Below are 114,015 nucleotides of genomic sequence, written 5' to 3'. Positions count from 1 at the left end.
GTGCCATCGTGCAGCGCCGGGTGACCGGGTCGTAGACGGCGTACAGGCAGGTGGCGCCCTCGACCGCGACGGGCCGGCCCAGGGCGTCCAGGTCCTCCTCGGTGAGGCGGGTGATCGTGTCGTCGAGCTGGGCCAGCAGTTCGTCCGGAGGCAGGTCCATGTTCGCGAGGGTGTGCACCGCCGTGCGGAGCCTGCCCATGGTGGCGGCGGCGTTGATGCCGTGCCCGACCACGTCGCCCACGACCAGTGCCACCCGGGCTCCGGACAGCGGGATGACGTCGAACCAGTCGCCGCCGACGCCGTCCTCGGTGTCCGCGGGGAGATAGCGGGACGCCACTTCGACCGCGGGCCCGCCGTTGAGGCGGCGCGGCAGCAGGTTGCGTTGCAGCGCGAAGGCCGTGGCACGTTCACGGACGTACCGGCGGGCGTTGTCCAGCGAGAGTGCGGCGCGGTTGACGATCTCCTCGGCGAACAGCAGGTCGTCCGCTTCGAACGGCGCCGGATCGTCGGTGCGGACGAAAACCGCCACACCCAGCACCTCCCCGCGCGCGTGGATCGGCACGATCATCAGCGAGTGCATGCCGTGCAGGCGGATCTTCGCCGCCCGCTCCGGGTCCTGGTCGAGCCAGGTACCGGGCGAGGTGTCCAGTACCGGCTCCAGGTGGGACCTGCCGGAGGTCAGGACATCGGTGAAGGGCGAGAAGGCGGGGACGAGGACGGGCTCGCCGCGCGGCCACAGGGACTCCGGGATCCCTTTGTGGACCGACGCCAGGCCCGCCCGGCGGAAGGCCGGTATTCGCCCGCCCATCGCGCCGATCCGGGCGAGCAGTTCCTCGCCCAGCGGCACCGACTCCACCAGGTCGACGGTGACGTAGTCCGCGAAGCGCGGCACGGCGAAGTCGGCGAGTTCCTGGCCGGTCCGCATCACGTCCAAGGTGGTGCCGATCCGTGTACTGGCCTCGCTGAGGGTGGTCAGCCGCTCCCGCGCCCGGTAGCGGTCCGTCACGTCCACGATCATGGCGCACAGGCCCAGGATGTCGCCGTCCCCGTCGTCGAGTCGGAAGAACGAGGTCGAGAACTCGTGCTCGCGGCGCGAGTCGTTCGGCAGGCTGAGCCGGTAGGCGTGGTCGACCCTCGGCACGCCGCTCGCCAGGACTTGCCGCATCACCGTCTCGACCGCTTCGGCCTCGCCTCCCGGCAGCACCTCCGAGAGGCGCCGGCCCAGCCGCTGTTCGCGGGTGATGCCGTCCTGGAGGGCGAGGGCGTCGTTCACCCAGGTGCAGCGCAGTTCGAGATCGCGGACGGCGATGCCGATCGGTGCACGGGACAGGAGCGAATCCAGTCCCAGTCGGTTCACCGGTGACGAGCCGTCGGCGGTGATCCGGGTCGCGGAGAGAAGCCAGCGGGTCCTGCCGTCCCGTCCCGTCAGTGGGGCGGCATTCAGGTTCACGTCCAGTCGGTCGCCGTCGCGGTCGCACAGTCCGACCGGGCCGCACCAGCCTCCCTCGGCCCGGCAGCGCTCCGCGAGCGCCCATGCCTTCGCGTCGTCCTCGGTCGCCGCCAGCAGGTCCGCGGCGGAGCGGCCGATCACGTCGGCGGCGGAGAAACCGGTGAGCCGCTCGGCGGCCCGCGTCCAGCCGACCACGGTTCCCTTCTGGTCGACCACCGCTACGGCAACCCCCGTCAACTGCCCGGCCGGCTGCCCCTCTTCCTGCCCCGCTGCCCGAGTGGCGATCGGGATCATGTCGTCACCGATGGGCACCGCAGTCGTCCCTTCTGCCGGATGCGGGGACGGCCGGGGCCGACTGGCCCGCATCGGCGATGCGGTCGAGCCAGTCCGCCAGCAGGGCGCTCTCGGACCGCGTCATGGCGACGGTGTCGTTGTCCCGCAGCGCCTCGCGCAGGGCCACGGCGCGGCTCGCGACGTCCTTCGGCGCCTCGGGGCCGCGGTCGCCCACGCTCGTGATCGTTCCCAGCAGACATTCACGGGCGGCCGTGGGCAGTTCGAGGTCCCGCTCGGGCGGAGGGATCGAGATGAGGGACAGCACGACTCCGAGACTGTTGGTGTGCATGAGCTGGGTCGCGCGTTCCACGCTCACGCGCAGCCGGCCGACGGCCGCCACCCGGGCGAGGTAACGCCGCAGGATGGCGATGGTCTCCAGGCCAGCCGGAATGTCCCCCCGGTAGCGTCCCTCGCCGTACATCAGCACGTAGAAGCCCGGCCGGGAGAGGCCGAAGTCGATGTGCTGATCCCAGCAGCGGCGCAGGTCGGCGATGGCGTCGTCGGTCTCCTCCAGCGTCTGCTTCTCGGCGAGGTACTGCTGGAACCCGAAGGCGGCGAGCGCGTCGAGCAGCCCTTCCTTGTCGCCGAACAGGCGGTAGAGCGTCGGTGGCTGCACACCGGCGGCAGCACTCACCGCCCGCGTCGAGACTGCCGTACGACCCTCACGGATCAGCAGGTCGGCCGCGGCGCAGAGAATCCGCTCCTTTGTTCGCACAGCCCGATTCCGCATATCGACATATTACTGCTGTTACCAATCCTTAGATGGCGTTGATACGATATTAATGGGGCTGTGCGTTGCCGAATGATCCGCATCGGCGCTGACGGGTCTCCAGGGGCCGGCGACCGCCCGTGGAACCGCTCGACGGCCCACCGTGGCCACTGCGCGCGGACGACTTCGAGGCGGCTACGCCCGGATGACTTCGCAGCGACTTCACACCCCCAGGGGCCGCGAGGTGCTGACGATCAGGGGCGTCGTGCGAGGAAGACGAACTCCCTTCCCGGCCGGTCGGGCGCGTCGCGCACGTCCTCCACCAGGTAGCCGTGTCCGACCAGGTCCTGTTCGATCTCTTCCCGTTCCCGGAAGCGCAGCGTCGACTGCGATGTCAGCACCTCCCCGTCCTCGACGAAGCAGTACGTCGAGCGGAACGTCACCAACGGAAGGCTCACCTCGGTCACCTGGAGCCAGCTGTCGACCGTGCCCACGCCGGGGATCCGCGTCACGTGGCGGGTGTCGTCGCGGGTCCACTCCGCCCAGGCCCGCCGGGCCGGATCGCGGGTCTCGAAGACCAGACAGCCGCCGGGCCGCAATGCTTCGCGGGCTCCCCGCAGCGTCTCCTGCCAGGCTTGCGGATCCACGATGCCCTGGGCGACGTTCGCCGTCATCGTCGCCAGATCGACCCGCAGCGGCGGGAGGCCCGTCGCGTCCCCGTGGATCCAGCGCACCCGCTCGCCGCCCGGCTTGGCCCGGGCCACGTCGAGGGAGGCGAGGGCGGGATCGACGCCGACGACCTCGATGCCGCGGGCGGCCAGGAGAAGGGCGAACGCTCCTGTTCCGCAGCCGATGTCCAGCACGCGGCGGGCCCCGGCTTCCTCCGCCATCCGTACGTATGCCTGCAGATCGCCGCGGTCGGGGTCGAGCGGGTCGTAGAGCGGGGCGAGCCGTGGGTGTCCGAAGCAGTCGTCGACCATGCGCAGGACCGTAGAGGGGCCGGGCGGGCAAGGCCATCCGGTTTCGCCGACGTTCCGGAGACCGTCCGCCTCGGCCACTCCCTTTGTTCCATTTCGTACTGATTGGCGATATCTTGGTCTTGTAGTGGCCAACCGCTTCCCGGCGACGGTCACACGGCGGTGGGGCTCGCCGTACCCGAACCGCGGCACACAACGTCGCCAACAGTCCCTGCTCGTGAACTGATCCTGGCCCGTCGTCGGCCCGCACGAGTAGGAGGCCACGGAATGAAAGGCCCACTGCTTTCCCGTATCACCTCGGTGGTGCCGCAGCTCATCACGCGCCGTGGCGAGGTACGCGATGACCAGGAGGACTCCATGATGCCCATGGGACGCGCCCTGCAGTTGACGATCTTCATCGAGGAATGCGACACCTGGCACGACAAGCCCCTGTCCGCCGAGATCGTGGACCGCGCCCATGAGGCCGGGCTGGCCGGCGCGACGGTCCTCCGCGGGATCGAGGGGTTCGGCGCCTCGTCGGTGATGCACGGCTTCCGGCTGCTGTCGATCAAGCAGGACGTTCCGCTGGTGATCGTGATCGTCGACGACGAGAAGCGCGTGCGTGAGTTCCTGCCGGTCCTGCGCCGGCTGATCGAGGGTGGCCTGGTGATCGTCGAGAACGTCGACGTGCCGCACCGTGCGTCCCGGAATCCGGTACGGGCGCACGCCTGACGCCGGACGGGCCGTGGCGGCCGCAGGTTGCAGCCGCCTGTCCCCGGGGGAACCGGCGGGGATCACGTGGCGGCGGACTCCCGGCCCTTGTAGTGGATCACCTCGACCTCCTGCACGGTGATCAGACCGCTGATGGGCAGGTCCTCCAGCTCGTCCATGAACGCTCGGACGCGGTCCGCCTCGTCGATGATGACGATGGCCGCGGGCAGGTCGTCGGCCATGGACAGCAGGCGGGTCGTGTGCACGACCGACGTCGCCCCAAAACCCTCGGCGCCGCGGAAAACCGTCGCCCCGGCCATCCCGAAGGCGTGGGCGCGGCGCACGATCTCCGTGAACAGGGGCTTGTGGTGCCAGGTGTCGGTGTCGTCGACGACGATGGTCAGGCGCAGTGCGTGTCCGTGGAGTGTCATGATCGCGGTCCTCTCGTCGCCCTGATGCGGCGCGGACTGCCCGGCCGCTCCGCAGCACCCGGTGCGGCGGCCCCGCACACGCGGGAAGCTCGTGCGGCACAGACGGGAAGGTCGTGCGGCCGGCGAGAACATGGGTCCCGGGACCGGGCAACGGTCCGGATCAGGCCATTTCGGACATGTCCCAAGCCTAATCCCTGAGCCGGCCGACGCCGGGCCGTGCGCCTGTACGGTGGCGCGGTGACGACTCAGGTGATCATTCTCAACGGTGGTTCCAGCTCGGGGAAGTCCGGCATCGTGCGGTGCCTGCAGACGGTGCTGCCGGACCCCTGGCTGGCCCTCGGGACGGACACGCTGGTCGACGCGATGCCGGCGGCCATGCGGGCGTCGGACGGCGGAATCGGGTTCGCCCCGGGCGGAGAGGTGAGCGTCGGGCCTCAGTTCCGCGCCCTGGAAGCGGCGTGGATCGAGGGGGTCGCCGCGATGGCTTACGCGGGCGCACGGATCGTCGTCGACGAGGTCTTCCTCGGCGGCGCCGGCTCTCAGCGGCGGTGGCGGAAGGCCCTGGGAGAGCTGCGGGTGCTGTGGGTAGGTGTCCGGTGCGACGGCGTGGTCGCCGCGGGACGCGAGGTCGCACGCGGCGACCGGATCATCGGGATGGCCGCGTCCCAGGCGGAGCTGGTCCACCAGGGCGTGGCCTACGACCTTGAGGTGGACACCACGCGCACCGAGTCGATGGAGTGCGCGCGGACCATCGCCGCGCACGTCGGGTGACCGGCAGGCGGGCGGTGGCGTTCAGACCTGGGCGAGGCCGCCGTCGACGAAGAGTTCGGCCCCGGTCGTGAACGAGCTTTCGTCGGAGGCGAGGAACACGGCTGCCGCCGCGACCTCTTCGGCGCGTCCGATCCGGCCGAGCGGAATCCTCGGCAGGAAGGCATCCGCGATGTTCCCCTCGGCCGGGGCGCCTGCCCGGCGGAGGCCGGGGGTCTCGATCGGGCCGGGGCTGATGGCATTGACCCGGATACCACGGCCCGCCAGCTCGGCGGCCCAGGTGCGGGCGAGATTGCGGTCGGCCGCCTTGGTGGCGCTGTAGACGCCCATGCCCTCAATTCCCATCGAGGCGTTGGTGGAGGACAGCACGATCACCGACGCACCGTCGACCAGCAGGGGCAGTGCCTTCTGGACGGTGAAGATCGCCCCTTTCACGTTCACCCCGAAGGTGTTCTCGTACTGCTCCTCGGTGATCTCGCCCAGCCGGGCGGTCTCGGCGGAGCCGGCGTTGGCCACGACGACGTCCAGCCGTCCGCTGTGTTCCTTGATCATCCCGAAGAGATGATCCAGATCGTCGAGATGCGAAACGTCGCTCTGGACGCCGACGGCCCGCTCACCGACGGCCTCCAACGCCGCGTCCAGTTCGATCTTGCGCCGACCGGTCAGATAGACGGTGGCTCCCTCGGCGGCGAACCGGCGGGCGATGGCCAGCCCGATACCGGTCGACCCGCCGGTCACCAGGGTCACTTTCCCATCGAGTTGTCCCATGATGCCCACTTCCTTGAGGTAATCAAGTTCCATACATCTGGGGTCTTCTGCTCCCTTGTGCAGCACCAGCACCCGAAGGGGTATTCCGGGTGATATCACCCTTGGGGTCGGCGCCTCGCCGCCCGCCGACCGCGCCAGAGGAAATCCCGGAAACCGATCCGGCACCCACGCAGTCGCGCGATGATCACACCATGACCGAGATCATTCTGATGTCCGACCCGAAGGTGGCGGCCGTGCCCGTCAGGGAGTGCGGCGAGCGACTCGTGGACGTACGCCGCGACAGCGCGCTGCTGGTCGGCGAACAGGACTGGCACGACGCCGCCGGCGCCTTCGCCCATCTGCGCGAAGGAGTGCTCGACCGCCTCGCCAAGGCCGAGGCGGCCCTGCCCGAAGGAACCCGGCTGCTGTTCGTGGAGGGGTACCGCCCCCCGTCCCTCCAGCGCCGCTACTTCGATGAATACGCCGCCCGGTTGCGGGCCGATCATCCCGAATGGGCCGACGACCGGATCCGCACGGCGGCGAGCCGCTACGTCTCACCGCCGGAGATCGCGCCGCACAGCGCGGGAGCAGCCGTCGATGTGACGCTCGCCGATGACGACGGCCGGGAACTCGACCTGGGCACCCGCATGGACGCCACTCCCGAGGAAAGCGCCGGCGCCTGCTACACACAGGCCGACAACATCAGCCGACAGGCCCGGATCCACCGGGAGATCCTGGGCACCGCACTGTCCGCCGCCGGTCTCGTCAACTACCCCACCGAGTGGTGGCATTGGTCCTTCGGCGACCGCTACTGGGCCCTGAAGACGGGATCACCGGTCGCCCACTACGGGCCGCGGGAACTCGGCTGACCGCACGGCGCGTCCCCGGTCGCGGTGCCGAGCCGCCCGTCGCGGCAAGCGTCCGGTCACGGCGGCCCGGCGGGCATCAGCACGGCTTGAGCCGGCAGCCGTGGCTGAGGAGGTTGCCCAGCAGGCCGTCGCGGTCACCGTCCTTGTACGCCTGTGCCAGGCCGGTCAGCCGCCCGCTGTCGTACCGGAGCCGCAGGCCGAGCAGGGGACTGTTGATCCGCGCGTCGGCGGTGGGCAACTGGAGTGGGAACACGGCGCGCAGATCCCACTCGGCCGAGGCGTCCGCCGTACTGACCTTGCTCTCTCCGTCCAGCTCCAGTTCGGCCCTGCCGCCGGTCAGCACCCGCAGCCCGACCGGTACGTCCCGCTCCGGCGTGGCGATCGTTCCCGCCCAGGTACCGGCAGGCAGGTCCAGGGGGTGCGACGCCTCCGGGACCGCCGGACTGATCGACTCGGGGGTGAACCCGGGAACCAGTGCGCCCAGTACCCGCCCGACGACGGCATCACGAGCGGCCTTGCCGGTGGAGTTGGTCAGCACGGCGACGGAGAGGTCCCGCTCCGGCACGGCGACCAGCATTGCGGCGACCCCGCCCATGCCGCCGCCGTGGCTCTGCACCACCGGGTCGCTCGTGCGGGAGACGCACCACCCGAGCCCGTAGCCGAGATGGTCATGGACCGGTAGCGCCTCCCGCACGGCGGCGGCGGTCTCCGGCCTCAGCAGGCGCTCGTAGGACAGCGCGAAGACCGCCAGCTCCCCGGCGGGGGCCCAGCCCAGCGACGCCCCGGGATGGCTGGAGTCGTACGCCGGGTACGCACGGCCGTCGGCGGTGTACCGACTCGCCGTCGGCGCGGCACCCGGGAAGGTGGGACCGAGACCGCAGTGCACGAGCCCAAGAGGTGCGAAGACCCGCTCCCGCACGAACTCCGCCAGGGGCCGCCCGGTCGCCGCTTCCAGGGTCAGGCCCAGAATGCGGTATCCGAGGTTGGAGTACTCGAACCCGGAACCGGGCTCGCGGAACAGGGTCGCATAGCGGTCGGCGTCGATCCGGCGCTCGCCGGGGCCGTAGCGGAAGTCGTAGTGGGCTGCGAGCCCGCCCCGGTGCCGCAGGAGTTGGCGCACCGTCGGAGCCGGACCCGGCCACCGGTACTCCCCCGCCACCGGCCCGTCCAGGTCCAGCAGCCCGTCGTCCGCGGCAAGGCACACGGCGACCGCCGTGATCGGCTTCGTCACGGACGCCAGCGTGTACGCCGTGTCCGGCGTCGCCGCACGCCCCGCCGCGACGTCCGCCCACCCGTACGCCTCGGCAAGGACCACCTCCCCCTTCTCGGCCACGGCCACCGAGACCGACGGACATCCGTGTTCCCGCAACACCTCGGAGCAGTAATCACCCAGCCCGACCACCACGATGCATCCCCTTCGGCTGCGACCACACTCCGACCGGCTCTACAGGCCACAACCCTCGCAGCCGTGGTCGGCAGCCCGCACGCCGGGGGGGATCAGACCGGATCCGCCGTCTGTCCCGTTGCACCGCGCGGCCGCCCTCTCGCCGAGTCGAGGTTCGAGCGTGATCTGGCCGTGTCGGGGTGGTCGGTGCCCAGGACCCGGGTACGGTCCGCCAGTACGCCCGCGAAGAGTTCCACCGCACGGTCCGTCTCGCCGGACGACTCGCAGGCCGCGGCCAGGTTGCTGCGGGAGACGAGGGTGTCCGGATGGTCCGGTCCGAGGATGCGTTCCCGGGCGCCGAGCGTCCGCAGGCAGAGCGCGACCGCGCGCTCCGCGTCGCCGGCGGCACGGTAGGCGCCGGCGAGGACGTTCTGTGCCCACAGGGTGCTGGGGTGATCGTCGCCCAGGGACGTACGACACTGTTCCAGGGTCCGTTCGCACAGCTGAACCGCCCGCCTGAACTGCTGGTCCGCGCGGCAGGCGGAGGCGAGGTTGTGCCAGGCGCGGAGGGTTTCCGGGTGGTCCTCGCCCAGCGAGCGGCGGCAGCGTTCGAGCGTGCGCTCGCACAGCGGGAACGCGTGGTCCAGGTCGCCCAGGACCCGGTAGGCGTCCGCGAGGTCGTTGCGCGCGCTCAGCGTCACCTGGTGGTCCTCGCCCAGTGCCCGCTCACGCGCGTCGAGTGCCGCCTGGTACGCCAGGATCGCCTGACGTGCGTTGCCTGCCACCCGGTAGGCGTGGGCGAGCACGCTCCAGGCGCTGTACGTCTCGATGTGTTCGTCACCGAGCGCCCGCAGGCAGCGGTCGAGCGCCTCCAGGGCCTGCGCCAGGGCCTGCTCCGTGTCGCCCGTCTCCCGGTGCGCACCGGCCAGTTCGCACCGGGTCCGCAGGGTGTCCGGATGGTCCTCGCCCAGCAGCCGGCGTTTCGCCGCGAGGACGCGGGCGAGCCGTTCGACGGCGCGGCCCGCGGCGCCCTGACCGAGCAGGAACCGTCCGGCCATGCCGAACAGCCACACCGACTGCACCGTGTCCGTCTCCGGCGGGGCGTGCTCGGCGAGCGCGTCGATGTGCGGGAGCAGTTCCCGCCAGGCGGACCAGCACGCCGGGTCGGCCCACGCCTGCGGCACGGCTCGCACCAGATGCCCCACGGCGATCTGCCTGGCCTCCTCGATCGCCGTGGCGTCGCGATGCGGATCCCGGGGGTCGGGGGTGCGGGCGACGGCCTGCACCAGTCGGTGCACGGACACCGTCCGGGCCGCCGCGTCGAGGCCGACCATGCTGTGCGCGGCGAGCCGGCCGCGGGCCCGCCGCACGGCGGGCGGCGGGCCGAGCGCGTCCAGCAGGGAGAACGGCACACCGTCGGGGGCGTACCAGGCGAGCACGCGCAGCATCGTGCCGGCGTGCGGGTCGTCGGCGATCCGGTCCAGCGTCACGCGCCAGATCCGGGCCACGGTCCTGCTGCTGTCACCGCCCTCGCCCGAGTCGTCGTACATCTCGGCGGGGTAGCCGGCCAGCAGGCCGAGGTATTCGGCCGGGGTCGTGCCGGTCTCCACGCAGTAGGCGGCGGCCTGTTCGACGGCGAGCGGCAGGTGTCCGAGTTCCTCGCAGACGGCGGCGGCACCGTCGGGTGTCCCGCCCGAGCCGTCTCGGCGGGTGGCGATACGAGTGAACAGGGCGACGGCGTCCGCGGGGTCGAGGACGTCGAGGGCCAGGGGCTCGGCGACGCCGTGCCATCCGGTCGCGCGGCGGCTGGTGATGACGAAACGCCCCGAGGAGGTGCGGTCCAGCAGCCAGGTGACGTCGCCCGGGTCGGACACGCTGTCGAGCACCACCAGCCAGCCGTCGTGCGAGGCCAGCCACTGCACGGCACGCTCGCACAGGGCCTCCTGCGACAGGAAACCCGCGAGACCCGGTTGCAGCGCGGTGGCGAGCGAGGCGAGGCCCGCGTCGACGTCGGCCCGGGTCTCGGCCCCTATCCACCAGACCGGGTTGAACCGATCGGCCCGCCGGTTCGCCCAGTGCGCCGCCAGCGCCGATTTGCCGATGCCGCCCAGGCCGTGCAGTGCCCGGATGACCACACCCCGTTCACGTTCCATCGCCCGGTCCAGCAGGGTGAGTTCGTCGTGGCGGCCCACGAAGCCCAGCCGGGCCGGCACGTTGCCGAGGCGGGGCGGGGAGGGGGCGGCGATGGCGGGATCGAGGGGCAGCACCACCTGCTGGTCGACGTGGAAGGCGACGGAGTGGTCGCCGGTGACGGCCATTGCGACGTCTCCCGACGCGGCGACCGAACGGAGGCCGGAGGACTCGGCAGTCGTATGACTCCCCGATGCTTCCGCCGCCCCGCTCATACGACACATGATGACCTCCGGTACGCCCCGGCGTCACCCGTCCCGTGGCCCGGCGCGGCCCGGCGGCCGGGCGCCGGCCGTCGGCACCGAACCGTTGTCGCGCCCCGGCGGTACGGGAACCTTCGCCGCGCACCATCGGGTGGGGAGCCGCGGCGGGCCGCCGGACACGTCCCGCCCCTGCGTCGCGGGTCGCCCCGGCCGCGGCACCCGCCGCAGGTCAGCGGCGGCTCTTTGCCGTCTGCTGGGCGTCGTTGCACAGGTCGAAGATGGCGTCGGCCAGATCCGGCAGGTCGGTCAGGTCGATGTTCCTGGGGTTGGCGGCGTAGCCGATCAGGCCCAGGAGGCGGTGCACGATGTCGGCCTCCTGCTGCTGGCGCTGCCAGTGCGCGTCGTGGAGACCGTCGTCGACCAGCGGAGGCGGGGTGTTACGGAAACGTGTGTCCTCCTCGACGCACTCGCGCAGCGCCTTGGGCCACACCAGTGGCTGCCGGCGCGGCGCCTTCTCCGGTGCCGCCTCGCCATGGCGGATGGCGTGCATGATCCGGGCCTCGTGCGAGCCGTCGACACGTTGCTGCAGGTCCTCGATGGCGGCGAGTTGAGCGGCCACCCGGCGGATCCGGACGGCGTGGTTGAGGGCCCACTGGCGTTCGGCACGGCGGCTGCGCCGGCCACGGGCGTACTCCACCCGTTCGCTCTGCGTGGAAGGCACCGTGCCGTCGGGACGGGTATGGGAGCGTCCGAGTTGCAGGTGGCGTCGTTCCGCTGCCTGACGTCCGCTCAGTTCCTGCCACTCCGCGATGCGCGCCCAGGTGATCCGCTTCGTGCGCGCCAGCGTGGTGAGCTTCAGTTCGTCGTGGTCGAGTTTCTCGCGGAGCATGCGAATGCCGAGCAGGGCCGCCAGGATCTCCGTTTCCGTGGCGTCGGGCTGCAGTTCGCCCTCGGCCCGCTGGCAGACACGGTCGTAGTTGCGGGCGATGTCCATCAGCCGGCCCGGCGAGTCGCCGTCGGGGCGTGGCAGGCGTCGGGCGCCCGGCGTCTTCTCGGTGAGCACGGCCCAGGCCCGCGCCCTGTTGCGCTGTTTGCGTTCCGCCATCGGACCTTCCGTGTCGTCCGTCGTCTTCATGACGACACCTTGCGTCGTCCGGCGGACGACGTTGCGGGCTCATGAGCCGACGTCGGCACGGCGGCGTCGGTACCGGGAACGGGCGGCTCGGCGGACACGGCGGCCGTCTGCGCCCGACGGCGCCCGGGGCTCCTGCGCCGCCAGGCCGCCCGCGCGGCGCCGACGGCGAACATGGTGAGCGCGAACAGCACGGAAGCCACGTACTGAGCGCCGAGTTCATGGATGAAGGATGTGGACATCGTACGGTCGGCGCACGTCGGGCGTGCGCGCGATGCCTCCCTACGAGGGTCGCTGGTGCACCGGCAGGTCCGCCCCGGACGAGTCAGGCAAAGGCACCAAAACGCGCCCCGAGCGGAACAGCATGCGACGGCGCCGCTACGGCGCGTCTGTGACGGAAGTCTGCCGGGCGTACGTCCCCCGCATATGCACTCCCGACCGACCCGTCATATTCGCCACCCCCCGCCACCCCTCCCCCAAGGGATGAAAAGGGTCAAAACGGTGCAGGAATTTCGTGAAGGAGTGTCGTCGCCCTGATGCGCCGCTCCCCTCGCCGGCACCGCGGATGCGCTCGGATGCGCTCAACTGCCCCGTAAACCGCCCCGGTTAGGGAGAGGCCCGGCGGGGACCGGCTGCCCGGTGTGGTGCGCGGCGCCCTGGTGGAGGCCGGGCGCGCGCGTGGCCGGCCGTGTCCCGTCCGGCGCAGGAGGAACAACTGCGCGCCGTGCACCCCGAGACGGCCGGGCACACCGTGCTGGTGGGCCAACCGTTTCGGAACGCGTTGCCGGTCAGCCGGACGCCGCGGTCGGCTGACCGGACGGCCTCGTGGCTCGCCGCACGGCGAAGGCGGCCGGCCGGCCGGCCGGGATTCAAGGTCCGGCGATCCGAACCCGGTCGCTCTCACCGTCGGACAGGAACGACGCCAGTTCCCGGCCCTGTTCGGCGACGGCGGTTCGGTCGGTGCGGGCCAGACCCCCCAGCGGGGAGACGGTGACGGTGCCGGCACTGACCTTCCAGGTCGCGGCGACCCGGCCGTCGACCAGCACCACGCGCTCCCCGGCGACCGAGAGACCGCGATGGGCGTCGTCGATGATCCGGCTGCGGTCGTGGTAGCCGAGGATGGCGTTGTCGAAGGCGGGCAGGAACCGGACGGGGGCCAGTGTGCCGGGGTCGGGACGGGGTGCGTCGGGCAGGTCGAACAGCTCACGGCCGCGTTCGTCGCGGAAGGTGATCAGTTCCCCGCGGAGCGCGGCGATGGCGGCCGGCAGACCGGCCAGTCCGCACCAGGCGCGCAGATCGGCCGAGGCCGCGGGACCGAAGGCCGCCAGATAGCGCCGTACCAGGGTCCGGCCCACCGGGTCGGCGCCGTCGTGGGCGGCCGGATCGGGCTCGCGGCCCAGCCATGCGGAGAGCAGGACGTTGCGCACCCCTGCCTTGGCACGCCACAGTCCGCGCGGCGGCAGTTGCGCCACCGGGACGAGGGCGGCCACCAGCATTTCGCCCAGGGCCCGTGGTGTCGGTCCCGGCCAGCGCTCGGCGAGTGTCCGCACCAGCTCGGCATTCGTGCGGGACCGGCCGTCGGCCATCACCGCCCGGCCCGCGGCGGCGAGTTCACCGAGATCCACCCCGGTGAACTCGCTGCGGTAGGTCCCGAGCACCCGTTGACGCAGCATCGTCTCGTGCCGGGACCGCCAGGCCAGGGCGTCGGCGGCGGTGAGCAGGTGGACGGTGCGCCGCATGAGGTGGATCCGCACCACGCTCGGCCGGGTCAGCAGGTCGCCGAGGCGGGCGGGGTCGAAGGCGCGCAGCCGCGACCAGAGCCCGACGAACGGCTCCTGTGGTTCCTGGGCCTGTAGGCCGCACAGGTGCGCGACGGCGTCGTGGACGGGGAGGTCAGCTCGTTCGAGGAGCAACTGACGGGCGAGGGTGGCGCGGTTGAGCGCACGGGAGTCGAGGACGGTCATCGGGTCACCGCGGCCCGTTCGCCGGACGGCCGCCTTCGCGGTGCGGCGCGGGATGTACGGTGCGCGGCCGGGCGGGCCGGCAGGTCCCCCTGGTTGCGGTCACGGTCCGCATCGCCGGCCGCTCGGGACACCACGGGGCGCGGGTGGCAGGAGCGCGGGCGGCGGGAGTCGGTCCGGACAGCGGCGCGTTCCGGTTCGCGGGTTCGTTCATGCTTTCTCACGGTGACGCTGTTCCTGTTCTCACGGCGGCGCCGTTCCTTTGGCCGCCGTGCGAGTGGGCGGGGCGATGCCACCTGGACCGGACCGTGGGGCGGCCCGGTCCGGTGGGCCGGTGTCAGGCCGCCTTCCGTGCGTCGAGCGTCTCGCGCAGGATGTCCGCGTGTCCGGCGTGCTGCGTGGTCTCGGCGATGATGTGCAGCAGCGCCCGGCGCGCGGTCCACGCCCGCCCCGGCTCGCTCCAGGGCGCCTCCGGCAGCGGGTGCGTCGCCGAGAGGTCGGGGATGGCGGCGATGACCTCATCACTCCGGGCGGCGACCTGCTCGTAGCGTTTGACGACGCCGTCGAGTGTCTCGCCGGGCAGCATCCGGAACTCGTCCTGGCGGTCGATCAGCCACTTCGGGAGCTCCCGGGCGGTGCCGGAGGCGATGTCCGCCCAGGTGACACCGTCGGGCAGGTCGAAGCTCAGCGCCGAAGGGCCCTCCACGACGAAGCGCAGCCAGCCCTCCTCGACGGACGTGGCGTGCTTGATCAGACCGCCCAGGCACAGTTCGCTGACCGTCGGGCGCTCCCCGGCCTGTGCGTCGGTGAGCCCGTGCGTCGTCCTGGTCAGGGCGGCACGCGCCTCGGCGAGTTCGGCGAGCAGATCGGCCCGTTCGCTGTCGAGCGTCGCGGGCGGCGTGGTCGTGGCATTCACGGTGATCGGGTCCCTCTGTTCGTTCTGGTCCGACGGCGACCACCATCGCAGGGGTAGCGGCCAGGGTGTGTCCGCTACTCGGGGCAGTATGGGTGCCATGCCGAAAACCTCAGCGCGTCTGCTGACCCTGCTCTCGCTGCTCCAGGCCCGCCGGGACTGGCCGGGGCACCTGCTGGCCGAGCGGCTGGACGTGAGTGCGCGCACCGTGCGCCGGGACGTCGGCCGGCTGCGGGAACTGGGCTATCCGATCGAGGCCGTCAAAGGCCCCGACGGGGGCTACCGGCTCGGCGCGGGCACCCGGTTGCCGCCGCTGCTGTTCGACGACGACCAGGCCGTCGCCCTCGCCGTCGCGCTGCGGGCCGCCGCCGCCACCGGCGCGGGCATCGAGGAGGCCGCGGCGCGGGCGCTGACCACCGTCCGACAGGTCATGCCGCCCCGGTTGCGCCATCGCGTCGACGCCCTTGAGGTGACCGCCGTCGAGCGTGCGGGGGCCCGGCCGAACCCGCAGGCCGATCCCCAGGTGCTGGTGGCGCTCGGCACGGCGGTACGGACGCGCGAGGTGCTGCGCTTCGACTACTCCCCCGTCACCGGGCCGGCGGGCGCCACCGGGGCACCGCCGCGCCGGGTGGAGCCGCACCATCTCGTCACCTGGGGCGGGCGCTGGTACCTGGTCGCCTGGGACCTCGACCGGGACGACTGGCGTACCTTCCGGGTCGACCGGATCGCCCCGCGTACGCCCACGGGACCCCGCTTCAGCCCGCGCGACCTGCCCGGCGGGGAGGTAACGGCCTTCGTGACCGCCAAGTTCCAGGGTTCCGACGACGCCGGACGCCGGCCGTGCCGGGGAGAGGTGATACTCGACCTGCCCGCCTCGGTGGTGTCCGCGTACGCCCATGACGGCGTCGTGGAGGAACTCGGCCCCGGCCGTTGCCGGCTGCTCCTCGGCGCATGGTCGTGGCCCGGACTGGCCGCCTCCCTCGGCGGGTTCGACGCCGATCTCCAGGTCGTCGGACCGCCCGAACTGCGTGACGCCTTCGCCCTGCTGGCCCGCCGCTACGCCGACGCCGCGGCCGGGGCGCCCGCCGAGCCCACCGCCCGCCCGCCGGGCGGGTGACCGCGGCCGGACCGGAACGGCGACGCGGGCGGGCGGACGGCCCCGGGCGGCCGACCGGGTGAGAACGGCGAGGTCCGGACCCGGCGGATGGCCGAGGTCCGGGCCCGGCGGGTCCCCGCTCCCCTGGAGCTGCGATTTGGCGGCATCCCGGCGGTGTGGGTGCCGGGCCGGTGGGTACGGTCAGCGTTCCACGGTCGGGTCCCAGGCCGGCCTGGTGGCCTTGGCGAGTTCGTCGATGACCGTGTTGCAGAAGGCGGGCAGGTCCCCGGGGCAGCGGCTGGAGATGAGCTGCCCGTCCACGACGACCTCTTCGTCGACGACCTGCGCGCCGGCGTTGCGCAGGTCGGTGCGGATGCTCGGCCAGGACGCGACCCGCCGGCCGCGCAGCACGTCCGCCTCGACCAAAGTCCAGGGACCGTGGCAGATCGTGGCGACCGGTTTGCCGCTCTCCATGAACTCCTTGACGAACGCGACCGCGTCGGGGTCCATCCGCAGTTGGTCCGGGTTCATGGTGCCGCCGGGGAGGACGAGCGCGTCGTAGTCGGCGACGGCGGCATCGGCGACCTTCCGGTCGACCGTGAACGTGCCGGCGGGGTCGATGTCACTCTGCCGCGCGCTGATCTCGCCGTCGTGCAGTGAGAGCAGTTCGGTCTCGGCCCCGACGCCGTGCAGTGCGCCACGGGGCTGTTCGAGTTCCACGCGTTCGACCCCGTCGGTGGCGAGAATGGCGACCTTGTGGCCGCGGAGTTCGTCGGTCATTGTTCGGCTCCTTGCAGAACGGCATGGCGGCCCGCGAAGGGCGCCCCGCCACGGCCTCTGTCGATCGCGGCGAGGGCCGTCGACAGGTCGACGGCCGCCCGGCGGCACCCTGTCGGGCACCCCTGCACCGCGGCCTCGGGCCCGGCACTGTGCGGGGTATCCCGCTTCGCGCGAAACATGCGCGAACGGCGGCAGAAACCTGAGCGAGCAGCGGGCCGCCAGGTCCCAGCGTCGTACGGTGCGGTCCCGGTCGCTGTGACCGGTGACCAGGACGGTACGCCCGTCGGCCACGCCGGTGACTGCCTGCACCGGCCCGGCAGCCGTGAGCGGCGGGCCGTGGGCCGCCCCCCGAGGCCAGGTCCCAGATCCGTACGGTCCCGTCCCGTCCACCCGCCAAAACCCGGACCCCGTACGCCGCCGGGGCCGTCCCGAGCGCCCCCGACCAGGCCGTACGGCACTCCGGCGGGGCGGCGGACTCCCGGCCCGTCACGAGGTCACTGATCCGTACCAGCGCGTCCTCGCCCAGGCTGAGGGCCAGGGTGCGGCCGGTCACGACCGCGGTGGTCACGGCGTGGACCGTGCCGTCGTGCCGGGTCAGCGGGCGGGCGGTCCGCGGACCTGTGGCCACGTCCCGGACGCGGACGGTCCCGTCGAGCATGCCGCCCCACGGCCAGCCGGTGTCCGCCCAGGGCGGCCGTGGCGAGCGCCGTCAGCGTCCCGTCGTGGCCGGTCGGCGCCGCCCCGGCCCGGCGAGCACGTTCAGCAGCCGCTCGTCCGCCTCCCGGCCGGTGGCCCAGGGGCGACCCGCCACGGTTGCGGCCTCGGTGGTGGCCAGGCCGGGCGGGCCGAAGCGGGCCGCCTCCAAGGCGCCCGTGAAGGCGGTGGCCATGGCCGGTGGGCTGAAGCGGGCCGTCTCCAGGGCGAGCAGCCGGGCCCGGGCAGCGGGCTGCGCGTGCCGCGGCAGGTGCAGCGGGGAGCGGTAGGCCGCCGCGACCCGCCGCTCCCTCGCCTGCGCACCGACGGCGGGCAGCACACGCAGCAGGTCGTCCGGTGGCGCGGCGGCCAGGAACGCCGCATCCGCCCAGGAGAGTGCGGGCACGGTCACCCGGATCTCGCCTTCTCAGTGGCTCTGTCGGGTGACCGTCAAAGGGGCAGGCGCCGGTGACCGCGGCGGGGGCCGCGGCCCGTTTCGGCGTCCAGTGCCAGCACGGTGCCCTTGCCGGTGCCGACGTAGACGATGCCGTCGGCGAGCGCCGGGCTCGTCCCGCCGTCGTCCAGCGCATGCCGCCAGCCGACCGCGCCGTCCGCCAGCGCGACCTTGAGCAGCCGCCGCCCCGCCTTGGCCGTGACGAGCCAGGCCGAGCCGCCGCTGATCGCGACCGACGACGCGCCGTAGGCGCTGGGCAGATGCCACGCCGGACGGCCGGAGTCGGCCCGGCAGGCGTAGGCGCCGCCGTGGCTGTCGCCGACGAGGACCAGGCCGTCGGAGACCGCCGGGGTGGCGTCGATCACCCCGGCCGCCTGGCTGGCCCAGCGGTGCTCGCCGGTGGCCGCGTCGTAGGCGTGGAGTTCGGCCCGTCCGGTGCCGGCGTACAGCGTGCCGTCGACGACGCTCGGGGTGCAGCAGGTCAGCTGGGTGTCGTGGCCGGCGTGGTGCCACAGCCGCCGTCCGCTCGTCGCGTCGAAGGCGCTCAACGCCCCCGTCGCGCCGTGCACATGGACCCGTCCGTCGGCCACCGCGGGGCCGGACGCCGATCCGTCGGGCAGCGGCGCCTCCCAGCACGGCTCGCCGGTCGCGGCGTCCAGCGCCTGCAGCCGGCTCTCGTCGCGCAGCGCACGGGCCGGGTTGCGGACGAGGTACACCAGGCCGCCGTCGGGCACCGGCGCGGCCGAACGCCCTACCGTCCGCTGCCAGCGTTCCCGCCCGTCGTCCGCGCCGATGGCGTGCAGGACGCCGTCGGTCCCGACGACGAACACCTGCCCGCCCGCGGCGGCCGGGCTGCCGGTGAGCCGGCTGCGGGCCGCGAACCGCCAGCGCGGCTCACCCGTGAACGCATCCAGTGCGTAGCAGTCGCCGTCGGTGCAGTTGACCAGGACGGTGCCGGCGCTGACGACGGGTTCGGCGATGACGGGGCCGCCCAGGGCGACGCTCCATGCCTCGAAGCCGGCCGGCGGCCGGCCACCGGGGAAGACGCCGGTGTGTGCCGCGTCGCCGCGGTACATGGCGGCCGGGGCCGCGGCGGTGGGCGCCGCGCCGGGTGCATCCGCGGACGGCGGCGCGGCGGGCCGATGAACGGCCGGCGCCGCGGCGGCGCCGCCGCCTTCGTCACCCGGGCGCGGATCGAGAAGGTCCGCCAGCCGGATCAGTGACCGCAGTTCCTCCAGCAGGGCCGCGTCGTCGTGGGTGAGCGGATCCGTTTCGGGCGGCCGCACCTGGCACAGGTGCTCGCCGTCCACCCGCCACGCGAGCCAGGACCGGTCGTCCGCGAACTCCCGCACGGCGGGTGTCAGCAGCCGTGCGGCGGCCGCGGGGTCCGCGGTCTCCACCACGTGGACCCGGTCGTAGGCCGGGTCGCCGATCTCGTGGAGGTGGCGGCCGGGTCGGTCGCGGACCACTTGTTTCAGCAACGGGACCATCGTGTCGACGGCCAGCCCGTGCCGGGAGACGGCGGTCAGCGGCAGCGCCGCGGACAGCTCCACCAGAAGCACGGTCTGCATGCCGTACCGCGGCTGCCGTGACCATCCGCGCGTGGGCGCGCTGTTCACGCAGTCGAAGACGGTGACCCGGCGCCCCTCCAGCGGCCCGCTGACCGCGAACCTGGCCGCCCACTCGCCTGTGGAAGCGCCGGTGACCGCGTCCCGCCAGCGTTCCAGGAGCGCGGGCTGCTCGTCCTCGTACGTCCATCCCTGCCGCTGCGCCCACTGCCGTCTGCTCTCGGCCTGCCGGCGCAAGTCGGTCCGCCCCGCCATACCCACCCCTGTCCGCCCCGTGAACCCTGTCGCTTCGACACTCCGCTGTGTGGTCGGGATGCCACTGTGTATCACGAGGGATGGTCATGTTCCGGTTCCCGGGTACCGCCTCGTGCGCGGGTGCGCTAGGGGCAGGGTTCGGTCTTCGGCACGGTGGTTCAACTCCGGTTGGTCCAGGGCGGTTTTGCGTTCCAGGCGGAAGGCGTGGTCGGGACGGCGGCCCGCCACGGCTGCCCGCCCCGGTCGGCGGGGCCCACCCCCGTCAGAGAAGTCCTTGCACCGGCCGCGAACTGCTCGACGGTCTCGGCGGGTACCCCCGCCGCGCGGCGCGGTCCGGCGCGGGACGGCGGGTGTGGGCCGGGTCGGTCTCGGGGTCTGTCCCGGGCCGGGTCGGCTCGCCGACGACCGCGCCTCACCCGGATGGCGGACGCCCCGCCCGGGACGACCGGGGCGCGGGCGGTCACCCGGTTGCCGCCTCCGGCGGGTGCGCCTTGAGTGGAGCCAGCAGGCTCGGGGCGACAGGCGCGGCAGGCACACCTGCCGGCAGCAGGCATCCGTACCAGCCGGGACCGGCCCGAACCGGAGGCATCATGTCCGACATCCCCCCGCCCATCACTCCGTACCTCGAACCCGCCGCCAGGGCCCTGGCCGAGGCCACCGACCCGCACCCCCGGATCTACGAGGTGCCGCCGGAGAAGGGGCGGGACATCCTCCAGGGGCTGCAGAGCGGCGAGGGCGTCAAGCGTCCGGAGGTCGACGAGGAGTGGGTGACCGTCGACGCGGGCAGGTGGGGGCGGGTGCGGACCCGAATCATCCGGCCCAGGGAGGCCACCGGCCCGCTGCCCGTGGTCTTCTTCATCCATGGCGCCGGCTGGGTGTTCGGCGACGACCTGACGCACGACCGTCTTTTCCGGGAACTGACCGTCGGGGCCGGGGCCGCGGGGGTCTTCCCCGTCTACGACCGCGCCCCGGAGGCGAAGTACCCCACCCAGGTCGAGCAGAACTACGCGGTGGGCCAGTGGCTCGCCAAGCACGGTGCCGAGCACAGCCTCGACGCCGGCCGGGTGGCAGTGGCCGGCGACTCCGTCGGCGGCTGCATGTCGGCGGTCTTCACGCTGATGAACAAGGAACGCGGCGGCCTCGACCTCAAGGCGCAGGTCCTGCTCTACCCGGTCACCGACGCCGATTTCGACACCCCGTCCTACCGGCAGTTCGCGGAGGGCTACTACCTCAACCGCGACGGCATGATCTGGTTCTGGGACCAGTACTCCGCGCCCGCCCAGCGGACCGAGCCGCACGCGGCGCCGCTGCGGGCCGGCCTCGACCAGCTCCGGGGCATGCCCACCACCCTCGTCATCACGGATGAGGCGGACGTCCTGCGGGACGAGGGCGAGAAGTTCGCCAACCGGCTGCGCGAGGCGGGCGTGGAGGTCACCGCGGTCCGCGTGGGCGGCATGGTCCACGACTTCATGATGCTGGACAGCCTGCGCGACACCCATGCCGCGCGGGTGGCCCGCCACCTGGCCGTGCGGACCCTCCGCAAGGCCCTGCACGGCAGCTGACGGGACGGACGGCGGCCGACGAGTGGCCGGGGCCGCCGGACGCGCGGCACGCCTCGGCACCCGGCCACGCCCACGGAACGAACCGGCGCTTCGTTCCTCGGGAACCTCGGGAGGAGGCAGCCCCCGCCGAGAGCGGGAGCAGACAGCGAGCCGGCTGACGGAGGACACGGCGGCCCGGACCGGCGGAGGAGTCGGCCGGTCCGGCCCCCCGGAGAAAACGGCAGGCTCAGGACGTCAGCCGCGCCAGCACCGAGCGCATCGCCCGGCGGACGGCCTCGCGTGATTCCTCGGTGACGTCGGCGGTCTCGAAACCGTGCCGGCCGTGCGGCACGTCGACAATCTCGCCGTCCACGCCGTGCGGCCCGGCCGCGGTCAGGAACTCCTCGACGGTGGCGGCGATCTCGGGCGTCTCCCGGCCCGCCCTGACGAGCACGACGGGCGGCGTGCCCGCGTGCGCCACCGCGTCCGCCGGCCGGAACCGGCGGCCCGGCAGCCCCCAGTTCGGCAGCGGCGCCAGGACCGGGTAGCAGGCCGCGAGGCAGCGCAGCCAGGCCGGGGGCGTCCGCAGCCAGTCCGCCATGAGCAGTCCGCCGCCGGAGAAGAACCACAGCGCGACCCGGTCCGCGGCCACCCGTGGATCGGCCCGCACCCGCTCCACCGCGGCGGCCACGTCCGCGGCGGCGCGCTCGTAGTCGGCGACGTCGTGCAGCCGGTGGTCGAGGGTCACGCCCACCACGCCCTGTGCCGCGGCGTACCGGGCATAGCCGACGAGGACCGGCCAGTCCCTGGGGGTGGGACGGGCACCGGCGGGCAGCGGGCCACCGTGCACGAAGACCACCGCCGGCCGTGGACCGGGAGCGTCCGGCACGTACAGGTCGACGTTCTCCGAGCGCTCACGCGGGAGTTCGGGCACCTCCAGAAGGAACGGCCGCTGCGCGGGATGTCGGGCGGCGTCGGCAGGCGTCAGCCGGTGCCCTTCGCCCGCCGCGGCCCGGAGCAGCACCTCGGCCAGCTCGGCGGGGCGGGACAGCATCGGCCAGTGTCCGGTGGCCAGTTCGAAGAAGGTCACCCGCGGGTCCACGAGCGCGGCCAGGGCGGGGTCGCCGAAGTCCACCAGCTTCTGGACCAGTTCGATGCCGGCGCCGTTCCCGGTGCACAGCACCCCGGTGGTGGGCACCGCGGCCGCCGCACCGGTCAGCCGCAGCGGCTGGAGCAGGGTGCCCGGCGGCTGCGGCACGGCTCGGGCGGTGAGCCGTGCCAGCGCCGCGTCGGTGATCCCTTCGGTGCTGCCCCAGCGCTGCCACTCGGCCGGGGACGCGGGCGCCGGCACCGCGCCGGGCTCCCCTGCCGCGCCGTCGGCCAGCCGCGCCCGCAGTTCCCGGTCGGGTACCGCGGCCAGGGCCGGAACGCCGTCCTGCGGCAGTACCGCGTCCACACACACGATCCGGGCGACGCGCTCCGCTCGCAGGTCGGCGGCGCCCAGCGCCGGATGGACCCCGTAGTCGTGGCCGACCAGCACGATCTCCTGGCCGGCCGCGGGGTCCACCGCGTCGATCGTGGCGACCACGTCCACGACATGTGTCTCCAGGTCGACACGGGAGCCCGCCCCGCCGCCCGCGGCCCCCGGCCCGGTGAGGGCGACCGGGTGTGCCTCGGCACCCGCCCCGGCCAGCCGCGCGGCTGTCTCCGCCCACACGTGTGCGCCGGTGAACACACCTGGTACCAGGATGAATACGGTCATGGTCATCTCCTCGGCACGCGATCGTCGCGGACCGGCCCCGTCGCCCGGTCCGCGCTCGCCGGTACCTTAGGAACTCCCCCGGAGGGAGATTCAACTGTCATGTCGTACGACGGCCTGTGGAGCATCGGCGAACTGGCCGAGCACGCGGGCGTCACCGTCAAGACCGTCCGCTTCTACTCGGACCGCGGTCTGCTGCCGGAGACCGCCCGCAGCGTCGGCGGGCATCGCCGCTACGGCCCCGGCGCGCTGGAGCGGCTGCGGCTGATCCGCGCGCTGCGCACCCTCGATCTGCCAATCCCCCAGATCCGCCGCATCCTCGACGAGGAGTGCGAGCGGAACGGCACGGTGGACGGGATGGGCGGGGAAAGCGGCGGAGGTGGCGCGCTGGAGAACGCCGTCGCCGGGCGGCTGCGCGACCTCGGCTCCCAGCTCTCGGCCCTGCGCTGGCGGGAGGCGGCGCTGCGGCTGGTGCAGGAGTCGCCGCCCGGGCTGCGGGCCGAGCGGCTGCGGCTGGTCGGTGCGCTGGCCGTGCCGCCGAGCACGGCCCCCCTGGTGCGGTTCTGGCGTTCCTGGCTGCCGCCGCGGATGCCGGCCCCGGCGGTCGCGGCGTTCCTGGACGTGGCCGTCCCGCCGCCGCCGGACGACCCCGCACCGGAGCAGGTCCTCGCCTTCGCCCGGCTGAATGCCCTGACGACAGGCCCCTGCACCGGCTCGGAGCCGTGCCGGCCCGACGCGCACAGGGCGGCGGGCGTCCGTGCGGTGGCCGGGCTCTACGCCGGACTCGCCGAGGCGTACGACCTGGCGGGGGCGCACCTGCGCCGGGGCCGGCAGCCGCATCCCGGCGAGGCACTGGACGGTTTCGTGGCCGCGTACACGAGTGCCTACGGCACCCGCGACACTCCCGGCTTCCGCCGTCTGCTGGCGGACCGGCTCGCGGCCGATCCGAGGATCGACCGGTACTGGGAGCTGACGGCCACGGTGCTCACCCCGCCCGGTCACCGGCCGGAACCGACTCCCGGGTCCGCGCACGACTGGCTGCTCGCGGCGCTGACCGCGCAGAACGCGACGCGGCGCTGAGCCGCCGCCCCGGCACCCACGGCGGCCGTCCGGCCGTACTCGCGCGCGGTCATCTCCGCACGAGATGACTGTCATCCAAATCCATCGCCGTGGACAGGGAAGCAAAGCGCACCGCCACGCGCTGGTGAAGCCGAGGGCATCGACGAAGCTGCTCGCCCCAGACCCCGGCTCGCCCCGAGGAAGGCATTGTGTCCACTCCACCTGATCTGAGCGCTCTGCGCCGTCCACCCACGGATACTCCCGGCACCCCCGGCGCTCCCGCCGCCTCCGGCGTGCCCGGCTGGCTGGTCGCCCTGCTCGCCGTCTCCACCGGCATGACCGTCGCCAACCTCTACTACGCCCAGCCCCTGCTCGCGTCGCTGCGCGGCGTGTTCGGCGTCAGTACGGACACCGCGGGCCTGCTGATCACCCTGACCCAGATCGGCTATGTCATCGGCATGCTGTTCCTGGTCCCGCTCGGCGACCGGCTGGAGAAGCGCAACCTGATCACCGTGTTGCTCGTGGTGACCACCGCCGCCCTCGTGGCCGCGGGCCTCGCGACCGGCTTCCCCATGCTGCTGGTCGCCTCGCTGGTCAGTGGCGCCACCTCCGTCGTCGCCCAGATCCTGGTCCCATTCGCCGCGAGCATGGCTCCCGACCACATGCGCGGCCGGGTCGTGGGCCGGGTGATGAGCGGTCTGCTCACCGGTATCCTGCTCTCCCGGACGCTGAGCAGCCTGGTCTCCGGTGTGGCCGGCTGGCGCGTCGTCTACCTCGGTTCCGCGGTCCTGATGGCGGTGCTGGCGGTGGCACTGCGGGTGGCGCTGCCCCAGCAGGCGCCCACCATCTCCGTGCCCTACCGCCAGGTGCTGCGCTCCACCGCCTCCCTGGTGCGCGCCCACCCCGCGCTGCGGCGCCGCGGCCTGTACCAGGCGGCGATGTTCGGTGCCTTCAGCGCCTTCTGGACCACGGTGTCCTTCGTCCTGACCAGTCCGCCGTTCGACTACTCCGACGTCGGGGTGGGCATCTTCGCGCTGGTCGGCGCGGCCGGTGCGGGCATAGCCCCGCTCGCGGGGCGCTGGGCGGACCGCGGGCTGGTCCGGCCGCTGACCGGCGGCGCGTTCCTCCTCGCCGCGGGGGCGTTCGCCATCGCGGGGTTCGGACAGCACAGCATCTGGTTCATCGCCCTGGCGGCCGTGCTCCTCGACATGGCCGTGCAGAGCACCATGATCCTCGGCCAGCACACCATCTACCAGCTCGACCCGCACGCCCGGGCCCGCCTCAACTCGGTCTTCATCGCCACCTTCTTCTTCGGTGGCGCCCTCGGGTCCCAGCTCGGCTCGATCGCCTACCACGCCGACGGATGGGGCGTGGTGAGTGCGTTCGGCGCGGCGCTGCCGCTCCTGGCGCTCCTGTACTGGTTCAGCGAACGCCGCGCCGCCGAGCGGTCACCGCAGCCCGGGTGAGCCGGCCGGGCCACGGCGGCCGGCGCCCGGCGGGGTGAGCCCCGGCCGGGCGCCGGTCCGTTCCTGCTCCCGGTGGCAGCCAGGTGTCCGGCTCACCGGCGGCCCCGGTGAGCCGGGCACGGCGTTCCGGGTGCCGCCGGCGCTCGAACCCCCGGTGGGCGCCCTGCCGGGGGGTCAGCTGCCGGCCGGCCTCGGTGCCACCACGCAGTTGGACTTGCCCGATTCCAGTGCTCCGTTGACGGCGGTCACGCAGAACTCGTAGTGCCACACCCCCGGGAACAGGTACGCGATCCCGTGGCTCGTGTCCTGGCCGATCCATTCGTCGGCCGTGGACTGGCTGCCGTCGTCGATGTTGCGGACCCAGACCCGGTACCCCGCCGCCTGGGCGGAGCCGGTCCAGTTCAGTTGGACGGTCGTCGCGTCGGTGGACGTCACCTTGAGGCCGGCCGGTGGACGGGAAACCGCCGCCGGCCGCGTTCCAGGTGGCGACGGCGCCCACATAGCAGTGGCCGGGCTTCAGGTCGTCCACGTGGACGGACTTGTCGCGGGTTCCGACGCTGTTGAGGAACGTACCGGGGTCGTCGAGGTCATAGGTGAGGGCCTCGTAGCGGTCGATGCGATGCCGTCGGTGTAGGGGCCACTCGGGATGCCCCTCACGATGTCGACGCCGGTCGCGGTGGGTCGGGTGACCACGCCGACAGGACCGGCCGCGGTCTTCGGGTGGGCCGTGGCGCTGACGGTGTCCGACCAGGCCGACTCCACTCCGTCCCCGGTGTCGGTGCGGACCTGGTACTCCCGCTTCTGGCCCTCGATGATCCAGGTGTCGTCGTAGCGGTTGGTGGAGACACGCAGGTTGTCGCCCCAGTCGGCGGCGCGGGCCTCGTCGACCAGTGACTTCACGCTGGCCAGGGTGCCCGGGGCGTCGCTGACGAACCAGCCCATGTCGTTGAAGCCCAGGCCGACGAGCAGCAGATCCGGCTGGTACTTCTCGACCTGTGCCCTGATCAGGCTCTTGTCCTGGGCTGCCCGACGCCCCCAGACCGCGAAGTGGTCGCTGTCGAAGTCCGCCGCGTCCTTGGCGTAGCCGCCCGACGTCCTGGGTGGGACCGGGACGGGCTCCGGCTCGCCCGGGAGCCGGGCGGCGCGGGGGCGGCCGGGGCGTCGGGCGGCATCGTGCCGTCGTAGGGGCCGACGAAGTCGACCGCCAGGTGCTGCTCGCGGAACCACTGCCACAGGCGGTAGCGCCAGGTGTAGTCGCCTTCGTGCCCCTAGGTCATGGATCGTGAACTGCAGCCCGGAGTCGTCCTTGTTGGCCCTGGCCCGGATGTCGAGGGAGCGGATCCCTGTGTTCAGCTGGGTGGTCAGGGTCTCGGCGCTGAAGCCGTGGGACTCCTGCGTCTTGGTGATGCTGGTCGTGACGGCCTCGCAGTTGCCCTCGCCGGCCGGGTCGTCGGCCTGCCCGCACAGGGCGAGGCTGTCGTGGGTCCCGGGGACCGAGAGCCAGGCGAGGCTGGTGGCGTCCGGAACGCCGGACATCCAGGTGCGGTTGGCCGGGGAGGCGCTCTCGATGGAGTTGTAGTAGTCGTTCGCCCGGGCGGTGCCGCCGGCGACGACGAGCAGGGCCACCGCCAGGGCAAGACCGGGGACGGCACCGAGCAGCTCGCGTCTGGCCTGGGGTGCGGGTGAAGCCATGACCGACATCGTGGTCCTTCACTCGCTGGGGGCCGGGAGAACGTTGCTGTCCGGGGTATGTGACCCCGCTGTGCGTCCCACGGCGCGAGAGCGGTCACAGCCGCGTATCGGTGGGGCGGTCGGCCACGGATCCCGGGCTCGGACGACACGTCGCGCAGGTGGCCGGAGCCGGACGTTCCGGCGGTCGCGGGCCGCGCCGCCGGTACGCTCCACCTGGTGACGGGGCGGGCAAGGGGAAAAGGAGCGGGCAGCGGGATGACGGATACCGGGGAACGGACCGGGCGGACGGCAGGGCGTCTGTGGGCACCGCTGGCACACCGGTCCTTCCGCAGCCTGGCGGCCGGGCGGCTGCTGGTGTACTTCGCCAACGCGATGGCCCCGGTCGCCCTGGCCTTCGCCGTGCTGGACACGACCGGCTCGACGACGGACCTGGGGCTGGTGGTCGGTGCGCGTTCGGTGGCCAACGTGGCGCTGCTGCTGGTCGGCGGGGTGGTCGCCGACCGGGTACGGCGCACGCTGGTGCTCCAGGGCTCGGCGCTCGGCGCGGCCGCGGTGCAGGGGGCCATCGCCGCGAGCGTGCTGCTCTCGGCGACGTCGATCCCGTTGCTGATGGTGCTCAGCGTCCTCAACGGCGCGCTGGCCGCCCTGTCGTTGCCGGCGTCCGTGGCACTGACCCCGCAGACGGTGCCACCGGAGTTGATCCGCCCTGCCAACGCCGTGCTGCGGATGGGCACCAATCTGGGTGCCATCGCGGGTGCGTCCCTGGCGGGCGTGGTGGCGGCCGTCATCGGGCCCGGCTGGGGCCTGGCGGGCAACGCGGTGGCGTTCTGCGGTGCGGCGGTGTGCTTCCTGGGCGTGCGGGTGCCCGGCGCGGCCGGGAAGCCCGCACCGGGCGGGCGGGTCCGTCCGCTGCGTGAGCTGCGCGAGGGCTGGCGGGAGTTCACCGCCCGCCGCTGGGTGTGGCTCGTGGTCCTGCAGTTCATGGTGGTCAACGCGGTGGTCGCGGGCGGCGTGCAGGTGCTCGGCCCGGACATCGCCGACGACACGTTCGGCCGCGGGCTGTGGGGCGCGGTTCTGGCCGCTCAGATGGCGGGCGCCCTGGTCGGCGGGATCCTCGCGGCCCGCTCCCGGGTCCGCCACGCGCTGCTGCTGGGTGTGGCGCTGACGGCGGTGGAGGCGGTGCCGCTGGTGGTCCTGGCCCAGGCTCCGTACGCCCTGCTGGTGGGCATCGCCATGTTCGCCAACGGGCTGGCGCTGGAACAGTTCGCGGTCGCCTGGGACGTCTCGCTGCAGGAGAACGTCCCGCACGACCGGCTGGCCCGCGTGTACGCCTATGACGCGCTGGGCTCCTTCGTGGCGCTCCCCCTCGGCGAGATGGCCGCGGGCCCGCTGGCCCAGCGGCTGGGCACCGGCCCCACGCTCATGGGCGGGGCCGCCCTGGTGGCGGTCGTCACGGCGGCGGCCCTGTGCAGCCGTCAGATCCGCACCCTGACGACGGGCCGCGCCCCCGCGGCGGCCGGCAGTCCACGGCCGGCCGAAACCCCCGGCATACCCGGGGCTCCGGAAGCGGGCGAGACGCCGAAGATGGCCGAGGCCGCGCCGCGGTGACGGCCGTACCGGCCCGGACGTCATCGGTGCGGGTCGGTTCACACGCGGGCCTGCGGTGCCGCGGCAGGCGGAGTGCGCCGGTCGCGGGCGGAGTGCGCCGGTCGCGGGCGGAGTGCGCCGGTCGAGGGGGGCGGCGTCACGGGGTCCGGTCCCCGGCCCGGAACGGCACGGGAGAGGGAACCGGACGTCGCGACAGGGCGAATGCCGCCTGTCGGCACATTAGGGTTGGTCCGTGACGGCAGGAATCTCCCTGGCAACCAGGCAACGGTCCCTCGGCGACCCGGACATCTGCTACCCGCTGTGGCCACCGCGCACCCACGGCTGTCCGCGTACCAGCACGAGCCGCGTCTCCTATCCCGTCGAGGTCGACTACGACTACGACCAGGCACCGACCGCCCTCTTCTCCGCCGCTCGCACCCCGCGCCGCGCCGAAGGGCTGGACCGGTGGGCGCCCTTACTCCCGCCGCTCACCGCGCCGGGGCTGGGCGAGGGCGGCACTCCGCTGATCGAGTTCGAGCCCGGGATCTACCTCAAGGACGAGTCGCGCAACCCCACTTGGAGCCACAAGGACCGGCTGAACCGCTGCACCACGAGCGCCGCGCTGGGCGTCGCGGCGCCGGGGATCGTGGTAGCGTCCTCCGGCAACCACGGGGCGTCCGCGGCCGCTTTCGCCGCCCGGGCGGGCCTGCGGTGCGTCGTGTTCACCGGTCTCGATCTGCCGCCGGCCGTGGACACGTTCCTGAACGCCTACGGCGCGGTGGTGCTGCCGGTGCCGAGGGCGGCACGCTGGCCGCTGATGCGGCAGGTCGTCGACCGCATGGGCCTGCACCCGGTCAGCAACCTCACCCCCACGCACACCGGACATCCCTTCGGGCCCGAGGGGTACAAGACGATCGCCTACGAGATCTTCCAGGATCTCGGCGTGCCCGAGGCCGTGTTCGTGCCCACCGGTTACGGCGAACTCCTCTTCGGTGTCTGGAAGGGCTTCGCCGAGTTGCGCCGGCTCGGTCTTGCGGACCGGCTGCCGCGTATCTTCGCCTGCGAGCCGGCCGCCGCCGCGCCGCTCGCGCAGGCGATGCGGCAGGGCGTCGCCGCGGCCCGGGTCGAGGTGTCACCGACGGCGGCGTACTCGATCGTCTCCGCGGTCAGCGGCTATCGCGGTGTGCTCGCCGTCCGGGGCAGCGGGGGCCGGGCGCTGGCACTGGACGACGGCCGGCTCGAAGCGGCCCAGGCGGAGCTGGCCCGGGCCGGCCTGTGGACGGAACTCTCCGGCGCCGCCGGGCTCGCGGGGCTGCGCAGTGTCGGCGACGTCGGCACGCCGGTGGTCTGTGTCTCCACCTCCAGCGGGTTCAAGGACGCGGGCGTCGGGTCCCGGACCACCGAGGCGGTCGAGCCGGAGTGGGACCAGGTGTGCCGCAGGCTGCGTGCCGCGGGCTTGCGCGACTGACTGCTCCGGGCCGGCCGGCGAACCGCACGCGGGGTTCGTCCGGACCGTCCGGGCACCGGTGAGGCGCGGGTACGCGAGGAGTCGTCGGGAGAGCGCGGTGTCGGTCAGGCGTCCGTCGCCACAAGTGCGGCCTCGCGGGCGCGTTCCGCCTCGGCCTCGTGTACGACACGGGCACCCCGGTCCGGTTCGGTGTCCAGCCTGACCAGCGCCGCGGGTGTGGCGATGGCCGGCAGCACGTGGTTGTACAGGAGGGACACCCGCTCGCTGAGGTCGTTCCAGCGGGAACTCACCTCGGAGTACGCCTGTGTGCCCAGCCAGGCCCCGAAGAAGCACTCGGCGGTCTGTCCGGGCTCCACGTGCGGCAGCACCTCGCCCCGTTCCCTGGCCTCGGTGAGCAGCGCGGTCGACATCTCGATCCAGGCCGGCCAGGCGCTGCCGAACCGGGTGCTGCCCTGGAGGCCGCCGGAGAGGCGGATGCCGGCCAGCAGGATCGCGTCCCGGGGCACCCGGTGGGCCAGCGTCATCCCGTAGTCCACCCACTCCTGGAGCTTCAGCTCGCGGGGCACGCGGTAGTCGCTGGTGACCTGCGCCTTGATCACACCGCGCGCCAGGGCCTCCTTGGAGTCGAAGTGGAAGTACAGGGCCCCCTTGGTGACCCCGGCCCGCTCCAGGATCTCCGCGATGGTCGCCGCCGCGTAGCCGCGCTCGGCGAAGACCGAGGCCGCGGCCTCGACAACAGCACGGCGGGTCCGTACCGCACGCTCCTGCCGTGCCACAGGACCCCTCCTTTGGTGAAAACCAAACCGAATGTGACGCACCTTACCCCAATCCGCTGCTACCGCCCGGTCACGTCCCGGACGGTGGCTGCGGAGCCGAAGTCCCTGGTACGGACGGTGCTTCGGACGCCGGTGGGGCCGCGGCCGCCGACGCCCGGAGCGGCGCCTCGCAACCGCCGGGAGGAACCGGCACCGGGCCGGACCACCACCCGGCGGCGCGGTGCCGGCGACGCGGCCGCGCCCGGGCTGCAGCCGACTCCGGGCGATGTACTGGCGCGGGCCCGGCCCGAGGCCCGGCAGCGGGCAGCGGTAACACGTCGGACACCGTGCGGCATTGACGCGTATTCGTCATGATCATAGGCTTCCCGGCCATCGCCTCTGGTCCGGCGCCGCACCCGCGCGTCAGGTCGTCACGCACGGACGCGCCCGTCGCGGCCCCGTGCGCCGCGGGCCTAGGGGCGCGGTTCGACCCGTACCACACCTGCACCACCCGTAGTCAGCACTCCGGAGGAGCATGTGAAAAGACGTCGTGCGGCCACCTGGGCCGCCACCTTCGCCACCACCCTTGCGTTAACCGCCGCGCTCACCCACACCGCCACCGCGGCACCCGCGACCACGGCGCAGAGCCGGACGGGGCAGCCGGCCGCCGTGAGCGGCCCGGTCACCCACGCGCAGAACGACCGCGTCCCGGAGGGCTCGGTCTGGACGCAGGAATACTTCCCGTCCTCGGACCGCTCAGGCACCGAACTGCACGCCGACGTCCTGCGGCCCGAGGGCCTGGCCGAGGGTGCGAAAGTGCCCGTCATCCTGTCGGTCGGTCCGTACTTCTCACACACCGGGCAGGCCGTGCCGGAGGGCTGGACGCACACCGGCCCCTCCGCCCGGTTCCAGGACTTCATCAAGGGCACCGACCTGTTCACGCACGGCTACGCCTTGGTCATGGTCGACCTGCGCGGCTACGGCGGGTCCACCGGCTGCCTCGACTGGGGCGGCCCCGGTGAACAAGCCGACGTCAGGGCGGCCATCGACTGGGCGGCGCGCCAGCCGTGGTCCACCGGCGCGGTGGGCATGTACGGCCAGTCCTACGACGCCAGCACGGGCCTCATAGGCAACGACCTGGACCAGAAGGCGCTCAAGGCCGTCGTCGCCCAGGAGCCCATATGGGACATGTACCAGTACATCTACTCGAACGGTGTGCCTCGCCCCCATGTCACCGGCACCTCACACGCCTACAACCTCATCGCCACGCTCGCCCCGTTGGCGGACGACGACCCGCGGTACCAGGCCAACGCCCGGTGGGAGGACACCCATCCGGAGTGCCTGACGGAGAACTCGGCCGGGTATCAGATCGCCGACCAGCAGGACGAACACTGGACCTCCCGTGACCTGGCGAAGATGGCCAAGGGCACCGACACCCCGCTGTTCGTCACCGAGGGCTTCATCGAGAACAACACCAAGCCCGAGGAGATGCAGGAGTACCTCGACAACCACGAGGGCCCGGAGCGCGGCTGGCTCGGCCAGTGGAACCACGTGAGCGGCGGCGACCGGGTCGGTGACGGGCGCCTGGCCATGGGCCGCGAGGGCTGGTACGAGGAGACGCTGTCCTTCTACGACCAGTACCTCAAGGGCGTCAAGCCGACGGCCCCCTACCCGGCCTACGCCGTCGAGGACTCCACCGGCGCCTGGCGCAGCCAGCGGACCTGGCCGGTGGTGGAGCAGTCCGCCACGCTGCCGCTCGGCGGCGGCTCGTACGTCGACGACGGCGGCGCCGCCGCCCGCGCGGCGCTCGCCGCGGCCGGCGAACCGGCGCCCGAGGCGCCTCGGCAGCCGTCCGGCGACTGGGACATGGAGCACGCGCCCCCGATCGAACCGGCCGCGCCCGAGGGTCTGACCCGCAACGCGGCGCGGCTTCAGGCATCCGGCCAGGTCACGTCGAGCTTCTTCGTGTGGTCCGAGCCGGTCCGGCAGTCCGTGCGCGTCACCGGCACCCCGCAGGTCTCGCTGACCGCCAAGGGCACGGGCAACATCATGCTCAAGCTCTACGACGTCGCCCCGGACGGCACGGCCGTCATGTTCGACGAGCAGGTCTCGCTGCTGGACTCGGGCCGGATGACCGTCGACCTCAAGGCGACCGACTGGACCCTGGCGGCCGGACACGTGCTGGCCGTGGAGATCGGCTCCATCCAGACCGGTTCGTGGCTGGACACTCCTTCCGGCGAGACGATCTCGGTCGAGGGGGCACAGGTGAAGCTCTCCCTGGACGACCCGGCGGACGACATCGCCACCGGCGGTGACCGTTCCCCGTATCTGGACACCTACGTGGACTACTACACGACGGAACTGCCCGCCGGACTCCCGACGTTCACGGTGCCGACCGGCGGCAGCCGCTGACCTGACGGCCGGTGCCCGGCCGCCGCGGCCTTCGGGTGCGTCCCGCAACGGCGGCCGGCACCGGCCCTCCGCACGTCCGTGGGTGGATGGCGGCATCGGCGCGGCGCGGTGGCCACGGCTCCGGAAGGACCGGGCGCGACGTGCGGTCCGGCACCGGGCCCGGCCGTGCCGGCGACCCGCAGGCGAACGGTGTTGCCGGGTGACGCGGATCCCGCTCGGTTCAGTGGACGACGGACACGATCCGGCACACGGCTTCGGCGAGCCGGTGTTCCCCGTCGACCCGTGCCCGGGACAGGGCAGTGGCGGGCTCGATGCCGCGGGTGCACAGCAGCCAGGCGGTCTCGGCGTCCATGCGCACCGACGCGGCCGGCCGGTCGCCGGGCGGTTCGGCGAGCGACCAGTGGTCCGCGGTCGCGGTGGCGGCCCACCGGCCACCGGCCGGGCCCTCGACGACCACGTGGACCTCGGTTCCGACGGGCGCCGCCGTAAGGCGCAGTGTGTGCGGCAGGGCCCGCATGAACGTGTCCAGAACCGTGGACAGGGAGCGTGGTTCGGGGTCGGTACCGCGGCCGAGTGCCCGGCGGATCTGCTGCCGGTGGGTCCAGAACTCGGTGAACTCCCGGGCGATGTCCAGCCAGGCCGGCGCCGGGTCCGCCCCCGCCCAGGACACACCCAGGGCGGGTGCTTGCAGGTCGGCCAGGGCGAATCGACCGGCCACCCGGGTCCCGGCCGCCTCCAGGGCGGCGACGAGCGAGACGGGGCTGTCGTGGGCGCGGCGGTCGACCCATTCCTGGTTGGTCCGGTGGATGAACGCCTCCAGCGTCTCTCCGGGCCGGAAGACCCGTTGGTATCCGTCGGGCGCGGCGCCGAGGCGGCCGTAGCAGTCGCCGAGTATGTGGGCGGCCAGGTCGTGCACGGTCCAGCCCGGTACGGCGCTCCTCTCCCAGTCGGCAGGCCGCAGGCCCCGCAGGGTGTCGAGGAGCGCCGCCGACTCGGGGCCGAACAAGGGCCGGGCGTCGATCGGATCGCCCAGCCGGCGGGTGCCGGGCGGGTTGTGGTACTCGGGACTCATGCCGGAAGCCTTGCAGCCGTCGGCACCGGGCCGCCACTGGATTGCCGCCGCCAAAACACGGCGCTCCGCGGCGCCGGGACCCGGGCGCGGGAGGGCGGCTGTCACGACGGTCCCGGCGCACGACGGCGTCAACGGGGCGCTCGGACCGGGGCGGCCGACCAGGGTGATCGGCTCATGCGCACCACGTCGGCCGTCACGCCTGCGTCGGTGCCATGCGGGTAGCGGTTCGCGAGGCGGCGGGCCGCCCACCGCTCCCCGGCGCTCACTCCTCCCCGAGCGCCCGTTCCTCCCCCAGCGCTCGTTCGTACGCCAGCAAGGTGTCGATGAACATCCGCCGCTGGGCCGCCGTCAGCGGCTCCAGTGCCTTGCGCCAGGCGCCGGCGCCCTGGCCCAGCCACGCGTCGATGGCCTCCCGGTGCGCGTCGGCGAGACTGACGATCTTGCGACGCCGGTCCGTCTCGTCCTCGCGCCGCTCCAGCACCCCTTTCTGACTCAGCTCGCTGACCAGCAGGCTCACCGTCGTCGGCGCGACCTCCAGCCGGGCGGCCAGTTCGTTGATGCTCATCGGACCGTCGAACAGCAGATATGCCAGAAGGGACAGATGCCGCGGGGCCAGCGCCATCGACTGCAGCCCCACCGGCGCCGGGATCCGCTTCGCCCGGCCGACCATGCGCGGCATGAGCAGGAGCAGCGCCCGGATCGCCTCGTCGACACCCGGACCGGAGCCGCTCCGACCGGGACTGTCCGGACCTGATCCGTCCGGATCGTCGCCACCAGGTCCGGAGGCGTCCGGTCCGGGGTGACCCCGCCCCCGATCGCCTGGGCCGGGGTCGTCGTGCGCGCGGGAGTCGATTGACACGCCCCACACCTCCAGATAGCTTTGCCTACAAAGGTGCTTTGTTTTCAACGCAAATGCGTTCGCACCTGCCGATGCTAGTGGAGGGACCTTCCGCATGCCCGAACGGCACACCTCGACGGCCGTGTTCAACCAACAGGTCATCGACGAGTTCCGGGCGAAGGCGGCCGGGTCGGCGGCACGTTCGCCGGGGCGTCCCTGCTGCTGCTCACGACCACCGGCGCCCGAACCGGCCGCCCCCATACGACCCCCTTGGTCCATGCCCGGGACGGTCACCGGCTCCTCGTCTTCGGCTCCGACGGCGGCGGTTCCCACCGCCCCGCCTGGTACCACAACCTTCTCGCCGACCACCGCGTCACCGTGGAGATCGGCACCGGGGAAGCCACCGTCGAGCGGTACCCGGCCGTGGCCGACGTGCTCCAGGGCGCGGAGCGTGACCGGCGGTTCGGGGACCAGTGCCGGCGCGACCCGGCCTTCGCCGCCTACGCGGCGGCCACGTCCCGGGTCATTCCCGTCATCGCCCTGACCCGTGCCGCCGAGGACGCGGTGCCGGGGAGTATGTCCGCCGAACGCGCCCGCGCCCTCGGGGAGTTCCTGCTGCGGGTCCACGGGGAGCTGCGCGGGCACATCGCCGCGCTGCTCGACGCGATCGACACCCGTCGGCCCGCCCCCGCGGACCGGACGGCCCCGGCCCTCGGCCGGCAACTGGCCGCCCGCTGCCTGGCCGTGTGCGGTGCGCTGCACGAGCATCACACCAACGAGGACGGCGCGTTCAGCGGCTTCGAGCAGCAGTGGCCCGAACTGGCCCCGTTGTTCGCGCGGCTGCGGGCCGAGCACCGCAGCGTGGCCACGAGCCTGACCGGCGTCGAAGCCCTCGCCGAACGGCTGGCGGGTGCTCCCTGCGGCGCGGAGACCGAGCGGCTGCGCGCCGACCTCACCCGGCTGACCGAGCAGGTGGAAGCACACTTCCGGCACGAGGAGGAACAGTTGCTGCCCGTGCTGTTCGCTGCGGGCCAGGCGTACGGCACCGAGAGGCCGGGGCCCGTGCCGGACCGTTCAGACGCTCAGCGCGACGGCGGCGCCGACGCCCCCGAGGCCGAGGGCGAGGGCCGCTTCGGGCCAGCCGCCCGCGCGCCACGGGAAGAACCGGTCGAGGGCCAGCCGGCCCGGCCCGACGGCGGCGAGGGCGAGGGCCACGACGCAGATCGCCACGTTGTACTCGACGCCCCCGTTCTGGTCCCACAGGCCGTGGGTCCCGCTGACGGTGACCATGGCGTTGATCATCACGCCGACCACCGCGGCGGAAGCGAGCGGGACGAACAGTCCGAGAGCCAGGCTCAGGCCGCCGAGAAGCTCGGAGAGGGAGCCGATCACGGCGTAGACCTCACCCGGGGGTGCAGGGCCGGATCCCGGTCGGCCCGCCCGCGGCCCGCCGCCGGCCGACGCAACCGTACCGGCAGGTCCCCCTCCACCGCGCGAGGCCGCCCGATAGGACCGGACAAGCAGAGTTCCCCTGCATTTCAGCACGAGTTGAGCAGCGAACTTTACCGTTTCATTTATGTCGCAGAGATCGCTCAGCACCTTCTCGGCGGGGCTGCTCGCCGCCGCCGCACTGGTCGCCGGGGTCGTCGTCACCCCGGCCGACGCCGACCCCACCACATCCGGCGCCATCGCGCCCGGCGCCATCGCGCCGCAGAACCGGACCGTGCTGGCCGAGGACTTCTCCCGTTCCGCGCTGCCCGCCGGGTTCACCGCCGTGGAGGGCACCTGGCAGGTCAAGGACGGCCGGCTGTACGGCACTTCGGCCAACGCCGGCCAGCAGAGCCGCATCACGTTCGGCGAACACCTCGACGACTTCCGCATCGAAGTGACCGCACGGTTCGAGTCCGCGAACGACGCCGCCCGCTGGACCGCGATGGGCCTGGACGTCCCCGCCGACGGCGCCGTGCCCTGGCAGATCGCCACCATGCGCAGCGGCACCACCGCCACGAACGGCCTGGAGTTCGCGCAGCGCACCGCCGCCAACGCCTGGAACGTCACCGACACCGCCGCCGCGCCCTCCGCCGCCGGCACCGGCCGCGACGTACGGATCGCCGTGGAGGTGCACGGCGCCAAGGCGCGCTGGTTCTTCAACGGGACCGAGGCCATGCGTACCAGCAGGCTCGCCCGCTCCGGGGGCGGTGTGGAAGCCCTGGTCGTCAACGGCGCAACCGTGTCCTTCGACGACCTGAAGGTGACCGAGCTGCCCGCCGAGAACCACATACGCCCCGCGGGTTCCCCGCTGACCGTGATCGCGCACCGCGGCGCTTCCTCGGCCGCCCCGGAGAACACCCTGGTCTCGGACGAGATCGCCCGCCGCGGCGGCGCCGAGTACATCGAGAACGACGTCCAGCCGAACAAGGACGGCATCCCGTACGTCCTGCACGACGCCACGGTCGACCGCACCACCGACGGCATCGGCCGCATCCGCGATCTGACCTCCGCGCAGCTGAACGCGCTGGACGCCGGTTCGTGGTGCGCCCCCGCCTACGAGGGCGCACGCGTCCCGACGCTGGCCGCCCAGTTGGCGGACCTCAAGAGCCGGGGCGGCGACCTGCTGCTGGAGATCAAGGGCGCCCACACCCGGGACGAGGTCGCCACGATCGTCAAGGCGGTGAGGGACCACGGCATGACCGGCCGGGTGTTCGTGCAGAGCTTCGAGGTCAGCGCCCTGCAGTACGCCCATGAGCTGGCTCCGGAACTGCCGCTGGGCCTGCTGCGGGACTCCCTGGACGCCGATCCGGTGGCCGTCGCGAAGGAACTGCACCTGGCGGCCTACAACCCGTCGGACGGCGCCCTGTCCAAGAATCCCGGTGTCGTGAAGGACCTCCACGCCGCCGGGGTCGCGGTGAACGTCTGGACGGTGGACAGCGCGGCCCGCTGGCAGGCGCTGGAGGCCGCGGGCGTGGACGGCATCATCACCAACCGCCCGGCCGAGCTGTCGGGTTGGAACGCCGCCTGGCTGCAGCGGCAGCAAGCGGCCCCGGACGCACCGGTCGTGAGCCTCGCCTCCCCGGCCCCGGGCGCCCGGCTCGACCGTGCGCAGTCCCCGCTCGTCGCGGTGCAGTCCACCGGCGCCGACCGGGTCGCCCTCACCCTGGACGGCGCCCCCGTCACCGCCGGGCAGGCCCTCGATCTCGCGGGGCTCGCCGCCGGTGAGCACACCCTGCGCGCCGAGGCCACCGGTCCCGGCGGCACCACCACGGCCACGTCGGTCTTCACGGTCACGGCGTCCCGCACCGGTCTGGCCCATCTGATCCTGACCTCGGGCGCCGAGGACCACGTCGTCTCGACGATGACAGGCATGCTCGGCCGGGGCCACTACGCACAGCTCGCGACGTGGGCGAAGAAGCAGGCGGGCAAGGCGGGGCTGTCCGCCGGGCGCGGCGCCCTGATCGCCGCGGAGGCCACCGCTCTGGCCTGAGCCGGTGGCCCACCGGGGCCCGGCCCGGCGTTCCGCAGGCCGGCGCCGGGCCCGGGTCGCCGGCCGGCACGGCAACGGGGCGGCAACGCGCTGCCGGACCGCCTGCGCGGCGGCCGGCGGCGCGGTGCCGCCCCGGACCGGTCGGGGTCAGTGCCGGTCGTCGCCCGGCAGGATCTGGATGGTGTCGCCGACGGCGCGCTCGCCGGTGGCGTCGGACGGACCGTTGACGAGGGTTCCGTCCACGGCCATCGTCGTGGATCCGCCGCCGTCGAGGTTGAGGGCCTGTACGGCGCCGAGGGAGCGCATGAAGCGCGCGGCCTCGGCCAGGGTGAAGCCCTCGCTGACGCCGGGCCGGCGGCCGTCGACGGTCGCCAGGAGGAGGCGTCCGCGGCGGTCGACGCCGGCCAGGGTGCGGGGCTGGCGCACATTGGACCAGGCGAACCCGAAGGACAGGTCGCGGGGGTCGAGGGTGCCTTCGGTCGCGGCGTCGATGTGCACGCGGCCGTCCTCGACCAGGGTGGGTGCCGCGCTGACGATGCTGTCGTCGGGCCCGAGCCTGACCTGACCTCCCGAGGCGTCCCGGATGTCCTCGCGCAGCGTCAGCCGGCGGCCGACAGCCGCGTGCTCGGTGAGCCACGCGGCCGCCTCGCCGGTGCCCTGGAGCACCGACCCCTGCGCGGGCGCGGCGCCGCCCCGCTCACCGCTGGAGACGACGACACCACGCTCGTCCAGGACCACCTGGACGCCGGGGCCCGTGGGCAGCTGGGCCCGGAACGCCGAGGTGAACTTCACCAGGTCGTCGGCGAGCGAGCAGGTGGTGTCGTGCCGGGGCAGTTCGGTGGGTACGGCGCCGGGACGGCCGCAGTTGCGTACCTTGCCCGGGACCCGGTTGATGCCCTGCACCGCGTGGCGGGCGGCGCCGGCCCGCACGGTGACGGTCGTGGACAGGTCCGCGACGCGCGGGTGCCGTCCGCCGTCCTCAAGGATCAGGGCCGCGCGTGAACCGGCCGCCATCGACTCCAGTTCGCCGTGCACGGCGGACACACCGGCCATCGTGCCCTGGACGCCGTCCGCGTCCGAGGTGATGAAGAAGCCGCCGTTGACCCCGAGCAGGGAGCCGAGCCGGGCGGCCACCGCGGAGGTCTTCTCGCGGTCGGAGACGTCACCGCCGTCGCTGACCTCGATCGTGCCGCGCAGGCGTGCCGGGTCGACGACGGCGACGTGGATGCGTTGCGCGTCGACGGGCTGCCGGCCGTCGTAGCCCGTCCATTCGACGGTGGTACGGAGCCCGGCCGCCTTCACCGCGGAGTTGACCGTGCCCGTCTCGGCCTGGGTGGCGTACCGCCCGACCCTGACCTGCCAGCCCATGATGCCGCGCGGCGTGTCGGAGTACTCGTCCCACACCACCTGTTCCAGGCGCGGTTCGAACCCGGCAGACCGCAGCCGTGCGACGGTGGCGTCGGCCCAGTCGCGGTCCCCCAGCGGGGCCCAGGTGGCGGCTCCGGTGAGCCGGTCGACGGCCGGGGCCTGGACGGTGACCGTCCACGTGCCGGCGGCGCCGGGGTCGTTCAGGATCCCGGTACGGACCTGGACGCCGGGCGCCACCTGCTGCGTGGTCCACGCGGTCCCGCTGCCGGCCGGGGCGGCGGTGCGGGCGCTCGCGGCGGCCGGGGGGACGAAGGCGACCAGGGCCAGCGCGGTCCCGAACGCGATGCTTCGTCCGACTCCCTGCTTTCCGCGGCGCGTTGTGCGTCGCGGTGACTCGGCTGTGACGGACATGCCTCTCCTGACCTACGGCTCCTGCGGTGCCGTACGCTGTCCCGGCACCGTCCTCGGTACCATCACAGTTCCGCACGGGGACAGCAGCATTGTCGGTCAGGTACCTGCCAGGTGAACCCTCGGTGACATCCCGTCCACCGTGGCGCAGCGAGAGCGGCGCGCACCCCGCCCGGCCCGACGTCGCGGCGGTGGACGGTCAGTTGGACGGTCGGCGCGCTACGGCGGTCGCGGCCCCCGTGACCAGACGGACCGTGCGCTCGGTGACCGCGTCGAAGTCGTCGCCCGATTCGAGCGCCGTCGTCGCGGCGTTGACCAGCCCCTGGAGCAGCCGGGCCGTGCGGAGCGGGGCCTCGTCCCCGAGGTCGGTGAGCGCGGTGATCAGCGGTTCCAGGATCGCCTGGTGCGCCTCGGCAGCCCCCTCCCGCAGCACGGCCGCATCGCGGTCGGCGGTCAGGGCCTGGGCGATGCGGTGTTCCCCGTCGCGGACCAGCATCAGCTGGGCGCGCACATAGGCGGCGACCCGGCCCGCGGGGTCCGGTGCCGCGGCCATCTCCTCGTGGATGCGCCGCGTCCAGCGGGGCGTGGCCTCACGCACCACTTCGGCCAGGAGTTCTGCGCGGTCGGCGAAGTACTTGTAGACGCTGTTGCGGGCCAGCCCGGTGCGGGTGGCCACCGCGGCGAAGGTCACGGCCGCGGAGCCGCCCTCCTCCAGCAGGTCCCGCGCGGCCCCGATCAGCGCCCGGCGCTGCCGGGCGCGGTGGTCGGCGACGGTCTCAGCACTGATCTTGGGCACGCCCCCCAGTCTAGAAGCCGCCCACGGCACCGCACCGACCCCGCTTAGGGACGCAGTGTCGCCATCTACTATCTTGGCGACACTGCGTCCCCAAGAAGCATTCGAAAGGCACCCTCGTGTACCTCGCACTGCTCGAACTGAAGGCGGCCCGCGGCCGCTTTCTCCTGATGGGCAGCGTCGTGGTCCTCGTCGCCGCGCTCGTCGGCGTCGTCTCCGGCTTCACCACCGGCCTGGGCGACGACACGACCTCCGCGCTGCGCAGGCTCCCGGCGACCCATCTCGCCTTCGCCTCCGGCGCCGACTCCGACCAGTTCGCCCGGAGCCTGGTCGGCCCCGCGGCCCTTGACGGATGGCACGCCCGCCGGGGCGTCGAGGCCGCGCCGCTGGGGGTCTCCATCGACCGCGGCACCACCGACCGGAAGACCGAGGTCGACTTCGCCGCGTTCGGCGTCCGGCCCGGCTCGTTCATCGACCCCGGCGCCACGTCCGGCACCCCGCTGGCGGCCGGCGCCCCGTCCGGCGTGGTGATCTCCCAGGCCCTCGCCGACGAGGGCGTTCGGATCGGTGACACCCTCACCGTGGACCGGCTGGGCATCGGCCTGAAGGTCACCGGCAGCACCGGCCGCGCCGCCTACGGCCATGTGCCCGTCCTCTATGTGCCGGCCGAGACCTGGCTCGGGCTGCGGTTCACTATGCCCGGCTCGCATTCAGCCGCGAGCGCCCTGCCGCGGCAGTACAGTGCCGTCGCGCTCAGGGTCCGGTCCGGCACGGATCTCAGGGCCGCCGACAAGGCGCTCGGCACGCACACGGTCACGGTGCGGGACGCCTACGCCGCCGCCCCCGGATACACCGGCGAGCGGGTCACGATGACCTCCATCCAGGCGTTCCTGTACGTCATCGCCCCGCTCGTGGTCGGTGCCTTCTTCGCGGTGTGGACCGTGCAGCGCCGGCCGGAACTGGCCCTGCTGCGCGCCCTGGGCGCCTCGCGGCGCCGGCTGCTCGGCCACACCCTCGCCCAGGCCGCGGTCGTGGTCGGTGCCGGAACGGCGGCCGGGGCGGCGCTCGCCGAGGGCGTGGGGCTGCTGGTGAGCGCCGACGTCCCGTTCAGCCTGCCCGCCGCGGGGCTCACCACCGCCATGGCCACCGTGGCGCTCGTGGGGCTGGCCGGCACCGCCGTGACACTGCGCAAGGTGACCACCGTCGATCCGATGACCATGCTGGGAGCCACCCGATGAGCCTCGAACTCCTCGATGTCACCGTGACGTTGGGACACGGCGAGTCCCGGACGACCGCGCTGCGTGCGCTGTCCGCCCGCTTCCCGGCCGGGGCGGTGACCGCGCTGGTCGGTCCGTCCGGGTCGGGCAAGTCCACCCTGCTCGCGACGGCGGGCGCCCTGCTGCGGCCGGACTCGGGTCAGGTCCTGCTCGGCGGCGCGGACATCGCCGGGCTGCCCGCCTCCGACCAGGCGCGGCTGCGCCGCGAGCGGATCGGGTACGTCTTCCAGAGCGGAAATCTGCTCGGCGGGCTCACCGCCGTCGAACAGTTGCTGGCCGCCGCTTCGGTCGCCGGCCGCTCGGCACGCGGGCTGCGTCCGCGGGCCGAGGCACTGCTGTCCGAGGTGGGGCTGGGCCATCGGCTCAGGCACCGGCCCGACGCACTCTCCGGCGGCGAGCGGCAACGGATCGCGGTGGCCAGGGCGTTGCTCCTGGAACCCCAACTGCTGCTGGTCGACGAACCCACGGCCGCGGTCGACCGGGAGCAGGCGGCCGGCCTCGTCGGGCTGCTGACGGAGACGACCCACCGGCACGGCTGTGTCACCGTGGTGGCCACGCACGACCCGCTCGTGGTGCGGGCCGCCGACCACGTGGTGACCATGGGCGACACACCGGCGACATCCGAACAGCGCCGCTGACGGCCGAGGCCGCCCGGCGGGTACCGGGCCCGGTCACGTCCGTTACGGCCGGGGCCCGGCCGGTCACGCCCGTGACGGACCGGTGCCCGGATGCTTCGCTTCGTCCCGACCCGGTGGTCGCGCCCGACGGCCCCGCTGCGCACCCGGCAGCCCGTCCGTCCGACGCCGGGTCACCAGCGGGGCGAGAGCGTCGAGAATCCGCTCCGTTCCGAACGCGAAACGGTGGGAGTCCGGCCCGAAAGGATGTGTCCTTCGGACAGCCCGACCCTCTGCGGATGCCGGACGCCCCGCACGGCCCGCTCCGTCTGCGGGTGCGGCGCCTCCCCGGAACTCGGCGCCGGTCGGCCCCGTACCCGGGCGTCCCCCGCGCATCACCGCGGTCCGCCCGCCGCCCACGATCCGGTGGCGCCGGCCCGGCGGGCGCCGGAACGGGGGCCGGTCTCAGCCGGCGTCAGTCGGTGTCGTCCCGCACGACCCGGAACGCGAGCACCGTGGCGTCATCGGCCATGTGGGGCCCGGTCAGTTCGTCGACCAGTTTCCGGGCGAAGGCATCCAGGGCCTCGTCCCCGGACGGGATGCCGTCGCCGACACAACTGTCGACGGCCCGCAGCAGCCGGGAGGAGTCCCGGTCGAGGTCGGAGCCACGGCGTTCGATCAGACCGTCGGAGTACATCAGGACCACGTCGCCCAGGCGCAGAAAGGTCTCGGCCGCCCGGTACGCCTCCAGGGACTCCACGCCCAGGGGCAGGCCGGGACCGCCCGGCGGCGGATCGAGCAACCGGGTCCGTCCGTCACGCACCAGGACGGGCAGCGGATGGCCCGCGCACGTCCAGCGCAGCAGCCCACGGTCGGGGTGGTAGCGGGCGACGATCGCGGTGGCGGTGGACTCCGCCCCGTCGTCGCAGGCGACCACGTTCAGCCAGCCGGTCAGTCGTTCCACCGGCTCGCCGGTGTAGGCCAGCCCGGCCAGGGCGAACCGGAGTTTCGCCATCAGGGTGACGGCGTCGAGGCCGTGGCCGCGGGCATCGCCGAGCGCGATCAGCACCTTCCCGTTCGGCAGGATCCGGGTCTTGTACCAGTCGCCGCCGACCCGTACCGCACGGGCCTCGGGACGGTAGACGGCGGCTGCCTCGACCCCGTGCCGGGCCAGTTCCGCCGGGAAGCCGGGCATGACGGCGCTGCGCAGGCGTTCGGCCACGTCGGCGACGGCGTCCGCGCGCTCCCGCTGTGTGCGCGCCTCGTGGATCGCCTGTTCGGCCAGGGCGCGGCTGGTGCGGTCCTCGGTCACGTCGTGGAGCACCGCGCGTACGGCCCACACCGGGCCCTCCGCCGGGCGCACCGGTTCGGCGACAAAGCGGATGATCTTCTCCTTCGGGCCGGTCAGCCGCAGATCGCAGTCCGCGACCCGCGTGCACAGGAGGATGTCGTGGACCGACCGGTACAGCTCGTCCAGGCTGTCCGGCGTCACCATGCGTCCCAGGTCCAGGAGACCGGGAAGCGGCGAGTCGGCGGGCAGGCCCAGGACGCCGGGCAGTCCGGACGACGTCCGTGTGGTGCCGTCGCCGAGATTCCACTCGGCCCAGCAGACCCCCGCCAGGCGCTGTGCCTCCTGCGCCATCAGGGACTCCTGCCCGCGCTCCCAGGTGAGCAGCAGCAGATCCGCACAGGGGATCACGCGCACCTCGGTGCTCATGCGGATCACCAAGCCGTCGGGCGCGAGCAGCGGCCACTCGGCCGGTTCGGGGCCCTGGGTCCGCCCGCTGCCGTGGGCTTCCGTGAGCATCTGGGGCACGCCTGTGTTCACGAGGGTCGGGAAGCGGTCGAACAGCGGCACCGGCCCGGTCCACGGCGGGAGGGTACCGGGCGGCAGATGACGGACCACGTCCTCCTGCGCCGCCAGGTTCCGGCCCACGTAGTAGAACTCCGTCGGCTCGCCCCCCTCGCCGGGCACCGCGAGGACGAGGGTGATGGGCACCGGCACCGCGTCGAGGAGCTTGCGGGCCAGGGAATCGATGTCGGGGGTGGCCCGTGGGAACCTGCGGGAGCACAGGCGCGGCTTTCCGCCCGGCACGGAGTGCGCGGCCACATAGCGGGCGATCCTGAACCGCTGTTCGGTCAGCAGCAAATCCAGCGCCTGGAGCCGACGATGGTGCGGTACACCGCTCAGCGTCGCAGACCGGTATGAGTCCTCGGCCTCGACCGGGTCGTCCGCCATGCGCTCGCACCCCTCTTCTCCCAGGGCCTCACTCCGGTCCCGATCGGACCGGTCAGGCGGTCTCCGGGGCCGCGCTGTCCGCGCATCCCCGTCAGTCCTATGCTCCGTGACCCGTCGTGGGCGGGCCACTCGGCGCTTGCGGACCGGCAGGCGCCGAGTTCCCCGGCCGCGACGACCGCGCCACGGGCCGTCGCCTGACACCCCGGAGACCGTGGAACGACACCCCGGAGACCGTGGCGGCGGCCCGCCGCTCCTCAGTCCGTCCGCTGCGCCGGGCCGCGTACTGCCCGGCATGCCGCTTCGGCCCGCGCCCGGCCGGCCGTTCCCGCCGGGTCAGCGTGCCGCTGGAGGGACGGCAGGGTCAGCTGCCACCAGTCGGTGAGGCGGTCGGTGACGGTGTGCGGGCCCTCCAGGGCCTCGGTGAGGGTGCACAGCCCGAAGAAGGCCCGGACCAGGGTACGTGCGGTGGCGGCGGGGCGCACATGGTGCGCGAGGTGGCCGGCGGCGCGGGCCTGCGCGAGGAGACGGGTGGCGGCGGCGGTCCACAGGTCGAAAGGGTCGGGCAGCGGGGCATCGATGACGTCGCGCTCGGCCCACAGGCGCGCGCCCGCGCGTGTGAGGGTGTCCTCGGCCAGGGCCCGGGCGATGTCGTAGCTGAGGGCGACGAGGCGTTCCAGGGGCGGTACCGCCCGGTCGGCGTACCGCGCGGTGAGGCCCGGCCAGGTGGCGAAGCGGTCCTTGACGACGGCGAGGGCGACCCCTTCCTTGCTGGCGTAGTGGAAGTAGACGGAGCCGCTGGTCCGCCCGGACCTGGCACTTATGTCGTTGACGCTGGTTCGGGCGTAACCCTGCTCGGCGAAGAGGCAGGCCGCTGCCTCCAGAAGTGATCTGCGGGTTGCCCTGGCCCGTTCCTGCAACGTGCTGTCCACCTTCGCTCAACATTCCCGTGACGCCGGAGAATGTAGTGCGCCCGCGCACTCCCGGAGCAATTCTTCACTTCCACGCACAATGATTGACCAATTTTTTCGATCAGTAATTCTTACGGGTGATTCCGGGCTTGAAACGGCGCGGTTCCTGGCGCCAGGGCGACCATTTCCTCACCGGACACCACGGTTCCGGCTTGCCCCTCGCATATGCGTCAACTCGGCAGCGGGCATGCACGGTTGACGGCTCGTGAGGTCACTGCGCAAGCGCCGCACATCCGATCCCGCTTACACCCCGGCTCGGACATTTGTCGAGCACTCGAAGTAGTGATTGCGACACGCTCCGAAACGAAAATAGCGTAGCGACCGCGATGTTTCCCCTTTGCCACGGAATGCCCTGAGTCCGCGCCGTTTCGTCCGTACGTCGACACCGGCGGACGCACGGACCGCACGCGTCCGGCCCGGGAAGCCGCAGCACTCACCCGCACCGCGGTCCGCCACGAGCAGGACCGCCCCCTCCCGCAGGAGGCACTGTGACCACCCATGCCCCTTCCCTTCTCGACTGGTCCCCCGACGCCGTCGTCTTCGACTGCGACGGGACCCTGATGGACACCGAACGCCACTGGCAGGACGCCCGGACCCGGGCCCTGCACGCCTTCGGGCTGACGCCCTCCGCCGGGTTCGCGGAGCGGGCCAAGGGTGTGCACTACACCGACTGCGGCCGGCTGATGGCCGAGGAGGCGCACCGGCCCGAGCTGACCGCCGACCTGACGAAGGCGCTGCTGGAACACTTCATGGACCTCGTCGCCGAAAATCCGGTGACCATGCCGGGGGCCGCGGCGTTCGTGCAGTCGCTCGCCGGCCGGCTGCCGCTCGCGGTGGCCAGCAACTGCCCCCTGGAGGTCGTGGAGGAGAGCCTCTCCCGGGCAGGGCTGCTCCGGCACTTCCGGCACATCGTCGTCCCGTCCGGCATGCCCCCGGACGCCACCGGCGGGGACCCGTCGGTGTTCGCGCCCGCGGCCGTTCGCCCTAAGCCCTGGCCCGACGTGTACGCGACGGCGGCACGGCTGTGCGGCGCCAGTGCGCACCGCGCGCTGGCGGTCGAGGACTCACTGACGGGGGTCGAGTCCGCGTGGCGTGCGGGGCTGCGGGTCCTCGGCGTGGGCCGCCGGCCGGACGGGGCGCACGCCGGACGGGCCGACCTGTGGGTGCCGGCGCTCCACTCGCCGCTGCTGAAGACCTGGGTACGGGAACGGGTACCGCACCCTGCCGGGCCCCGGGACCGGGTCGGCGAACAGCGCCGGCACCAGCAGGGAAGCTGAGGCTCCCGAAGACCGGGGGCGGTGCGGACCGGCGGCGCGGGTCCGGTCCCGCCGACCGGCAGCGCCGCGGCCGGCACGACCGGCGATCTGCGGCAACCGCCGAGCGGCGTGGCGTGTGCTCGTCGGCGATCGTTCAGTGGCGCGGCAGGTGCTCGGGTCGTCGATCCGGCACACCGCCGGTAGCCCGCGCATCCGGGTGAGAGGGCCGTCGTCCCAAGGGCGCCAGGGTCGCCCAGCACATCGAAGAACGCATCCGGGCAGCCGTCTTTCACTCGAACAGCTCAGGGTTCATCCGCACTGATGTGCACAGTCACCCATCCGGACGCATGCTGAAAGCGTTCGTGCCACGGACACGCCACAGGCTGATCACTACTCCTCTGGGAGGCCACGTGATCCTGCTCTCCCTGCTCATCCCCGTAGCACTGATGCTCCTCATCTTCGCGATGCAAGCCCTGGAAGACCTCCTCTTCCCTCCTCCCCCGACACCGCCGCCGGAGGATTCCGTCCCCGAGCAGTCGGCATCGGCTTGAGCCGGAGCCTTGGCGGCCCCCAGGTCTGACGGCCGGGGGCCGCGGAGTCGCCGGTACGACGCTGTCCACGAAGGGGACGGAGACAGGGACGGCGCGGACGAAGAAGAGGAAACAGGCAGGGGAAGACGGGAAGGGAGAGAGGGGCGAGCGGTCCCGGACAGCACGAGCAGCAGTGGCGGGTCACCGGGCCCACCGACGGCCGTGTCCACGCCCCGCCCTACGGCTCCGGCTCCAGGTCCGGCCCGACCAGTTCCCGTGGTGTTCATGGACCGGCCTTCTCCGGCAGCCCTACCTGGTGATTCATCACCAACGTAGCGCCCGGTAACCGGAGTTCTCCCGCTTCGCCTCGTGCTTGTCTTCGGCATCGACGAGATGACCGCCATCCGCTACGCGGACTCGGCGCGGGCACTGCCGGAAGAGGCAGCCGAGCACTCGACAGTGCCCTCGGCAAAAGAACTTGCCCGGAGTGAGCCTTGAAGAACGCATGCTCACCACCGCCAAGGAATTCATCCTGCCGGGCGGGCCGGCTGCGCAGGCCCCGGCTCAGATGACCATGACCCGGCGCCCGCGCGTGTGACCGGCCTGGCTGTCGATGTGCGCCGCCGCGGCCTCGGCGAGCGGGTACGACTTCTCGACCGGGATGTGGAGCTTCCCCCGCTCGATGAGGCCGACGGCCTCGGCGAGCGCTTCCGGCACGCTCCCGGCCACTCCGGAGAATCGGACACCGTACTCAGGCGCACCGAGATCGGCGATGGAGATCACCTTCTGCGGATCACCGGTCACTTCGACGAGCTGCGGAATCACGCCCGAGCCGGCCAGATCGAGAGCTGCGTCGACACGGCCGAGCTGCCGCACCCGCTCGGCCAGGCCGTCGCCGTACGTCGTGGCGAGGGCACCCAGGCCGCGTAGGTAGTCCTGGTTTGCCGCCCCCGCCGTACCGATCACCGTGATGCCGCGGTCCCGGGCGATCTGCAGCACCGCCGATCCGACTCCCCCGGACGCGCCGCTGACCAGCAGCGTCTGCCCGGGCCGCACACCGACCTCGCGGATGATGCGCAGCGCGGTCTCCACCACGGAGGGGTACCCGGCCGCCTCTTCGAACGTCAGGCCTTCGGGCATGCGGGCCCAGGCCGACAGTACGGCGAACTCGGCATAGGTGTCCGCCCCTTCGCCGAACACGGGGTCGCCGGCCTCGACCCCTTCGACGCCCTCGCCGACCTCGTCCACCACCCCGGAGGCGTCCAGCCCGACTCCGGCGGGCAACTCGACCGGATGGGCCTTCAGGATCTGGCCTTCGCGGATCCTCCAGTCGACGGGGTTCACGCCAGCCGCCCGCACAGCGATGCGCACCTGGCCGGGGCCCGCGTGGGGCTCATCGGCGTCTATGAGTTGCAGGACGTCCGGACCGCCGAACTCGGCGAAGCTCACTTTCTTCATGCGGCCGACCGTAGCACTAACGGTTAGTTTTTTGAAACTGCTACTCCTTTGCACCTGGTAGTGTCCAGGTCATGCCCGTACCGCCCGGACGTCGTGAGCGCAAGAAGGCCGCGACCCGCCAGAAGATCGCCGACACCGCCCTGCGGCTGTTCCTGGAACGCGGGTATGACGCGGTCGGCATACGTGACGTGGCCGCTGAGGCCGACGTGGCCGTGACCACGATCTTCTCCCACTTCGCCTCGAAAGAGGCCCTGGTGTTCGAGCAGGACAAGGACTTCGAGCAACGCCTCACGCAGGCGGTCACCGGCCGCGCGCCGCACGAGCCGCTGATCCCCGCGCTGCGCGACGAGATGCAGGCCCTGGTGCGGCATTGCGCGTCGGACAGTGCCGCCCCGATCTGGCACATGATCGACGAATCGCCTGCCCTGCGGCAGTACGAGGAGTCGATGAGGCTGCGCCACACAGAGGCGCTGGCCATGGCCATCGCCGCCGATCCCGGCCTGCCACAGTCCACAACGGCCTGCCGGACGATCGCGAGGTTCGTGATCGACGCCCATCCGCTGGCGCGTGAGGCAGCCGATCCGGAGGCCGCGGTGGACGAAATCTTCCGGATGATCGAGGCTGCCTGGGAGGTCGCCGGCGGCCGGGGAACCGATCTTCCAGCTCCCAATTCTTCAGCAGTGGGCTGAGGCCGAGCCGGGTCACCCCCTCCTGCTCGCCACCAGTTCCAAGTCGCCGTCTGCCAACGTCCGGTTTCCCAACAGCCCCTCTGCTTGACGTTTATCCTCGGCGGGCTTGGTGTTCCTTGATGGTCTCGGCGCGTTTGACGGTCGTGCCGACGTCGTGGCGCTTGGCGCGGTGTCTGTTCTTCGAACCGGGTGGTCGTCCTGGGCCGGGGCGGGATGGTTTCGGTGCGGCTGCCGGGCAGGCCGTGGTCGGCCGGAGGTTGCGAAACCCCCGGCGGACGCGGGCAGGCGTGAGGCGGCGGGGTTCGGTGCGGCGTTCCCAGGGGCGGCGGAGGTCTTCGGCGAGGGGACGGGCGAGGCGGAGCTGGGTGTGGGCGGCGATGATGAGCCAGGTCCACAGGTCGGCGGTGTCGGCGTGTCGGATGTGCGGGGCGGTCCACCCGAGTGTCTGCTTCATGAGCCGGAATGTGTGCTCAAGATCGAATCTGCGGAGGAAGGACTGCCACCAGCGGTCCAGGTCCGCCGGTGTGGCGGCGGTGGTGGAGCACCACAGCCAGAGGGGTTTCGGGTCGCGGTCGCCCGGCAGGTGCTCGACCTGGAGGCGGATCAATGTGCCGTGCAGGATGGGCAGTTCTTCCTCGGCGTGGTCCAGCCAGGGGCCGCGGTGGGTGAGCCTTGGGTGTATCCGGTCCCAGGCGATCGCCTCGGCCTTGCCGTAGCGGGTGGTGTCCGTGACCGTGGTGACGTCGGGTTCGTGCCAGCTGTCGGGCCTGGCGAAGGTGAGGACGCCGCCGTGCCGTCGTGGACGTCCGCCCTTCGGGCCGGAACGGGCCGGGCCGGGGTCGCGGAGCATGACGCGGTCCGAGCGCAGGCGCCCGACGAGCACGGCCGGCAGGTCCGCCAGGGCGTGGGAGAGGTAGGCGACGTCGTAGCCGGAGTCCATCACGATCAGGATCTCGGGATCGCCCGGCTTCCAGTGCCCTGCCTGCGTCAACCGGCTGATGACATCGCGTAGTTGGGCGGCGGTGACGGCGGTCGCGTCGTCGGCGGGGCCCAGGCGCAGGGTGTCCAGCAGCGCGACCCAGGAGGTGCGGCCGGTCTCCAGCGCACCGACGAAAGAGTACGGTCATCCGGGAACCAGCTGGTCCGTCTTGCGGTCACCGCGTCCATAGACGTGGCAGAACAGCCGGTCGTCGCTGGTGGGGGCGTCCGGGCGGAGCCAGTTGCTGACATCCACGGCCAGCGCGATCCGTCCGTCGGCCGTCCTCGGCAGTGGCAGGCCGGCCAGCGCGCGGCGCAACCGCGTCGGCTCCATCCAGCCCCGGTCCAGGGCCGCGTACAGGGCACCGTGCCCGCGCCGGTGCTCGGCCGCCAGCGACAACTCGACCAGTGTCTTCACCGGCCCGTCTGCGCACAGCACCGCGTCCGTGAGCTCGAAGAGCGCATCCGCGCGAGCGTAGAGGCATTCGTAGAACTCGACCCGAAAGCGGGACAACACGTCCAACGCCTCTCCTGCGAGCGCATCGGCAGACAGACTCATACACAGCGGCCGTTCTCTTGTACTTCGTGACTCGACATCCCGAAGCGTGGAGAACGGCCGCCTCCGCCGTCCCGGAAAGAACCGCAGATCAGCAGGTCGGGTGACGTGCGAGGTTAAACGTCAAGCTCTGACGACCGCTCTCCGCCAAGGGGTGCAGGCCGTAGCTGATCAGGTCGGGCCGGTGGGCAACTCGCCCCGTTCGAGGGGGAACGGGTCCCCGTCCACGACGCGCAGACCCCTCTGCGCTTCGAGACACGGCCGCCGGTCCCCCGCCACGCGGTCGAGCACGGCCTCGACCCCTGGTCGGCGATCCCGGACCGGTACTCGGCAGCCGCCCGCGGCACGTTCGGGGGCGGCCCCGTCACCGCCGCCGGGTCGGTTGCCGCAATCCGTTCTCCAGCAGCGAGAAAGCGTGCTCCGCATCGGCCACGGCACCCGGGTGGCGCGCGTCGGCCGACTCGCCGTAGGCGAGGCGTTCGGCGTTGTCCCCCGCCAGGGCCCACTGGACCGCGACGATCTGGACGGCGGCCAGCCGCGCCGTGAGTTCCGGGGTGCCGGCTGTCTCCCGCAGGGCCTCGGCGAGTGCGCGTTCGGCGCCTGCCTTGAACCGTTCCATCCGGGCCACCAGTGACGGCGTGTCGAGGATCATCCGGGTGAGCGTGCGCACCTGGGGGGCGTCATTGAGCCCGGTGATCGGGTCCCGTTCACGCAGCCCGTCGAGGAAGTGCTCGCGCAGCGCAGTCAGCGCGGCGGTGCGCTGCGGGCGGGCCCGTACGACGCGTGCGGCCTCGGTCTCGTGGTCGGCGAGGCGGTGCACCACGAGGTCTTCCTTGGAGGGGAAGTAGGCGAAAAGCGTCCGTTTGGACACTTCGGCCGCCTCGGCCACCTGGGCCACCGAGACCCGCTGGAAGCCGTGTTCGAGGAACAGTCTGATCGCCGCGTCGGAGATCGCCGCGTGGGTCCGCTGCTTCTTCCGCTCCCGTAGCCCTGGCTTGCCGTCCACGGCGCCACCGTAGCAGACAGCTACCCCGAGAGGATTTCTGCACCTGGTATATATTTCGCCCTGGGCGAGCGATGAGTGAAATGAGAAGGAGTGACGGCAGTGGAAGGTGTGACGGCAGTGACGGAGAGCACGACCGAGGTGGTCGTCGTGGGCGCCGGTCCGACCGGACTGGCCCTGGCGTACGAACTGGCTCTGGCCGGGGTCGAGACCCTGCTGCTGGAGAAACTGCCCGAGCGCGTCGAGCAGGTGAAGGGCGGCGGGATCCAGCCCCGTACCGCCGAACTGCTCGACTCGCGCGGGCTGCTGGAGCCGCTGCTGCGGCGGGCCGTGCCGCGCGACCCGGTGGGCGGGCATTTCGCGGCCCTGCCCGTGCCCTTGGACTGCACCCCCTGGCGGACCAGGCATCCCTTTCCGATCGCGATCCCTCAGTGGGAGATCGAGGAAGTGCTCGAAGAACGGGCGGTCGCGGCCGGCGCGCGGGTACGGCGCGGCGCCGCCGTCTCAGGGGTCGGACCGGACGCCGACGGCGTGCTCGTGACCGCGGGCGACCTGCGAGTGCGGGCACGCTACCTGGTGGCCTGCGACGGCGGCCACAGTACGGTGCGGAAACTGCTCGGGCTGCCGTTTCCCGGCCGGCCCGGGACGCATCAGGCGGTGCTGGCCGACATCCGGCTGTCCGCCGTATCACCGCTGGTGCCCCGGCAGATGGGGCACATGAGCAGCCTGACCCGCCGTGCGGGCGGCCACTGGGCCATGCTGGTCCCGCTCGGCGGCGACCGGTACCGGATCACCTTCGGACACGCCGAGCAGGGGGACACCGCCCGGGACACCCCCGTCGCTCCGGAGGAGATCACCACCGCGCTGCGGGCCCTGTACGGCGAGCAGACCGTCCTCGGCGCCGTGGACAACTCCTCGCGCTTCTCCGACGCCACCCGGCAACTGGAGCACTACCGCGTGGGCCGGGTCCTGTTCGCGGGCGACGCCGCGCACATCCACTCCCCGCTGGGCGGCCAGGGTCTCAACCTCGGCATACAGGACGCGTTCAACCTCGGCTGGAAACTGGCCGCGACCATCCAGGACCGGGCGCCGAACGGCCTGTTGGACAGCTATCACGACGAACGGCATCCGGTCGCGGCGCAGGTCCTGCGGCACACCTCGGCACAGCGGGTCCTGGCGGACGCCGACCCGAGCGAGGACGTGGCCGCCCTCCGCGACCTCGTCACCGACCTGCTGCGGCTGCCCGACACCAACCGCCATCTCGCCGGACTGATGTCCGGCCTCTCGCTGCGCTACGAACTGCCCGGGGACCATCCGCTCACCGGACAGCGCCTGCCGGACGCCGACCTGGTCACCGACGCCGGTCCGGTCCGGCTGTCGGCCCTGTTCGGTACGGGCCACGCCGTCCTGCTGGATCTGGCCGGAGCCGTCCCGGTCGGCCTCCGCCTCCCGCCGCGGGTCGACCTCGTCCGCGCCACGTGCGCCGAGGATCTGGGCGCCGCCACCCTGCTCGTCCGTCCCGACGGGTACGTCTGCTGGGCCGCGGACGGCTCCGCCGCCGACGGCGACACCCTGCTCGCCGCGGTGGCCGGCACCCTCACGGCGGCGCACTGAGCCGGGCGGCCCCGCGCCGCAGGCTGCCCGGGCCACCGCCCTCACGGCCGGGCCGCCGAAGACGGCGGCCCGTTCGTCCGCGCCGAGCCCGGCGGCAGGGCACACCGCCCACGCGCGCCGCGTCGACCAGTACGACCGAGGCAGCGGACGCGGCGGACACGCCGGGCGGGGAAGCCGATCGGCCGCCCGCCCGGCGCCGGCCGGTTACGGGCGCACGGCGTCGACGACGAGGTCCAGCAGCCGGGCGGTCTGCTCCGGCGTGCGGTCGCCACCCAGGGAGAGGAACACACCGAGCAGCAGCATGGTGACGTCGTCGGCGGCCACGTCCCCGCGCAGTGTGCCCGTACGGGCTCCGGCCGCGAGGATCATGCCGAGGGCGGCGGTGATGCGCTCCCGCGTACCGGAGGTCGTGACGCTTCCCGACGCCCAGCTGACGCGGAGGGCGTCGAGCATTCCGTGCTTCGCCGCGAAGAACGCCGCGTAGCGGTCCATCCAGGCGCGCAGGGCCGCTTCGGGCGGGAACTCGTCGAGCAGGGCGGGCGCGCTCGTGGTCACGTCGTCGAGTTCGGCGGCGTAGACGGCCTCCACGAGCGCCTCACGTGTGGGGAAGTGGCGGTAGAGCGTGCCGATGCCGACGCCGGCGGCGCGCGCAATCCCCTCCAGCGTGGCGGTGTCGCCACCGGTGGTGAAGGCGGTCCGGGCGACGGCGATCAGTTTGTCGCGGTTGCGACGCGCGTCGGCGCGCACGGGACGGTCCGATCCGGCCTGCGGGTCGGCTCGGGTGCCCGTGGGCACCGGGTCCGGCGGAGTCAAAACGGAGGCACCTCCGGTAGTGCTACAGTCGACAGAACGGAGGATCCTCCGTTTCTCCCATCATCGCACGGAGACACATTTCCCATGACCTCTGCCGGTACTTCCCCCACCTCGGACACGTCCGCCGGTGCCCCGCGCCCCGGAGGCCCCGGCCGGCTGGCCGGCCGCACCGTTTCCCGCATCGGGTACGGGGCGATGCAACTGGAGCGGCTGCACGGCGACCGCAAGGCCGGTGTCGCGCTGCTGCGGCGCGCGATCGAGCTGGGCGTGGACCACATCGACACCGCGCAGTTCTACGGCGACGGCTTCGTCAACGACCTGATCCGGGAGGCCATCCATCCCCAGGACCAGGTGGTCGTCGTCAGCAAAGTGGGAGCCGAACCCGATCAGGGCGGTCCTCTGCCGCTGCGCCTCGCACAGCGGCCCGAGCAGCTTCGGGCGAGCGTCGAGGCCAACCTCGCCGGCCTGGGCCTGGAGCAGATCCCGGTGGTGAACCTGCGGCGCACCGACACCGGCCCGGGACTGCGCGCCGAGGGCGACCAAGTGGTCGACGTCGACGACCAGCTCGCGGTCCTGACCGGGCTGCGCGACGAAGGCAAGATCGGTGCGATCGGCCTGAGCAGCGTGACGTACGACGTGCTGCGCCGGGCGCTGCCCGCGGGCATCGTGTGCGTGCAGAACGCCTACAGCCTGGTGACCCGCGCCGACGAGGAGGTGCTGCGGCTCTGCGCCGCCGAGGGCATCGCCTGGGTTCCCTATTTCCCGCTCGGCGGCGCCTTCGCCGGGATGCCGAAGGTGACCGACGAGCCGGCCGTGCTCGCCGCGGCGCGCTCCCTCGCCCGCACTCCGTCGCAGATCGGCCTGGCCTGGCTGCTCCGGCACGCCGAGAACGTCCTCCTCATCCCAGGCACCAGTGACACCGGGCACCTGGGGGAGAACCTCGCGGCCGGATCGATCACCTTCGACGAGACGACGCTCGCCGCGCTCGACGCCGTACCCTCGCGCACAGCGGAGATACCCCTCGGTTGACGCGCCACGCCGACCGGCGCGCACCACCGGTCCGGGCGGTTCCGGACCCCGGCCCCCTGGAACCGCCCCGCACGGCGAGGGTCACTCCTCTCGTTCGTACTCCGCCTGGGCGTTGCGGTTGAGCAGGTCGTCCTGGGCCGAGCGGTAGATGTCCCGCACCAGTTGCCGGGCACGGTCCTTGTCCATCGCCGCCCGCTGGTCGCTGACGAGGCGGTCCGTCCATTCCTGGACCGTCTTCTCCATGTCTATGTCGTCACGCTTGACCATGGTTCTCCTCCTCCTGGAGCCGGCGCCGCCACGGCACGCGGGACGCCCGGCCTCCCGGCCCGGACCGCGGGCACGGTGCACGGCCACGGCGGTACGCACGGTCCCGGCTCCGCGTCGGCAGGACAGAGCGTCCCGGGGACCCGGGCCCAGGCCGTCCGCGTCCGGAGAGATGTCCGTACGCCTCACACGCTAGATCCGCACGGACCACTCGGCGACCCGTGCCCGGTGCCGACGGGTCGTACCCGGTCCCGACGGGCCGTGACCGGTGCCGGCGGCCCGTGGTTCCGCGCACGACGGCGCGGTCAGGACGCGTTCCCGTGGTCGTCGTCCGCGCCGGTCCCGCGCGCCTCGACGGCGGCGCGGCGCAGGCCGCGGTCGCCCACGGTCAGGAGCAGGAACAGCGCGCCCGCGGCAAGCATGAACCACGCCAGGTGGTGCAGTCCCGTGGTGTCGGCGTGCTGCCCGAACGCCGCCGCCGTGGCGACCGAGGCGATCATCGAGCCCAGGTAGACGAACGTACGCAGCAGCCCGGCGGACGAGCCCATGCGCTCGCTGTCGGCCTGGTAGTAGACCGAGTTCTGCAGGGCGAGGTTGTTGAGCCCCTGCGGCACGCCGAAGACCAACGCGATGACCAGCAGCAGCCACATCGGGCTGCGGGCGCCCACGAAGAGGATCAGCGCGCACGCGGCGAGTTGTCCCGTGGCCCCGACGGCGAGCTTGCCCAGGACGCTCTTGCGACGGCCGGTGAGCGCCGAAACACCGATGCCCATCAGAAACAGCGGGAGTTGCACGAGTCCGGCCTGGGACGGGGACAGTCCGCGGCCCTCCTCGCTCCACTGGGTGAAGCCGTACAGGAAGGCGTAGGAGACGGAGTACGCCACCAGGGCACGGGCGTAGGTCGCCAGCAGGGGCAGGTTGCCGCGCAGGACCCGCAGGTCGATGAAGGGTACGGCGGTACGCAGTTCGCGCTGTGCGAAGGCGGCCGCGGCCACGACGGTGAGCACGGGCAGGTACCAGGTGTCCAGGTGCGGGTTCATCAGGAACAGCAGCAGCGTGACCAGCATCGCGGCGAACAGCGCCATGCCGGGGAGGTCCAGTTCGGCGGTCGCGCGCCGGGCGTCGCCCGGCCGGCGGTCCGCCGGCTTCGGCAGACGGAGCGCGCCGAGCAGCACGGCGACCACGGCCAGCGGGACGTTGAGGGCGAACGTGGCACGCCAGCCGCCCACGCCGATCAGCAGACCGCCGAGGGAGGGACCGACCACGGCGATGGTCTGGCCGGCGACCACGAGCGTGGTCAGTATTCCGCTGGGACTGTCCCGACCGGTCCGTTCCGCTTCGCTGCGCAGCAGGGACATCGCGGCCGGATAGCCGGCGCAGGTGCCGAAGCCGAGCAGGACGCGCGCCCCGATCAGCACGCCCAGGTTCGGGGCGAAGGTGCCGACCAGACCGGCGATGCCGACCAGCGAGGTGCTGAACAGGAACAGCCGCCGCGGTCCGAAGAGGTCGATGAGCCGTCCGACCACGGGCTGCCCGAGGGCCGTCGCGAGATAGAGCCCGGAGACCAGCCAGGCCGTCTGTGCGGGAGGCGCTCCGAAGGCCACACCGATGGGTACGAGGGCGACGGCGACGATGGTCGAGTTGATCGGGTTGAGTATCGCGCCGACGACCATCGGGGGTATCAGCCTGCGGTCGAACCGCTCCCCCCGCTCGCCCTGCCGCCCCTCATCGGCCTGCGTGGACAAAGTGGCGGACCGCCGTGGATCACCGGCGTCGGTCATGGCTGGATCAGCCTTTCCAGGACGGCCATCGCCTCGATCACCGTCCGCCGCTCCGCCTCGGAGCACTGTTCCTGAAGCGCTCCGGCCAGCCACTCCTGTCGGGCCTGCCGGTCGCCCTCGGCCCGCGCGCGGCCGTCGTCGGTGAGGGCGACGAGCCGGCGCCGGCCGTCGGTGGGGTCGGGGCGGCGTTCGACCAGTCCGAGCCGGTCGAGGGCCGCGACGGTGGCGGCCATCGACTGGTGGCGGACGCCTTCGCCGGACGCGAGGGCGCTCGTGGCGGCGGGACCGTCCTTGGAGAGCCGGGCGAGCACGGATGCCTGGGAGAAGGTGAGGTCGTCGGCGTCGGAGACGCTGCGCACCCGGCGGCGCAGGCGCCCGAGCACCACTCGGACGTCCTGCGCGGCGCGGCTGGCCGACGCGGACGGCTCGTTGCGGTCGTTGCTCATGCCTCGACGGTAATTTATTCAGCTTGGCCTGTACAGTTTTTCCTGTACAGCTTTCCTTGTACATCGGTGTCCGGACCGGCGCACCGCGCCGCCGCGCACACCGCCATGACACACCGGGGCCGTCCGGCGGGCCGTCGGACCGTCACCCGCGGCCGGTCGAAGGGAACTTGTCCGGGGCCCTCGCGCCGAACAGCACAACCGGCAAGCCGCAGAGGTGCGCGGGAGCGCGGTTGCCACGTCCGGCGGGCGGAGCGCTCAGCGGGCGCCCTCCCGGCGGCGGCTCGGCACGGTGGCGCCGCCGGACGCGGTGGTGCCGCGCGCCGCGGCGCGCGCCGGGCCGTCGGGGAGGGTGAAGGCGAAGACGGCGGTCACCGCGGCGATCACCGCGAGGGCCAGATAGGCGTGCTGGTAGGCGGAGATCGGCGGGTCGGCCACGGCGGTCGCGGGGGTTCCCAGGACCAGGGCCGTGGTCACGGCGGCGGGCGCGAGCGCGCCCCCGGTCTGGCGTACGACGGTGTTCAGCGTGGAGGCCTGGGCCAGGTCCCGTCTGTCGATGGTCGCCAGCGACGCCACCGTGGTCGGCAGGAAGAACCCGCCCATGGCCACGCCGAGCAGGAACATGTAGCCGCGGAAGGTCCACAGTCCGGTGTCCTGGTCGCAGGTGGCCAGAAGCAGCAGGGACGCGCTGACACCGGCCAGCGCGCAGCCGGTGATGAGCCGCGGGCCGATCCGCGCGTACCAGACGCCGACGACCTGCACCGTCAGCAGGACACCGAACGCCTCCGGAAAGGTGCTGGTGCCGGACTCCAGCGCGGTGCGGCCCTGCCCCTGCTGGAGAAAGAGCGGGCCGAGGTACAGGGCGCCCATGATCGGCACCAGCCCCACCAGATTGAGGAGGTTGGTGTCCCGGAACAGCCGGTCGGCGAAGAGGCGGAGCTTCAGCAGCGGTTCCCTGGCCCGCAGCCCGAAGCCGACGGCCGCGGCGAGCAGCACCGCGCCGAGCACCAGGGCGAGAACCACGGTCGTGGAGGACCAGCCGCGGTTGGGTCCTTCACAGACGCCGAACATGAGGGTGCCGAGGGCAGCCGCGCTCAACAGCAAACCGGGCAGGTCGAAGCGGCCGGGGCGGTGACCGCGGTGCCCGGCCAGGAACAGCACGCCGAACAGGACGGCGGGCAGGCCGAGCGGCAGGTTGACGTAGAACACCCAGCGCCAGGACAGATGGTCCACGAGCAGTCCGCCGAGGACCGGCGCGGCGGCGGGGGCCACCTGCTGGGGAATGATCATGTAGCGGGATATCCGCATCTGCTCCGTGGAGTCGAAGGTGGAGAACAGCAGGGACGCTGAGGCCGGGAACAGCACTCCGGCGGACATGCCCTGTAGCGCACGGAAGGCGACGAGCTGGCCGAGGCCCACGGCGGCGCCGCACAGCACCGAGGAGCCGAGGAAGCCGGTGAGCGCGGTGAGCAGGACGCGCTTGCCGCCGAACCGCTCCACCAGCCAGGCCGAGGCGGGGATGGCCATGGCCAGAGAGACCGGGTAGACCACGACCACCCCGTCCAGGGCGGCGGTGGTCAGCCCGAACTGCCGGGCGATCGAGGGAAGCGCGACGGTGGTGATCGCTCCGTCGACGATCGCGAGGAACGTCACGGAGACGCACATGACCGGGACGGCCAACCGCTGGCTGAGACGGGGCGAGGCGAGGGCGGACAGGACGGGACGGCATCGGAACAGCAGCACATGCTGAGCGTACTCATTATGTGCGTGCTCATAGAATGGGATATCGGACGAAGCGGGGAAGCGCCATGGCAGTGCAGGGCAGCAGTGACATCCTGATCGACGAGTTGTACGAGACCGCCCACCAGCTGCGCCGGTTCGTGGAGGTCCGGCTGCGTGCATCGGGCGCATCGGTTGCCCGGCTGCGCGCCCTGCGCATGCTCGCCCGGGCCGAACGGCCGCTGCGCATGCGGGACCTGAGCGAGCTGACGGGAGTCGCGGCGCGGACCACGACCAGCATCGTCGACAGCCTGGAACGCGACGGTCTGGTGGAGCGGGTACCCCATCCGCACGACCGGCGGGCCGTCCTGCTGCGCCTCACCGACGAGGGCCTGCGCTGCCACCGCGAGGCGGAAGAGGTGGACCGCCTGGCCCTCGCCGAGGCGACGGCCGTGCTGGACACGCAGGACCGCACCCAACTGCGTACGCTGCTCGCCCACATCCGCAAGGCGACGGCCTGAGCGCCGGCCTCGCGCGCGGACAGCCACAGCCGACGGCCACAGCGGTCAGCCACAGCTGTGCCGGCCGGGGGCACGGCGACCCGAGCGGCGGTCGCTCGCAAAGCCCGTAATGCGGTTGATGGCCCCGCGGGGGAACCGGTAACGTCCGCGGGATGACGAGCCCAGAGGCAGACAGAGCGGAGCCGCCGGTCACCCGGCGGCCTGCGGTCCACTGACCGCCGAGCGAGAGATCTCCCGGTCGGCCCGCTGCCGGTGACCGGACACGTGCTCCGTGTGTCTGGTCCGGTTCTCACACCTCTGTCTGGCTTCTCAGCCCTCGTGTCCCTGTCGGCACCGGCTTCGGCCCCAGGCGTCCAGCACGCGGATGTCGTTGCCCGCATTCCGCCGCTGGAGCCGACTCCGTGCCCTTCTTCGTCCATGTCCTCGCCCTCGCCGTCTTCGCGCAGGGCACCTCCGAGTTCATGCTGTCCGGTCTGGTGCCGGGCATCGCCCGCGATCTGTCCGTGTCCGTGGCCGCCGCGGCCGGGCTGACCTCCGCCTACGCCGTCGGAATGATCGTCGGAGCGCCGCTGATGGCCGCTCTCAGTGCACGCTGGCCACGCCGTCGCGCGCTGGCGGGATTCCTCACGGCCTTCGTCGCCGGGCATGTCGTCGGCGCGGTCACGACCGACTTCGCCGTGCTGTTCGCGACCCGCGTCCTCGCCGCGGTCGTCAATGCGGGATTCCTGGCGGTCGCGATGAGCGTCGCGACCGCGCTGGCACCACGGGACCGGACGGCCCGGGCGACCGCGGTCCTCATGTCGGGGGTCACGCTGTCCTGTGTCGTCGGTGTGCCCGCGGGCGCCCTGCTCGGCGAGTGGTCCGGCTGGCGTTCGGCCTTCTGGGCGGTCGCCGCCCTGTGCCTGCCCGCGCTGGCGCTGGTGTTCCGGTCGGCGCCCGTCGACGCGGCGGGCCGGTCCGACGTACCGGTCAGGCAGGAACTGCGCACCCTGAAGTCCCCGTCGGTGCGGCTCGCGTTGACGCTCGGTGCCGCGGTCAACGGGGCCACCTTCGCGACGTTCGCCTACCTGGCCGTCATCGCGACGGACGTCGCCGGGCTGCCCGCCGGTGCGGTACCCGGGCTGCTCGCCGCGTTCGGAGCCGGCGCGTTCATCGGCGTGAACACGGCGGGCCGGACCGCCGGGGGCCGGCTCCGGCGCGGTGTGCTCCTCGCCCTGTGGGTGCTGCCCTTCGGCTGGGCGGCGCTCGCCCTGACCAGCAGCCGTGCGGTGCCTCTCTTGCTCATGAGCGTCGTGCTGGGCGGGCTGTCGTTCGGCATCGGCTCGACGCTCATCGCCCGGGTCCTGCACGTCGCCTCCGGCGCTCCCGCGCTGGGCGGCTCGTTCGCGACGGTCGCGTTCAACGCCGGTGCGTTCCTCGGACCGCTGCTCGCCGGGGCGGTGACCGGGGCGACCGGTGACTACCGTGACGCCGGGTGGGTCAGCGCCCTGCTCGCCGCGACAGCGGGCGTCGCCGCCGGGTTCGGGGTGCGGCGCCGTCGTGGCGGCAGCCCCGAGACCCAGGGGGCCCTGACCGGCTGAACCACCGGCACCGCACCGTCGTGACGAGCGACGGTGCGGTGCGGGTGCTGCAGGTGCCGCGAGGCCACCGGTGCCCGGGGATTCCCTCTCCCGGGTGACCGTCCCCCACACACCGCGCAGCGCCTGGCCGTTCGCCCGGCTCTGTCGCGATCATGCGGCGGTGACCTCTCGTCTCCGCCGCGCCGACGGCCGACGCCGCACCCGCTTCGCCACGTACCGATGCCGCGGTCTCCTCGTCACCGGCCTCGCGGCGCTCGCCCTGCTCGCCTCGCTGACGCCCCGGTCCGCGACGTCGGCCGCGGCCCGCTCCACGAGTGCCCGGGCAGCGCCCGCCTCGGCGACCGACGCGTCCGAGCCGGCCCCGCTCCGCCCGGACGTCCCTGCCGCGCCCCGCCCGGTCACCGCCGCCGAGGCCCGCTCGGACGCCGTCCTGCGCTCGCTGCGTCACCACCCCGCCCGGGCCCGCGACTTCTTCCGGCGACTACCCAAGGGCGGTGACCTGCACAACCACCTCGAAGGCGCGGCCCGGACCGAGTACCTGATCAAGCTCGCCGCCGACGACGGCCTGTGCATCGCGACCGCCACGATGACCGCCGTCGTACCGCCCTGCGACGCCCGGACCGGGCGGCCCGCCGCCGATGCCCGCACCGACCCGGCCTTCCGCGGGGCGATCCTGCGGGCCTGGTCGATGCAGGACTTCCCGCCGGACCGCATCGGCCACGACCATTTCTTCGCCGCCTTCGACAAGTTCGCCCTGGTCGCCGGGCGCCACCAGGGCGAGTTGCTCGCCGAGGTCGCCGACGGCGTGGCCGAGAACAGCCAGTTCTACCTGGAGACCATGGTCACGCCCGCCGTCGACGCCACCGACCGGCTCGCCGACGCGGTCGGCTGGGACGGCGACCTCGCCCGCCTGCACCGCAAGCTCCTCGCCGGCGGACGGCTCGACCGGCTGGTCGCCGCGGCGCGCGGGGAGACCGACGGCGTCGGCGCCCGGTTCCGCACCGCGGCCCGCTGTGACACCAGCCGCCCTCACCCTGCCTGCCGGCTGACCGTCCGCCTGATCTACCAGGCCCTGCGGGACAGTTCACGCGAACGGGTCTTCACCCAGCTCGCCCTCGGCATGCGGCTGGCCGAGCGCGACCCGCGCTTCGTCGCCGTCAACCTGGTCCAGCCCGAGGACCGGCCCCGCGCCCTGCGCGACTACCGCCTGCACATGCGCATGCTCGCCCACCTGCGCACCCTGTACCCGCACGCCCGTCTGACCCTGCACGCCGGCGAACTGCGGACCGGCCTGGTCGAACCCGTGGACCTGTCCTTCCACATCGACGAGGCCGTCCGGGTCGCCCGCGCCGAGCGCATCGGACACGGAGTCGATCTGGTCCACGAGCGCGCCTGGCGCGACCTGGCCCGCACCATGGCGGCCCACCGGACCCCCGTCGAGGTCGCGTTCACCAGCAACGCGCAGATCCTCGGCGTCAGGGGCCGCGCGCACCCTTTCGAGACGTACCGCGCCCACGGCGTGCCGACCGTCCTCGCCACCGACGACCCCGGCGTGTCCCGCATCGACATCAGCCACGAGTACCAGTACGCCGCCGCCACCTACGGCCTGTCGTACCCGGAGCTGAAGGACCTGGCCCGGGCCTCGCTGCAGTACGCCTTCCTGCCGGGCGGGAGCATCTGGCAGGGCGATCCGACGGCCACCGGCTACCGCCCGGTGGCCGGCTGCCGGAGTAGAACACCGGGCGGCGGCCCGCCCGGTCCGCGCTGCCGCCGGCTGCTGTCCGCGAGCCCCAGGGCGCAGGTGCAGTGGCGCCAGGAGGCCGCCTTCACCGCCTTCGAGCACAGCAATCTTTCAAACTAAACAATGTGTTTAGCAATTCACGGTAATCGCTGGGCAGACAGGACAGTCTGTCCAGCGCATTTCGTGACTCTTGCACAGCTTCACTTCCACGGCTGTGCTATCTGCATGACTGGGGGCCGACGTTCGCCGGACGGCTCCCGGTACACCGCCGGCCTCGGATGAAGGAGCACTCCGTCATGAGCATCGAGCAGACCCTCACCGATCAGGAGCGCCTGGCAGAACTCGACCTGCCGCAGCTCAAGCAGCTCGTCGGGTTGGTCGAGTACGACGCCGACGCGGACCCGTTCCCGGTCACCGGCTGGGACTCGGTCGTCTGGGCGGTGGGCAACGCCACGCAGGCCGCGCACTTCTACCAGTCGGCCTACGGCATGGAGCTGATCGCCTACTCCGGTCCCGAGACCGGCAACCGCGACCACAAGTCGTACGTCCTGCGCAGCGGGGCGATCCGCTTCGTGCTCCAGGGCGCGGTCGACCCGGCGAGCCCCGTCGCGGACGCGCACCGCCGGCACGGCGACGGAGTCGTCGACATCGCGCTGGAGGTACCGGACGTGGACCGGTGCGTGGCGCATGCGCGGGCCCAGGGGGCGACCGTGGTGGAGGAGCCGCACGACGTGACCGACGAGCACGGTACGGTGCGCCGTGCCGCCATCGCCGCCTACGGCACGACCCGGCACTCGCTCGTCGACCGCTCCCGGTACGACGGCCCCTATCTGCCCGGTTACGAGGCCCGGACGTCCTCGCACGTGAAGCGCCCCGGCGCCCCCCGGCGCATCTTCCAGGCGCTGGACCACGTGGTGGGCAACGTCGAGCTCGGCAAGATGGACGAGTGGGTCGACTTCTACAACCGGGTCATGGGCTTCACCAACATGGCGGAGTTCATCGGTGACGACATCGCCACCGAGTACTCGGCGCTCATGAGCAAGGTCGTGGCCAACGGCAACCACCGGGTGAAGTTCCCGCTCAACGAGCCGGCGCTGGGCAAGAAGAAGTCCCAGATCGACGAGTTCCTGGAGTTCTACCAGGGCCCGGGCCCGCAGCACCTGGCGCTCGCCACGAACGACATCATCGCCTCCGTGGACACGCTGCGCGACGAAGGCGTCGAGTTCCTCGCCACTCCCGACTCGTACTACGAGGACCCGGCGCTGCGCGCCCGGATCGGTGAAGTACGGGTTCCGGTCGAGGAGTTGCAGAAACGCGGCATTCTCGTCGACCGCGACGAGGACGGCTATCTGCTGCAGATCTTCACCAAGCCGACCGGTGACCGGCCGACGGTCTTCTTCGAACTCATCGAGCGCCACGGCTCCCTCGGCTTCGGCAAGGGCAACTTCAAGGCCCTGTTCGAGGCCATCGAACGCGAACAGGCCAAGCGCGGCAACTTCTGACCGACAGCACGCCCCTGACCGCCGCGGCGCCCGTGGCGGTCAGGGGCGTCCGTGTCGATAGTCCGTACGAACCGCCCGCCACGAAGGTAGCCGTGCACCCCCGCCTGCCCACCTCTCGCGGCGGCGCGGACGCGCCCGGCCGGGGTGGGCGAGCGCCGTCTTCGCGCCCGTGGGCGCGGGCCTGTACGGTTCGCTCCCGGGCTGACACCGGCCGCATCCTCCGGCCTGGCCGTCAGGCGAGGTTCTTCTCCAGCACGGCGATGTAGTTGTGGATGAAGTGGTCGCGGACGCCGTCGGCGGCAGGGGCGAAGGCGTCGGCGGTCAGGCCCCTGGCCCGGTCGGTCAGGCCGCCGAGGAGGGACATCGATTCGCGGAGCCTGCCGTTCGAGTCGAAGTAGCGCAGTGCCTGGACATGGGTGAAGGCCGGCTCGGGCGGCAGTTGCGGGACGATGTCGTTGTTGTTCACGAACCGGAACAGGCGCTCCTTGAAACCCTTGTCGCAGGCCGCGGCGAGAAGCCGGTCGCAGGTGCGGGGCTGGCCGTAGGTGTAGACGCCGTCGGCGAGGAGTTTCGGGTCCTCCAGGTAGAGGCGGGCGGCGGCGAGCATGGCCAGGGCGCCACCGAGGCTGTGTCCGGTGAAGAACAGGCCCTGCCCGTTCGTCCGGTACTCCTCGATGGCGGCACGCACGGCCGGGAAGACCGAGTCCAGCGCCTGGGCGAAGCCGTGGTGGACGTATCCGGTCCGGGCCGGTCCCGGCCAGGGCGGGGTGGTGGCGTCCGAGAGCCAGTCGCGGATCTGGGCGGGTTCGGTGCCGCGGAACGCCGTGACGATCATGTCGTCGCTGGCGACGGTGTACGCCTGGGTGTCCTCCAGCGGGAACGGCGGTGTGAACCGGGTCAGGTGGTGCCGCACCCGGTCGAAGCCCCAGGCGCAGGCTCGTTCCCCGACGGTGGCCTCGTCCTTGTAGGCGAGGTCGGACGCGAGGGCCAGCCAGTAGGCCAGATCGAGGCTGTAGCTGCGGGAACGGTGGTCCAGGGTCGAGGGAACGGGCACCGGGGATCACTCCTGTGTCGAGCACGAGGGAGGTCCCTCGTACGGCGTGGGTGACGGCGTCACCGGGGCTGCGACGCCGCAGCGTTCCCTCCCCGGTCCCCGCCCCGGCCACGCGGCGGTTCACCCGAACAGGCCGGGCGCACGAAGGGCATGACCGGGCGCGCGGCACCGCCGGGCGCGGACCCGGGACGGCCTGACCACCACGCCACGGCGGCCGTACGGGGGGGGTGCGGGCGGCGCCGCGGAATCGTCCGCCTCCCGGGGCGGGATGACGCACCCGTTGCGGATTCGCTCGCGCTGCTCTCCGTCCTCCGTCCTCCGCTCGGCCGCCGTGACGCGGCGTCAGGCCGTCGGCGTGGGCGACGGGCAGGCCGGGGCGTCGTCCGCGGTGGCCGGGCCGGAGGCCGCCGGGTCGCCGGGGGAAGCGGTCGGGGAAGGCTCCGGGCAGGACGGCTGGTCCGACGGGTCCGGGGACGGCGTGGCGGAGTCGGTGGGGTCCGGCGTGGCCGAGCCGCCCCCGGTCGGGGAGTCGGACGGATCCGGTCCCGGCGGCTCGTCCGGCGAGGGCGACGGGTCCGGGCCCGTCGAGGACGGCGACGGACCGGGGCTCTGCGAGTGCGAGGGTGAGGGCGACGGGGTGCGCGTGGGCTTGGGGCCGCCGGGGTCGGGGCCGATGATGATCCCGCCCCCCGTGCCGCCCTCCCCGTCCACGGGCCGCGTCGCCTGGGTGTCGCCGCCGGCGCCCGGGGAGTGCGGGACGACGCCCTCGCCGTCGGGCACGCTGTGCACGCCCCGCCGGTAGAAGTCCAGCCACTCCCGGACCAGGTTCAGATAGGTGCGGGAGTAGTTGTAGCTGAGGATCGCGCGGTCGACGTCCGCGGCCCGCGCCAGGTCCCGGCCCCCCGCGCACAGGTAGTGCCCGGCCGCCAGGGCCGCGTCGAAGACGTTGTTCGGATCGGCGCGGCCGTCACCGTTGCCGTCGGCGCCCCACCGGGCCCAGGTCGAGGGCAGGAACTGCATCGGCCCCACCGCCCGGTCGTACACCGCGTCGCCGTCGTGCACCCCGCCGTCGGTGTCCCGGATCAGGGCGAAGCCCTGGCCGTCGAGCCGCGGGCCCGTGATCCGGCCCAGGGTCGTGCCGTCGGGGCCGACGGCGCCGCCGCGCGCGTGGCCGGACTCCACCTTGCCGATGGCGGCGAGCAGTTCCCAGGGCAGCCGGCAGCGGGGGTCCGTCCGGCCGAGGGCCGTCTCGGCCGCGCGGTAGGCGCGCAGCACGGTGGCGGGGATGCCGGACTCGGTCCCGATCCGGGTGATCTCCTTCGGGCTGCGCGGGATCTGCGGGGTGGTCAGCGGCGGCAGTTCGGTGTGGTACGAGCCGTCGCCGGGCGGCGTGAGATCCGTGTAGGGGGTCCCCGTGGCCGGTGTGGGCGCGTCGTCCACGGCCGGCCTGCCGGAGCCGTCCCGGGTGCCCGGTACGAGGCCGGGTGCCTGTGAGGCGGTGAGGGCGGCCACCGCCGCGACGGCGACGGCGGTGGCCCGCATACCCCGTAGGGTCCGGGCCTGCGGGCGGCGTACGCGGCGTGCGGGCATGGCTGTCGCTCCCTTGTCGGTGGAGTGTCGTCGGCGCCGCGGCCGGCGGGCGGGTCCGCCCGGTGGCGCCGGCGCGGTCAGCGGCCGAAGGTGTCGATCCCGGAGACGAGCCAGCGTCCGTCGCGCAGCACCACGTCGACCGCGAGCATCGCCCCGGCGTAGGTGCCACCGCCGGCGGCCCGCTGGTCCTTCGCGCCCGCGGCGCTCTTGTCCCCGGCGGTGCTGACGCTGCTCTGGTCGGCGTAGACGAGGACGCGGGCCCGGTCCCCGTCGATGCGTTCGACCGCGCTGTCGGTGACGGTGGTGGTGATCACCGCTTTCTGCCGGTCGGCTCGGGTCCGGACGCCGGCGAACAGGTCCGCGTGCTGGGCGACGGCCTTCCCGGTGAGCAGTTCCTTCGCGGCCTTGTCGAAGGGGGCCGGGTCGGCGTGGTCGTAGGAGAAGAGGGCGGCGACCGCCTTCTCCGTCTGCCCCTTGATGTCGCTGGTGCGGGCCGCGTCGGTCAGGGCGGTGTTGCGGACGGCCGGGTCGTCGCGGAGGGTTTCCACACGGGCGTGCGCCCAGCCGGCGAAGCCGCCGAGGACGAGCGTCAGCAGGCACAGCAGGGTCAGGCCGACGGCCCGGGAGGGGCGGCGGAGCCGTTTCCGGCGGGCCGCCGTGTCCGCCCCGTCCGGCTCCGCGGTCCCGGGGGCCGCGCCGCGCCGGGCGGGCGCGGCCGACGGGGCGCGCACCGGCAGCACCGCGAGGCCGGCCCGGGCCGGGGCGCCGGAGGGGGCCGCGGCGGGCACGGCGTCGTCGGCCGGGCCGCTCGGTGCCGGGCCGGGCTCCTGAACCGTGGGCCGGGCCTCACGGACCTGGCGGCGGCGCTGGCGGTTGATGTGATGACGGGTCGTCGACATCGGTTGTGTCGTCCTCTCGTGCGGCCGGCTCCCGCGGCGCGGGTCCGGGTCAGCCGGCTGACGTGCCGCCCACGGGCGCCTGGCCCAGAGCGCTGAGCTTCCAGCTGCCGCCGGTCCGGGTGAGTTCGCCGAGCATGCGGCTGTCCTTGTCGGTGCTCTTGCCGTCGGACGCCTTCACGGTCACCCGCAGGGCGACGAGGATCCGGGCCCGGCCGGCCCGGTCGTCGAGTTCGGTCACCGCGCCGGACAGCACCCGGGCGGTGCTGACCGTCTTCGCCTTCTCGACCTGGTCGGCGAACTCCTTGCGTCCCGAGGCCAGTTGATCGTGCAGGTCGCCGGTCGTCGAGGACTCCCACAGGTCGAGGCCGTGGTCGACGTCGCGGTGGTCGAGGGTGTTCAGGTTCTGCACGGCCTGTTCGCCGGCGGCGAGCGCCGCGTCGCGCTGCACGGCGTACGCCGCGGAGTCGTCGTGGGCCGCGGCGTACCAGTCCCAGCCGGTCCAGGCCGCGAACCCGCCCGCGACAAGGACGAGCGCCAGGGCCAGGGCCGGCAGCGTCCGGGCCCCGGCGGGGGTGCGGACCGGGCGTTTCATGAGGTGCTCCCGTCTCCCGCGCATGGTCAGCGGGTCTTGATGTCGACGATCCGCCACTGGTCCCGCTCCCGCTGTGCGGTGACGGTGAGCTGGGCCGCCGCCGAGGTCGGCGCGGCCTTGTCGCGGCGGGAGACCTGGTCCAGGAAGACCAGCAGCCGGGCGCTGTCGCCGTCGAGTTCGATCACTCCGATACGCACGGCCTGGGTGCTCAGTGTGACGCGCTGCTTGGTGACCTCCGCGCCGATCCGGTCGAGGAGTTCGGTGTACTGGCGGGCGGCCCGGCCGTCCAGGACGGAACGTGCGGAGCGTTCGGCGGCGGCGAGACCGTCCGGGGTGTACGAGAAGACCCGGCCGAGCGCGTTCCCGACGTCGCCCGCGACCCGCGTGGTGGCTTCGGTGTCGGTCAGGGCGCGGTTGTGGGCCGAGGCGGTGGACCTCAGCTGATGGGCGCCGTAGAAGAAGCCGCCGCCGGCCAGGACGAGGACCGCGGCGAGGACGGCGCCCGTGATCCGCCGCAGCCGGTCGCTCAGGTGACGCCGGGTGGGCGCCTCGCTCCCCGGGACCGCGACGCCCTCAGGATCCGCGACGCCCTCAGGATCCGCGGCGTCCTCAGGCTCCTCGGCCGTCCGGGCGGGCTCCGGTGCCTGGGCCGCCTCCTCCTCCGGTCCGGCGGCCCGGGCCTTCCCCGCCGCCTCCTCCGGTTCGGTGCGCGGCGCGCCCGGTACCCCGTCCGCCGTCGCTTCCCCGGCCTCCCGGCGGGCCGCCCCGGCGGTGTCCTCGGCAGATTCCGCCGGGGCCACCGGTACCGCGCGCACGGCCGTGCCCTCCGCCGGCCCGGTCTCCGGCCCCGGCGGGGCCGGTTCGCCGGCCGGCCCGGCGCTCTCCCGCGTCCCGTCACCGCGCAGCAGCCGCGTCATCCGTCGTCCTCCTCCGCCGTCCGCGCGAGCGGTACCGCGTTCAGTGCCTGGACCTTCCACTCCCCCGGGCCCGTGCGGGCGAGGACCGCCTCCAGCCGTTTGCGGTCCGTGCTCGGTGACTTCGTCCCGCCGCGCGTGACCTCGACGCGTACGGCCGCGATGAGCTTGGCCGTACCGGCACGGGCGTCCAGCGCGGTGACCGCCGCCTCGGTGACCGTGCCGCGGGCCGAGGGGCCGGTACGGGGCTCGGTGCGGCCCAGTTCGTCCCGGAGCGGGCCGGTGGACGCCGCCTGCCAGGCCCGGATGCCCGCCCGCGACCGCTCCTTGGTGGAGGCGTCGAGCGTGGTGAGCACGGCGACGGCCCGGCGGCCGTCGGCGAGCGCCGCGTCCCGCTCCCGGCCGTAGGCCAGCGAGTCGTCGCCGCGGGCCTGCGCATACGTCCACGCGCCCGTGCCGCAGAACGCCAGCGCCAGGGCGAACCCCGCGGCGGCCGCGATCCGGACGGGCCTCATCGGGCGTTCTCCGCGTCCGGACCGAGGAGACCGGCCAGGTCCGTCGGGGCGTCCGCGCCCACGCCCGGCAGGGCGAGCGCGCCCGGCAACCGTTCGGCGGCGGCCGGCGTGCCGCTGCCCGGGGGCAGCGAGGGCGGCTCGACCGGGTCGGGTACCGGCCCGCCCCGGGGGGCGTGCGCCGAGCCGCGTACGTTCTTCCCGCTCGCGGCCGGGGCGGTGCACGAGGCGTCGGTGTTGAGCGGGGGCGCGGTGCCGAGGTCGAGTCCATCGCGGTAACGCGTGCCGCCGTAACCGGCGGTGCAGGGCAGGGGCTTGAAGAAGGTGACGGCCATGCCGAAGTTCACCTTTCCTCCGTCGACGGCGGTGGCGCCGGCGGACACGGCCGCCGGGTACTTCACGAGCAGTTCCTCGATGCCGCGCTGCCGGGTGACGGCGATCTCGGAGGTCGTCAGCAGGTTGGCGAGGACGACGCCGAGGCTCGGGTCCAGGTCCCGCAGGAGGCCGCTGACCTGGGTGGCGGCATCGGGGGCGACGGTCAGCAGCCGGCGCAGGTCGGTGTCGGAACCCTTGAGGGAGCGGGCGAGTCGCTCGGCCCCGGTGGCGAAGTCGCGGATGGCGCGTGCTTCCTCGGACTGGGTGCGCAGGACGGTCTCGCTGTCGTCGATCAGCAGGCTGGTGGACGGCAGGGCGCGGTCCGCGGCCTCGACGAAGGCGCTGCCGTTGTCCAGGAGCACCTGAAGGTCGTCGCCGTGCCCCTCGAATGCCTTGCCGAACTCGTCGACGACCGTGCGCAGATCGTCCAGCGGGACGGACCGGGCGAGGCCGTCGACGCTGGAGAGGACGTCGGTGACGGGCGCGGGCACCTCGGTGTCGCCCTGCTCGATCCGGGCGCCGTCCGCGAGATAGGGCCCGCCGTCGGCGGCCGGCCGCAGGTCGATGTACTGCTCGCCGACCGCGGACAGTCCGGCCACCACGGCGCGGGTGTCGGCGGGGATGCGCGGTGCGGACTTCTTGATGCGCAGTTCGGCGACGACGCCGTCCGCGGTGAGTCCGATCGGTCCGACCCGGCCCACCGACACGCCGCGGTAGGTGACGTCGGAGTGGGTGAACAGGCCACCGGTGCGCGGAAGTTGGACGTCCACGGTGTAGTAGTCGGCGACGCCCAGGTAGCGGCCGAGGTCGGCGTAGCGGATGCCGACGAAGCCGAGCACCAGGACGGCGATGATCAGGAAGGCGAGGTTCTTCAGGCGTACCGCGAGGGTGATCACCGCGTGGCACCTCCGTCCGGGGCGGGCGTGGTGACGGACGGCAGCGGCAGCGGTGCCGACGTCGGGTTCAAGGTGGCGGCGGTGCCCTTGCGGGCCTTGTCCGGGGCGCCCTGCGCGGTGGCGGAGGCGGACGGCGAGGGGGTGCTCCGCGGTACCAGCGGCTCGATGACCTCGGTGCCGGGGGCGGCGACCATGCTCAGGTACGCATTGAGGTAGTCGCCCTTGACGCCCTGCAGCACCTCGTCGGTGAACGGATAGGTCAGCAGTACCTGGAGCGAGTCGGGCAGGTCGGTACCCGCGCCCGCGAGTGCCCGCAGGGTGGGCGCGAGGGCCTTGAGATCGGCGACCATGTCGTCCTTGCTCGCGTTGACGGTGGAGACGGCGACGCCGGACAGGGCGTCGAGGGAGCGCAGCATGGTCAGCAGTGAGCCGCGCTGCTCCTCCAGGGTCCGCAGGCCGGGCGAGAGGTCGGTGAGAACCGTGCGTACGTCGTCCCTGCGGCCGGCGAGGGTGGCGGCGAGCCGGTTGACGCCGTCGAGGGCGTCGGTGATGTCGCTGCGGTGCTCGTCGAGGTCGGTCACCAGGGTGTTGACCCGGTCGAGCATCGAGCGGACCTCGTCCTCGCGTCCGCCGAGCGCCGCGTTCAGTTCCCTGGTGATGGTCTTGAGCTGGTTGACGCCGCCGCCGTTGAGCAGCAGGGACAGTGCGCCGAACACCTCCTCGACCTCGGTGTTGCGGCCGGTGCGGGCGAGCGGGATGACGCTGCCGTCGCCGAGCCGGTCGGCGGTGGTCGGCTTGCCGGGCGCGACGAGTTGGATGTACTTCTCGCCGAGCAGGCTGGACTGTTCCAGTTGGGCTCCGGCGTCGGCGGGCAGCCGCACGGCGCCGTTGATCTTCATGGTGACGCGGGCCGCCCAGCCGTCGTGGTCGAGGTCGATGGCGGTGACCCTGCCGACGGCGACGTCGTTGACCTTGACTGCGGCCTGCGGGACGAGGCTGAGTACGTCACCGAGTTCCGCGGTGACGGTGTAGGGGTGGGGGCCGAGGTCGGCGCCGCCGGGCAGTGGCAGGTCCTCGATGCCGTCGAACCGCGGCAGGGGGACGGAGAACGCGCCGACCGCCAGTGTGAAGCCCAGGGCCAGGGCGAGCAGTCCGCCCAGGCCGGCGCCCACGGCCACACCACCGGTGAGCATGCCGCGCCCGACCGAGGCGGCGGCCGTGTCCGATTCGCCGTCCGGGCCGGTCCGGCGCCCCTCGCCGTCCGGGTCCGTCCGGTCGTCCGGGTCCGCCGGGTTACGCTGCCCGTCCTGGCCGGCCCGGTCCTCCTGCTGCCCCCGCCTCTCCGGCTGTTCCCCCGTCTCCTGGCCGTCCTGGTGGCGGGCGGCGGGCTCCGCCCCGGCTGCCGCGCCCTTGCGTCTGCGTATGCCGCGTCTCACCGCTTCCCCTCCCCCGAGGAGGCGGAGCCGCCGGTCGCCGGGAGCGGCAGCAGCGGTCCCCCCATGCTGATCTCGTTGAGGTTCGCGCGGCCGTCGAGGGTGCGGGTGTCGGTGTTGTAGGCGGACACGACGTTGTCCGCGGCCAGCGGCGCGACGTCCAGGGCCTCGGCCAGGGAGGCCCGCTGTTCGACGAGGGTCCGGGTGATCGGCACCAGCCGGTCGACGTTCTTCTTCAGTTCGCCGCGGTTGTCCTCGATGAACCGCTTGACCTGAGCGAGTGCGGTGCCGAGTTCCCGCAGCGCTCCGGTGAGGTCGTCCTTGTTGTCGGCGAAGAAGCTGACGACCGTGTCCAGGCGCTCCTGGGCGGTGCGCACGCCGGAGTCCTTCTCCTTGAGCATGCCGGTGAACGACTGGAGTTGGCTGAGCGTGGTGAACAGGTCGTCGCTGCTGCCGCTGAGGGTCTTGGCCGCCTTGCCGAACTGCTCGATGGCCTCGCCGATCGCCTTGCCGTTGCCGTCGAGGTTGGCGGCGCCGGTGGTCAGCAGGTCGGACAGGGCCCCGGAGGCGTTGGCGCCGTCGGGGCCGAGCGCCTTGCCGAGGTCGGTGATCGAGGCGTAGAGCTGGTCGATCTCGACGGGCGTCGCGTTGCGGGAGGCGGGCAGCACGGCGCCCGCCGCGAGCGCGGGCCCGGTGCGGTAGGCGGGGGTGAGCTGCACATAGCGGTCGGCGACGACGCTCGGCGCCACGATCACGGCGCGGGCGCCCTGCGGAACCCGTACGCCGTCGTCGAGGGCGAGTTCCACCCGCACCTGGGTGCCCTGCGGCCTGACCGACGCCACCTCGCCCACCCGGACGCCCAGGATGCGCAGGTCGGAACCGGCGTAGACGCCGACGGCGCGGTCGAAGTATGCGGTCAGCCGGGTGCCGGTGGAGTCCAGGACCCGGGCGACGCCCAGCCCGGCGGCGACCACCACCAGGACGACGCCGGCTGCAAGGAGTCTGCTGCGCCTGGTCATCACTCACCGCTCCCCTGGGTCTGCGCGGACTGTTCCGGCGGCTTGCACGGCTCGGTCTGGGACGGGTCGGGCAGGTAGTCGCGGGGCACGACTCCGCACAAATAGCTGTCGAACCAGCGGCCGTTGCCGAGGGTGTTGCCGACGAGCCGGTAGTAGGGGCCGACGAGCGCGAGCGTGCGGTCGAGCTGGGTGCGGTTCTTCTCCAGGACGGTGGTGACCCGGCCGAGTGCGGTGAGGGTGGGGCCGAGTTGCTTCTCGTTGTCCGCGACGAGTCCGCTCAGCTGCGTCGACAGGGACCGGCTGCCCTTGAGCAGGGCACTGATGGCGGTGCGGCGGTCCTGCAACTCGCCGAGCAGGGAGCCGCCGTCCTCGATGAGGGTCTCGAAACTGGACTTCTGGTCCTTGAGCGTCTTGGTGAACCGGGCGCTGCCGCCGAGCAGTTCGGCGAGTTCCGCGTCCCGCTTGGAGACGGACCTGGACAGCGCGGACAGACCGGTGGCGGCCTTGCGTACGTCGGGCGGTGAGTCCCGGAAGGTCTCGGAGATCGTCTCGAAGCTCTTGGCGAGTTGCTCGGTGTCGATGTCGTCGACGGTGCTGCTGAGGTCCTGGAACGCCTGGGTCACGTCGTACGGCGAGGTGGTGCGGGCCAGCGGGATGCGGCTGCCGGGGTCCTGGCGCGCGTTGCCCAGCGGATCCAGGGCCAGGTACTTCTCGCCGAGCAGCGTCTTGATGGCGATGGCCGCGGTGGTCCGGTCGCCGATCCAGGCGCCGTCGACCTCGAAGCCGACCTTCACCTTGCCGCCGTCGAGGGACACCTCGGTGACCCGGCCGACCTTGACACCTGCGACGCGCACCTCGTCGCCTTTTTCGAGGCCGGCCGACTCGCTGAAGTCGGCACTGTAGGCGGTGCCGCCGCCGATCAGCGGCAGCCGGTCGGCGTTGTAGGCGAAGACGGTGAGCAGGGCCAGCAGGAGCAGGCCGACGAGGGCGACCGCCACCGGGTTGCGGTCCTTGACGGGCTTCAGCCAGGGGGCGCGGCGCCGTCCGGTGCGGGTGGCGGCGTCGGTGCCGCCGTCGCCCGCGCGGCGGCCGGTCCGGGTGAGCGGGCTCATGCGCCGCACCTCGGTTCCGTGACGGCGATACCGGTGGGCGGTTCGAAGCCGTCGGTGGTGGTCACTCCGCTCACACGTGCCTCGCAGAGGTAGAGGTTGAACCACGATCCGTAGGACGACAGCCGGCCCAGGGCGGTCATCTTGGCTGGGGTCTTGGCAAGGAAGTTCTCGATCTCGGGGGCGGCGTCGCCCAGGTTGCCGGAGAGCCGGCCCAGTTCGCGGATGTCCTGTGCGAGGGGTGCGCGCCCGTCGTTCAGGAGGTCCGCGGTCACCGTGGTCAGGTCGCCCATGGCGGCGACGGCCCGGCCCAGGGGCTTGCGGTCCTCGTTGAAGCCGGAGATGAGCCGGCGGAGGGTGGCGACGAGGTTGTCGAAGTCGGCCTCGCGGTCGTTGAGGGTGGTCAGGATCGTGTTGAGGTTCTTCACGACCGCGCCGATGACTTCGTCCTTCGCGGCCACCGTGGTGCTGAGCGAGCCGATGTGCTGGACGAGGCTGTCGACGGTGGTTCCCTCGCCCTGCAGCACCTGCACGATGGAGCCGGCGAGTTCGTTGACGTCCTTCGGTGAGAGCCCCTCGAACAGCGGCTTGAAACCGTTGAACAGCAGCGTCAGGTCGAGGGCGGGCGAGGTGCGGTCGAGCGGGATGGTGTCGCCGCCCGCCAGGGTGCCGGTGAGGTCCCCGCTGCCCCGGTCGAGGGCGACATAACGCTGCCCGACCATGTTGAGGTATTTGACGGCCGCGGTCGTCGAGCGGGGCAGGGTGCGGTCGTCGCGGACGGTGAAGGTGACCTGTGCGGTGCGCCGGTCGACGACGCGGACATCGGTGACCTCGCCGACCTTCACCCCGGAGATGCGCACGCCGTCGCCGTCGACGAGTCCGGTGACGTCGGTGAACAGCGCCTTGTAGGTGCGGGTGTCCGAGCCCACCCCGGTGTTGGCGACGCTCAGTCCGAGTACGGTCGTGGCCAGCGCGGTGACCACCAGGAAGGCCACGGACTTCAGCACGGGGCCGGTGAGCGGGCGGCGCCGGGTGTGCGCGGGGCGGGGAGTGCTCATCGCAGGGTCACCTCCGTGCCGCGCAGCGCCGGTCCGGCGAGCAGGCTGCTCCAGTCCGGGAGGTCGGCGGGCCGATTGCCGGTGGCCGGTGCGAGCAGTTCGTTGACGAGGTCGTTCTCCTGCGGGGAATTGGCGGGCCCGAGGTCCTGGTCGGCGGACGCGCGCACTTGTGCGGCCGGTTTCACGGGCACGCCGAGGTAGGGCACGGGGTAGCAGCGGGGGCCGCCCCCGGCGTCGTAGGACGGGGTGTCGCGGCCGGCGACGTAGGCGCCGCGGGACCGCACGGTGGTGACGTCGACTCTGATTCCCGGCCGGTCGGTGCCCTTGCCGAGCGCCTTGTCCATCTCCGGGACGAAGTCGGCGAGGGTGCGCAGGGTGCACGGGAAGGACGGGGAGTACTCGGCGAGCAGTTCCAGGGTGGCCCGGGAGTCGGCGCTGAGCCGGATGATGGTGTCCTTGTTGCCGCGCAGGAAGGCGGTCAGGTCGTCGGCCGCGCCGGTGGTGGCGCCGAGGGTGGCGGCCAGGTCACCGGACTTCTCGGCGAGGGTGCCGCTGGTGGTGGTGAAGTCGGTGAGTGCGGTGACGATGTCGGGTGCGGCGTCGGCGTAGACGTTGCTGACCTTCACGAGTTCTTTCAGGTCGCGGTTGAGGGTGGGCAGGTCGGGGTTGAACTTGCGCAGATACGTGTCGAGTCGGCCCAGGGTCTGGCCGATCTGCTCGCCGCGTCCCTCCAGTGCCCGGGAGACGGCGGACAGCGTGGCGGAGAGCTTCTGCGGCTGGACCGCGGTGAGCATCGGCAGCACGTCGTCGAGGACCCGTTGCAGTTCGACGGCGTTCGCGGAGCGGTCCTGGGGGATGACGGCCCCGGCGGGAAGCGGCCGGCCGGAGGGGTGCGCCGGCGGGACGAGGGCCACGAACCGCTCGCCGAACAGGGTCGTCGGCAGCATCTGCGCGCTGACGTCGGAGGGGATGTCGGCGAGGGTGCCGGGCCGCAGGGCGAGGGTGAGCCGGGCTCCGTCGCCGGTGGACTCGATGTGGCGGACCTCGCCGACGACGACGCCGCGCAGTTTCACCTCGGCGCCCAGGTGCATCTCGTTGCCGACGGTGCCGGTCTCGACGACCACCGGGTCGGAGTCGGTGAACTCCTTGTCGTAGACGGCGACGGCCAGCCAGATCAGCAGGACGGGCACCACCAGGAAGACCACTCCGGCGAGCCGGTGGCGCAGGGACCGGCCTCGTGGGCTGCTCATGTCACCCCGCCACCTTCACGGTCGTGGTGGCTCCCCACAGGGCGAGCGACAGGAAGAAGTCGGTGAGGCTGATCAGCACGATGGCGTTGCGCACCGAGCGGCCCACGGCGACCCCGACGCCGGCCGGGCCGCCGGACGCGCGGTAGCCGTAGTAGCAGTGGGCGACGATCACCATCACGCTGAAGATGAGTACCTTGAGGACGGAGAGCAGCACGTCCGTGGGTGACAGGAACAGGTTGAAGTAGTGGTCGTAGGTGCCCCGGGACTGGCCGTTGAACAGGACGGTGACGTAGCGCGAGGCCAGGTAGGAGGAGAGCAGCCCGACCGCGTACAGCGGGACGATCGCGACCACGCCGGCGATGATGCGGGTGGTGACCAGGTAGGGCAGCGAGCGGATGCCCATGCCCTCCAGGGCGTCGACCTCCTCGTTGATGCGCATGGCCCCGAGCTGTGCGGTGAAACCGGCGCCGACGGTCGCGGACAGGGCGAGTCCGGCGACGAGCGGGGCGATCTCACGCGTGTTGAAGTACGCGGAGACGAACCCGGTGAACGCGGCGGTGCCGATCTGGTCCAGTGCCGCGTATCCCTGCAGGCCCACGACGGTCCCGGTGAACAGGGTCATCGCGATCATCACGCCGATGGTGCCGCCGATCACGCCGAGGCCGCCGGTGCCGAAGACGACCTCGGCGAGCAGCCGCTGCACTTCCTTCAGGTAGCGGCGCAGGGTGCGCGGGACCCAGAGCAGGGAGCGGACGTAGAAGATCAGCTGGTCGCCGGAGCGGTCGAGCCAGACGAGCGGGGAGGCCACCGGCCTCAGCCTCCCTTCGGCGGAACGAGTTGGAGGTAGACGCCGGTCATCACCATGTTGACGAAGAACAGCAGCAGGAAGGTGATGACGACGGACTGGTTGACGGCGTCCCCGACGCCCTTCGGGCCGCCGCGCGGGTTCAGCCCGCGGTAGGCGGCGACGATGCCCGCGATGAAACCGAAGACGAGGGCCTTGAGTTCGCTGATGTAGAGGTCGGGCAGCTGGGCGAGGGCGGAGAAGCTCGACAGGTACGCGCCCGGGGTGCCGTCCTGCAGGAAGACGTTGAAGAAGTAGCCGCCGAGGATGCCGACCACCGAGACCAGGCCGTTGAGCAGGACGGCCACGCCCATCGCGGCGAGCACCCGGGGTACGACCAGGCGCTGCACCGGCGAGACGCCCATGACCCGCATCGCGTCCAGTTCCTCGCGGATGGCCCGGGAGCCGAGGTCGGCGCAGATGGCGGAGCCGCCGGCGCCGGAGATCAGCAGCGCCACGATGAGTGGGCTCGCCTGCTGCACCACGGCGAGGACGCTGGCCCCGCCGGTGAAGGACTGGGCGCCCAACTGCTGGGTGAGCGAGCCGACCTGAAGGGCGATCACGGCGCCGAACGGGATCGAGACCAGGGCGGCGGGCAGGATGGTGACGCTGGCGATGAACCAGAACTGCTCGATGAACTCCCGGAACTGGAACGGCCGTCTGAAGATGGCCCGGCCGACCTCGGCGGCGAGTGCGAAAAGCCGTCCGGTCTGCCGCAGCGCGCCGAGGATCATGCGCCGCCCCCGGCGGCGGGGGCGGGGGCGGTGGCACCGGCGGCGTAGGTGCGCTCGATGGCGCTGCGGGCGGCGGGCGGCAGTTGGTCGAGCATGCCGAGGACACGCTCGCGGCGGCGGGCGACGGCGCGGCGCGGCGGGAGGCCGGGGGACGGCTCCAGTTGCGGGACGATCTCGCGGGGCGGGGCCGGCCGCTCGGCGCGGGTGCCCGCGGCCTCCGCGGCGAGCGCGGCGGCGTCCTTCTCCTCCGACATCCCGATGGGGCCCTCGCGCCGGCCGCCGAGGAACTGGGCGACGGCGGGTTCCTCGCTGGTGAGCAGCACCTCGCGGGGCCCGAAGGTGACGAGCTTGCGCAGGAACAGCATGCCCATGTTGTCGGGGACCGCGGCAGCGATGTCGAGGTTGTGGGTGACGATCAGCATCGTTGCGTCGAGCTGCGCGTTCAGGTCGATCAGCAGCTGGGATATGTAGGCGGTGCGTACGGGGTCGAGTCCGGAGTCGGGTTCGTCGCACAGGATGATCTGCGGGTCGAGCACGAGGGCGCGGGCCAGGCCGGCCCGTTTGCGCATGCCGCCGCTGATCTCGCCCGGCAGTTTGCCCTCGGCACCGAGCAGACCGACGACCTCGATCCGCTCCATGACGATGCGCCGGATTTCGGACTCTTTCTTACGGGTGTGCTCACGCAGCGGAAAGGCGATGTTGTCGAAGAGGGACATCGAACCGAAAAGGGCGCCGTCCTGGAACATGAGCCCGAAGAGTTTCCGGGTCTCGAAAATGTCGCGTTCCGGGCTGTTCACCATGTCCACCCCGTTGATGAGGACACGGCCTTGTTCCGGTTTGAGCAGACCGATGAGCGACTTCAGGAAGACGGTCTTTCCGGTGCCGGACGGGCCGAGCATGACGCTGACTTCTCCGGCCGGCAGGGTGAGGCTCACATCCTGCCAGATGTTCTGCTTGCCGAAGGACTTGGTCAGGCCCTCGACGACCACTTCGATTCCCATATCACCTCCCGCACGAACGATTCGGTGTGCACTGCGGAAGCGCACGTTAAATCCCTGCACGGTTGACTGGCAATAGGTGGGACACCGGCTTCCCGAGGCTCCCCCGGACTTTGTCACCGCGCAGACAAAGACCGGTCCCGCACTTGTCTCGGGGAGACAGGGCGGGGCCACGCGCCTGCGGAGGGTGGGGATCCGCGGGACCCTGCCGGTGGATGTCCGCCCCGGAAGGCGGGCGAGGGCCGGACATCTTCCGCCGTTCCTCCGGTCGGCTGGGGGCCACCCACCTGGAGATCGGCGCCGTACCCGGCACGTTACGGCCCAGTAACCTCGGCGGGCAATAGCGGGTCCCGAGTTTTGCGTGATATTCGAGGTGACCGCCCGGAAACTATCAGGGCGGCGCTAAATCGGACCCCCGTTCTTGTCATCCGGTGAGCATCCGGTGCGTGTCAGGGCACGACTGCCCCACCGGGCCGTCCTTAGCACCGGATGACTAAGCCGCGCGGTGCGGTACTCACCCGGTGGACAGATAATTCCCTTCGCCAAAGAATCATGGCCACTGGCATTGTTCGGCCAAGTTTCCGGCAAGTAACGTCGGTGCCCGCGGTCGAGGTTTTCCGAACCGCGGGTCGCCCGGTCCCCCTCTCCGTCGGTGCCGTAGCGGCCCTCCTCTGTCGGTCAATCCACAAGGAGCGTCCCAGCGTCATGAAGAAACCCATACGGAGCACCGCCGTCGTTCTGGGTGCCGCCGCGGCCGCGTTCGGCATGGCCGTCGCCCCCGCCTCCGCGGTGCCCTCCACGGTGTGGACCGTGAACCCGACCCCGGCCAATTTCACGGCGACCAACAGCGGCAACATCGTGCTGACCGCCAACATCCCGATGACATGTACGACGTCGGCCGCGTCGGGCACCATGCAGAGCGCCAACGGCAACCCGGCGACCGTCGCCTCCATATCCGCCGTCACCTTCGGCAGCAGCACTTCGCCGTGCACCAGTGTCCTCGGCAACGTCACGACCGTGGCGACACCCCCCTGGTCGGTCGTCGCCGTGGACTACAACGCCGGCGTCACCACGGGCTACATCGGCAACGTCAAGGCCACGGTGACCGCGGGCGCCTGTGTGTTCACCGTGACGGGCAAGGCCTCCGCCACGTACACCAACTCCACCGGAATCCTGGCGGTCAACAGCGCGTCCGGCGACCTGAGCGTCGCCACGGCGTCCGCCGGCTGCGGCACGGTGGTCACGACGTCCACGAAGCCCACCTTCAAGGGCAACTACGCCGTCAAGGTGACCGGCACCAGCACCATCCCGACCATCGTCGGCTCCAACCCGTAAGGCAGGTCCCGCGCGTCCGCCCGGCCGGAGTCACCGGCCGGGCGCACGTGCAGGCGGCATGGCCGCAGGGGCCGTTCGGCGCCGTGGCCCGTCGTCCGCCCGCGGTGGCGTCGTGGCCGCTCGCACGGTTTCCCCGCGCCGCGCGCGGAGCACTGCCCGACCCGTGCGCGCCGCGCGGAACTGCCGAGCGCGCCTGCCGCCGCCGTCGCCGTACCCCGGAGCACCGAACGATCCGAGCGGAGCAACAGATGAGAGGTCCCCGTGCCGCCGTCCGGCGGCCGTCCCGGGTCCGCGCCCGCGGCGCGGCCATCGCCGCGTTCGTCGTGCTGGCCGCCATGGTCCCGGCCGTGGCCGTCGCCGCGGGCCCCCGGCAGGCCGCTGTCGAACTCCCCTACGTCTGCACGCTGCCGTCCGGGCAGCGGCCGGTGACGGTGCGGGTCTCGGCGGCCTTTCCGGACCGGGTGGCGGCGGGCGAGCCGATCCGGCCCGCGGACGTCACCACGGCCGTCGAGTTCCCGGCGGAGGCGGTGGCCGACCTCGCCGCGTCCGGAGCGGCCGGCGTCCAGGCCGAGACCCGCCTGACCGTAGCCGTCGCACAGAACGACGCCCGGGCGCAGGCGACCTGGCGCGGCACCGCGCAGCCCGTGGTCCTCCCGCCGAGCGGACCGCTGACGCTGACCGCGACGGGTGACGTCCCGACGGTGACCGGGCAGAGCGCCGGTGAACTCACGCTGTCCGCGGCGCACTTGGCGGTGGACATCACACCGAGCGCGGCCGACGGCGCCACCGGCGCTCCCACCGCGTTCACCGCCGAGTGCTCCCTCGCCGCAAACGCGCCCGACTCCGGTCTGCTGGCCGGCGTCATGGTCGGTGCGGACCCGTCCGGGTCCGGCTCACCGTCGGCATCGGCATCGCCGTCGGCCTCCGCCTCCGCCTCGCCCGGCGGTCAGGGCGGGGACCCGGCGGACCGGCAGGGCGAACGGGCCCCCAAGGTCACCGGTGACACGCCCGGCGGCACCGGCGACCGCCCCGACGCGCCGCCGTGCAAGTACGACGCCGGCTACCCGGCCCGCCCGCAGTCGCTGAACGCGTACATCACCGGGTACTCGAACGTAAAGAAGCTGAAGGGCGCCGCCCTGATCCCGCTGACCTGCACGCTGATCGAGCAGGGTCCGCCGGAGTTCATCCCCTATCCGGACTGGAGCGGCGGCACCATCAAGCAGCATTCCACGGGCGACCTTTACAACGGCGGCCGCAAGGCGTCGCAACCGATCACGGCCACGTTCCTGACGTTCGGCTTCACCCCGACGACGGCCACCATGGTGCTGGAGCAGACCGGCCCGGTGACCATCGACTCGCTCGGGGCGACCAACTTCGTGTTCACCAGCACGGACACCTGGGTCCGGGTGCCGCTCGTGCTCAAGGTCACCTCGCTCACGGTCAACGGGACACCGCTGGCCGTGGGTCCGAACTGCCGGACCGGGAAACCCCTCGCCTCCCCCGAACCGGATCCGGCGAACCACCCCGGCGACCATCTGGTGCTCTACGGCCGGGGAGAACAGGTCACGGGCGAGCCGGCCACCGGCTATCTGCTGACCTCCGGCGGCCCGCTGACCGGCGAGGTGAGCATCCCCGCCTTCACCGGCTGCGGAGCCGGCGGTGAGAACATCGACCGCCTCCTGACGGCCTCGGTCTCGGGCTCCGGCAACTACCTCAAGCAGATACAGGGCCAGACCTGCTTCGTGTCCGCCGAGACGCCCAACCCGGACGAGTGCACCACGGACCTGCAACCCCTCAAGATCCCCGTTCCCGAACGCTGAGCCCCGCTCCGCCAGGACCCCTCACGGAAGGCCACGACATGAACCGGCTCTCGCACCGCGCCAGACTCGTCACGACCGTCACGGCGCTCGGCACCGCACTCGGCGCCTTCGCCTCGATGGGCACGGCGACCGCCGCGACCGCCCAGCTCAACGGCGAGTGGGCACCGTTCACCCGCTGCCCGGTGGACGCACCGGCGATGCTCGCCGCGGACGGCCTGGCCCAGACACCGCAGTGCGTGGTCTCGACGGCGCCGAGCGGTTCCATCAAGCTGGGCAACACCACCGTGGTGACGGGCCGGACCGATCTCCAGATGGGGATCGTGCAGAACTCCGACGGCACCAGCTCCGTGGCGGCACCGGCCGACGGCGCGATCATCGCCGACTCCGCGACCGTGCCCGGCGGGCTGCTCGGTCTGATGTGTCCGAGCAACATCCCCGGGGTCACGGCCATCTGCGAACAGCTCACCAACAGCACCCTCAACAAGATCACGGCGACTGTGGAGTCCGTCGGCGCACCCCGCGACTTCGACCAGACCGCGGGCATCGTCACCGGCAAGCCGATCGTCACCCTGCCGGTCCGTATCCACCTGGAGAACCCGTTCCTCGGCTCCAACTGCTACATCGGTACGAAGTCCAGCCCGATCGTGCTGAAGCCGCAGAACGTCACCAACCCCGAGTTCGGGCTGTCGTTCTTCAACGGCGACGGCACCGTCGCGGACGGCGGCGAGATGAGCCGGGTCGCCCTCACCGGCGCCGCCCAGAACGACAGCAGTTTCGCGGTGCCCGGGGCCAGCGGGTGCGGCCTGAACGTCGGGCTGATCAACGCGGCGGTCAACCTGAAGACCGGGCTGCCCTCCGCGGCCGGGAACAACAGCCTGACGCTCAACAACGCGCAGACCTATCTCGCCGGTCTGACCGCGCCCGGGACCGCCGCTCCCGACGCCGGTCAGATCCTCTCGCGCAACTGGAAGTCGGCCGTCAAGTAACGGGCGCGGAAAGTCGATTATCAGCCGTCCCGGCAGTCCGATCCCGTCTCGCTGCAGCAAACCGTGCACGACTTGTGTACGAAGCATGAAACATGATTTAGCTTCAGCAGCCCAGACAGGTATGCACCTGATGGCCGGCCGGGTGTCCCCCTCCGCCGGAGAGGGCACCCGGGCCGGTCTCCCCCCACCGGGCGCGTCGGAGAGCAAGGGACGACCAGCCATGCCTTCAACCGTACGGTCGCCGCAGGTCGGAGAACCGCTCGATCCCCTTCCCCGGGAGTTCGCGGCCTTCATGCGACCGGAGTTGCCCGGCCTCATGAAGGAAATACGCATCGAGGTCACCCGCGCCTACCCGGTGTACGGGCGCCTGCTCAACGGTCCGAACGCCGACGCCATCCGGCAGGGCGTCGAGCAGGCCCTGTCCGCGTTCGTGGACCGGGTGGCCGAACCGGGCACGAACTCGGCACTGCGTGACGAACTCTTACGCAAGTTCGGGCGGGTGGAGGCGTACGAGGGCCGGGAGCTGGACACCCTTCAGGGGGCCTACCGGCTGGGCGCGCGCATCGCCCTGCGCCGCGCCAAGGCGGTCGGACGGCAGTACAACCTCTCCCCCACCGTGATCCTCGCCTTCGCCGACGCGCTGTTCGCCTACGTCGAGGAGTTGGAGGCGCTCTCCCGCGAGGGCTACACGGAGGTGCAGTCGCGGGCCTCGTCCGAAGTCTCGGCGGTGCGAAGACAGTTGCTGCACCTGATCCTCGCCGCGCCGCCGCTGCCCCAGGCGACCGTCTCCGGGCTGTGCGAGGCAGCCGCCTGGCCGCTGCCCTCCGAGGTGACGCTCCTCGCGCTGCGCTCGCCCGCACCCGAGCATCTGGAGGCGGGGCTGGCCGGCGACGTCCTCGCGGACCTGGACATTCCGCAGCCCCATCTGCTCATTCCGGGGGCGCTGAGCACGGACCGGCTGGTGATGCTGGACGCGGCGCTGGGCGGTACGCACGCCGTCGCGGGCCTGACCGTGCCGCTCGCCCAGGCGGCCGACTCCATCCGCTGGGCACGCCGCGCACTCCAACTCGTCGACGAGGGGGTCGTGGCCGACGCCCCGCTGGTCCGCTGCGAGGACCATCTGGTGACACTGTGGCTGCTGTCCGATCCGCCTCTGGTGTCCCATCTGGCGGCCCGGGAGCTGGCACCGCTCGACGAGTTGCCGACGGGCCGCCGCAGCCGGCTGATGGAGACCCTGCGCCTGCACATCTCCACCCGGGCGCCCGCGGAGCAGGTCGGCGAGATGCTGGGTGTCCACGCGCAGACCGTGCGCTACCGCCTGCGGAACCTGGACAGGCGCCTCGGGGCCCGGCTCGCCGATCCCGACCACCGCTTCGCCCTGGAGGCGGCGCTGCGTTCGCTGCATCTGCGGGGCGGCGACCGCGCCGAGTGAGCCGCCCGGTCAGACCGGCAGGCGCGGCACGCTCTCGATCAGCCTGCGGGTGTAGGGGTGGGCCGGCTCGCCGAGCACCTGGGCGGTTTCGCCCTGCTCGACGATCCGGCCGTGTTCCAGCACGGCGGTGCGTTCGCACAGGGAGGCGACGACCGACAGGTCGTGGGAGACCATGACGAGTGTCAGCCCCTGTTCCCGCTTCAGCTCGGCGAGCAGGTCGACGACCTTGACCCGGGTGGTGACGTCGAGCGCGCTGACGGGTTCGTCGGCGAGCAGCACCCGTGGCTCGCACACCGTGGCCCGGGCGATGGCGATCCGCTGGCGCTGTCCGCCGGAGAACTCGTGCGGATAGCGGGCCGCCGCGTCGGCGGGCAGGCCCACCCGCTCCAGGGCCCGGGCGACCTTCGGGGCGGCGCCGGCTCGGTTGTCGATGCCCAGGGAGCGCAGCGGCTCGGCGACGATCGCGGCGACGCGCCGGCGCGGGTCCAGGGAGGAGTAGGGGTCCTGGAAGACGCACTGCACGCTGCGCCGGAACCGGCGCAGTTGCGCCCGGTCGCGCGGGGACAGCTCGGCGCCGTCGAAACGTACGGCGCCGGCGGTGGGCCGGGACAGGCCGAGCAGCAGACGCAACAGCGTCGTCTTGCCCGCCCCGGATTCGCCCACGAGGGCGAGGCTTTGCCCGGTCTCGACGGTGAGGGAGACGTCCTGAACCGCGCTGGCGGCGCTCCCCCGGTGGCGCAGCGCCACGTCCTTCAGCTCCAGTACGGGTGTCACCGCGGGCTCCTCAGGTCCAGGGCGGACTCCAGTGTGCGGGCGCTGGCCACCAGGTCCCTGGTGTACTGCTCGCGCGGGTTGCGGACGAGGTCGTGCACCGTGCCGTCCTCGACGGCCCGGCCGTCCTTCAGCACCAGGGCCCGGTCGGTCACCCGGGCCACCACGGCCAGGTCGTGGCTGACGAAGAGGACCGCCATCTCCCGCTCGCGGACCAGGGTGTCGATCAGGTTCAGCATCTCCGCCTGCACGGACACGTCCAGGGCGGTGGTCGGCTCGTCGGCGATCAGCAGCCGGGGCGCGCAGGCCAGTGCCATGGCCAGGGCGACGCGCTGGCGCTGTCCACCGGAGATCTCGTGCGGGAAGGCGCGGGCGACGCGCTCGGGTTCGGGCAGCCGGACCTGTGCCAGCGCCTCGCGTACCGCGTCGCGCAGGGCGGCACCCTTCAGGCCGGTGCGCCGGCCCAGCGGTCCGGCGACCTGGCGGCCCACCCGCATCAGCGGGTCGAGGGCGGTGAGCGGTTCCTGGAAGACGACGGCCGCGTCCCGGCCGCGCACGGCGGTCAGTTGCTTCTCGCGCGCGCCGACGATCTGGGTGCCGGCGAGTTCCACGCTGCCGGTGGCGGTCATGCCGTCGGGCAGCAGGCCGAGCACCGCGAGGGTGGTGAGCGACTTGCCGGAGCCGGACTCGCCGATGAGGCCCAGCCGTTCCCCGCTCGCCACGCGGAAGGACAGGTCGTCGACCAGGGTCCGGCCGTCGGCGGTGCGGACGGTCAGGCCGCGGACGTCGAGGAGGGTCATGTGCGCCTCCGGCGGGTCGCCGGGTCGAGGGTGTCGCGCAGTCCGTCGGCGACGAGGTTGACCCCGATCGCCAGCAGGACGAGCAGGATGCCGGGGGCCAGGGCGCCGGCCGGGGCGGTGGTGAAGGTGGCCTGCGCCTCCTGGAGCATGCGTCCCCACGAGGCGTTGGGCGGCGGGGCGCCCAGGCCCAGGTAGGACAGTCCGGCCTCGGCGAGCACGGCGAGGCCGAACTGCAGGGCGAGGTTGACCACGAGGGTGGGCCAGATGTTGGGCAGGACGTGGCCGAGCACCGTACGCGGCCAGGAGGTCCCGGAGGTGCGGGCGGCGATGATGTAGTCCTGTGCGAGGACCCGTTTGACGAGGATGCGCACCAGCCGGGCGACGACGGCGCTCTGCGCCAGGCCGATCGCGAGGACCGCGGACGAGAGGGTCGCCGAGCGTGCGGCCACGATGAGCATGGCGAGCAGCAGGGTGGGGAACGCGATCAGGATGTCGAGGAACGCGGAGAGCGTGTCGTCGAGCCAGCCCTGCGCGAACGCGGCGAGCACCCCGAGGGTGACGCCGATCAGGGTGGCGATCAGCACCGAGCCGAGCCCCGCCTCGACGGCGATCCGGGACCCGGTCATCACCTGGGTGAACAGGTCCCGGCCGAGTTTGTCCGTGCCCAGCAGATGACCCGCGCCGGGGGCGGCCAGGCGCCCGCCCGAGGTGTCGTCGGACGGGTAGGGCAGCCAGAACAGGGAGACGACGGCGAGCAGGGCGATGGCGCCCGCCAGGACGCAGCCGACGACAAGCGTGGCGGAGCGGCGCCGCTGCCGCCCGGTCCGCGAAGCCTTCCTGGCCCGCGCCGGTTCGAGCAGGTCGGTCCCGGTCATCGGGCGGCTCCCGTCAGTCGTCCGCGCAGCCGGGGGTCGATGATCCGCTGGACCAGGTCGGCCGCGAAACCGATGAGCAGCACGGCGAGGGTGGAGACGAACAGCACGCCCTGGATGACCGGGTAGTCGTGCTGGGCGATGCCGGTGGCGAGCATCGAGCCGAGGCCGGGCAGCGCGTACACGGACTCCACGACGACCGCGCCGAGCAGGGTGGAGGCGAGTTCGATGCCGAGCACGGAGATCACCGGCACGGAGGCGTTGCGCAGTCCGTGCCGCCACATCGCGCCCGCGTAGGAGGAGCCGAGGGCGCGGGCGGTGCGCAGGTGGTCGCTGCCCAGCACGTCGAGGGTGGCGGAGCGGACGTAGCGGATCAGGGACGCGCTCATCACCAGGGCGATGGTGACGACCGGCAGCACCAGCGCGCGGAGGGCGTCGGCGGGGGCGGACCAGCCGTCCTGCGGGAAGCCGCCGGCCGGCAGCCAGCCCGCGTTCAGCGCGAACACGGCGATGAAGATGATGCCGAGCCAGAACACCGGGACGGCGATGCCCAGTTGGGAGACGCCGCTGAGCAGCGCGCCGTACCAGGTGTGCCGTTTGTGGGCGGCGACGAATCCGGCGGGTACGGCGATCAGGACGGCCAGGACGAAGGCGGCGAGGGTCAGCGGCACGGTGACGTTCAGCCGGCCGGTGACCTCGGGTCCGACGGGGAGCGAGCTGACGAAGGAGGTGCCGAGGTCGCCGCTCGCCAGCTGCCCGAGCCAGTGGGTGAACTGTTCGGGCAGCGGCTTGTCGGACCCGATGGCGTGCCGGGCCGCGGCGATCTGCTCGGGGCTCGCGCCCACCGAGGTGAGCGCGTTGGCCGGGTCGCCGGGCAGCAGGCGCAGCAGCACGAACAGCACGACGCTCGCCAGGGCCAGGGACACCACGAGGAAGACCAGGCGGCGCAGGAGGTAGCGCGCCATCAGCCCTTCTTCTTGATGTCGTAGGCGTAGAACTGGGAGTTGAGGCCGTTGAGCGGGTAGCCGGACAACGTGCTGTTCGCCACGACGATCTGCGGGTACAGGTACAGCCAGTCGCTGGCCGCGTCGTCGGCGGTCTGGCGGTTGACCCTCTTCAGGATCTCGGTCTGCTGCGCGGTGGTGTCGGCCTGCTCGGCCTGCTTCACCCACTGCTGGACCTGCTTGTTGTCGTAGCCCCAGTAGAAGTCGGGGTTGCCGTACCAGACGAGGTCGCGGTCGTTGACGTGTTCCTGGAGCGTCGCTGTGAAGTCGTGGTTCTGGTAGACCTTCGTGTACCACTCGTCCGGCGTGATGATGTTGATCTTGACGGTGATGCCGACCTTGGCGAGTTCGGACTTGATGAAGGTCGCGGCGGTGGGGTGCGGGTCGTAGTTCGGGGTGTCCAGGGTGAAGGAGAAGCCCTTGGTGTAACCGGCGGCGGCGAGCAGTTGCCTGGCGTGGGCCGGGTCGTAGGCGTTGACCTTGGTCAGGTCCTCGTACCAGGGGTCGGTCGGCGGCACCATCGAGCCGATCAGCTTGCCGTAGTCGCCCCAGACCGACTGCAGGAGCTTCTTCTTGTCGATGGCGTCGGTGACGGCCTGGCGGACCTTGACGTCCGTGAACGGCTTGGCCTTGTCGTTGAAGGCGAGCAGCAGCTTGGTGGTGGAGTTCCCGTCGTTGACCTTGTAGTTCTGGTTGTTCTTGAACTGGTCGAGGGAGTCCGGCGACTGCTCGCTGGTGACGACGTCGACGGCGTTGGTCTGCAGGGCGTTGTTGAGGGCCGTGGCGTCCTTGTAGTAGTGGAAGACGGCCTCCTGGTTGGCGGCTGCGGAGCCCCAGTAGCCGGTGAACCGCTTCAGGCTCAGCGCGGAGCCCCGGGTCCACTTGTCCAGCGTGTAGGGGCCGGTGCCGTCCTCGGTCGTCTTCAGGTTCTTCGCCTGGGAGTCGATGATCCAGACGTAGCTGAGGTTGTAGACGAAGGAGATCGACTTCTGCGACAGCGTGACCTTGACGGTGCGGGCGTCGGGGGTGGCGATGTCCTTGATCACCGCGAGGTCGCTCTTGCGGGCGGACTGGGAGTCCGGCGCGATCACCTTCTCCAGGCTGTACTTGACGTCGTCGCTGGTCAGCTGCTTGCCGCTGTGGAACTTCACGCCGTCGCGCAGGGTGAAGGTGTAGGTGAGTCCGTCGGGGCTGACCTGGTAGTCCTTGGCGAGGAGCTTGTCCGCCTTGCCGTCGTCGGTGAGCTTGAACAGCCCTTCGTAGACGTTGCCGTTGAGCGCTTCGGTCACGCCCTGGCCGCCGCCCGCGGTGTTGTCGAGGTTCTGCGGCTCGTAGAGCGAGCCGATGTTGACGACTGCGTTCTTGTTCCAGGAGCCGCCGGAGGCGCTGCCGCCGGAGCCTGAGCCGCCGCACGCGGTCAGGGTCAGGGCGAGACCGGCCGCGGTCGCGGTGGCGTACAGGGAGGTCTTCTTGATGTTCACGGTGTGTGGGCCTTCGGACGGCGATGCGGGCGGGATGCGGGGTCAGTGCTGTGCGGGGAAGCCGTCGCGGAAGACGGGCTGCCGCTCACCGGCCTCGACGGGCAGGTGGAAGCGGTTCTGCGGCGGCGGCATCGGACAGTTGTACTGATCGGAGAATCCGCAGGGCGGCACGAAGGCGCGGTTGAAGTCGAGCAGGACGCGGTGGTCGTCCCCGGTCCGCTGCACGAAGAGGAACCGGCCGGCGCCGTAGGTGGTGTCCCCGTTGGTGCGGTCGCCGAAGACGAGCAGCAGGGTGCCGTCGTCGTCGAAGGCGCTCAGGGTGTACTCGCGGCCGTCGACGGTGAGGGTGATGTCGCCGGGGACGACGAGGTCGCGGGTGCCGCCATTGTCCCGGAGGTGCTCGAAGGGCACCCGACGGGCGCCGGGCACGGGGGTGTAGGTGGCGTGCAGCACCCAGGCGGGGTCGTACGGGAAGGTGTCGACCCGGTCGAAGTGGCGGACGGCCGGGGAGTCGGCGTCCCAGAAGCGCAGGCCGTGCTCGGGCTCGCCGGTGACGAGGTCGGTCCGCTGGAGTGTGGTCACCGTCACGGTGTCCGGCCGGCCGGCCCGGGCCCGCTCCGCGTCGGGGCGTTCGCCGGCCGGGAGCCAGCGGGTCTCGACGAGCGCCAGGTTCCCGGTCGGCGCGGTGAGGCCCCGGCGGCGCTCGTCGCGCCAGGCGTCCCACCGTGCGACGGCATCGGTGTCGGGCTGGTCGGGTGCGGTATGGGACACGGCGGGACTCACTCGGGTAGCACGGACGGCGGCCGCACACCGCGGACACACGCCGCGCGAATGAGTGGCCAAAGCATGCCCTTTATCTTCCATAAGAGGATCTAATGTCAAATGCCACTGACACATGCTGAGACGCGGCCTCCCCTGCGGCTCCCGCGCAGCACGCCAACCGCCCCCGCTGATCACGCCCGGAGCAGGCATCGCGCCATGGCTCCGCCGGCGCAGCCCTCAGCGGCCGGGATCGATGAGATGGGGCACGACCCGGGCGAGCCTCAGCACGCCCCACAGGATCAGCAGGGCCCCCGCCAGCTCCGGCAGCAGCCACCAGCCGGTACGGACGTTCTCGCCGAACAGCGCCACCCCGAGGAACAGGCTCGTGGACGCGTCGCCGATGGTCAGTGCGGGCTGCGAGGCGATCAGTGCGCCGGCCTGGAGGGAGTTCTCCAGCAGCAGCAGCGCGCCGACCCCGGCCAGCGCGAAGCCGTAGGTCTGCCAGGTCCGCAGGAAGGCGGGGAACCCGGCATGGGCCAGCACCCCGGTGGCCGACTTCATCAGCGCGGCGGTCAGCGCGTTGCCGATCGCGGCGGCCAGGGCGAGCGTCGCCGCACGGAACAGGGAGGAACGCGTCGACCGGGCGAGCACGACGGCCACGGCGATGGCCCCCAGGGTCAGGGCCAGCACCGGCAGCCAGCGCACCATGGACGCTTGGTCGCGTGCGCCCGAGGGCGCCGCCGCGACCAGGACGAGGGCGAGCCCGCCGACCATGCCGGCGACCGCCCACCACCCCGCGGCGGACAGCCGGCGGTGCATCAGCCGGGCCGCGACGAGCAGGGCGAACGGCAGTTCCAGGATGAACAGCGGCTGGACCAGCGCCAGCGGGCCGTTGACCAGAGCCAGGGCCTGGAAGATCGCGGCACCCGCGACACCGGCGAGGCCGATCGACCAGGCGGGGCGGCGCACGAGGGCGATCATCAGGCCGAGCCCGCCGCCCCGCGACACCGCCGAGGCGGCCTTGCGCTGGAACGCCGTACCCACGGCGTTGCTGGCGGCCCCCACTACGGCACAGGCCACGGCGAGCACGATCACATCTCTACAATGCCTCGCCTTTCGGATTACGGCTGCGGCGCCGGTCACCGAGTGCGGCCTCCGGCGAGCACGCCCAGGGCTGTTTCGCCTGGTCGGGGCGGGAGAGCGGCGACTGCCGCACGGCGGAGAAGCGCGCGCACCGGTGTGGCGCCGTGGCGGGACCGGGGTGCCTGCGGGTCGGGGCACATCCGGGCCGGGGCGACGAGAGGACGGGAGAGCAGGGTGGGTGCGCCGCCGACGGCGGGCGGGGGAGCGGCGGAGAAGCGACGAGGAGGCCATCGGGGTTGCTTCGGTTACTTCGGGCGAACGGTTCGGGAAACCCTTGGCACTTGGGTCTGACGGCGTCTTGTTGCCCCTTGTCTACGCGCGTATCTTTTGTGCCGGTCCACAACTCGTCCGCCACCTCCCCAAGTTCAGTCGCGACCTTTCCGACTCCTGCCCGAAAGAGCCCACGTGTCTGCACACATACCGTTGAGTCTGCGCGGCAGAGGCGCCAAGGCCGGCCTCATCGCCCTTCCCCTCGGCCTCGCCGGATCGCTGATCGTCCTCCCCCTCACCGCCCAGGCGGCGCCGTCGCCGGACGTCGTCATCTCCGAGGTCTACGGCGGCGGCGGCAACTCCGGTGCGTCCCTCACCCACGACTTCGTCGAGCTGGGCAACGCCGGTTCCGCGCCGTTCGACCTGAACGGCTGGTCCGTGCAGTATCTGAGCGGCTCGCCCTCCGCCGGCAGCAAGTGGCAGGTCACCCCTCTGACGGGGGCCGTCCCCGCGGGCGGCGGCTACCTGGTCCAGGAGGCGAAGGGAGCGGCGGGCGACACCGCCCTGCCCGCTCCGGACGCCACCGGCACCATCCCCATGTCGGCGACCAGCGGCACGGTCGCGCTGGTGGGCTCGACCACCGCGCTGACCTGTCTGACCGCCGCCGACTGCGCGGCCGACGCCACGGTGAAGGACCTGGCCGGCTTCGGCACCGCGGTGGTCCGCGAGGGCAGCCCCGCCACCGGCGCGAGCAACACCGCCTCCGTCGCGCGCGGTGCCGCCCTCACCGACACGGACGACAACTCGGCGGACTTCACCGGCGGCACGCCGAGCCCCCGCAACTCCGCCGGCGACGGCGGCAGCGGCAGCGGCAGCGGCGACCCGACGCCCACCCCGTCGCCCACCGACACCACCCCGGGCAGCCTGCGCATCCACGACATCCAGGGCACCACCCGGATCTCCCCGCAGAACGGCAGGTCCGTCACCCACGTGCCCGGCGTGGTGACCGGCGTGCGCGGCACCGGCTCGAAGGGCTACTGGATCCAGGACCCCGCGCCCGACCAGAACCCCGCCACCAGCGAGGGCGTCTTCGTCTACACCGGCTCCGCCACCCCGCCCGTCAAGGTCGGCGACTCGGTGCTGGTGTCCGGCAAGGTGAGCGAGTACTACCCCGGCGGCCGCAGCAGCGGCGCCCAGTCCGTGACCGAACTGACCGGCCCGAGCGCGATCGTGCTCGCCACCGGCGCCGGGCTGCCGGCGGCGGAGGCCGTCGACGCGGGCACCGTCCCCGAGACCTACGCCCCCGAGGTCCCCGGCGGCAACATCGAGCCGGAGCAGCTCGCGCCCGCCGCATACGCGCTGGACTGGCTGGAGTCCCGTGAGGGCATGCTGGTGCGGATCGGCGACTCCCGGGTGGTGGGTGCGTCCAACGCGTACAACGAGACCTGGATCACCACGAAGCCCGCCGAGAACCCGACTCCGCGCGGCGGCACCGTCTACCAGGGGTACGACCAGCCCAACTCCGGACGTCTGCTGGTCGCCCCGCTCGCTGGCGACCCGCTGCACGCCGACGTCGGCGACACGCTGGCCGGGACGACCGCGGGCCCGGTGGACTACGGCACCCACGGCGGCTACAGCCTCCAGGCGACGCAGGTCGGCACCGTCAAGGACGGCGGCATCGAGCCGGACGTGGCGGCGAAGGGCAAGCCGAACGAGCTGTCGGTCGCCACGTACAACGTGGAGAACCTCGACCCGACGGACCCGCAGAGCAAGTTCGACCGGCTCGCCGAGGGCGTCGTCAAGAACCTGGCCGCCCCGGACATCGTGAGCCTGGAGGAGATCCAGGACGACAACGGCGCCAAGGACGACGGCACGGTCTCGGCGGGCAGGACGATGGCCCGGTTCATCGAGGCCGTCGAGAAGGCCGGCGGCCCGACGTACGCCTGGCGCTCCATCGACCCGGTCGACGGCCAGGACGGCGGCGAGCCCGGCGGCAACATCCGCAACGTCTTCCTGTTCAACCCGGAGCGCGTCAGCTTCGTCGACCGGCCGGGCGGTGACTCCACCACCGGCGTCCAGGCCGTCGGCGACGGCAAGAAGGGCGTGCGGCTCTCCACGTCGCCGGGCCGGATCGACCCCGCCTCCGACGCCTGGAAGAGCAGCCGCAAGCCGCTGGCCGGCGAGTTCGTCTTCCGCGGCAAGCAGGTCTTCGTGATCGGCAACCACTTCAATTCCAAGGGCGGCGACCAGCCGGTGCACGGCGTCGTCCAGCCGCCGGTCCTCGGCTCCGAGACCCAGCGCACCGCCCAGGCGCAGGAGGTCAACACCTTCGTCCGCAGCATCCTCGCCAAGGACAGGAAGGCCAGGGTCGTGGTTCTGGGCGATCTGAACGACTACCAGTTCTCCGAGCCGCTGGCCACGCTGACCTCCGGCGGCGTCCTCAAGGACCTGATCAACACGCTGCCCGCCGACGAGCGGTACAGCTACGTGTACGACGGCAACTCGCAGACCCTGGACCACATCCTGGTCTCGCCGGCCGTCAAACGGCCGGACTACGAGGTCGTCCACATCAACGCCGAGTTCGCCGACCAGAGCAGCGACCACGACCCGCAGGTGGTCCGGATCAAGTAGGGACTCCCATGTCGAGCGGGGGTTCGGCGCCGTTCGGACCGCGACAGTGTGTGGCGCGCACCGGGGCCGGTGCGCGCCACACGTGTGTCGGGCAAGAGGGGACCGGCCCCGTGCCTGGCCGGGGGTCCGGCACGGCACGGGGCCGGTCCGGTCCCGGTCAGGGCCGCTGCCGGCGCTCCGAGGTGGGCGGGACCGGCTTGGCCCGCCGGGGACCCGCGGCCACCTGCTCGGGGTCGAGGATCTGGTCTCCGTAGAGGTCCTGGAGCCAGTTGGTCTGGTAGATGGTGTCGAGGTAGCGCTCACCGAGGTCCGGGGCGATGGCGACCGCGGTGAGGTCGGGCGTGCCGTGTTCGTCCAGCCAGTCCGACGCGCCGCTGACGACCGTGCCGGTGGAGCCGCCGAACAGGAAGCCGCGGCGGGCCAGCCGGTGGCAGGTGCGGATGGTATCCGCCTCCTCGACCCAGATGACCTCGTCCACCAGGGACTCGTCGAGCAGCGGCGGGCGCATGCTCATTCCCAGGCCGGGGATCATCCGGCGGCCGGGCTTGCCGCCGAAGGCCACCGAGCCCGCGCTGTCCACGGCGACGATCCGTACGGGACGGTGCCAGCGCCGGAAGTAACGGGCGCAGCCCATCAGGGTTCCGGTGGTGCCCGCGCCGACGAACAGCACGTCGAGCCGCGGGAACTGACAGGCGATCTCCGGCGCCGTACGGTGGAAGTGCGCCCGCCAGTTGCCCGGGTTGGTGTACTGGCTGAGCCATACGTAGCGGTCGTCGGAGGCGCACAGCGCACGGACGTAGTCGATCCGGGCGCCGAGGAAACCGCCGTTGGCGTCGGTGTCCGCGATGACGTGCACCTCGCTGCCCAGCGCCTCCATCAGGAGCCGGGTGGAGAGGTTGCAGCGGGAGTCCGTCACGCACAGGAACCGGTAACCCTTGCTGGCGGCGATGATGCTGAGGGCCACGCCGAGGTTTCCCGACGAGGACTCGACCAGCGTCGAGTCCGGCATCAGGATGCCGTCACGCTCGGCGGCCTCCACCATCTCCACCGCGGCCTTCAACTTGATCGAGCCCGCGAAGTTGAAGCCCTCGCACTTCAGGTAGAGGGAACGCCCGAGGGTCGGCTGCAGATCGACGTAGAGCTGGCCTTCGTTGAAGGCGTGGGGAGCGGATATGACGGGCACGGTTGACCTCCTGGTGCCAGGGCTGAGGGGAAGTGCGTCAGCCGTACCGGCGCAGGTCGTGGAAGAAGTCGTCGATGCGGCGGAGGTGACCCGCCTTGGCTGCCTGGTCGTAGACGAACTTGCCGACGGCGAGGTCGAGGACGCCGAGGCCGAACGGCGAGAAGATCACCGTGCGGTCGGCCGGCGGGAGGACCCGCTTGCACATGACGTCGTCGAGGGTGCCGTTCAGGAAGTCGCGGCTTCCGGTGAGCTGTTCGGCCAGGTGCGGGGACGTGTCGGCCTTCAGGCAGTGGTCGACGTCGTCGACGAAGTTCGCCGCGCCGAGCAGGATCTCGGGGGCGAGGTCGCGCAGCGACACGTGCAGGACCAGCGGGTGGTGTGCGAACAGGCCCTGGTCGGTGACGTGCGGGGTGCCGGCCACGGTGGCGAAGACGACCAGGTCGCTGGAGCGGATCAGGTCCTCGGGACGCTCGTGGACGGTGATCTCCCCGGTGGCGCCGGACTGCTTCAGGTAGCCGCAGAACCCGGCGGCGCTGTCGGCGGACACGTCGTGCACACCGACCGACTCGAAGTTCCAGCCGGTGCCCGCGAGGAAGGTGTGGATGTAGCGGGCGATCAGTCCCGTGCCGAAGAACCCGATGCGGGTGGGCCGGGCCCGGCCCAGGCTGAGCCGGTCGGCCGCCAGCGCGGCCGACGCCGCGGTCCTGGTCGCGCTGATGATGGAGCTCTCCAGGCAGGCGAACGGGTAGCCCGTGTCGTGGTCGTTGAGGATGAGGACCGCGGAGGCCCGGGGCAGCCCCGACGCCACGTTCTCCGGGAAGCTGGAGATCCACTTCAGGCCGTCCACCTGGTCCGGTCCGCCGACCGAGGCCGGCAGCGCGATGATGCGCGCGGAGGGCCGGTCCGGGAAGCGCAGGAAGTACGACGGCGGGTTGACCGTGTCCCCGGATCCGTGCAGCCGGTAGGTCTGCTCGACCAGTTCCACGATCTCCTTCTCGCGCCCGGCGAGGGCCTGCTGCACCTGGGCTCCGGAGATCACCGCGAAGCCCGGAACGTGCGCCGTCGGGGTGCCGGCCCGCCGCTCGTCGGGGGACAGGAGGTTCGTCATCGCCTGCTCGCTTCCGAAGTCGGGACGCAGTCGGTCAGCCGCCGCGGCTCGGCCATGGAGACCAGCACCTGGCGTTCTCCGGTGTACGGCTCCCTGCTGTGCGCGGTGCGTATGTTGTCCACGAGCAGCACGTCGCCGGCCTGCCAGGGCTGGCGCCGGGTCAGCTGCTCGTAGGTGCTGTTGAGCTGTTGCACGACGTCCTCGCCGATGGCGGAGCCGTCGCCGTAGCGGGTGTTGAACGGCAGCCCGTCCGCGCCGTACTCGTCCACCAGGTACTCGCGCACCTCGGGGGCGAGCGTCCACTCGTTGAGGAAGGCGATCTGGTTGAACCAGCAGCGCCGTCCGGTGACCGGGTGGCGGACCACGGCGCTGCGCAGCTGCCGGGTGTGCAGGGAGCCGTCCGGCTGCCAGGTGAAGTCGACGGCGTGGGCGCGGCAGTAGCGTTCGACGGCGGCGCGGTCGTCGGTGCCGAAGGACTCCGCGAGGGACGCCCCGATCTCGTCGTTGTAGCTGCGGGTGAGCAGCCAGCCCTCGCGTTCGAAACGCTCGCTGAGTTCCTTGGGGAGCGCCTGGAGGACCTGTTCGGCGTCGGCCACCGCGGTCGCTCCGCCCTCACCGGGCGGGATCAGGCACGCGAACAGCATCAGGCCGGGGACCTCCAGCGTGTAGCTCAGCTCGTGGTGCATGCACATCGGCTGGTTGGCCGGCCAGGTCGAGGAGGAGTACAGCCCCGGGCTGTACGTCTCCCGGGGGGCGAATGCCTCCCGCTCGGTCATCAGACCGCCGGCCAGGCCCGCGAAGACGGTGCCGACCTGGTCCGGTGTGCGCAGGCCGAGGCCGCGGACCATCAGCGCACCGTGCTCGGAGACCTGCGCCCGCAGCGCGTCGCGGTACTCGGCCGCCCAGCCCAACGGATCCGTGGGGGTGCCGATGTTCAGGAGCGGAGGGCTGTCCGGCGCCAGCTCCACGTCGAGCGGTGGTGCCAGGGGGGAGGACGACATCTCGGTTTCCTTTCGCTTGCCCCGGTGGGGGCGGTGGGGGCTCAGGAAGAGGCCAGTGGTGCGGTGGCACCGAGGACGGCCCGAGCCGCTTCGGCCGGCCGGGTTCGCAGGAAGTGGTGGCCGCCGTCGGGGAGTTCGTGCAGCTCCACCTGTTCGGCCAGCAGCTGCCAGGCGCGGTGGCGATCGGGTTCGCCGGCCGTGTTGGGGTCGTCGGCGGCCATGACCACGGTCACCGGCGCGGCCAGCTTGCGCACCGGCGGGGTCTCCAGGGCGTCGGCGAAGTAGTGGTGCGCGCTCACGCAGTCGTGGCGGTAGGCGGCGCCCACGCGTTCGGCGTGCCGGGCGTTCAGCTCGGCGAGTTCGGGGTAACCGCTGTCCTCGGTCAGCCGCTTGGCGATCTCGGCGTCGCTCAGGTCCGACAGCTCCCCGGCCGCGGCACGCCGTTCGGCGGCGGTGCCGGGCAGCTGAGCGCCGAGGAACACCCGTGCGACGTCCACGCCGCGTTCTTCGAGCAGCCGGGCCGTCGCCACCGCCGCGGCGGCGCCCGCGGAGTGACCCCACAGCATGACCCTGCTCGGCCCGCGGGCGGCGATCTCGTCGGCGACCCGCCGGGCCACCCGGGCGAGCGGCGCGAACGGCTCGTCGTGGGCGGCGAGGTCGTGGCCGGGCAGTTCCACGGCGTGGACAGCCGTTCCGCCGCCCGCCAGCGCGCCGGCCATCGGCTGGTAGTTGACGGCGTTGCCGCCCGCGTAGGGGAAGCAGACCAGGGTGCACTCCGGGGTGCCGGCCGCTTCCGCCAGTGGCTGGAGCAGGTCGGTGCGGTCGCAGGTGGCGCCGCCGAGCAGCGCGGCGAGGTCCGCGAGCACCGGGTTGCGGGTGATGTCCTTGAGGGAGACCGCGCGGTCCAGGGCGATGGTGAGCTTCACGGCCGACAGCGAGGTGCCACCGGAGTCGAAGAAGTGGTCCCGGCGGCCGACCTGCGGTTCGGGGACGCCCAGCAACTCCGCCCAGGCGGCTGCCAGCCTCCGCTCGGCGGGGGTGCGCGGGGCGCGGCCGGGCTCCGCCGCGGTGTCCTCGTCGGCGGGCGCGGCCGCCTGTTCGGCCAGCGCGGTCAGCGCCTTCTTGTCGATCTTGCCATTGGCGGTCAGCGGGAGGGCGTCCTGCCAGTGGAAGGCCGAGGGGACCATGTAGCCGGGCAGCACGGCGGCGAGTTCCTCGCGCAGTTCGTCCGTGGGCAGCCGCCGGCCGGTGTGGAAGGCGATCAGGTGCTTGCTGCCGCCGGCCCGTTCGGCGACGACGACCGCGCCATCCCGTACGCCGTCCACTGCGAGCAGGGTGTTCTCGATCTCGCCGATCTCGATGCGGAAGCCGCGGATCTTGACCTGGCTGTCCCGGCGGCCGAGGAACTCCAGCTTTCCGCCGGGGTGCCAGCGCCCCCAGTCCCCCGCCAGGTAGAGCCGCTCGCCCGGCCGGTAGGGGTCCTCGCGGTACGCCTCGGCGGTCCGCTCGGGGTCGTTGACGTAGCCGCGGCCCACGCAGACCCCGGAGAACGCGATCAGCCCGGGGGCGCCCAGCGGAACCAGGGACAGCTGTTCGTCGACGACGTGGACCCGTACGTTGTTGACGGCGTGGCCGAGCAGCACCCGCTCGGGCACCTTGTCCATGACCTCGTGGTTGGTGTCGTCCGACGTCTCGGTGAGGCCGTAGGCGTTGACGAGTTTGATGCGCGGCTGGTTGGCGAACCAGCGCTGGACCAGTTCCCGTTTCAGTGCCTCGCCGGTCACCGACACGCACCGCAGGTCCGGCAGTTCGCGCGGGTGCTGCTCCAGGTAGGAGACCACGACCTCCAGGTAGGAGGGCACGACCTGCACGACGCCGACCCGGCCTTCGACGAGGGTGTCGACGAACCGTTCCACGTCCACCACGACATCCTGACCGACCAGCAGCGTCCGGCCGCCCACCAGCAGGGCGGACACCAGCTGCCACAGCGAGATGTCGAAGCACTGCGGGGCGGTCTGCGCCACCACCCGCCCCTGGGTGATGCCCAGGTCGTCGATCTTGGCGTAGAGGTGGTTGAGCATGCCCGCGTGCTCGCACATCGCGCCCTTCGGCTCACCCGTGGAGCCGGAGGTGAAGTAGATGTAGGCCAGGTGACCGGCCGAGACCCGCACCCCGACGTCACCGTCGGCGTGCTCCTCCTCGTACGCCGCCTCGACCAGCAGTTTCTCCACGTCCGGCAGGTCGGTCAGGGCCTCGTCGAGGGTGGTGGTGCTGCCTGACTCGGTCAGCACCAGGCGGCATCCGGCACGCGACAACGTTGCCAGGACGCGTCCGGCGGGGAAGTGCGGTTCGATCGGCAGGTACACGCAGCCGGCCTTGAACACCGCTAGGACTGAGGCGAGCCAGTCGAGGTTGCGCTCGGTGACCACGGCGACGACGCCCTCGTGTCCTGGCCCGCGGGCCAGGAGGGCCCGTGCCAGGCGGTTCGCGCGGGCGTTCAGCTCGCCGTACGTCCACGAACGGTCGCCCTGCACCGCGGCCACCGCGTCCGGGTGCTCGCGCGCCCGCTGCTCGAACAGCTCGTGCATCCTCGCCTGCGGCAGGGCCCGTTGGGGTCCGGCCAGCCCTTCGAGCTGCTCGTGCACCTCGTCGGCCGACACCAGGCTCTGCCCCGCGTGTTCCGCGTCCGGTCCGGCCGCCATCAACCGCAGTGCGGTCAGGTGGTAGCCGCCGATCCGGGCCACGTATCCGGCGTCGAGCACCTGGGTGCGGTAGCGCAGCCGCAGGGCCAGCCGGCCGCCCCGCTCGCACCAGCCGACTCCCAGTACGGCGTCGTCCACGAGCCCGCCCTCGGCCCCGGCCGGGTCGAACACGACCTCGTACGACGGCCCCGCCACCCGCAGTTCCCGCCACAGCCCGTCGACCGGGAAGTCCTGGTGCGCGAGCAGTTCGGACTCGACGCGGTGCGCGGCGGACACCAGAGCGCGCCAGGTCGCGGGCTCGACGGGCAGCCGGCACGGCAGCGGCTTGCGCCCTGCCCCGGCGACATAGCCCGTGACCACGTCCTGCTCGGCGGAGAGCGCGGCCAGCACCTTGGCGTGCGCGGCGAGCAGCACTGCGCTCAGCGGCACCCCCAGCTGCCGTGCGAGCTCGCGCACCTGTGCCGCCAAGTCGTCCGGTACCACCGTCTCGTACGCGGCCACGCCCGGCACAGGCTCGCCGACCCACCGCGGCACCGCGGTGCACCCGCCGGCGCTCAGCACACGGCTCCAGTACTCCCGGTCCGATTCCACCTGCGCTCCCATCGCCTGACCTTCCTCAACTCACCGACGTCGCCGAGCCGCCCGCGGGTGGCGTCGCCGTTGTCCTAACCGCCGCCGGCACGCCGGATCCCGAGGGAAGCTCGGGGGCGTCGGGCAGGTCGGCTGCGGGGTTCCCGCCCCACTGCGCGTGGGCGGGGACTTCTTCGCCCTTCATGAGGAAGGAGTCGGGCGCCAGCAGCGCGCCGTCGCCCATGGTCACGCCGTAGTGCACATGGGCGGAGACGCCCAGCGTGCAGCCGGCACCGAGTGCCGTACGGTCGGACTTGAACGTGCCGTCCTCCTGCGAGTGGCACTGGATCTTGGACCCGTGGTTCAGGGTGCATCCGTCGCCGATGGCGGCGAGCGTCCGCTCCGTGATGAAGCAGCCGTCGTCGAAGACCGCGCGGCCCATGCGTACGCCGAGCATCCGCCACACCAGGGCTTTGAAGGGCGTTCCGTTGAAGATTTCGAGGTACTGGTCCGGCACCTTCCACAGCCGTTCGTGCCACCAGAAGTACGGGTCGTAGATGGAGCACAACTGGGGCTTCAGCGGGCGGAACCGGGTGATGAAGCGCTCCGCCAGGACGTAGTGGAGTGTGGTGACGGCGAGCGAGAGCGCCAGGTATCCGGCGATCACCATGTGCCCGATGACGCCGTACAGCTGGACGGCGGCCAGGCCGATGGCCGTGAGCACGAACGAGTGCAGCCAGCGGACGCCCAGCATCAGGACCATCGTGCCGAGGTTGTGCCGGTTCTTCGCCGCGAGCCGGCGTCGTTTGGTCTCGCCGGTCCTCAGGTCGTCGAAGCGTGAGTCGCGCTCCACCGACCGGGGGATCTCGAAGCACGGCGAGCCGAGGAGCCCCACGCCCTCGCGGATCTCGCCGTCGAGGGGCACCATCACCTTCGTCGCGAGCAGGCAGTTGTCTCCCGTCCTGCCACCCGCGGGATAGGCGATGTTGTTGCCGAGGAAGTTGCGCGGGCCGATCGACGCCAGCGACACCCGGAAGGACGTGCTGGAGTACTCCGCGTTCAGCACGGACAGCCCGTCGGCCACCATGGTCCCGCTGCCGATGGAGACGAGGAACGGCGTCTCGTGCTGGAACTCCGAGCCGAAGTTCGAGCCGGTCTGGTCCACCTGGTTCAGGTGGTATCCGAGCCCGCGGAGGTAGTACACGACGTAGGAGCTGTCGCCGAACAGCCAGGCGAAGAACTTGATGTTGGTCATCCGGGCCACCGCGCGGTGCACCACGTAGTGGAATCCGTAAAGCGGGTAGACCCGGTCGGGCCGGACGGCCAGGCTCAGCAGCCGCGGCACGATGAACAGCACCACGAGACCGACCGCGGTGAAGCCGAAGAACAGCAGGAGGGAGAGCGCCAGCGCGTCGGCGAACAGCGCCGACGAGGAGAGTCCGGCGGCATCCGCCTTCAGCCGGTTCCCGATCGCCGGGACGTTGGTGAACAATATGTACGTTCCGCCCAGGCCGAGCGGCAGGTAGAGGAAGTACAACTGGAGCAGGGCGCCGAGACCGAACCAGATCCGGCGCAGGCGGCCGCAAGGTGCCGCAGGGACCCGCAGGTAGTCGGTCTGCGTGGGCTGCGCCGGGGAACCGTGCCAGCGTTCGCCGTCCGGGATCCGCTGGCCCCGGTACAGGGCGGACGCGTGGCCGAGCTGGGTCCCGTCGCCCATCTCCGTGTCGATGTCCAGCACGGCCTTCTCACCGACGAAGGCGTCCCGGCCGAAGGTGACCCGGCCGGTCTGGATGCGTCCGGCGTGCGCGCGGTAGCAGAGGAAGTAGGAGTCCTTGCGGATGACCACGCCGTCGCCGATCGTCAGCAGGTCGGTGCAGACCGGCACGGCGTGCGAGAGGATCGTGACGCCCTTGCCTATGCGGGCGCCGAGGGCCCGCAGGTAGAGCACGTACAACGGATTGCCGATGAACAGGATCATCGGGTTGGCGTGCAGCAGTACCTTGACGAACCAGAAGCGTAGATAGGAAAGGCTCCAGACCGGGAATTCCTGGGGCTTCCAGCGGCCCACCAGAAGCCACTTGGCAATGACCGGGAACACACAGAGGGCCGTGAAGCCGATGCCGCCGAAGACCAGCGACCGAAGATAGGTGTCGACGAAGCCGGAGGCGGCTGCGACCCATTCGAAACCCCGGGCAGTGACCAGCCCGGCGGCGAACGAGTAGGCCAGGAAGATGAGCAGTTGCAAGGTGCCGCACAGGACATGGTTCGCCTGGCCCGTCGGCGTCGCCGTCGCCGGCTCGGACGGCGCAGGAGATTTCTGGAGGACCGCTGCGGCCGGGGCCGGCGCGGTCTGCGCGAGCGCCGCCGCGAGGCTCCGGACGGTCGGGCTGCGGTAGATGTCCTTCATCGACGCGGATGGCAGATCCGTGCGCTTTCTGATCCGTGCACAGAATTGAGCCATGACCAGCGAATTGGCGCCGAGGTCGTTGAAGAAGTGGCTGTCGACCGGGACGCTTTCCGCTTTCACCAGGTCGGCCAGGACTTCGGCGAGTTTTCTCTCGGTTTCCGTCTGAGCCGGGCTGTCGGCAGTACCCCCGGAAACGGGTACTTCGTCCGGCCCGGATATATAGACGTCGGCGGACTGCTCCACCATCGACCTCCTGGAGGACGTTTCCCTGCGCACTTGTCTGATCACGAACCGCTCTGTCAGTTTCGGTCGGCCACCGTCGGGCTGCCACTCCGCCTGAGGCCCCACGCCGCCCCGGCGACCCGAGCTGACCTGGCGTTTCCTGGCGACACGGGCTGCCGGGGCCAGCCGTAGATCACCCGGATGGCGGTCTGCGCGGCGGCTCGCCCCGGCCCGCGGGACCCCGCCGTGACTCCCCTCGGCCGCCGAAACGCACGGCGCGGACCCACCCCGTGCGGGGGGACCGGCGCCCACGGCGGTCAGGCTGCGGCGGTCACCTCACGTCGCTCTCCCACCACCACGCCCCGAGCCGTACGACGGGCACTGGCCCCGGCTGTCGACGTGCTGCCCGGAGTGCGGGTACGCCTCCATGCCGAAGAAGCCGCCGGTCTCGGTGATCCGGAACGCCTGGCGGGTGGTGTGGCAGGCGTCGACGACGCCGTACATGTGCATGATGTCGGACGAGTCGTTCCACTGAGGTCAACTGCTGTGCGTAATAAGCCCGTTGATCCGCACAGGAAACGTAAGGGAGCGACAACCCCCGCCGTCGAGCACCGGCAGCACCCCGCAGGGGCACGGGGAACCGCGCGGCCGGCCACCGCATGCTGTGGACGAAATCGCTCCCGGCCCTCGCGGCCCGGTCGGCGCAGCGCCTACGCCGGCTTCAGCCCCTGGTCGCCCACCTCCGTCACGAAGGACGCGGCGGTGGTGAGGGGCGCCCCCTGGACGGTGACCTGGGAGACCGTCTTGAAGTCGATGTGCGCCCGGTCCTGTGTCAGGGCGCCGGTCGCGTAGCCGCGCTGCCCGTTGCAGAACTTCATGTGCGGATTGGCTGCCAGGTAGGCGGCCCAGTTCGCCGGCCGCGCCGAACCGTTGCCGCCGCTGGTGATCGACGTCGTGACGATCTCCGTCCCCACCGTGGGCGAGCCCGGGTCGGCGAAGTCCCGCTTGAGGTCGAAGCCGTAGTGCACGTGCACGTCGCCGGTGAGGACCATCAGGTTGTCCCCACCCGCCACCTCGGCGCCGGCGAGGACGCGTTCCCGCGACGCCGGATAGCTGTCCCAGGAGTCCATGGAGACCTTGGACGGCAGGGTCGTGGTGGTGTACCGGCGGGAGAAGGTGACCTGCTGGGGCAGGACGTGCCACAGCGCCCGGGAGCGGCGCCAGCCGTCGATGAGCCACCGTTCCTGGGCGTCGCCGGTGAGCGTACGCGCCGGGTCCTCGGACTCGGCGCCGGAGTACTGCCATCCGTCGCCGTACGCCACGCCGGTCCTGAAGCGGTAGTGGTGGACGCGGTTGTCCGCCAGTCCGTCGACCTACATGTGGACGGCGTGGTTGAACTCGGGATGGGCGGTGGCGGTGCCCCGCCGTACGACGTGGCGGAAGCCTTCGTCGGTCGCGACCTCCCAGTCGACGGCGATGCGCTGGGCCGGGAGTCCGCCGTCCGGCTGGTGCGGCGCCGGAGCGAGCCTGGTCCACAGCAGCACCGGGCCGGGGCGCGGGTCGCCGGTGGCGACGCCGAGGGTGAACGGGTCGTCGGCGAGGCGTGCGGCGTCGAGTTCGGCGGCACCGGCGGTGCCGGCCGTGGGCAGGTTCCAGGCGAACGTCAGTGCGGCAGCGGCGGCGGTGCCGGTCAGGAACCGGCGACGACCGAAGTGGCGGGCTGTGGCGCGGAGTTCATGAGCGGACTGTGACAGGCGCGTTGCGGGTGTCATCCGGACCTCCGTGCCGGAAGGGTTGCCGGATGCATTGCAGGTGCCGCACGCGACACCCACTTAGAAGGTTCATGACACTCACATGGCGGAATGATGAGTTCCGAACGGGGCGGGGTGCCGCTCCGCGCCAAGGGCCCGCACCCCGCCCGTCCGGACCGTCGGCAGTTCAGCCGAGGGCCTTGACCGCCTGGTAGTAGGTCCAGGCCGTGCCGTCGCAGGCGGCCTTGGTCGCACCGGCGCAGCCGGCGCAGACGCGCTTGAGATCCTCGCAGAAGGCACTGTCGAGGCGGGACTTGTTGGCGGCGAACGCGCCGGCCGCCTGGTAGTTGCGGTAGCCGAAGTCGTGCCGGGCGCAGGACGTGGAGAAGGGGAAGCCGAGGGGGTTGTCCGGGAGGACGAGCAGTAGTCGGTGGACCAGTCGAACCCGTACGCGGACCAGGCCGCCTGATGCGCACGGGCCGCGGCCCACTGGTTGAAGCTCGACGCGCTGGCCTGCGTCCAACTGGTGAGCACCTGGGGCTTGTCCGCGGGTGCGGCGTCGGCCGCCGTGGCGGTGACGGTGACGGCGATCAGGGCGAGCGCCGATGCGGCGAGGCCGGTGGCGAGTCTGCGATGCATTCCACTCCTCAGGGAAGCTGCCGCCGCGCGCGTGCGACAGGAGCATGACAATCATGGAGTGGACCGCACGGCCGGCCAACCGTGGCGACCGTAATGGGCCGCTAGCTCTTGGGTGTTCGACGGAATCCGAGTGCACGACAGGCCCACCTGCGACGGACGGGGCGACAGGATGCCGCGGCCGGGGACGGGAACCGGACCGCGAACCGAACAGGGGATCAGTTGTTCCCTGGAACAGGTGATCGTCGCTCAGGAGACCGCCGAGGCGCTCGTGACGGAACGATACTTACGGTGTGCAAGCACGGGCTGCAGACCGTAGTTGACGCACAGGTCCCACATGACAGTCACATCGCAAGGAGCAGCACGATCATGAACCTTCTCACCGACGTCCTCGCCGGCCTCGTCCACTTCATCGGCTGGCTGGTCTGACGTCCGGCGCGTCCCCAGAAGCGCACAGCGGCGCCGTCTCCCCGTCCCAGGGAGGCGGCGCCGCCGCGTGCGCCGGCCGCCTGGAGCGCCGTGGCCAGGAGTGCCCCTGCGGCTCCGCAGTTGTGGGCGGTAGGTGCCGGGCGGCGGGGCTGTTCGCGTTCAGCCGGCACAGGGGGGCGCCGTGCGCGGACAGGTGCAGCCGGTGCGCGGTGAAGCGGTGCCCCGCGCTGCCGTAGGAGCCGTGTTCGACGCGCTCGTCGATCCGGAGGTCCGGCCAGCCGCACGGCACGGCGCGCTCGGGGCCGGTGACGACGAGACCCCCGCCGAAGACGTGCAGCCGGGTGTCCCGGTGGGTGAGCCGGCCCTCGACCCTGATCGCGACGACGGGAAGGCCGACCGCCAGCACGACGAGTGCCGCCGCGACCGCCGTCGCCGGCCCGCCGTACGGGCCGGCCAGCAGGCCGATGCCCGGCAGCAGCAGGACGATGGCGACCATCGCCGACGCACACCCGAGACCCGTGATCCGGCTGCCCAGATCCTGGGTCATGAGTGCTCGCCCAGGCCGTGCCGCCCGGCCGCCCCCAGCGCCCGGGCCAACGCCTCCCGGCCGGCCGCGTCCGGCCGAGTCCCCCAAGCCATCGCGCCCCCTCCCCCGCCGCGCCCCGCAGCCGCACGCGAGCGGACCGGGCACCTCATGCCCGGACACGCTTTTGCCCCGTCAGACGGTTCCCCGGCCACCGGTTCCCGTACCCGACCGCCACGCACCCGCCCCCACGGGCACCACTGGCCCCCCTGAAACCGCCAGTCCGCTTCCCGGCCGCATGCAGCGGACTCCAGCAGAGCAGCACCAGAGTGTCCGGGCGCCAGCGCCCGGACGGGGGCGGCGACGGTCGCCGGACCTTACGGCGACCCGTGGCGATGCCCCGTCCTTACTACCTCCGCGCTATGGGTTCGTACTACGGCGCCCATGACGCGCCCACGGGTGTCACGCCGCGCGCTTGGGCAGCCGCCAGTTGGGGCGCGGGAAGTGGCAGGTGTAGCCGTTCGGATAGCGCTGCAGATAGTCCTGGTGCTCCGGTTCGGCCTCCCAGAACGGGCCGGCCGGGACGACCTCGGTGACCACCGGGCCGGGCCACAGCCCGGACGCGTCGACGTCGGCGATGGTGTCCTCGGCGATGCGCCGCTGCTCGTCGTCGAGGTAGAAGATGGCAGAGCGGTAGCTGGCGCCCAGGTCGTTGCCCTGCCGGCCCTTCGTGGTCGGGTCGTGGATCTGGAAGAAGAACTCCAGGACGGCGCGGTAGTCGGTCACGGCGGGATCGAAGGTGATCTCGATCGACTCGGCGTGGTTGCCGTGATCGCGGTAGGTCGGATGCGCGATCTCACCGCCGCTGTAGCCCACCCGGGTCTTCAGGACTCCCGGCTGCTTGCGGATCAGTTCCTGCATGCCCCAGAAGCAGCCACCGGCCAGCAGTGCCTTCTGCTCGTTGTCGCTCATCACACGTCACCCTTCTTCCGTGTCCGGAACTCCGGCGCACCGCCCTCACCGGCCCCGCCCACGCGCGGTTCCCGGCGTCCGCCGTGGCCGTCCCTGCGAACCACCGGCGCTTCGAAGGATATTCCCACCTGGGCCGCACCATCGGGCGAAGCTCGCTCACCAGTCCGACCGGTGACGCGCTTCTGGGCCCATCTCATCACCTCCCGAAAGGGTGACGAACTTAAATTCCACCGAACCTGCCTCGTCGTGCTGCTACACTCGGTGACACCTTGATCTTCCTGAGGAGACCAGACATGGCGGGTGACGACGACATCTCCGGGTGATTCCCGGATCTGATCGGCCACCGGTCGGCGCAGTCGAGCGCCGCCGACGTGGTCGGCTTGTCGTCGCCTTCTTCCCTTGTCTGCTCCGGGCAGTGTCCCTTGCCTGCCCCTCCTCCCCCGAGGTTCCTCATGTCCGACGCTTCCGTCGTCTGCTCGCACCTGTCCTTCTCCTGGCCCGACGACACCCCCGTCTTCCAGGACCTGTCCTTCACCGTGGACGCCGGCCGCACCGGCCTGGTCGCGCCCAACGGCTCCGGCAAGAGCACTCTGCTCAGGCTGATCGCCGGCGAGCTGCGTCCGACCTCCGGATCGGCGACCGTCTCCGGCACGCTCGGTTACCTGCCGCAGAACCTTCCGCTCACCAGCGGCCTGACGGTGGCCGAGGTGCTGGGCGTCGCCGAGGTGATCCGGGCCCTGGACGCCGTCGAGTCCGGAGACGTGGACGAGAAACACTTCACGACCATCGGCGACGACTGGGACATCGAGGAACGCACCCGGGCGCAGCTGGACCGGCTCGGCCTGAGCGGTGTCGCCCTGGACCGGCGCCTGGGCACCCTCAGCGGCGGCCAGGTCGTCTCGCTGGGCCTCGCCGCCCAGCTGCTCAGGCGCCCCGATGTGCTGCTGCTCGACGAGCCCACCAACAACCTGGACCTGGAGGCCCGGCTCAAGCTCTACGACGTGCTGGACGACTTCACCGGCTGCCTGCTGGTGGTCAGCCACGACCGTGCGCTGCTGGACCGCCTGCAGCGCATCGCCGAACTCGACCACGGTGAGCTGCGTCTCTACGGCGGTGACTTCACCGCGTACGAAGAAGCCGTGAAGGCCGAGCAGGAGGTCGCCGAGAAGAACGTACGCAACGCCGAACAGGAGCTGAAGCGGGAGAAGCGGGAGATGCAGCAGGCCCGCGAGCGCGCCGAGCGGCGGGCGAGCAACGCCGCCCGCAACCTCAAGAACGCCGGCCTGGCCCGCATCGTCGCCGGAAACCTGAAGCGCAGCGCGCAGGAGTCCGCGGGCCGCTCGGGTCAGCTGCACGCGTCCCGGGTCAGCGAGGCCAGGGCCCGGCTGGACGAGGCCGGGCGTGCCGTGCGCGACGAGCAGCGCATCACTTTGGACCTGCCCGACACCGGCGTCCCGGCGGGGCGCACCCTCTTCCTCGGCGAGGGCCTCAAGGTCCGGCACGGCGACCGGGAGCTGTTCGCCGGAAACGGCGTCGACCTCACGATCCGCGGCCCCGAACGGATCGCGCTGACCGGAGCGAACGGCGTGGGCAAGTCGACCCTGCTCCGCCTGATCAGCGGCGATCTCGACGGGGAGACGGAACTGATCAAGCGGGCCGACGGCAGCATCGCGTACCTCTCGCAGCGCCTCGACCTGCTGGACACCGACCGGACCGTGGCCCAGAACTTCGCCGCGTACGCGCCGCACCGCACGGAGGCCGAGCGGATGAACCTGCTGGCGCGCTTCCTGTTCCGCGGCGCGCGGGCCCATCTGTCCGTGGCGGCACTGTCCGGCGGGGAACTGTTGCGGGCCACCCTGGCCTGCGTGCTGTGCGCCGAGCCGGCCCCCCACCTGCTGCTCCTGGACGAGCCGACGAACAATCTCGACCTGGTCAGCATCGGCCAGCTGGAGAGTGCGCTCGGTTCCTACCAGGGTGCTTTCGTGGTCGTCAGCCACGACGAGCGGTTCCTCGCCGAGATCGGCGTGAACCGCCGGTTGCGGCTGGAGGGCGGGGCGCTGGTGGAGGCGGGGGCGCCCGAGGTGTGAGCGCCGGCTCGTCGGCCGTGCCCGCGCCCGAGGCACCAGCCCGGCGGGCCTTGCTCACCCCTCACACCTCCGGTGGACCCCCATGTCTGTGCAGCCCGCGCTGCTCGCCCACGACCTCGTCCGCACCCTCGGCACCCGCCGAGTGCTCGACGGCGTCTCCCTCACCGCCTCCCCCGGTCACCGCATCGGTCTGATCGGGGAGAACGGTGTCGGCAAGTCGACCCTGCTCGGCCTGCTCGCCGGAGTCGACCAACCCGACTCCGGCAGCGTCGTACGCCCCGCCGACCTCGGCCATCTGCACCAGGAGATGCCGTACGACGCCGCGTCGACGATCGCTGACGTGCTCGACGACGCCCTGCGCGAGGCGCGGGACGATCTCGCGCGGCTCGACCACCTCGCCGAGCGGCTCGCCGACACCCCGGAGTCCCACCCCGACCACACCGGTCTGCTCCAGGAGTACGGCCGGCAGCTGGAACAGGCGCAGGAACGGGACTCCTGGGACGCGGACCGGCGTGCCGCGATCGTGCTCGGCGGGCTCGGCCTGGGCGAGGTCCCGCACGGCCGCACGCTCGGCTCGCTCTCCGGCGGGCAGCGCGGCCGGCTGGCCCTCGCCGCGCTGCTTCTCCGGCGGCCCACGGCACTGCTGCTGGACGAGCCGACCAACCATCTCGACGACGGCGCCGCCGCCTTCCTGGAGGAACAGGTGCGCGGCCTGCCCGGGGTGGTCGTGGTGGCCAGTCACGACCGGGCGTTCCTCGACGCCGTGTGCACGGACCTGATCGACCTCGATCCCGCGCCGGAGGGCCCGGTCCGCTACGGCGGCAACTACAGCGCCTATCTGACCGAGAAACAGGCCGAACGGGAACGCTGGGAGCGGCGATACGCCGAGGAACAGGAGGAGTTGGCGGCCCTGCGCCACTCGGCCGGGGTCACCGCGCATCGCGTCGCGCCGGACCGGGGGCCGCGCGACAACGAGAAGATGGGCTACGGCCACCGGAGCGGCCGGGTGCAGAGCCAGGTCTCACGCCGGGTGCGCAATGCCGCGCGGCGGCTCGGCGAACGGGAACGCACCCAGGTCGCGGAGCCGCCGCAACCATTGCGCCTGCGGTATCCGGTACGTGCGGACGAACCGGTCGAGGGCACCCTCGTGTCGCTGCGCGACGTCCGGGTGCCGGGCCGGCTCGCCGTGCGCCGGGTCGACGTGGCGGCGGCCGAACGGCTGTTGGTCACCGGGGACAACGGGGCGGGCAAGTCGACCCTGCTGGCCGTACTCGCCGGACGGCTGGGCTCCGACGGCGAGGTGCGGCGGCGGCCCGGTCTGACCGTGGGGCTGCTGCGGCAGGACACCGTCTTCGACCGGCCCGAGCGCACCGTGCGGGAGACCTATGAGGGTTCGCTCGGCGCCGAACGGGCGGAGGCGGTCCCGTTGTCCACGCTGGGGCTGTTGCACGAGGCCGACCTGGACAAACCGGTGGGGCACCTCTCCGTCGGCCAGCGGCGCCGGCTCGCGCTGGCCCTCCTGGTGGCCCGCCCGCCGCAGTTGCTGCTGCTCGACGAACCCACCAACCACCTGTCGCCACGGTTGTGCGACGAACTGGAGGAAGCTCTGGGCACCGGTCCCGGGGCCATCGTCCTGGCCAGCCACGACCGCTGGCTGCGGAAGCGCTGGCCGGGCCGCGAGCTGCGGCTGACGTCCGACGCTTCCTAATGCTGTTGTCAAGCGGTCGTAGTCACTGGCGGTGTGACTTCGTAGCACCGCCGGTCACGGATCAGAGCCCACAGGACGTTGACGCGTCGGCGGGCGAGGGCGAGCACGGCTTGGACGTGCTTCTTCCCCTCGGCACGTTTGCGGTCGTAGAACTTTCGGGAGTTCGGGTCGTAGCGGACGCTGACGAGTGCGGAGGTGTAGAAGACGCGCTGGAGTCTTCGGTGGTAGGCGATTGGCCGGTGGAGGTTGCCGCTGACCTTGCCCGAGTCGCGGGGTGCGGGGGCGACGCCGGCGAAGGCTGCCAGGGCGTCCGGG

The 114,015-nt window shown here is 72.3% G+C and carries 92 protein-coding genes and 4 pseudogenes (1 of these 96 only partly in view); 30 read left to right on the top strand and 66 right to left on the bottom strand.

The window, feature by feature from the left end:
• The 3 genes from ACFYPJ_RS19695 to ACFYPJ_RS19685 form a co-directional block, all read right to left on the bottom strand.
• On the bottom strand, positions 1-1,762 hold the 5' portion of the coding sequence (locus ACFYPJ_RS19695) for a SpoIIE family protein phosphatase (RefSeq protein ID WP_389018441.1). 758 nt of this gene lie to the left of the window's left edge; 1,762 of the gene's 2,520 nt are visible here — the first part of the coding sequence; it begins with the start codon at positions 1,760-1,762; its stop codon lies off the left edge, out of view.
• Positions 1,749-2,513, bottom strand: a complete 765-nt coding sequence (locus ACFYPJ_RS19690) for a TetR/AcrR family transcriptional regulator (protein WP_389018438.1) — start codon at positions 2,511-2,513, stop codon at positions 1,749-1,751. The genes ACFYPJ_RS19695 and ACFYPJ_RS19690 overlap by 14 nt, the downstream gene beginning before the upstream one ends.
• A gap of 233 nt (positions 2,514-2,746) precedes the next feature.
• A complete protein-coding gene (locus tag ACFYPJ_RS19685) occupies positions 2,747-3,472 on the bottom strand; it encodes a class I SAM-dependent methyltransferase (protein ID WP_389018436.1) in 726 nt (241 codons plus the stop codon).
• Between the two features lie 354 nt (positions 3,473-3,826).
• On the opposite strand from ACFYPJ_RS19685, the gene ACFYPJ_RS19680 reads away from it, so the two are divergent.
• Entirely contained in the window at positions 3,827-4,180 is a 354-nt protein-coding gene (locus ACFYPJ_RS19680) for a DUF190 domain-containing protein (protein WP_389018709.1), read from the top strand.
• Positions 4,181-4,242: 62 nt separating this feature from the next.
• On the opposite strand, the gene ACFYPJ_RS19675 is transcribed toward ACFYPJ_RS19680, so the two are convergent.
• Positions 4,243-4,593, bottom strand: coding sequence for a DUF190 domain-containing protein (locus ACFYPJ_RS19675; RefSeq protein WP_389018706.1), 351 nt, complete (start codon positions 4,591-4,593; stop codon positions 4,243-4,245).
• A gap of 234 nt (positions 4,594-4,827) precedes the next feature.
• Between ACFYPJ_RS19675 and cpt the strand changes: the two genes are divergently transcribed.
• Positions 4,828-5,361, top strand: coding sequence for a chloramphenicol phosphotransferase CPT (gene cpt, locus ACFYPJ_RS19670; protein ID WP_389018433.1), 534 nt, complete (start codon positions 4,828-4,830; stop codon positions 5,359-5,361).
• A gap of 21 nt (positions 5,362-5,382) precedes the next feature.
• Here the strand turns inward: cpt and ACFYPJ_RS19665 are convergent, their stop codons facing one another.
• A complete protein-coding gene (locus ACFYPJ_RS19665) occupies positions 5,383-6,126 on the bottom strand; it encodes an SDR family NAD(P)-dependent oxidoreductase (RefSeq protein ID WP_389018704.1) in 744 nt (247 codons plus the stop codon).
• A 191-nt stretch (positions 6,127-6,317) separates the two neighbouring features.
• Here ACFYPJ_RS19665 and ACFYPJ_RS19660 point away from each other — a divergent pair, with 191 nt between their 5' ends.
• A complete protein-coding gene (locus ACFYPJ_RS19660) occupies positions 6,318-6,974 on the top strand; it encodes a M15 family metallopeptidase (RefSeq protein ID WP_389018430.1) in 657 nt (218 codons plus the stop codon).
• A 76-nt stretch (positions 6,975-7,050) separates the two neighbouring features.
• Here the strand turns inward: ACFYPJ_RS19660 and ACFYPJ_RS19655 are convergent, their stop codons facing one another.
• The 6 genes from ACFYPJ_RS19655 to ACFYPJ_RS19630 form a co-directional block, all read right to left on the bottom strand.
• Positions 7,051-8,379: a serine hydrolase domain-containing protein gene (locus ACFYPJ_RS19655; RefSeq protein WP_389018427.1), complete on the bottom strand. Its 1,329-nt coding sequence runs from the start codon at positions 8,377-8,379 to the stop codon at positions 7,051-7,053.
• A gap of 92 nt (positions 8,380-8,471) precedes the next feature.
• On the bottom strand, positions 8,472-10,676 hold the full coding sequence (fxsT, locus tag ACFYPJ_RS19650; RefSeq protein ID WP_389018426.1) for an FxSxx-COOH system tetratricopeptide repeat protein: 2,205 nt from the start codon (positions 10,674-10,676) through the stop codon (positions 8,472-8,474).
• Between the two features lie 304 nt (positions 10,677-10,980).
• Positions 10,981-11,886, bottom strand: a complete 906-nt coding sequence (locus ACFYPJ_RS19645) for a hypothetical protein (protein ID WP_389018423.1) — start codon at positions 11,884-11,886, stop codon at positions 10,981-10,983.
• Positions 11,883-12,125, bottom strand: coding sequence for a hypothetical protein (locus ACFYPJ_RS19640; RefSeq protein WP_389018420.1), 243 nt, complete (start codon positions 12,123-12,125; stop codon positions 11,883-11,885). The genes ACFYPJ_RS19645 and ACFYPJ_RS19640 overlap by 4 nt, the downstream gene beginning before the upstream one ends.
• 627 nt (positions 12,126-12,752) lie before the next feature.
• Positions 12,753-13,847 carry a winged helix DNA-binding domain-containing protein gene (locus tag ACFYPJ_RS19635; RefSeq protein WP_389018417.1) on the bottom strand — a complete coding sequence of 365 codons (1,095 nt, stop codon included), beginning with the start codon at positions 13,845-13,847 and terminating at the stop codon, positions 12,753-12,755.
• A gap of 334 nt (positions 13,848-14,181) precedes the next feature.
• Positions 14,182-14,760: a DinB family protein gene (locus ACFYPJ_RS19630; RefSeq protein ID WP_389018414.1), complete on the bottom strand. Its 579-nt coding sequence runs from the start codon at positions 14,758-14,760 to the stop codon at positions 14,182-14,184.
• A 97-nt stretch (positions 14,761-14,857) separates the two neighbouring features.
• Here ACFYPJ_RS19630 and ACFYPJ_RS19625 point away from each other — a divergent pair, with 97 nt between their 5' ends.
• Entirely contained in the window at positions 14,858-15,874 is a 1,017-nt protein-coding gene (locus tag ACFYPJ_RS19625; protein WP_389018411.1) for a helix-turn-helix transcriptional regulator, read from the top strand.
• 180 nt (positions 15,875-16,054) lie between these two features.
• Here the strand turns inward: ACFYPJ_RS19625 and ACFYPJ_RS19620 are convergent, their stop codons facing one another.
• From ACFYPJ_RS19620 to ACFYPJ_RS19610, 3 genes are all read right to left on the bottom strand, one after another.
• Complete coding sequence (locus ACFYPJ_RS19620; protein WP_389018408.1) at positions 16,055-16,633, bottom strand: type 1 glutamine amidotransferase domain-containing protein; 579 nt, start codon at positions 16,631-16,633, stop codon at positions 16,055-16,057.
• Positions 16,634-17,342: 709 nt separating this feature from the next.
• Complete coding sequence (locus ACFYPJ_RS19615) at positions 17,343-17,738, bottom strand: hypothetical protein (protein WP_389018406.1); 396 nt, start codon at positions 17,736-17,738, stop codon at positions 17,343-17,345.
• Positions 17,739-17,776: 38 nt separating this feature from the next.
• Positions 17,777-19,603: a PQQ-binding-like beta-propeller repeat protein gene (locus tag ACFYPJ_RS19610; protein ID WP_389018403.1), complete on the bottom strand. Its 1,827-nt coding sequence runs from the start codon at positions 19,601-19,603 to the stop codon at positions 17,777-17,779.
• A 590-nt stretch (positions 19,604-20,193) separates the two neighbouring features.
• Between ACFYPJ_RS19610 and ACFYPJ_RS19605 the strand changes: the two genes are divergently transcribed.
• A complete protein-coding gene (locus ACFYPJ_RS19605; protein ID WP_389018400.1) occupies positions 20,194-21,165 on the top strand; it encodes an alpha/beta hydrolase in 972 nt (323 codons plus the stop codon).
• Between the two features lie 226 nt (positions 21,166-21,391).
• Here ACFYPJ_RS19605 and ACFYPJ_RS19600 read toward each other — a convergent pair whose 3' ends face one another.
• Positions 21,392-22,906 (bottom strand): alpha/beta fold hydrolase, encoded by a 1,515-nt coding sequence (locus ACFYPJ_RS19600; RefSeq protein WP_389018397.1) that lies wholly within the window; start codon positions 22,904-22,906, stop codon positions 21,392-21,394.
• A gap of 99 nt (positions 22,907-23,005) precedes the next feature.
• On the opposite strand from ACFYPJ_RS19600, the gene ACFYPJ_RS19595 reads away from it, so the two are divergent.
• Both ACFYPJ_RS19595 and ACFYPJ_RS19590 read left to right on the top strand, forming a co-directional pair.
• Positions 23,006-23,983: a MerR family transcriptional regulator gene (locus ACFYPJ_RS19595; RefSeq protein ID WP_389018394.1), complete on the top strand. Its 978-nt coding sequence runs from the start codon at positions 23,006-23,008 to the stop codon at positions 23,981-23,983.
• Positions 23,984-24,171: 188 nt separating this feature from the next.
• Complete coding sequence (locus ACFYPJ_RS19590; RefSeq protein WP_389018391.1) at positions 24,172-25,428, top strand: MFS transporter; 1,257 nt, start codon at positions 24,172-24,174, stop codon at positions 25,426-25,428.
• 174 nt (positions 25,429-25,602) lie between these two features.
• Here ACFYPJ_RS19590 and ACFYPJ_RS19585 read toward each other — a convergent pair whose 3' ends face one another.
• Together ACFYPJ_RS19585 and ACFYPJ_RS19580 are read right to left on the bottom strand one after the other, a co-directional pair.
• The gene (locus tag ACFYPJ_RS19585; RefSeq protein ID WP_389018388.1) at positions 25,603-25,929 is read right to left on the bottom strand and encodes a fibronectin type III domain-containing protein; all 327 of its coding nucleotides are present in this window, start codon (positions 25,927-25,929) and stop codon (positions 25,603-25,605) included.
• A gap of 15 nt (positions 25,930-25,944) precedes the next feature.
• Positions 25,945-27,120, bottom strand: a complete 1,176-nt coding sequence (locus ACFYPJ_RS19580) for a hypothetical protein (protein ID WP_389018385.1) — start codon at positions 27,118-27,120, stop codon at positions 25,945-25,947.
• A gap of 255 nt (positions 27,121-27,375) precedes the next feature.
• On the opposite strand from ACFYPJ_RS19580, the gene ACFYPJ_RS19575 reads away from it, so the two are divergent.
• The gene (locus tag ACFYPJ_RS19575) at positions 27,376-28,728 is read left to right on the top strand and encodes an MFS transporter (protein WP_389018382.1); all 1,353 of its coding nucleotides are present in this window, start codon (positions 27,376-27,378) and stop codon (positions 28,726-28,728) included.
• 232 nt (positions 28,729-28,960) lie between these two features.
• The gene (locus ACFYPJ_RS19570; protein ID WP_389018379.1) at positions 28,961-30,175 is read left to right on the top strand and encodes a pyridoxal-phosphate dependent enzyme; all 1,215 of its coding nucleotides are present in this window, start codon (positions 28,961-28,963) and stop codon (positions 30,173-30,175) included.
• A 104-nt stretch (positions 30,176-30,279) separates the two neighbouring features.
• On the opposite strand, the gene ACFYPJ_RS19565 is transcribed toward ACFYPJ_RS19570, so the two are convergent.
• Positions 30,280-30,951 (bottom strand): ScbR family autoregulator-binding transcription factor, encoded by a 672-nt coding sequence (locus tag ACFYPJ_RS19565; RefSeq protein ID WP_389018376.1) that lies wholly within the window; start codon positions 30,949-30,951, stop codon positions 30,280-30,282.
• 516 nt (positions 30,952-31,467) lie between these two features.
• On the opposite strand from ACFYPJ_RS19565, the gene ACFYPJ_RS19560 reads away from it, so the two are divergent.
• On the top strand, positions 31,468-33,342 hold the full coding sequence (locus ACFYPJ_RS19560) for a CocE/NonD family hydrolase (protein WP_389018373.1): 1,875 nt from the start codon (positions 31,468-31,470) through the stop codon (positions 33,340-33,342).
• A gap of 220 nt (positions 33,343-33,562) precedes the next feature.
• Here ACFYPJ_RS19560 and ACFYPJ_RS19555 read toward each other — a convergent pair whose 3' ends face one another.
• Together ACFYPJ_RS19555 and ACFYPJ_RS19550 are read right to left on the bottom strand one after the other, a co-directional pair.
• Positions 33,563-34,414, bottom strand: a complete 852-nt coding sequence (locus ACFYPJ_RS19555) for a maleylpyruvate isomerase family mycothiol-dependent enzyme (protein ID WP_389018370.1) — start codon at positions 34,412-34,414, stop codon at positions 33,563-33,565.
• A 262-nt stretch (positions 34,415-34,676) separates the two neighbouring features.
• Positions 34,677-35,093: a MarR family transcriptional regulator gene (locus tag ACFYPJ_RS19550; RefSeq protein WP_389018701.1), complete on the bottom strand. Its 417-nt coding sequence runs from the start codon at positions 35,091-35,093 to the stop codon at positions 34,677-34,679.
• Between the two features lie 375 nt (positions 35,094-35,468).
• On the opposite strand from ACFYPJ_RS19550, the pseudogene ACFYPJ_RS19545 reads away from it, so the two are divergent.
• A pseudogene (locus tag ACFYPJ_RS19545) lies at positions 35,469-36,212 on the top strand (nitroreductase/quinone reductase family protein); the annotation flags it as partial.
• A 114-nt stretch (positions 36,213-36,326) separates the two neighbouring features.
• On the opposite strand, the gene ACFYPJ_RS19540 reads toward ACFYPJ_RS19545, so the two are convergent.
• Positions 36,327-36,941, bottom strand: a complete 615-nt coding sequence (locus tag ACFYPJ_RS19540; RefSeq protein WP_389018367.1) for a DoxX family protein — start codon at positions 36,939-36,941, stop codon at positions 36,327-36,329.
• Between ACFYPJ_RS19540 and ACFYPJ_RS19535 the strand changes: the two genes are divergently transcribed.
• The gene (locus tag ACFYPJ_RS19535) at positions 36,829-38,733 is read left to right on the top strand and encodes a glycerophosphodiester phosphodiesterase (RefSeq protein ID WP_389018364.1); all 1,905 of its coding nucleotides are present in this window, start codon (positions 36,829-36,831) and stop codon (positions 38,731-38,733) included. The two genes, ACFYPJ_RS19540 and ACFYPJ_RS19535, sit on opposite strands and share 113 nt — an antisense overlap.
• A gap of 147 nt (positions 38,734-38,880) precedes the next feature.
• Here the strand turns inward: ACFYPJ_RS19535 and ACFYPJ_RS19530 are convergent, their stop codons facing one another.
• Both ACFYPJ_RS19530 and ACFYPJ_RS19525 read right to left on the bottom strand, forming a co-directional pair.
• The gene (locus ACFYPJ_RS19530; RefSeq protein WP_389018362.1) at positions 38,881-40,512 is read right to left on the bottom strand and encodes a phosphodiester glycosidase family protein; all 1,632 of its coding nucleotides are present in this window, start codon (positions 40,510-40,512) and stop codon (positions 38,881-38,883) included.
• Between the two features lie 196 nt (positions 40,513-40,708).
• Positions 40,709-41,305: a TetR/AcrR family transcriptional regulator gene (locus ACFYPJ_RS19525; RefSeq protein WP_389018359.1), complete on the bottom strand. Its 597-nt coding sequence runs from the start codon at positions 41,303-41,305 to the stop codon at positions 40,709-40,711.
• A gap of 116 nt (positions 41,306-41,421) precedes the next feature.
• Between ACFYPJ_RS19525 and ACFYPJ_RS19520 the strand changes: the two genes are divergently transcribed.
• Together ACFYPJ_RS19520 and ACFYPJ_RS19515 are read left to right on the top strand one after the other, a co-directional pair.
• Complete coding sequence (locus ACFYPJ_RS19520) at positions 41,422-42,540, top strand: ABC transporter permease (protein WP_389018356.1); 1,119 nt, start codon at positions 41,422-41,424, stop codon at positions 42,538-42,540.
• Positions 42,537-43,217 carry an ABC transporter ATP-binding protein gene (locus ACFYPJ_RS19515; protein ID WP_389018353.1) on the top strand — a complete coding sequence of 227 codons (681 nt, stop codon included), beginning with the start codon at positions 42,537-42,539 and terminating at the stop codon, positions 43,215-43,217. The genes ACFYPJ_RS19520 and ACFYPJ_RS19515 overlap by 4 nt, the downstream gene beginning before the upstream one ends.
• 451 nt (positions 43,218-43,668) lie before the next feature.
• Here the strand turns inward: ACFYPJ_RS19515 and ACFYPJ_RS19510 are convergent, their stop codons facing one another.
• Both ACFYPJ_RS19510 and ACFYPJ_RS19505 read right to left on the bottom strand, forming a co-directional pair.
• Positions 43,669-45,432, bottom strand: a complete 1,764-nt coding sequence (locus ACFYPJ_RS19510) for a PP2C family protein-serine/threonine phosphatase (RefSeq protein ID WP_389018350.1) — start codon at positions 45,430-45,432, stop codon at positions 43,669-43,671.
• A gap of 254 nt (positions 45,433-45,686) precedes the next feature.
• Complete coding sequence (locus tag ACFYPJ_RS19505; RefSeq protein WP_389018347.1) at positions 45,687-46,361, bottom strand: ScbR family autoregulator-binding transcription factor; 675 nt, start codon at positions 46,359-46,361, stop codon at positions 45,687-45,689.
• Between the two features lie 527 nt (positions 46,362-46,888).
• On the opposite strand from ACFYPJ_RS19505, the gene ACFYPJ_RS19500 reads away from it, so the two are divergent.
• On the top strand, positions 46,889-47,677 hold the full coding sequence (locus tag ACFYPJ_RS19500) for an HAD family hydrolase (RefSeq protein WP_389018344.1): 789 nt from the start codon (positions 46,889-46,891) through the stop codon (positions 47,675-47,677).
• Between the two features lie 1,073 nt (positions 47,678-48,750).
• On the opposite strand, the gene ACFYPJ_RS19495 is transcribed toward ACFYPJ_RS19500, so the two are convergent.
• Positions 48,751-49,644: an NADP-dependent oxidoreductase gene (locus tag ACFYPJ_RS19495; RefSeq protein ID WP_389018341.1), complete on the bottom strand. Its 894-nt coding sequence runs from the start codon at positions 49,642-49,644 to the stop codon at positions 48,751-48,753.
• A 71-nt stretch (positions 49,645-49,715) separates the two neighbouring features.
• Between ACFYPJ_RS19495 and ACFYPJ_RS19490 the strand changes: the two genes are divergently transcribed.
• The gene (locus ACFYPJ_RS19490) at positions 49,716-50,333 is read left to right on the top strand and encodes a TetR/AcrR family transcriptional regulator (RefSeq protein WP_389018338.1); all 618 of its coding nucleotides are present in this window, start codon (positions 49,716-49,718) and stop codon (positions 50,331-50,333) included.
• A gap of 91 nt (positions 50,334-50,424) precedes the next feature.
• Here ACFYPJ_RS19490 and ACFYPJ_RS19485 read toward each other — a convergent pair.
• A pseudogene (locus tag ACFYPJ_RS19485) lies at positions 50,425-51,870 on the bottom strand (NF041680 family putative transposase).
• Between the two features lie 361 nt (positions 51,871-52,231).
• A complete protein-coding gene (locus ACFYPJ_RS19480; RefSeq protein ID WP_389018335.1) occupies positions 52,232-52,873 on the bottom strand; it encodes a TetR/AcrR family transcriptional regulator in 642 nt (213 codons plus the stop codon).
• Positions 52,874-52,981: 108 nt separating this feature from the next.
• Here ACFYPJ_RS19480 and ACFYPJ_RS19475 point away from each other — a divergent pair, with 108 nt between their 5' ends.
• The gene (locus ACFYPJ_RS19475) at positions 52,982-54,484 is read left to right on the top strand and encodes an FAD-dependent monooxygenase (RefSeq protein WP_389018698.1); all 1,503 of its coding nucleotides are present in this window, start codon (positions 52,982-52,984) and stop codon (positions 54,482-54,484) included.
• A gap of 204 nt (positions 54,485-54,688) precedes the next feature.
• On the opposite strand, the gene ACFYPJ_RS19470 is transcribed toward ACFYPJ_RS19475, so the two are convergent.
• Positions 54,689-55,297 carry a TetR/AcrR family transcriptional regulator gene (locus tag ACFYPJ_RS19470; protein WP_389018332.1) on the bottom strand — a complete coding sequence of 203 codons (609 nt, stop codon included), beginning with the start codon at positions 55,295-55,297 and terminating at the stop codon, positions 54,689-54,691.
• Between the two features lie 84 nt (positions 55,298-55,381).
• On the opposite strand from ACFYPJ_RS19470, the gene ACFYPJ_RS19465 reads away from it, so the two are divergent.
• The gene (locus ACFYPJ_RS19465; RefSeq protein WP_389018329.1) at positions 55,382-56,326 is read left to right on the top strand and encodes an aldo/keto reductase; all 945 of its coding nucleotides are present in this window, start codon (positions 55,382-55,384) and stop codon (positions 56,324-56,326) included.
• Between the two features lie 81 nt (positions 56,327-56,407).
• Here the strand turns inward: ACFYPJ_RS19465 and ACFYPJ_RS19460 are convergent, their stop codons facing one another.
• The 4 genes from ACFYPJ_RS19460 to ACFYPJ_RS19445 form a co-directional block, all read right to left on the bottom strand.
• The gene (locus ACFYPJ_RS19460; RefSeq protein ID WP_389018327.1) at positions 56,408-56,593 is read right to left on the bottom strand and encodes a hypothetical protein; all 186 of its coding nucleotides are present in this window, start codon (positions 56,591-56,593) and stop codon (positions 56,408-56,410) included.
• A gap of 302 nt (positions 56,594-56,895) precedes the next feature.
• Positions 56,896-58,263 carry an MFS transporter gene (locus tag ACFYPJ_RS19455; protein WP_389018696.1) on the bottom strand — a complete coding sequence of 456 codons (1,368 nt, stop codon included), beginning with the start codon at positions 58,261-58,263 and terminating at the stop codon, positions 56,896-56,898.
• 104 nt (positions 58,264-58,367) lie between these two features.
• Complete coding sequence (locus ACFYPJ_RS19450) at positions 58,368-58,817, bottom strand: MarR family winged helix-turn-helix transcriptional regulator (protein WP_389018324.1); 450 nt, start codon at positions 58,815-58,817, stop codon at positions 58,368-58,370.
• Between the two features lie 255 nt (positions 58,818-59,072).
• Positions 59,073-60,479 carry a DHA2 family efflux MFS transporter permease subunit gene (locus ACFYPJ_RS19445; RefSeq protein ID WP_389018694.1) on the bottom strand — a complete coding sequence of 469 codons (1,407 nt, stop codon included), beginning with the start codon at positions 60,477-60,479 and terminating at the stop codon, positions 59,073-59,075.
• Positions 60,480-60,622: 143 nt separating this feature from the next.
• On the opposite strand from ACFYPJ_RS19445, the gene ACFYPJ_RS19440 reads away from it, so the two are divergent.
• The 4 genes from ACFYPJ_RS19440 (at position 60,623) to hppD (ending at position 65,877) form a co-directional block, all read left to right on the top strand.
• Entirely contained in the window at positions 60,623-61,054 is a 432-nt protein-coding gene (locus tag ACFYPJ_RS19440; RefSeq protein ID WP_389018321.1) for a MarR family winged helix-turn-helix transcriptional regulator, read from the top strand.
• Between the two features lie 401 nt (positions 61,055-61,455).
• Positions 61,456-62,634 carry a Cmx/CmrA family chloramphenicol efflux MFS transporter gene (locus tag ACFYPJ_RS19435; RefSeq protein WP_389018318.1) on the top strand — a complete coding sequence of 393 codons (1,179 nt, stop codon included), beginning with the start codon at positions 61,456-61,458 and terminating at the stop codon, positions 62,632-62,634.
• A gap of 259 nt (positions 62,635-62,893) precedes the next feature.
• Entirely contained in the window at positions 62,894-64,495 is a 1,602-nt protein-coding gene (locus ACFYPJ_RS19430; RefSeq protein WP_389018692.1) for an adenosine deaminase, read from the top strand.
• Between the two features lie 176 nt (positions 64,496-64,671).
• Positions 64,672-65,877 (top strand): 4-hydroxyphenylpyruvate dioxygenase, encoded by a 1,206-nt coding sequence (gene hppD, locus ACFYPJ_RS19425; protein ID WP_389018315.1) that lies wholly within the window; start codon positions 64,672-64,674, stop codon positions 65,875-65,877.
• A 232-nt stretch (positions 65,878-66,109) separates the two neighbouring features.
• On the opposite strand, the gene ACFYPJ_RS19420 is transcribed toward hppD, so the two are convergent.
• From ACFYPJ_RS19420 to ACFYPJ_RS19350, 15 genes are all read right to left on the bottom strand, one after another.
• Positions 66,110-66,931, bottom strand: coding sequence for a lipase family protein (locus ACFYPJ_RS19420; protein WP_389018312.1), 822 nt, complete (start codon positions 66,929-66,931; stop codon positions 66,110-66,112).
• Positions 66,932-67,273: 342 nt separating this feature from the next.
• Positions 67,274-68,521 (bottom strand): lytic transglycosylase domain-containing protein, encoded by a 1,248-nt coding sequence (locus ACFYPJ_RS19415; RefSeq protein ID WP_389018309.1) that lies wholly within the window; start codon positions 68,519-68,521, stop codon positions 67,274-67,276.
• A 77-nt stretch (positions 68,522-68,598) separates the two neighbouring features.
• Positions 68,599-69,420: a hypothetical protein gene (locus tag ACFYPJ_RS19410; RefSeq protein ID WP_389018306.1), complete on the bottom strand. Its 822-nt coding sequence runs from the start codon at positions 69,418-69,420 to the stop codon at positions 68,599-68,601.
• A gap of 49 nt (positions 69,421-69,469) precedes the next feature.
• A complete protein-coding gene (locus tag ACFYPJ_RS19405) occupies positions 69,470-70,012 on the bottom strand; it encodes a nuclear transport factor 2 family protein (protein ID WP_389018304.1) in 543 nt (180 codons plus the stop codon).
• Between the two features lie 26 nt (positions 70,013-70,038).
• Positions 70,039-70,929, bottom strand: coding sequence for a hypothetical protein (locus tag ACFYPJ_RS19400; RefSeq protein ID WP_389018301.1), 891 nt, complete (start codon positions 70,927-70,929; stop codon positions 70,039-70,041).
• Positions 70,926-71,441, bottom strand: a complete 516-nt coding sequence (locus tag ACFYPJ_RS19395) for a hypothetical protein (protein WP_389018298.1) — start codon at positions 71,439-71,441, stop codon at positions 70,926-70,928. The genes ACFYPJ_RS19400 and ACFYPJ_RS19395 overlap by 4 nt, the downstream gene beginning before the upstream one ends.
• The gene (locus ACFYPJ_RS19390; protein ID WP_389018295.1) at positions 71,438-72,709 is read right to left on the bottom strand and encodes an MCE family protein; all 1,272 of its coding nucleotides are present in this window, start codon (positions 72,707-72,709) and stop codon (positions 71,438-71,440) included. Before ACFYPJ_RS19390 ends, ACFYPJ_RS19395 begins: the two co-directional genes overlap by 4 nt.
• On the bottom strand, positions 72,706-73,902 hold the full coding sequence (locus tag ACFYPJ_RS19385) for an MCE family protein (protein ID WP_389018689.1): 1,197 nt from the start codon (positions 73,900-73,902) through the stop codon (positions 72,706-72,708). Before ACFYPJ_RS19385 ends, ACFYPJ_RS19390 begins: the two co-directional genes overlap by 4 nt.
• A gap of 239 nt (positions 73,903-74,141) precedes the next feature.
• Entirely contained in the window at positions 74,142-75,161 is a 1,020-nt protein-coding gene (locus ACFYPJ_RS19380; RefSeq protein WP_389018293.1) for an MCE family protein, read from the bottom strand.
• On the bottom strand, positions 75,161-76,273 hold the full coding sequence (locus ACFYPJ_RS19375) for an MCE family protein (protein ID WP_389018290.1): 1,113 nt from the start codon (positions 76,271-76,273) through the stop codon (positions 75,161-75,163). Before ACFYPJ_RS19375 ends, ACFYPJ_RS19380 begins: the two co-directional genes overlap by 1 nt.
• Entirely contained in the window at positions 76,270-77,328 is a 1,059-nt protein-coding gene (locus ACFYPJ_RS19370; protein WP_389018287.1) for an MCE family protein, read from the bottom strand. The genes ACFYPJ_RS19375 and ACFYPJ_RS19370 overlap by 4 nt, the downstream gene beginning before the upstream one ends.
• A complete protein-coding gene (locus tag ACFYPJ_RS19365; RefSeq protein WP_389018284.1) occupies positions 77,325-78,578 on the bottom strand; it encodes an MCE family protein in 1,254 nt (417 codons plus the stop codon). The genes ACFYPJ_RS19370 and ACFYPJ_RS19365 overlap by 4 nt, the downstream gene beginning before the upstream one ends.
• Position 78,579: 1 nt before the next feature.
• A complete protein-coding gene (locus tag ACFYPJ_RS19360) occupies positions 78,580-79,386 on the bottom strand; it encodes an MlaE family ABC transporter permease (protein WP_389018282.1) in 807 nt (268 codons plus the stop codon).
• 5 nt (positions 79,387-79,391) lie between these two features.
• A complete protein-coding gene (locus ACFYPJ_RS19355; RefSeq protein ID WP_389018279.1) occupies positions 79,392-80,156 on the bottom strand; it encodes an MlaE family ABC transporter permease in 765 nt (254 codons plus the stop codon).
• The gene (locus ACFYPJ_RS19350) at positions 80,153-81,157 is read right to left on the bottom strand and encodes an ABC transporter ATP-binding protein (RefSeq protein ID WP_389018276.1); all 1,005 of its coding nucleotides are present in this window, start codon (positions 81,155-81,157) and stop codon (positions 80,153-80,155) included. Before ACFYPJ_RS19350 ends, ACFYPJ_RS19355 begins: the two co-directional genes overlap by 4 nt.
• A gap of 702 nt (positions 81,158-81,859) precedes the next feature.
• Between ACFYPJ_RS19350 and ACFYPJ_RS19345 the strand changes: the two genes are divergently transcribed.
• The 4 genes from ACFYPJ_RS19345 (at position 81,860) to ACFYPJ_RS19330 (ending at position 86,727) form a co-directional block, all read left to right on the top strand.
• Positions 81,860-82,489 carry a hypothetical protein gene (locus ACFYPJ_RS19345; protein WP_389018274.1) on the top strand — a complete coding sequence of 210 codons (630 nt, stop codon included), beginning with the start codon at positions 81,860-81,862 and terminating at the stop codon, positions 82,487-82,489.
• Positions 82,490-82,737: 248 nt separating this feature from the next.
• The gene (locus ACFYPJ_RS19340) at positions 82,738-84,309 is read left to right on the top strand and encodes a DUF6801 domain-containing protein (RefSeq protein ID WP_389018271.1); all 1,572 of its coding nucleotides are present in this window, start codon (positions 82,738-82,740) and stop codon (positions 84,307-84,309) included.
• Between the two features lie 38 nt (positions 84,310-84,347).
• Entirely contained in the window at positions 84,348-85,295 is a 948-nt protein-coding gene (locus ACFYPJ_RS19335) for a hypothetical protein (protein ID WP_389018268.1), read from the top strand.
• A gap of 220 nt (positions 85,296-85,515) precedes the next feature.
• Entirely contained in the window at positions 85,516-86,727 is a 1,212-nt protein-coding gene (locus tag ACFYPJ_RS19330) for a helix-turn-helix domain-containing protein (protein WP_389018265.1), read from the top strand.
• Between the two features lie 9 nt (positions 86,728-86,736).
• Here the strand turns inward: ACFYPJ_RS19330 and ACFYPJ_RS19325 are convergent, their stop codons facing one another.
• The 7 genes from ACFYPJ_RS19325 to ACFYPJ_RS19295 all read right to left on the bottom strand — a co-directional run bounded on the left by ACFYPJ_RS19325 (position 86,737) and on the right by ACFYPJ_RS19295 (position 93,512).
• Positions 86,737-87,501, bottom strand: a complete 765-nt coding sequence (locus ACFYPJ_RS19325; protein WP_389018263.1) for an ABC transporter ATP-binding protein — start codon at positions 87,499-87,501, stop codon at positions 86,737-86,739.
• Complete coding sequence (locus tag ACFYPJ_RS19320; protein ID WP_389018261.1) at positions 87,498-88,298, bottom strand: ATP-binding cassette domain-containing protein; 801 nt, start codon at positions 88,296-88,298, stop codon at positions 87,498-87,500. Before ACFYPJ_RS19320 ends, ACFYPJ_RS19325 begins: the two co-directional genes overlap by 4 nt.
• Complete coding sequence (locus ACFYPJ_RS19315; protein WP_389018258.1) at positions 88,295-89,173, bottom strand: ABC transporter permease; 879 nt, start codon at positions 89,171-89,173, stop codon at positions 88,295-88,297. Before ACFYPJ_RS19315 ends, ACFYPJ_RS19320 begins: the two co-directional genes overlap by 4 nt.
• Complete coding sequence (locus ACFYPJ_RS19310) at positions 89,170-90,135, bottom strand: ABC transporter permease (RefSeq protein ID WP_389018255.1); 966 nt, start codon at positions 90,133-90,135, stop codon at positions 89,170-89,172. The genes ACFYPJ_RS19315 and ACFYPJ_RS19310 overlap by 4 nt, the downstream gene beginning before the upstream one ends.
• Positions 90,135-91,655: an ABC transporter substrate-binding protein gene (locus ACFYPJ_RS19305; RefSeq protein WP_389018252.1), complete on the bottom strand. Its 1,521-nt coding sequence runs from the start codon at positions 91,653-91,655 to the stop codon at positions 90,135-90,137. Before ACFYPJ_RS19305 ends, ACFYPJ_RS19310 begins: the two co-directional genes overlap by 1 nt.
• Before the next feature lie 42 nt (positions 91,656-91,697).
• Positions 91,698-92,426 (bottom strand): DUF1684 domain-containing protein, encoded by a 729-nt coding sequence (locus tag ACFYPJ_RS19300; protein ID WP_389018249.1) that lies wholly within the window; start codon positions 92,424-92,426, stop codon positions 91,698-91,700.
• A 228-nt stretch (positions 92,427-92,654) separates the two neighbouring features.
• The gene (locus tag ACFYPJ_RS19295) at positions 92,655-93,512 is read right to left on the bottom strand and encodes a DMT family transporter (RefSeq protein ID WP_389018247.1); all 858 of its coding nucleotides are present in this window, start codon (positions 93,510-93,512) and stop codon (positions 92,655-92,657) included.
• Between the two features lie 453 nt (positions 93,513-93,965).
• On the opposite strand from ACFYPJ_RS19295, the gene ACFYPJ_RS19290 reads away from it, so the two are divergent.
• Positions 93,966-96,401 (top strand): endonuclease/exonuclease/phosphatase family protein, encoded by a 2,436-nt coding sequence (locus ACFYPJ_RS19290; protein WP_389018244.1) that lies wholly within the window; start codon positions 93,966-93,968, stop codon positions 96,399-96,401.
• Positions 96,402-96,558: 157 nt separating this feature from the next.
• Here ACFYPJ_RS19290 and sbnA read toward each other — a convergent pair whose 3' ends face one another.
• The 8 genes and pseudogenes from sbnA to ACFYPJ_RS19250 all read right to left on the bottom strand — a co-directional run bounded on the left by sbnA (position 96,559) and on the right by ACFYPJ_RS19250 (position 107,984).
• On the bottom strand, positions 96,559-97,584 hold the full coding sequence (gene sbnA, locus ACFYPJ_RS19285; protein WP_389018241.1) for a 2,3-diaminopropionate biosynthesis protein SbnA: 1,026 nt from the start codon (positions 97,582-97,584) through the stop codon (positions 96,559-96,561).
• 37 nt (positions 97,585-97,621) lie between these two features.
• Positions 97,622-98,692 carry a 2,3-diaminopropionate biosynthesis protein SbnB gene (gene sbnB, locus ACFYPJ_RS19280; RefSeq protein ID WP_389018238.1) on the bottom strand — a complete coding sequence of 357 codons (1,071 nt, stop codon included), beginning with the start codon at positions 98,690-98,692 and terminating at the stop codon, positions 97,622-97,624.
• Entirely contained in the window at positions 98,689-99,693 is a 1,005-nt protein-coding gene (locus ACFYPJ_RS19275) for a TauD/TfdA family dioxygenase (protein WP_389018235.1), read from the bottom strand. Before ACFYPJ_RS19275 ends, sbnB begins: the two co-directional genes overlap by 4 nt.
• 41 nt (positions 99,694-99,734) lie before the next feature.
• Entirely contained in the window at positions 99,735-102,998 is a 3,264-nt protein-coding gene (locus tag ACFYPJ_RS19270) for an amino acid adenylation domain-containing protein (protein ID WP_389018232.1), read from the bottom strand.
• A gap of 13 nt (positions 102,999-103,011) precedes the next feature.
• Positions 103,012-105,618 (bottom strand): Pls/PosA family non-ribosomal peptide synthetase, encoded by a 2,607-nt coding sequence (locus tag ACFYPJ_RS19265; protein WP_389018229.1) that lies wholly within the window; start codon positions 105,616-105,618, stop codon positions 103,012-103,014.
• A gap of 312 nt (positions 105,619-105,930) precedes the next feature.
• Entirely contained in the window at positions 105,931-106,104 is a 174-nt protein-coding gene (locus ACFYPJ_RS19260; protein WP_389018226.1) for a hypothetical protein, read from the bottom strand.
• 200 nt (positions 106,105-106,304) lie between these two features.
• Positions 106,305-107,366, bottom strand: a pseudogene (locus ACFYPJ_RS19255) (alkaline phosphatase D family protein).
• A 166-nt stretch (positions 107,367-107,532) separates the two neighbouring features.
• Positions 107,533-107,984, bottom strand: a pseudogene (locus ACFYPJ_RS19250) (phospholipase).
• Between the two features lie 288 nt (positions 107,985-108,272).
• Here ACFYPJ_RS19250 and ACFYPJ_RS19245 point away from each other — a divergent pair.
• Positions 108,273-108,410, top strand: coding sequence for a hypothetical protein (locus tag ACFYPJ_RS19245; protein WP_389018223.1), 138 nt, complete (start codon positions 108,273-108,275; stop codon positions 108,408-108,410).
• Here ACFYPJ_RS19245 and ACFYPJ_RS19240 read toward each other — a convergent pair.
• Positions 108,391-108,957, bottom strand: a complete 567-nt coding sequence (locus ACFYPJ_RS19240) for a hypothetical protein (RefSeq protein ID WP_389018220.1) — start codon at positions 108,955-108,957, stop codon at positions 108,391-108,393. The genes ACFYPJ_RS19245 and ACFYPJ_RS19240 overlap by 20 nt on opposite strands.
• Before the next feature lie 438 nt (positions 108,958-109,395).
• Positions 109,396-109,905 carry a peptide-methionine (S)-S-oxide reductase MsrA gene (gene msrA / locus ACFYPJ_RS19235; RefSeq protein WP_389018217.1) on the bottom strand — a complete coding sequence of 170 codons (510 nt, stop codon included), beginning with the start codon at positions 109,903-109,905 and terminating at the stop codon, positions 109,396-109,398.
• Between the two features lie 452 nt (positions 109,906-110,357).
• Between msrA and abc-f the strand changes: the two genes are divergently transcribed.
• Positions 110,358-111,992, top strand: coding sequence for a ribosomal protection-like ABC-F family protein (abc-f, locus tag ACFYPJ_RS19230; RefSeq protein ID WP_389018214.1), 1,635 nt, complete (start codon positions 110,358-110,360; stop codon positions 111,990-111,992).
• An 82-nt stretch (positions 111,993-112,074) separates the two neighbouring features.
• On the top strand, positions 112,075-113,700 hold the full coding sequence (locus ACFYPJ_RS19225; RefSeq protein ID WP_389018211.1) for an ABC-F family ATP-binding cassette domain-containing protein: 1,626 nt from the start codon (positions 112,075-112,077) through the stop codon (positions 113,698-113,700).
• An 8-nt stretch (positions 113,701-113,708) separates the two neighbouring features.
• On the opposite strand, the gene ACFYPJ_RS19220 is transcribed toward ACFYPJ_RS19225, so the two are convergent.
• The coding region (locus tag ACFYPJ_RS19220; RefSeq protein ID WP_389018208.1) for a transposase at positions 113,709-114,015 on the bottom strand (307 nt) is incomplete at its 5' end.

Source organism: Streptomyces sp. NPDC006012 (assembly GCF_042871185.1).
In the GTDB taxonomy this organism is placed as follows: Bacteria; Actinomycetota; Actinomycetes; order Streptomycetales; family Streptomycetaceae; genus Streptomyces.
The sequence above is the reverse complement of the archived record's forward strand: the minus strand, read 5'-3'. Positions and strand labels throughout refer to the sequence as shown.

Bases quoted from the DNA above. Each gene is read 5' to 3' on its own strand.
- ACFYPJ_RS19335 (WP_389018268.1), top strand. From the start codon at position 84,348: ATGAACCGGCTCTCGCACCGCGCCAGACTCGTCACGACCGTCACGGCG.
- ACFYPJ_RS19580 (WP_389018385.1), bottom strand. From the start codon at position 27,120: ATGGCTTCACCCGCACCCCAGGCCAGACGCGAGCTGCTCGGTGCCGTC.
- fxsT (WP_389018426.1), bottom strand. From the start codon at position 10,676: ATGGCCGTCACCGGCGACCACTCCGTCGCCTTCCACGTCGACCAGCAG.
- ACFYPJ_RS19345 (WP_389018274.1), top strand. From the start codon at position 81,860: ATGAAGAAACCCATACGGAGCACCGCCGTCGTTCTGGGTGCCGCCGCG.
- ACFYPJ_RS19440 (WP_389018321.1), top strand. From the start codon at position 60,623: ATGGCAGTGCAGGGCAGCAGTGACATCCTGATCGACGAGTTGTACGAG.
- ACFYPJ_RS19595 (WP_389018394.1), top strand. From the start codon at position 23,006: ATGTCGTACGACGGCCTGTGGAGCATCGGCGAACTGGCCGAGCACGCG.
- ACFYPJ_RS19510 (WP_389018350.1), bottom strand. From the start codon at position 45,432: ATGGCGGACGACCCGGTCGAGGCCGAGGACTCATACCGGTCTGCGACG.
- ACFYPJ_RS19665 (WP_389018704.1), bottom strand. From the start codon at position 6,126: ATGGGACAACTCGATGGGAAAGTGACCCTGGTGACCGGCGGGTCGACC.
- ACFYPJ_RS19460 (WP_389018327.1), bottom strand. From the start codon at position 56,593: ATGGTCAAGCGTGACGACATAGACATGGAGAAGACGGTCCAGGAATGG.
- ACFYPJ_RS19610 (WP_389018403.1), bottom strand. From the start codon at position 19,603: ATGGCGGGGCGGACCGACTTGCGCCGGCAGGCCGAGAGCAGACGGCAG.
- ACFYPJ_RS19660 (WP_389018430.1), top strand. From the start codon at position 6,318: ATGACCGAGATCATTCTGATGTCCGACCCGAAGGTGGCGGCCGTGCCC.
- ACFYPJ_RS19320 (WP_389018261.1), bottom strand. From the start codon at position 88,298: ATGACCCTCCTCGACGTCCGCGGCCTGACCGTCCGCACCGCCGACGGC.
- ACFYPJ_RS19370 (WP_389018287.1), bottom strand. From the start codon at position 77,328: ATGAGCACTCCCCGCCCCGCGCACACCCGGCGCCGCCCGCTCACCGGC.
- ACFYPJ_RS19340 (WP_389018271.1), top strand. From the start codon at position 82,738: ATGAGAGGTCCCCGTGCCGCCGTCCGGCGGCCGTCCCGGGTCCGCGCC.
- ACFYPJ_RS19600 (WP_389018397.1), bottom strand. From the start codon at position 22,906: ATGACCGTATTCATCCTGGTACCAGGTGTGTTCACCGGCGCACACGTG.
- ACFYPJ_RS19400 (WP_389018301.1), bottom strand. From the start codon at position 70,929: ATGACGCGGCTGCTGCGCGGTGACGGGACGCGGGAGAGCGCCGGGCCG.
- ACFYPJ_RS19375 (WP_389018290.1), bottom strand. From the start codon at position 76,273: ATGAGCCCGCTCACCCGGACCGGCCGCCGCGCGGGCGACGGCGGCACC.
- ACFYPJ_RS19555 (WP_389018370.1), bottom strand. From the start codon at position 34,414: ATGAGTCCCGAGTACCACAACCCGCCCGGCACCCGCCGGCTGGGCGAT.
- ACFYPJ_RS19490 (WP_389018338.1), top strand. From the start codon at position 49,716: ATGCCCGTACCGCCCGGACGTCGTGAGCGCAAGAAGGCCGCGACCCGC.
- ACFYPJ_RS19355 (WP_389018279.1), bottom strand. From the start codon at position 80,156: ATGATCCTCGGCGCGCTGCGGCAGACCGGACGGCTTTTCGCACTCGCC.
- ACFYPJ_RS19310 (WP_389018255.1), bottom strand. From the start codon at position 90,135: ATGGCGCGCTACCTCCTGCGCCGCCTGGTCTTCCTCGTGGTGTCCCTG.
- ACFYPJ_RS19465 (WP_389018329.1), top strand. From the start codon at position 55,382: ATGACCTCTGCCGGTACTTCCCCCACCTCGGACACGTCCGCCGGTGCC.
- ACFYPJ_RS19640 (WP_389018420.1), bottom strand. From the start codon at position 12,125: ATGTCCACATCCTTCATCCATGAACTCGGCGCTCAGTACGTGGCTTCC.
- ACFYPJ_RS19275 (WP_389018235.1), bottom strand. From the start codon at position 99,693: ATGTCGTCCTCCCCCCTGGCACCACCGCTCGACGTGGAGCTGGCGCCG.
- ACFYPJ_RS19515 (WP_389018353.1), top strand. From the start codon at position 42,537: ATGAGCCTCGAACTCCTCGATGTCACCGTGACGTTGGGACACGGCGAG.
- ACFYPJ_RS19585 (WP_389018388.1), bottom strand. From the start codon at position 25,929: ATGTGGGCGCCGTCGCCACCTGGAACGCGGCCGGCGGCGGTTTCCCGT.
- ACFYPJ_RS19645 (WP_389018423.1), bottom strand. From the start codon at position 11,886: ATGAAGACGACGGACGACACGGAAGGTCCGATGGCGGAACGCAAACAG.
- ACFYPJ_RS19445 (WP_389018694.1), bottom strand. From the start codon at position 60,479: ATGTGCGTCTCCGTGACGTTCCTCGCGATCGTCGACGGAGCGATCACC.
- ACFYPJ_RS19495 (WP_389018341.1), bottom strand. From the start codon at position 49,644: ATGAAGAAAGTGAGCTTCGCCGAGTTCGGCGGTCCGGACGTCCTGCAA.
- ACFYPJ_RS19550 (WP_389018701.1), bottom strand. From the start codon at position 35,093: ATGCCGCGCATGGTCGGCCGGGCGAAGCGGATCCCGGCGCCGGTGGGG.
- ACFYPJ_RS19680 (WP_389018709.1), top strand. From the start codon at position 3,827: ATGATGCCCATGGGACGCGCCCTGCAGTTGACGATCTTCATCGAGGAA.
- ACFYPJ_RS19260 (WP_389018226.1), bottom strand. From the start codon at position 106,104: ATGCACATGTACGGCGTCGTCGACGCCTGCCACACCACCCGCCAGGCG.
- ACFYPJ_RS19405 (WP_389018304.1), bottom strand. From the start codon at position 70,012: ATGAAACGCCCGGTCCGCACCCCCGCCGGGGCCCGGACGCTGCCGGCC.
- hppD (WP_389018315.1), top strand. From the start codon at position 64,672: ATGAGCATCGAGCAGACCCTCACCGATCAGGAGCGCCTGGCAGAACTC.
- ACFYPJ_RS19530 (WP_389018362.1), bottom strand. From the start codon at position 40,512: ATGTCCGTCACAGCCGAGTCACCGCGACGCACAACGCGCCGCGGAAAG.
- ACFYPJ_RS19270 (WP_389018232.1), bottom strand. From the start codon at position 102,998: ATGGGAGCGCAGGTGGAATCGGACCGGGAGTACTGGAGCCGTGTGCTG.
- ACFYPJ_RS19265 (WP_389018229.1), bottom strand. From the start codon at position 105,618: ATGGTGGAGCAGTCCGCCGACGTCTATATATCCGGGCCGGACGAAGTA.
- ACFYPJ_RS19330 (WP_389018265.1), top strand. From the start codon at position 85,516: ATGCCTTCAACCGTACGGTCGCCGCAGGTCGGAGAACCGCTCGATCCC.
- ACFYPJ_RS19625 (WP_389018411.1), top strand. From the start codon at position 14,858: ATGCCGAAAACCTCAGCGCGTCTGCTGACCCTGCTCTCGCTGCTCCAG.
- abc-f (WP_389018214.1), top strand. From the start codon at position 110,358: ATGTCCGACGCTTCCGTCGTCTGCTCGCACCTGTCCTTCTCCTGGCCC.
- ACFYPJ_RS19350 (WP_389018276.1), bottom strand. From the start codon at position 81,157: ATGGGAATCGAAGTGGTCGTCGAGGGCCTGACCAAGTCCTTCGGCAAG.
- ACFYPJ_RS19450 (WP_389018324.1), bottom strand. From the start codon at position 58,817: ATGAGCAACGACCGCAACGAGCCGTCCGCGTCGGCCAGCCGCGCCGCG.
- ACFYPJ_RS19415 (WP_389018309.1), bottom strand. From the start codon at position 68,521: ATGCCCGCACGCCGCGTACGCCGCCCGCAGGCCCGGACCCTACGGGGT.
- ACFYPJ_RS19315 (WP_389018258.1), bottom strand. From the start codon at position 89,173: ATGACCGGGACCGACCTGCTCGAACCGGCGCGGGCCAGGAAGGCTTCG.
- ACFYPJ_RS19410 (WP_389018306.1), bottom strand. From the start codon at position 69,420: ATGTCGACGACCCGTCATCACATCAACCGCCAGCGCCGCCGCCAGGTC.
- ACFYPJ_RS19575 (WP_389018382.1), top strand. From the start codon at position 27,376: ATGACGGATACCGGGGAACGGACCGGGCGGACGGCAGGGCGTCTGTGG.
- msrA (WP_389018217.1), bottom strand. From the start codon at position 109,905: ATGAGCGACAACGAGCAGAAGGCACTGCTGGCCGGTGGCTGCTTCTGG.
- ACFYPJ_RS19685 (WP_389018436.1), bottom strand. From the start codon at position 3,472: ATGGTCGACGACTGCTTCGGACACCCACGGCTCGCCCCGCTCTACGAC.
- ACFYPJ_RS19540 (WP_389018367.1), bottom strand. From the start codon at position 36,941: ATGGCGCCGGATGTGGTGGGGTCGGCGTCGGCCGGGGTGACGACGACC.
- ACFYPJ_RS19605 (WP_389018400.1), top strand. From the start codon at position 20,194: ATGTCCGACATCCCCCCGCCCATCACTCCGTACCTCGAACCCGCCGCC.
- ACFYPJ_RS19380 (WP_389018293.1), bottom strand. From the start codon at position 75,161: ATGACCAGGCGCAGCAGACTCCTTGCAGCCGGCGTCGTCCTGGTGGTG.
- ACFYPJ_RS19365 (WP_389018284.1), bottom strand. From the start codon at position 78,578: ATGAGCAGCCCACGAGGCCGGTCCCTGCGCCACCGGCTCGCCGGAGTG.
- ACFYPJ_RS19635 (WP_389018417.1), bottom strand. From the start codon at position 13,847: ATGACCGTCCTCGACTCCCGTGCGCTCAACCGCGCCACCCTCGCCCGT.
- ACFYPJ_RS19240 (WP_389018220.1), bottom strand. From the start codon at position 108,957: ATGACCCAGGATCTGGGCAGCCGGATCACGGGTCTCGGGTGTGCGTCG.
- ACFYPJ_RS19385 (WP_389018689.1), bottom strand. From the start codon at position 73,902: ATGCTCACCGGTGGTGTGGCCGTGGGCGCCGGCCTGGGCGGACTGCTC.
- ACFYPJ_RS19225 (WP_389018211.1), top strand. From the start codon at position 112,075: ATGTCTGTGCAGCCCGCGCTGCTCGCCCACGACCTCGTCCGCACCCTC.
- ACFYPJ_RS19455 (WP_389018696.1), bottom strand. From the start codon at position 58,263: ATGGTCGTCGGCGCGATACTCAACCCGATCAACTCGACCATCGTCGCC.
- ACFYPJ_RS19395 (WP_389018298.1), bottom strand. From the start codon at position 71,441: ATGAGGCCCGTCCGGATCGCGGCCGCCGCGGGGTTCGCCCTGGCGCTG.
- ACFYPJ_RS19690 (WP_389018438.1), bottom strand. From the start codon at position 2,513: ATGCGGAATCGGGCTGTGCGAACAAAGGAGCGGATTCTCTGCGCCGCG.
- ACFYPJ_RS19620 (WP_389018408.1), bottom strand. From the start codon at position 16,633: ATGACCGACGAACTCCGCGGCCACAAGGTCGCCATTCTCGCCACCGAC.
- ACFYPJ_RS19535 (WP_389018364.1), top strand. From the start codon at position 36,829: ATGTCGCAGAGATCGCTCAGCACCTTCTCGGCGGGGCTGCTCGCCGCC.
- sbnB (WP_389018238.1), bottom strand. From the start codon at position 98,692: ATGACGAACCTCCTGTCCCCCGACGAGCGGCGGGCCGGCACCCCGACG.